This window comes from Bradyrhizobium sp. AZCC 1577 (assembly GCF_036924575.1).
Lineage (GTDB): Bacteria > Pseudomonadota > Alphaproteobacteria > Rhizobiales > Xanthobacteraceae > Bradyrhizobium.
This window is the reverse complement of sequence record NZ_JAZHRQ010000001.1, coordinates 1366940-1482282: the sequence shown is the minus strand read 5'-3', so window position 1 is coordinate 1482282 and position 115343 is coordinate 1366940. Positions and strand designations below refer to the sequence as shown.

109 protein-coding genes and 1 pseudogene (1 of these 110 cut by a window edge) are annotated in these 115343 nt (G+C 62.8%); 46 read left to right on the top strand and 64 right to left on the bottom strand.

Annotated elements, in window-relative coordinates:
* The 3 genes in view from V1278_RS06875 to V1278_RS06865 are tightly spaced (at most 27 nt apart) and all read right to left on the bottom strand, a layout consistent with a single transcriptional unit that may run on beyond the window.
* Positions 1-369: the 5' portion of an SDR family NAD(P)-dependent oxidoreductase gene (locus tag V1278_RS06875; protein ID WP_334380108.1), read on the bottom strand. Its footprint begins 366 nt before the window's first position; the window shows 369 of its 735 coding nt (coding positions 1-369); it begins with the start codon at positions 367-369; the stop codon falls past the left edge of the window.
* Positions 370-396: 27 nt separating this feature from the next.
* Positions 397-612 (bottom strand): GNAT family N-acetyltransferase, encoded by a 216-nt coding sequence (locus tag V1278_RS06870; RefSeq protein WP_334380107.1) that lies wholly within the window; start codon positions 610-612, stop codon positions 397-399.
* A gap of 15 nt (positions 613-627) precedes the next feature.
* Positions 628-909 (bottom strand): hypothetical protein, encoded by a 282-nt coding sequence (locus V1278_RS06865; protein WP_334380106.1) that lies wholly within the window; start codon positions 907-909, stop codon positions 628-630.
* Positions 910-1005: 96 nt separating this feature from the next.
* Here V1278_RS06865 and V1278_RS06860 point away from each other — a divergent pair, with 96 nt between their 5' ends.
* Together V1278_RS06860 and V1278_RS06855 are read left to right on the top strand one after the other, a co-directional pair.
* Positions 1006-1785 carry an SDR family NAD(P)-dependent oxidoreductase gene (locus V1278_RS06860; protein WP_334365153.1) on the top strand — a complete coding sequence of 260 codons (780 nt, stop codon included), beginning with the start codon at positions 1006-1008 and terminating at the stop codon, positions 1783-1785.
* A 100-nt stretch (positions 1786-1885) separates the two neighbouring features.
* Entirely contained in the window at positions 1886-2773 is an 888-nt protein-coding gene (locus tag V1278_RS06855; RefSeq protein WP_334365154.1) for a TauD/TfdA dioxygenase family protein, read from the top strand.
* Between the two features lie 138 nt (positions 2774-2911).
* On the opposite strand, the gene V1278_RS06850 is transcribed toward V1278_RS06855, so the two are convergent.
* Positions 2912-3562 carry a YqgE/AlgH family protein gene (locus V1278_RS06850; RefSeq protein ID WP_334380105.1) on the bottom strand — a complete coding sequence of 217 codons (651 nt, stop codon included), beginning with the start codon at positions 3560-3562 and terminating at the stop codon, positions 2912-2914.
* Positions 3563-3699: 137 nt separating this feature from the next.
* Between V1278_RS06850 and V1278_RS06845 the strand changes: the two genes are divergently transcribed.
* Entirely contained in the window at positions 3700-4533 is an 834-nt protein-coding gene (locus V1278_RS06845; RefSeq protein ID WP_334380104.1) for a protein-disulfide reductase DsbD domain-containing protein, read from the top strand.
* A gap of 133 nt (positions 4534-4666) precedes the next feature.
* On the opposite strand, the gene V1278_RS06840 is transcribed toward V1278_RS06845, so the two are convergent.
* Both V1278_RS06840 and V1278_RS06835 read right to left on the bottom strand, forming a co-directional pair.
* Positions 4667-4939: a hypothetical protein gene (locus V1278_RS06840; protein ID WP_334380103.1), complete on the bottom strand. Its 273-nt coding sequence runs from the start codon at positions 4937-4939 to the stop codon at positions 4667-4669.
* A 93-nt stretch (positions 4940-5032) separates the two neighbouring features.
* Positions 5033-5185 carry a hypothetical protein gene (locus V1278_RS06835; protein WP_334380102.1) on the bottom strand — a complete coding sequence of 51 codons (153 nt, stop codon included), beginning with the start codon at positions 5183-5185 and terminating at the stop codon, positions 5033-5035.
* Between the two features lie 256 nt (positions 5186-5441).
* Here V1278_RS06835 and V1278_RS06830 point away from each other — a divergent pair, with 256 nt between their 5' ends.
* The 3 genes from V1278_RS06830 (at position 5442) to V1278_RS06820 (ending at position 8173) form a co-directional block, all read left to right on the top strand.
* Entirely contained in the window at positions 5442-6800 is a 1359-nt protein-coding gene (locus V1278_RS06830; RefSeq protein ID WP_334380101.1) for an oligosaccharide flippase family protein, read from the top strand.
* A 54-nt stretch (positions 6801-6854) separates the two neighbouring features.
* Positions 6855-7130, top strand: coding sequence for a type II toxin-antitoxin system RelE/ParE family toxin (locus V1278_RS06825; RefSeq protein ID WP_334380100.1), 276 nt, complete (start codon positions 6855-6857; stop codon positions 7128-7130).
* Between the two features lie 215 nt (positions 7131-7345).
* Positions 7346-8173 (top strand): sulfite exporter TauE/SafE family protein, encoded by an 828-nt coding sequence (locus V1278_RS06820; RefSeq protein ID WP_334380099.1) that lies wholly within the window; start codon positions 7346-7348, stop codon positions 8171-8173.
* A 137-nt stretch (positions 8174-8310) separates the two neighbouring features.
* Here the strand turns inward: V1278_RS06820 and V1278_RS06815 are convergent, their stop codons facing one another.
* The 12 genes from V1278_RS06815 to cysG form a co-directional block, all read right to left on the bottom strand.
* On the bottom strand, positions 8311-9099 hold the full coding sequence (locus tag V1278_RS06815) for a 3-hydroxybutyrate dehydrogenase (RefSeq protein ID WP_028349284.1): 789 nt from the start codon (positions 9097-9099) through the stop codon (positions 8311-8313).
* A gap of 5 nt (positions 9100-9104) precedes the next feature.
* On the bottom strand, positions 9105-10280 hold the full coding sequence (locus tag V1278_RS06810; protein WP_334380098.1) for a patatin-like phospholipase family protein: 1176 nt from the start codon (positions 10278-10280) through the stop codon (positions 9105-9107).
* 137 nt (positions 10281-10417) lie between these two features.
* Positions 10418-10915 (bottom strand): CAP domain-containing protein, encoded by a 498-nt coding sequence (locus V1278_RS06805; RefSeq protein WP_334380097.1) that lies wholly within the window; start codon positions 10913-10915, stop codon positions 10418-10420.
* Between the two features lie 92 nt (positions 10916-11007).
* Positions 11008-12057 (bottom strand): sulfate/molybdate ABC transporter ATP-binding protein, encoded by a 1050-nt coding sequence (locus V1278_RS06800; protein WP_213248446.1) that lies wholly within the window; start codon positions 12055-12057, stop codon positions 11008-11010.
* Positions 12047-13024: a sulfate ABC transporter permease subunit CysW gene (cysW, locus tag V1278_RS06795; RefSeq protein WP_334380096.1), complete on the bottom strand. Its 978-nt coding sequence runs from the start codon at positions 13022-13024 to the stop codon at positions 12047-12049. The genes V1278_RS06800 and cysW overlap by 11 nt, the downstream gene beginning before the upstream one ends.
* Positions 13025-13034: 10 nt before the next feature.
* Entirely contained in the window at positions 13035-13841 is an 807-nt protein-coding gene (gene cysT / locus V1278_RS06790) for a sulfate ABC transporter permease subunit CysT (RefSeq protein WP_334369038.1), read from the bottom strand.
* Between the two features lie 69 nt (positions 13842-13910).
* Positions 13911-14900: a sulfate ABC transporter substrate-binding protein gene (locus tag V1278_RS06785; protein ID WP_334380095.1), complete on the bottom strand. Its 990-nt coding sequence runs from the start codon at positions 14898-14900 to the stop codon at positions 13911-13913.
* 137 nt (positions 14901-15037) lie between these two features.
* A complete protein-coding gene (locus tag V1278_RS06780) occupies positions 15038-15760 on the bottom strand; it encodes a phosphoadenylyl-sulfate reductase (RefSeq protein WP_442893781.1) in 723 nt (240 codons plus the stop codon).
* Positions 15761-15765: 5 nt separating this feature from the next.
* Positions 15766-16281, bottom strand: coding sequence for a DUF934 domain-containing protein (locus V1278_RS06775; RefSeq protein WP_334365167.1), 516 nt, complete (start codon positions 16279-16281; stop codon positions 15766-15768).
* Positions 16268-17923: a nitrite/sulfite reductase gene (locus V1278_RS06770; protein WP_057841029.1), complete on the bottom strand. Its 1656-nt coding sequence runs from the start codon at positions 17921-17923 to the stop codon at positions 16268-16270. The genes V1278_RS06775 and V1278_RS06770 overlap by 14 nt, the downstream gene beginning before the upstream one ends.
* Before the next feature lie 13 nt (positions 17924-17936).
* Entirely contained in the window at positions 17937-18248 is a 312-nt protein-coding gene (locus tag V1278_RS06765; protein WP_065747452.1) for a DUF2849 domain-containing protein, read from the bottom strand.
* Entirely contained in the window at positions 18245-19681 is a 1437-nt protein-coding gene (gene cysG / locus V1278_RS06760; RefSeq protein WP_334380094.1) for a siroheme synthase CysG, read from the bottom strand. The genes V1278_RS06765 and cysG overlap by 4 nt, the downstream gene beginning before the upstream one ends.
* Before the next feature lie 253 nt (positions 19682-19934).
* Between cysG and cysD the strand changes: the two genes are divergently transcribed.
* The 4 genes from cysD (at position 19935) to V1278_RS06740 (ending at position 25330) form a co-directional block, all read left to right on the top strand.
* Entirely contained in the window at positions 19935-20729 is a 795-nt protein-coding gene (gene cysD, locus V1278_RS06755; RefSeq protein ID WP_028349295.1) for a sulfate adenylyltransferase subunit CysD, read from the top strand.
* A gap of 24 nt (positions 20730-20753) precedes the next feature.
* Entirely contained in the window at positions 20754-22670 is a 1917-nt protein-coding gene (gene cysC, locus V1278_RS06750; protein ID WP_334380093.1) for an adenylyl-sulfate kinase, read from the top strand.
* Between the two features lie 201 nt (positions 22671-22871).
* Positions 22872-25034 (top strand): malate synthase G, encoded by a 2163-nt coding sequence (locus tag V1278_RS06745; RefSeq protein ID WP_334380092.1) that lies wholly within the window; start codon positions 22872-22874, stop codon positions 25032-25034.
* A gap of 95 nt (positions 25035-25129) precedes the next feature.
* Complete coding sequence (locus tag V1278_RS06740; RefSeq protein ID WP_028349298.1) at positions 25130-25330, top strand: CsbD family protein; 201 nt, start codon at positions 25130-25132, stop codon at positions 25328-25330.
* Positions 25331-25381: 51 nt separating this feature from the next.
* On the opposite strand, the gene V1278_RS06735 is transcribed toward V1278_RS06740, so the two are convergent.
* Entirely contained in the window at positions 25382-25534 is a 153-nt protein-coding gene (locus V1278_RS06735) for a Thivi_2564 family membrane protein (RefSeq protein ID WP_156908724.1), read from the bottom strand.
* A 208-nt stretch (positions 25535-25742) separates the two neighbouring features.
* Between V1278_RS06735 and V1278_RS06730 the strand changes: the two genes are divergently transcribed.
* Positions 25743-27836, top strand: coding sequence for a methyl-accepting chemotaxis protein (locus V1278_RS06730; protein WP_334380091.1), 2094 nt, complete (start codon positions 25743-25745; stop codon positions 27834-27836).
* A gap of 46 nt (positions 27837-27882) precedes the next feature.
* Here the strand turns inward: V1278_RS06730 and V1278_RS06725 are convergent.
* Positions 27883-28542, bottom strand: a pseudogene (locus V1278_RS06725) (DUF2865 domain-containing protein).
* Between the two features lie 4 nt (positions 28543-28546).
* Positions 28547-29317 (bottom strand): L,D-transpeptidase, encoded by a 771-nt coding sequence (locus V1278_RS06720; protein WP_334380090.1) that lies wholly within the window; start codon positions 29315-29317, stop codon positions 28547-28549.
* A gap of 296 nt (positions 29318-29613) precedes the next feature.
* On the opposite strand from V1278_RS06720, the gene V1278_RS06715 reads away from it, so the two are divergent.
* The 3 genes from V1278_RS06715 (at position 29614) to V1278_RS06705 (ending at position 31725) form a co-directional block, all read left to right on the top strand.
* Positions 29614-30717 carry an AI-2E family transporter gene (locus V1278_RS06715; protein ID WP_334384118.1) on the top strand — a complete coding sequence of 368 codons (1104 nt, stop codon included), beginning with the start codon at positions 29614-29616 and terminating at the stop codon, positions 30715-30717.
* A 66-nt stretch (positions 30718-30783) separates the two neighbouring features.
* The gene (locus V1278_RS06710; protein WP_334365176.1) at positions 30784-31143 is read left to right on the top strand and encodes a DUF883 family protein; all 360 of its coding nucleotides are present in this window, start codon (positions 30784-30786) and stop codon (positions 31141-31143) included.
* Between the two features lie 132 nt (positions 31144-31275).
* Entirely contained in the window at positions 31276-31725 is a 450-nt protein-coding gene (locus V1278_RS06705; RefSeq protein WP_334380089.1) for a hypothetical protein, read from the top strand.
* 263 nt (positions 31726-31988) lie between these two features.
* Here V1278_RS06705 and V1278_RS06700 read toward each other — a convergent pair whose 3' ends face one another.
* The 5 genes from V1278_RS06700 to V1278_RS06680 all read right to left on the bottom strand — a co-directional run bounded on the left by V1278_RS06700 (position 31989) and on the right by V1278_RS06680 (position 37203).
* Positions 31989-32405 carry a hypothetical protein gene (locus V1278_RS06700; RefSeq protein ID WP_334365178.1) on the bottom strand — a complete coding sequence of 139 codons (417 nt, stop codon included), beginning with the start codon at positions 32403-32405 and terminating at the stop codon, positions 31989-31991.
* A gap of 229 nt (positions 32406-32634) precedes the next feature.
* On the bottom strand, positions 32635-33909 hold the full coding sequence (locus V1278_RS06695) for an MFS transporter (protein WP_334365179.1): 1275 nt from the start codon (positions 33907-33909) through the stop codon (positions 32635-32637).
* Between the two features lie 449 nt (positions 33910-34358).
* Positions 34359-34970, bottom strand: coding sequence for a LabA-like NYN domain-containing protein (locus tag V1278_RS06690; RefSeq protein ID WP_334365180.1), 612 nt, complete (start codon positions 34968-34970; stop codon positions 34359-34361).
* A 295-nt stretch (positions 34971-35265) separates the two neighbouring features.
* Positions 35266-36264, bottom strand: a complete 999-nt coding sequence (locus tag V1278_RS06685) for a DUF808 domain-containing protein (RefSeq protein WP_334380088.1) — start codon at positions 36262-36264, stop codon at positions 35266-35268.
* Between the two features lie 132 nt (positions 36265-36396).
* Positions 36397-37203, bottom strand: coding sequence for a response regulator (locus V1278_RS06680; protein ID WP_334365182.1), 807 nt, complete (start codon positions 37201-37203; stop codon positions 36397-36399).
* A 312-nt stretch (positions 37204-37515) separates the two neighbouring features.
* Here V1278_RS06680 and V1278_RS06675 point away from each other — a divergent pair, with 312 nt between their 5' ends.
* Both V1278_RS06675 and V1278_RS06670 read left to right on the top strand, forming a co-directional pair.
* Positions 37516-37707: a NepR family anti-sigma factor gene (locus V1278_RS06675; RefSeq protein WP_028349309.1), complete on the top strand. Its 192-nt coding sequence runs from the start codon at positions 37516-37518 to the stop codon at positions 37705-37707.
* Positions 37707-38255, top strand: coding sequence for a sigma-70 family RNA polymerase sigma factor (locus V1278_RS06670; RefSeq protein ID WP_028349310.1), 549 nt, complete (start codon positions 37707-37709; stop codon positions 38253-38255). Before V1278_RS06675 ends, V1278_RS06670 begins: the two co-directional genes overlap by 1 nt.
* Before the next feature lie 134 nt (positions 38256-38389).
* Here V1278_RS06670 and V1278_RS06665 read toward each other — a convergent pair whose 3' ends face one another.
* The 15 genes from V1278_RS06665 to urtA all read right to left on the bottom strand — a co-directional run bounded on the left by V1278_RS06665 (position 38390) and on the right by urtA (position 53004).
* Positions 38390-40048: a CHASE domain-containing protein gene (locus V1278_RS06665; RefSeq protein WP_334365183.1), complete on the bottom strand. Its 1659-nt coding sequence runs from the start codon at positions 40046-40048 to the stop codon at positions 38390-38392.
* A 355-nt stretch (positions 40049-40403) separates the two neighbouring features.
* Complete coding sequence (gene ureG / locus V1278_RS06660; RefSeq protein ID WP_334365184.1) at positions 40404-41036, bottom strand: urease accessory protein UreG; 633 nt, start codon at positions 41034-41036, stop codon at positions 40404-40406.
* A 166-nt stretch (positions 41037-41202) separates the two neighbouring features.
* On the bottom strand, positions 41203-41940 hold the full coding sequence (locus V1278_RS06655; RefSeq protein ID WP_334369042.1) for an urease accessory protein UreF: 738 nt from the start codon (positions 41938-41940) through the stop codon (positions 41203-41205).
* Entirely contained in the window at positions 41921-42475 is a 555-nt protein-coding gene (gene ureE, locus V1278_RS06650) for an urease accessory protein UreE (protein WP_334365185.1), read from the bottom strand. The genes V1278_RS06655 and ureE overlap by 20 nt, the downstream gene beginning before the upstream one ends.
* Before the next feature lie 51 nt (positions 42476-42526).
* Positions 42527-42826 (bottom strand): putative quinol monooxygenase, encoded by a 300-nt coding sequence (locus V1278_RS06645; protein WP_028349315.1) that lies wholly within the window; start codon positions 42824-42826, stop codon positions 42527-42529.
* 46 nt (positions 42827-42872) lie between these two features.
* Positions 42873-44588 carry an urease subunit alpha gene (ureC, locus tag V1278_RS06640; protein WP_334365186.1) on the bottom strand — a complete coding sequence of 572 codons (1716 nt, stop codon included), beginning with the start codon at positions 44586-44588 and terminating at the stop codon, positions 42873-42875.
* 149 nt (positions 44589-44737) lie between these two features.
* Positions 44738-45193, bottom strand: a complete 456-nt coding sequence (locus V1278_RS06635; RefSeq protein ID WP_334380087.1) for an endonuclease domain-containing protein — start codon at positions 45191-45193, stop codon at positions 44738-44740.
* A 378-nt stretch (positions 45194-45571) separates the two neighbouring features.
* Positions 45572-45877 carry an urease subunit beta gene (locus tag V1278_RS06630; protein WP_334380086.1) on the bottom strand — a complete coding sequence of 102 codons (306 nt, stop codon included), beginning with the start codon at positions 45875-45877 and terminating at the stop codon, positions 45572-45574.
* A gap of 9 nt (positions 45878-45886) precedes the next feature.
* A complete protein-coding gene (locus V1278_RS06625) occupies positions 45887-46189 on the bottom strand; it encodes an urease subunit gamma (protein WP_028349318.1) in 303 nt (100 codons plus the stop codon).
* 40 nt (positions 46190-46229) lie between these two features.
* Positions 46230-47066, bottom strand: coding sequence for an urease accessory protein UreD (locus V1278_RS06620; protein ID WP_334380085.1), 837 nt, complete (start codon positions 47064-47066; stop codon positions 46230-46232).
* A gap of 36 nt (positions 47067-47102) precedes the next feature.
* Positions 47103-47798 (bottom strand): urea ABC transporter ATP-binding subunit UrtE, encoded by a 696-nt coding sequence (gene urtE, locus V1278_RS06615; protein WP_334365189.1) that lies wholly within the window; start codon positions 47796-47798, stop codon positions 47103-47105.
* Positions 47799-47958: 160 nt separating this feature from the next.
* Entirely contained in the window at positions 47959-48720 is a 762-nt protein-coding gene (urtD, locus tag V1278_RS06610) for an urea ABC transporter ATP-binding protein UrtD (protein WP_334365190.1), read from the bottom strand.
* Between the two features lie 4 nt (positions 48721-48724).
* A complete protein-coding gene (gene urtC, locus V1278_RS06605) occupies positions 48725-49891 on the bottom strand; it encodes an urea ABC transporter permease subunit UrtC (RefSeq protein ID WP_334365191.1) in 1167 nt (388 codons plus the stop codon).
* A complete protein-coding gene (gene urtB / locus V1278_RS06600; RefSeq protein WP_442893680.1) occupies positions 49888-51558 on the bottom strand; it encodes an urea ABC transporter permease subunit UrtB in 1671 nt (556 codons plus the stop codon). Before urtB ends, urtC begins: the two co-directional genes overlap by 4 nt.
* Before the next feature lie 129 nt (positions 51559-51687).
* Positions 51688-53004 carry an urea ABC transporter substrate-binding protein gene (urtA, locus tag V1278_RS06595; protein ID WP_334380083.1) on the bottom strand — a complete coding sequence of 439 codons (1317 nt, stop codon included), beginning with the start codon at positions 53002-53004 and terminating at the stop codon, positions 51688-51690.
* Positions 53005-53547: 543 nt separating this feature from the next.
* Here urtA and V1278_RS06590 point away from each other — a divergent pair.
* From V1278_RS06590 to V1278_RS06580, 3 genes are all read left to right on the top strand, one after another.
* Positions 53548-54990, top strand: coding sequence for a DEAD/DEAH box helicase (locus tag V1278_RS06590; protein WP_334380082.1), 1443 nt, complete (start codon positions 53548-53550; stop codon positions 54988-54990).
* Between the two features lie 23 nt (positions 54991-55013).
* Complete coding sequence (gene infA, locus V1278_RS06585; protein WP_334365196.1) at positions 55014-55301, top strand: translation initiation factor IF-1; 288 nt, start codon at positions 55014-55016, stop codon at positions 55299-55301.
* A 269-nt stretch (positions 55302-55570) separates the two neighbouring features.
* Positions 55571-55783, top strand: coding sequence for a cold-shock protein (locus V1278_RS06580; RefSeq protein WP_002714433.1), 213 nt, complete (start codon positions 55571-55573; stop codon positions 55781-55783).
* Between the two features lie 128 nt (positions 55784-55911).
* Here the strand turns inward: V1278_RS06580 and V1278_RS06575 are convergent, their stop codons facing one another.
* The 6 genes from V1278_RS06575 to V1278_RS06550 all read right to left on the bottom strand — a co-directional run bounded on the left by V1278_RS06575 (position 55912) and on the right by V1278_RS06550 (position 60309).
* The gene (locus V1278_RS06575) at positions 55912-56274 is read right to left on the bottom strand and encodes a hypothetical protein (RefSeq protein ID WP_334384335.1); all 363 of its coding nucleotides are present in this window, start codon (positions 56272-56274) and stop codon (positions 55912-55914) included.
* A gap of 230 nt (positions 56275-56504) precedes the next feature.
* A complete protein-coding gene (locus V1278_RS06570) occupies positions 56505-57044 on the bottom strand; it encodes a TadE/TadG family type IV pilus assembly protein (RefSeq protein ID WP_334365198.1) in 540 nt (179 codons plus the stop codon).
* 196 nt (positions 57045-57240) lie between these two features.
* Positions 57241-57744, bottom strand: coding sequence for a pilus assembly protein N-terminal domain-containing protein (locus tag V1278_RS06565; protein ID WP_334365201.1), 504 nt, complete (start codon positions 57742-57744; stop codon positions 57241-57243).
* 136 nt (positions 57745-57880) lie between these two features.
* A complete protein-coding gene (locus V1278_RS06560; RefSeq protein ID WP_334365202.1) occupies positions 57881-58711 on the bottom strand; it encodes a sterol desaturase family protein in 831 nt (276 codons plus the stop codon).
* A 147-nt stretch (positions 58712-58858) separates the two neighbouring features.
* Positions 58859-59659 carry a hypothetical protein gene (locus V1278_RS06555; RefSeq protein WP_334380081.1) on the bottom strand — a complete coding sequence of 267 codons (801 nt, stop codon included), beginning with the start codon at positions 59657-59659 and terminating at the stop codon, positions 58859-58861.
* A 107-nt stretch (positions 59660-59766) separates the two neighbouring features.
* The gene (locus tag V1278_RS06550; protein ID WP_334380080.1) at positions 59767-60309 is read right to left on the bottom strand and encodes a hypothetical protein; all 543 of its coding nucleotides are present in this window, start codon (positions 60307-60309) and stop codon (positions 59767-59769) included.
* A 383-nt stretch (positions 60310-60692) separates the two neighbouring features.
* Here V1278_RS06550 and V1278_RS06545 point away from each other — a divergent pair, with 383 nt between their 5' ends.
* The 10 genes from V1278_RS06545 to V1278_RS06500 all read left to right on the top strand — a co-directional run bounded on the left by V1278_RS06545 (position 60693) and on the right by V1278_RS06500 (position 70758).
* Positions 60693-60863: a Flp family type IVb pilin gene (locus V1278_RS06545; protein WP_334380079.1), complete on the top strand. Its 171-nt coding sequence runs from the start codon at positions 60693-60695 to the stop codon at positions 60861-60863.
* Between the two features lie 310 nt (positions 60864-61173).
* Positions 61174-61698, top strand: coding sequence for an A24 family peptidase (locus V1278_RS06540; RefSeq protein WP_334380078.1), 525 nt, complete (start codon positions 61174-61176; stop codon positions 61696-61698).
* A gap of 126 nt (positions 61699-61824) precedes the next feature.
* Positions 61825-62616: a Flp pilus assembly protein CpaB gene (cpaB, locus tag V1278_RS06535; RefSeq protein WP_334365206.1), complete on the top strand. Its 792-nt coding sequence runs from the start codon at positions 61825-61827 to the stop codon at positions 62614-62616.
* Between the two features lie 17 nt (positions 62617-62633).
* Positions 62634-64097: a type II and III secretion system protein family protein gene (locus V1278_RS06530; protein WP_334369043.1), complete on the top strand. Its 1464-nt coding sequence runs from the start codon at positions 62634-62636 to the stop codon at positions 64095-64097.
* 9 nt (positions 64098-64106) lie between these two features.
* On the top strand, positions 64107-64859 hold the full coding sequence (locus tag V1278_RS06525) for a CpaD family pilus assembly protein (protein WP_334365207.1): 753 nt from the start codon (positions 64107-64109) through the stop codon (positions 64857-64859).
* A complete protein-coding gene (locus V1278_RS06520) occupies positions 64856-66127 on the top strand; it encodes an AAA family ATPase (RefSeq protein ID WP_334365208.1) in 1272 nt (423 codons plus the stop codon). Before V1278_RS06525 ends, V1278_RS06520 begins: the two co-directional genes overlap by 4 nt.
* Positions 66128-66149: 22 nt before the next feature.
* On the top strand, positions 66150-67616 hold the full coding sequence (locus tag V1278_RS06515; protein ID WP_334365209.1) for a CpaF family protein: 1467 nt from the start codon (positions 66150-66152) through the stop codon (positions 67614-67616).
* Between the two features lie 7 nt (positions 67617-67623).
* Positions 67624-68601, top strand: coding sequence for a type II secretion system F family protein (locus V1278_RS06510; protein ID WP_334365210.1), 978 nt, complete (start codon positions 67624-67626; stop codon positions 68599-68601).
* A gap of 10 nt (positions 68602-68611) precedes the next feature.
* On the top strand, positions 68612-69586 hold the full coding sequence (locus V1278_RS06505) for a type II secretion system F family protein (RefSeq protein WP_334365211.1): 975 nt from the start codon (positions 68612-68614) through the stop codon (positions 69584-69586).
* 452 nt (positions 69587-70038) lie between these two features.
* A complete protein-coding gene (locus V1278_RS06500) occupies positions 70039-70758 on the top strand; it encodes a hypothetical protein (RefSeq protein WP_334380077.1) in 720 nt (239 codons plus the stop codon).
* Positions 70759-70799: 41 nt separating this feature from the next.
* On the opposite strand, the gene V1278_RS06495 is transcribed toward V1278_RS06500, so the two are convergent.
* On the bottom strand, positions 70800-71636 hold the full coding sequence (locus V1278_RS06495; protein WP_334365214.1) for a tetratricopeptide repeat protein: 837 nt from the start codon (positions 71634-71636) through the stop codon (positions 70800-70802).
* A gap of 129 nt (positions 71637-71765) precedes the next feature.
* Here V1278_RS06495 and V1278_RS06490 point away from each other — a divergent pair, with 129 nt between their 5' ends.
* Positions 71766-73148, top strand: a complete 1383-nt coding sequence (locus tag V1278_RS06490; protein ID WP_334380076.1) for a leucyl aminopeptidase family protein — start codon at positions 71766-71768, stop codon at positions 73146-73148.
* Positions 73141-73983 (top strand): C40 family peptidase, encoded by an 843-nt coding sequence (locus V1278_RS06485; RefSeq protein ID WP_334380075.1) that lies wholly within the window; start codon positions 73141-73143, stop codon positions 73981-73983. Before V1278_RS06490 ends, V1278_RS06485 begins: the two co-directional genes overlap by 8 nt.
* A 31-nt stretch (positions 73984-74014) precedes the next feature.
* Here the strand turns inward: V1278_RS06485 and V1278_RS06480 are convergent, their stop codons facing one another.
* From V1278_RS06480 to V1278_RS06455, 6 genes are all read right to left on the bottom strand, one after another.
* Positions 74015-75640, bottom strand: coding sequence for an ABC transporter ATP-binding protein (locus tag V1278_RS06480; protein ID WP_334369044.1), 1626 nt, complete (start codon positions 75638-75640; stop codon positions 74015-74017).
* A 6-nt stretch (positions 75641-75646) separates the two neighbouring features.
* Positions 75647-76825: an ABC transporter permease gene (locus V1278_RS06475; RefSeq protein WP_334380074.1), complete on the bottom strand. Its 1179-nt coding sequence runs from the start codon at positions 76823-76825 to the stop codon at positions 75647-75649.
* Entirely contained in the window at positions 76825-77937 is a 1113-nt protein-coding gene (locus V1278_RS06470) for a microcin C ABC transporter permease YejB (RefSeq protein ID WP_334380073.1), read from the bottom strand. The genes V1278_RS06475 and V1278_RS06470 overlap by 1 nt, the downstream gene beginning before the upstream one ends.
* Positions 77937-79820: an extracellular solute-binding protein gene (locus tag V1278_RS06465; protein ID WP_334380072.1), complete on the bottom strand. Its 1884-nt coding sequence runs from the start codon at positions 79818-79820 to the stop codon at positions 77937-77939. The genes V1278_RS06470 and V1278_RS06465 overlap by 1 nt, the downstream gene beginning before the upstream one ends.
* A 14-nt stretch (positions 79821-79834) precedes the next feature.
* Positions 79835-81730 (bottom strand): extracellular solute-binding protein, encoded by a 1896-nt coding sequence (locus V1278_RS06460; protein ID WP_334380071.1) that lies wholly within the window; start codon positions 81728-81730, stop codon positions 79835-79837.
* A gap of 282 nt (positions 81731-82012) precedes the next feature.
* Positions 82013-82561, bottom strand: a complete 549-nt coding sequence (locus tag V1278_RS06455; RefSeq protein ID WP_334380070.1) for a c-type cytochrome — start codon at positions 82559-82561, stop codon at positions 82013-82015.
* Between the two features lie 201 nt (positions 82562-82762).
* Between V1278_RS06455 and V1278_RS06450 the strand changes: the two genes are divergently transcribed.
* Together V1278_RS06450 and V1278_RS06445 are read left to right on the top strand one after the other, a co-directional pair.
* A complete protein-coding gene (locus V1278_RS06450; protein ID WP_334380069.1) occupies positions 82763-83509 on the top strand; it encodes a 3-deoxy-manno-octulosonate cytidylyltransferase in 747 nt (248 codons plus the stop codon).
* 119 nt (positions 83510-83628) lie between these two features.
* Positions 83629-84489: a prephenate dehydratase gene (locus V1278_RS06445; RefSeq protein WP_334365225.1), complete on the top strand. Its 861-nt coding sequence runs from the start codon at positions 83629-83631 to the stop codon at positions 84487-84489.
* Between the two features lie 705 nt (positions 84490-85194).
* Here the strand turns inward: V1278_RS06445 and V1278_RS06435 are convergent.
* Positions 85195-86214 (bottom strand): LLM class flavin-dependent oxidoreductase, encoded by a 1020-nt coding sequence (locus V1278_RS06435; protein WP_334380067.1) that lies wholly within the window; start codon positions 86212-86214, stop codon positions 85195-85197.
* Positions 86215-86594: 380 nt separating this feature from the next.
* Between V1278_RS06435 and metF the strand changes: the two genes are divergently transcribed.
* From metF to maiA, 3 genes are all read left to right on the top strand, one after another.
* Positions 86595-87509, top strand: coding sequence for a methylenetetrahydrofolate reductase [NAD(P)H] (gene metF, locus V1278_RS06430; RefSeq protein ID WP_334365227.1), 915 nt, complete (start codon positions 86595-86597; stop codon positions 87507-87509).
* Between the two features lie 4 nt (positions 87510-87513).
* On the top strand, positions 87514-91374 hold the full coding sequence (gene metH, locus V1278_RS06425; RefSeq protein WP_334384116.1) for a methionine synthase: 3861 nt from the start codon (positions 87514-87516) through the stop codon (positions 91372-91374).
* 159 nt (positions 91375-91533) lie between these two features.
* On the top strand, positions 91534-92196 hold the full coding sequence (gene maiA / locus V1278_RS06420; protein WP_334380066.1) for a maleylacetoacetate isomerase: 663 nt from the start codon (positions 91534-91536) through the stop codon (positions 92194-92196).
* A gap of 136 nt (positions 92197-92332) precedes the next feature.
* On the opposite strand, the gene V1278_RS06415 is transcribed toward maiA, so the two are convergent.
* Positions 92333-92965, bottom strand: coding sequence for a glutathione S-transferase family protein (locus tag V1278_RS06415; RefSeq protein WP_334380065.1), 633 nt, complete (start codon positions 92963-92965; stop codon positions 92333-92335).
* Positions 92966-93076: 111 nt separating this feature from the next.
* Here V1278_RS06415 and V1278_RS06410 point away from each other — a divergent pair, with 111 nt between their 5' ends.
* Positions 93077-93496, top strand: a complete 420-nt coding sequence (locus V1278_RS06410) for a DUF6636 domain-containing protein (RefSeq protein WP_334380064.1) — start codon at positions 93077-93079, stop codon at positions 93494-93496.
* A 155-nt stretch (positions 93497-93651) separates the two neighbouring features.
* Here the strand turns inward: V1278_RS06410 and V1278_RS06405 are convergent, their stop codons facing one another.
* The 7 genes from V1278_RS06405 to V1278_RS06375 all read right to left on the bottom strand — a co-directional run bounded on the left by V1278_RS06405 (position 93652) and on the right by V1278_RS06375 (position 103590).
* Positions 93652-94245 carry a GNAT family N-acetyltransferase gene (locus V1278_RS06405; protein WP_334380063.1) on the bottom strand — a complete coding sequence of 198 codons (594 nt, stop codon included), beginning with the start codon at positions 94243-94245 and terminating at the stop codon, positions 93652-93654.
* Positions 94246-94251: 6 nt separating this feature from the next.
* Positions 94252-95754, bottom strand: coding sequence for a glycerol kinase GlpK (gene glpK, locus V1278_RS06400; protein WP_334380062.1), 1503 nt, complete (start codon positions 95752-95754; stop codon positions 94252-94254).
* Between the two features lie 200 nt (positions 95755-95954).
* Positions 95955-96728: an SDR family NAD(P)-dependent oxidoreductase gene (locus V1278_RS06395; protein WP_334380061.1), complete on the bottom strand. Its 774-nt coding sequence runs from the start codon at positions 96726-96728 to the stop codon at positions 95955-95957.
* 179 nt (positions 96729-96907) lie between these two features.
* The gene (gene pimD, locus V1278_RS06390) at positions 96908-98047 is read right to left on the bottom strand and encodes a pimeloyl-CoA dehydrogenase small subunit (RefSeq protein ID WP_334380060.1); all 1140 of its coding nucleotides are present in this window, start codon (positions 98045-98047) and stop codon (positions 96908-96910) included.
* A gap of 186 nt (positions 98048-98233) precedes the next feature.
* A complete protein-coding gene (gene pimC / locus V1278_RS06385; RefSeq protein WP_334380059.1) occupies positions 98234-99424 on the bottom strand; it encodes a pimeloyl-CoA dehydrogenase large subunit in 1191 nt (396 codons plus the stop codon).
* Between the two features lie 179 nt (positions 99425-99603).
* Positions 99604-101295 (bottom strand): dicarboxylate--CoA ligase PimA, encoded by a 1692-nt coding sequence (gene pimA, locus V1278_RS06380; RefSeq protein ID WP_334380058.1) that lies wholly within the window; start codon positions 101293-101295, stop codon positions 99604-99606.
* A 198-nt stretch (positions 101296-101493) separates the two neighbouring features.
* Positions 101494-103590: a 3-hydroxyacyl-CoA dehydrogenase NAD-binding domain-containing protein gene (locus V1278_RS06375; protein ID WP_334380057.1), complete on the bottom strand. Its 2097-nt coding sequence runs from the start codon at positions 103588-103590 to the stop codon at positions 101494-101496.
* A gap of 167 nt (positions 103591-103757) precedes the next feature.
* Here V1278_RS06375 and V1278_RS06370 point away from each other — a divergent pair, with 167 nt between their 5' ends.
* From V1278_RS06370 to V1278_RS06330, 9 genes are all read left to right on the top strand, one after another.
* Entirely contained in the window at positions 103758-104621 is an 864-nt protein-coding gene (locus V1278_RS06370) for an IclR family transcriptional regulator (RefSeq protein WP_057841096.1), read from the top strand.
* A 69-nt stretch (positions 104622-104690) separates the two neighbouring features.
* Positions 104691-105488, top strand: a complete 798-nt coding sequence (locus V1278_RS06365; protein WP_334380056.1) for an ABC transporter ATP-binding protein — start codon at positions 104691-104693, stop codon at positions 105486-105488.
* Positions 105485-106198 carry an ABC transporter ATP-binding protein gene (locus tag V1278_RS06360; protein WP_334365240.1) on the top strand — a complete coding sequence of 238 codons (714 nt, stop codon included), beginning with the start codon at positions 105485-105487 and terminating at the stop codon, positions 106196-106198. The genes V1278_RS06365 and V1278_RS06360 overlap by 4 nt, the downstream gene beginning before the upstream one ends.
* Positions 106199-106209: 11 nt before the next feature.
* Positions 106210-107088, top strand: a complete 879-nt coding sequence (locus tag V1278_RS06355) for a branched-chain amino acid ABC transporter permease (RefSeq protein WP_334365242.1) — start codon at positions 106210-106212, stop codon at positions 107086-107088.
* Between the two features lie 2 nt (positions 107089-107090).
* The gene (locus V1278_RS06350) at positions 107091-108104 is read left to right on the top strand and encodes a branched-chain amino acid ABC transporter permease (protein WP_334365243.1); all 1014 of its coding nucleotides are present in this window, start codon (positions 107091-107093) and stop codon (positions 108102-108104) included.
* 236 nt (positions 108105-108340) lie between these two features.
* Entirely contained in the window at positions 108341-109570 is a 1230-nt protein-coding gene (locus V1278_RS06345; RefSeq protein ID WP_334380055.1) for an ABC transporter substrate-binding protein, read from the top strand.
* Between the two features lie 161 nt (positions 109571-109731).
* On the top strand, positions 109732-110958 hold the full coding sequence (locus V1278_RS06340; protein WP_334365245.1) for an ABC transporter substrate-binding protein: 1227 nt from the start codon (positions 109732-109734) through the stop codon (positions 110956-110958).
* Positions 110959-111082: 124 nt separating this feature from the next.
* The gene (locus V1278_RS06335) at positions 111083-112372 is read left to right on the top strand and encodes a glycerate kinase type-2 family protein (RefSeq protein WP_334380054.1); all 1290 of its coding nucleotides are present in this window, start codon (positions 111083-111085) and stop codon (positions 112370-112372) included.
* A 177-nt stretch (positions 112373-112549) separates the two neighbouring features.
* A complete protein-coding gene (locus V1278_RS06330; protein ID WP_334380053.1) occupies positions 112550-114697 on the top strand; it encodes an EAL domain-containing protein in 2148 nt (715 codons plus the stop codon).
* A 61-nt stretch (positions 114698-114758) separates the two neighbouring features.
* Here the strand turns inward: V1278_RS06330 and V1278_RS06325 are convergent, their stop codons facing one another.
* Positions 114759-115277: a MarR family winged helix-turn-helix transcriptional regulator gene (locus V1278_RS06325; protein ID WP_334365247.1), complete on the bottom strand. Its 519-nt coding sequence runs from the start codon at positions 115275-115277 to the stop codon at positions 114759-114761.
* Between the last annotated feature and the right edge of the window lie 66 nt (positions 115278-115343).

Below are 115343 nucleotides of genomic sequence, written 5' to 3'. Positions count from 1 at the left end.
TGCATGGAATCTTGTCGCACAGGCCATCAGGCTCATCAGGTTGACTTCAACCACCTTGCGAAAGCCATCCATCTCGAATTCGCCGCGGCGGTAGATCACCGCGCCCTGCGCCAGCACCAGCACGTCCAGTTTCGTGAAGGATGGCTGGAAGGATTCAATGGCCTGCGCGTTGCTGACGTCGAGCTGAAAATACTCCAGCCCGTCAAGATGCGAGCCTTCGCCGGGCGAATAGTCGGCGGCGCTTTCGCGGGTACCGCAAACGGCGACACGCGCGCCCTTGGCACTAAACGCCTGCGCGATGCCATTGCCGATCCCGCTGGAGCCGCCGACCACCAGCACCTGCCTGCCGCTGAAATCCAGTTCGCTCATCCCTGCGATCCTCCCTTGTGTTCTAGTTCAACCTTCGTCGAGGAATTTGACCATCAGGACCTGGTCGTAATATCGCCCGTCATACTTGAGGCCCCTCTTTTCATAGCCGTATTCGACGAAACCCGCGGCGCTGTAAAGGCGGCGCGCGCCTTCATTCTCACTCGCCACAGTCAGTTGAACCATCTCCACGCGTCCGCGTGCATGGTCGAGTACCGCCGCAACGAGCTTCTTGCCGAGCCCCAAGTTTCTTGCAGTGTCTCAAACATACATGCCCCAGAGGGTCGCCCGATGCGCTTGCTTCGTACCTTCCTGCGCAGCATAGGCCGCGACGCCTCCGAGCGTCTCCTCAATGAAAGCGCCGAAGATGGCGGTACGGCCAAGGACGGCTTCGAACCACGACAGCGGTAACGCGCTTTCCTTCTCAAACGTGCTGCCGAAGGCTTCCGGATTTCGCTGCAGGCCTTCCAGCCGGATATCCCTGAATAGCGCAGCGTCCGAAGGCTCCAGGCGGCGGATCTGCAGGCCGCGAATATTCGTCACGTTTGCACCTCGCTCGCCTCGTTTGACCTGTCTGCGGATCGGTGCCAGCCTTGTCAATCCTGCAACGCGCACCTCGCATCTTTGTCCGGATCCGCCATGTCAGATTTCAAGGAGCTCAGTCGTTCGGTCAAAGGTTTGACCGTTCTCGTCACCGGTGCTGCCAGCGGCATGGGCCGCGCGACCGCGCTCGTGTTCGCGGCCGAGGGCGCCAACGTCGCGGTTACCGATTTAAACGCCGAGCTTACCCAGGTGGTTGCCAGCGAAATCGCAGCAAATGGCGGCGCGGCGAAAGCGTGGACGCTCGACGTCGCGAAGCCCGACGACATCATCAAGGTGGTCAATGAGGTTGCCGCACATTTCGGTGGACTCGACATCGTCATCAACAATGCCGGCATCTCCGTGCACGTGGCGATCGACGAGGAAGGTTATGAAGCAGCCTGGGACAAGGCGCTGGCCGTGATGCTGAGCGCGCATCCACGTATCATCCGCGCCGCGTTGCCGCATTTGCGCCGATCGAACTGCCCGCGGATCGTCAATATCGCCTCCACCGAGGCGCTCGGCGCGACCGCGCTACACAGCCCCTACTCGGCAGCGAAAGCCGGCGTCACCGGCTTGACGCGCTCGCTCGCCGTCGAGCTCGGCCGCGAAGGCATCACCGTGAACTGCATCTGCCCGGGCCCGATCCGCACCGCGATCACCGAGCGGATTTCCGAAGAGCACAAGACGATCTATGCCAAGCGCCGCACCGCACTCGGCCGCTACGGCGAGCCGGAGGAAGTGGCGCACATGACGCTGAGCCTCTGCCTGCCGGCGGCTTCGTTCCTGACCGGCGCGGTGATCCCGGTCGATGGTGGCTTGATGGCGCGGAATGCGTAGCGGGCATGCGTCCGCGGCGTTGACTTGGACATTTCGGCGAGTAATTTTTCTTACAAACAGAGCGGGCAAAACCGCCCGCCGCGCTTTCGGGAGAGACGCCATGGTGATCGCAATCCGGCAATTGCATCCGCATTTTGTCGGCGAAGTATCCGGGCTTGATCTGCGACAACCCCTGACGCCGCAGGAAGCAGCCGACGTCGAAGCCGGCATGGACAAGTACGCCGTGCTGCTGTTCCGCAACCAGGACATCACGGACGAACAGCAACTCGCATTTGCGCTGAATTTCGGCAAGCGCGAAGACGCTCGCGGCGGCAATATCGTCAAGCCTCAGGATTCGCGCCTCTCGACCGGCCTCAACGACGTCTCCAATCTCGGCAAGGACGGCAAGCCGTTGCCGCGCGACAGCCGCGCGCATCTGTTCAACCTCGGCAATTGCCTGTGGCATTCCGACAGCTCGTTTCGTCCGATCCCGGCGAAGTTCTCGCTCTTGTCGGCGCGGGTGGTGAATCCGAAGGGCGGCAACACCGAATTCGCCGACATGCGCGCGGCCTATGACGCGCTCGACGACGACACCAAGGCCGGGATCGAGGACCTGATCTGCGAACATTCGCTGATGTATTCGCGCGGCTCGCTCGGCTTCCTGGATTATACCGACGAAGAAAAAGAGATGTTCAAGCCGGTGCTGCAGCGGTTGGTGCGGACGCATCCGGTGCATCGTCGCAAATCGCTGTATCTGTCATCGCACGCGGGCGCGATTCTGGGCATGAGCATGCCCGAGGCGCGGTTATTGCTGCGCGACCTGACCGAGCACGCCACGCAGAAGGAATTCGTCTACGTCCACAAATGGACCGTGCATGACCTCGTGATGTGGGACAACCGCCAGACCATGCACCGGGTGCGGCGCTACGATCAGTCGCAGCCCCGCGACATGCGCCGCGCCACGGTTGCCGGTACCGAGCCGACGGTGACGCAGCAGGCCGCGGAGTAAGTAGCCACAAAAATCGGTGTCGTCCCTGCGAACGCAGGGACCCATAATCACCGGCTTCGGTTGTTTTGAACGGCAACTGCCCCATCGGCTCACGGATGGGCCGCGGCGTATGGGTCCCTGCGTTCGCAGGTACGACAACTAAGCGTGCCCGGCCTCGTTCGACAGCATGCCGGGGTCGATGCCGATCTTGCGCAACGCGCGTAGATATTTGTCGTCGACGTCGTCGCCGAAGATCAGATCCGGGTCGGCGTCGCAATGCAGCCAGCCATTGTGCTGGATCTCGTCCTCGAGCTGCCCGGGCGCCCAGCCGGCGTAGCCGAGCGCCAGGATCGCGTGCTTCGGCCCGGTGCCCTTGGCGATCGCCTTGAGGATGTCCACCGTCGCGGTCAGGCAGATGCCTTCGTCGATGTTCAGCGTCGCGTCCTTGATGAAGAAATCGCTCGAATGCAGGACAAAACCGCGGCCGGTATCGACCGGACCGCCCTTCAGCACCTGCATGGTCTCGGCGTTTTCCGGCAGTGTGATCTGGTCGGCCTTCTCGATGATATCGAGCTGCACCAGCAGCCCTGGAAAATCGATGCTGCCGGCCGGACGGTTGACGATGATGCCCATCGCCCCTTCCGACGAGTGCGCGCACATGTAGATGACGGAGCGCTCGAAACGCGGATCGCCCATGACCGGCATGGCGATCAGCAGCCGGCCGTCCAGATAGCCCTCGCCGGACGAATTATCGCCAAAGCCAGCGGTTTTGCGGCGGACAGGCTTCGATGTCTTGCCTTCAGGGCTCATCCGCAAAGGCCTTTCTCTTGCAGGTTCATATCCTGATATCGGGTGCGGTTTCTGTCAATCAAGCTTCCGGCATCATTCGGCTGCCGATCACACGCAATTCAATGGTTTGCCTCGAAACTTGCCTGTAAAGACGTGCCATGAGCGTACTAGTTCCCCTGCGCGCCGCACTCGGCGTCGCCGCCTTGAGTGTCGCGTGTGCGGCGTCGGAGGTTCGCGCCCAGGATGCCTCGCCGTGGCAACACGACGCCCATTCCGCGGTGCGGTTGCTGGCGGGATCACGCAGCGGCGCGGTGTTGCTCGGCGGCGTAGCCATCCAGTTGCAGCCGGGATGGAAGACCTATTGGCGGACGCCCGGGGATTCCGGCGTGCCACCCCGCTTCGACTTCTCCAAATCCGACAATGTCGAAGCTGTGACGGTGCTGTGGCCGGCACCGATGAAATTCGACGACGGCGCAGGCGGCACTGCGCTGGGATACAAGCAACAGGTCGTGCTGCCGTTGCGGATCGTCGCCAAGAATGCCGACAAGCCGGTGACGCTGCGCACCCACATCAGCTACGCGGTTTGCGAAAAGCTCTGCATTCCCGTCGAAGCCCATGCCGAACTCGCTTTTGCCAGCGTGGCAAGCACCGAGGACGGCACCCTGTCCGATGCGCTCAATGCGGTGCCAAAGCCGGCCAATGTCGGGGACCCCAATCCGCTGACCATCCGCGACGTCAAGCGCGAGGGAAAGAACGTGCTGGTCGACGTGACCGCGCCCGAGGCCAAGGAGGTCAACCTGTTCGCCGAGGGGCCGACGCCCGACTGGGCGTTGCCGGTTCCCAAGCTCGTGGAGCAAGGACCGCCCGGCGTCAAACGCTTTGCCTTCGAACTCGACGGCCTTCCGCCCGGCGCCAGTCCGGAAGGCGCCGCACTCAAACTAACGCTGGTCGGCGGTGACCGGGCCTACGAGTTCAACGTCAGTTTGAATTGACGCGTCCTGGCTTCCTCCGGGCGTACGCAGTCGCGCGACGATGCCGCGACGTGGTTTCCTGCCAGTGCAGCGACGCTTTCCAGTCCGAGGAGAGCCGGCGCTTGGCGGCTCTCCTCTTCAGCAACGTGTTCTCCTAGCTCTTCTGGCCGCTCATTTGCTGAGCGCGCATATAGCTCTTGCAAGCGCTACGCATGTCGCCCTTTGACATGGCGGCATTCGCCGCACCCATCTCTTTCATCATCGCAAATTTGCCGGGGCTATCAGGCATAGCGTTACTGGACGCGACGAGCTTGGCCATGTTTTCGCTTGTGCAACCCGTCTTCTGGGCAGCAGCCTTCTGGGCAGAAGCCGGGCTGACAGCCAGCGCGGTGATGATCGTTACAGCGGTGACAAGCAGTAGTTTCATATTTTTCCTCCCCGGCCGCACCATGCGACCGAAGCTCAAAATCAAAAAAAGCCGGAAAAGTTCCGCCAACCCCCGGGGCCAACCAGCATGAAGCTACGAAACCGGGGATACCTGCACGGCTGGCGGGGGCCTGTGGGTCGGTATGGGATCGGGCGCGTTGATGACGTAGAGCGCGCCGGCCACCAGCATGATGGCAGCGATCACCAATCCCAACATGGCCAAGACCAGATCGTTCGGGTCATCCATCTCGCGGCCCGGACATGCGGGCGTTCGGGTGCGATGGCAGCCATCGCCTTTGGCTATCCGCGCGAGCGCCTGTAATGAATAACGGCGGGCGATGGCTCCGCGGCTTCAAACGACGGCTCAGCTGTTTTGTTCCTGACTTCGTCGTTTCGCAGCTTCAGGCGGCAGCACACCCAACCGAATCTTAACGAATGGTTGATACATCCGATCGTCGCCGCCGCCTCGCGGCACGTTTCGGGGATGTACTGTTGTGGCCGTAATGGATTCGCAATCCGCAACCGCTCCGCCTAGTGGCGTGATCGCGCGCCTGCGCGCGCTGCTTGGCGGCTCCAGTGAAGCCTCCGTTACAAGGCGGCTGGCCGGCACGATCTTCGTGATCCGCGTCTTCAGCGCAGCGCTTGCCTATTTCTCGCAGATCCTGCTGGCGCGCTGGATGGGTGGCTCGGACTACGGCGTCTACGTCTATGTCTGGACCTGGGTGCTGCTGCTCGGCAGCATGATGGATTTCGGCATCTCGGCATCCGCGCAGAAGCTCATTCCGGAATATCGTACACGCGGCGAACATGCGCTGCTGCGCGGCTTTCTCTCCGGCAGCCGATGGATGACGTTCGCAGTCTCCTCCATCGTCTCGCTGCTGCTGGCGGGCGCGGTGAAGGGATTGTCGCCGTGGATCGACGGCAACGCGATCGTTCCCCTCTACATCGGTTGCCTGACACTGCCGGCATTCGTCGTCGCCAACACCCAGGACGGTATCGCCCGCTCGCACGACTGGATGCGGCTTGGCCTGGTGCCGCAGTTCATCGCGCGCCAGTCGCTGATCATTGGCCTGACCGCCGGCGCCTTCGTGCTCGGCTTCAATCTTGGCGCCACCGCCGCGATGTGGGCCAGCGCCGCGGCGGTATGGATCGCGATGATCGGCCAGATGATCGTGCTCAACCGCAAGCTCGGCGGCCACATCGAACCCGGCCCCCGGGCCTACGACTTCCGCGGCTGGCTCGCGGTCTCGCTACCGATCCTGATGGTGGAGAGCTTTTATCTGCTGTTGTCATACACCGACGTACTGGTGCTACAGCAATTCCGCCCCTCGGAAGAGGTCGGCATTTATTTTGCCGTGATGAAGACGCTGGCGCTGGTCTCCTTCATTCACTACGCGATGGGGGCTTCGACTGCGCATCGCTTTGCCGAGTATCACGCGCAGGGCGACAAGCCGCGGCTGTCGGCCTATGTGGCGCATGCGATCCAGTGGACGTTCTGGCCGTCGCTCGGCGCGACCATTCTGCTGCTGGCGCTGGGCAAGCCGCTATTGTGGCTGTTCGGACCGCAGTTCGTCGTCGGCTATGACATCATGTACATTGCAGCGATTGGCCTTGTGGTGCGTTCCGCCATCGGCCCGGTCGAGCGGCTCCTGAATATGCTCGGCCATCAGCACATCTGCGCGCTGGCCTATGCACTCGCCTTTGTCATGAACGCTGTGCTGTGCGTCGTCCTGGTGCCCCACTTCGGCGGCCATGGCGCGGCAGCGGCGACCTCGATCTCGCTGACGTTCGAGACGGCGCTGCTGTTCTGGATCGTGCGCCGGCGGCTCGGACTACACGTGCTGGCGTTCGGGAAGCGCTGATCCTGGAGGCCACTGGAGCGGTTGGAAGACGGCCTTTGCAAAATTTCGCAAAGCATGAAGCTCGTCTATTCAAGACGAGCGCTCGCTGATCTCGATGGAATTTCGGCCTATTACGCGGCCAACGCAGGCTCCGCGATAGCTGATTCCGTCGGACGACGGCTGAAAGATGTCATCGACCGCATTTGCCGCGCCCCTGATTCTGCTCCGAGAGTCTCGCAGAGATCTCCGTGTCGTAACCGTCCTGCGTTATCCGTTCCGGATTTTCTATCGTGCGCGCAAGGACCCGATCGATATCCTGCACATCCGACATACGTCGCGACGGCCCGTTAACGAGGTTGACCAGTAGGGCACCGCCAGGCGGCCGACAGCATCGGCGAGGCAGGACACCGGTTTCGCTCTGCACCGCCAAATTGGGGAAAATAACCACCGGATTCCGATGTGCGCATGAAATATTCTTATTTCACCCGATGCGCCGCCATCGATAGGACGTTTATCCCCTGCGTTGATATATACTCGCACATGCCAAATGGAACTTGCACCCGGAAATGATTGATCCACTTTATGTTGCGTCGGGGTTCGGCGTCGGCCTGCTGGTCGGAATGACCGGTGTCGGCGGCGGCTCGCTGATGACGCCGTTGCTGATTCTGCTATTCGGCATCCACCCGTCGACCGCTGTCGGCACCGACCTTCTATATGCCGCGGCCACCAAAACGGGCGGCAGCCTGGTGCATGGCTTTGCACGCAGTATCCACTGGCCGGCAGTGATGCGCCTTGCCAGCGGCAGCATCCCGGCAAGCGTCGTTACCTTGCTCGTGCTGTGGCAACTCGAGCTCAAGGGGGAGGCCGCGCGCAGCCTGGTCAATCTGGTGCTGTGCTTCGCGCTCCTCCTCACGGCGACATCGTTGATCTTCCGCAGGGCGATCATGGATCACTATCGCCGCCGCATGGAAGGGTTCGATGCCGCGGCGACCGGCCGCGCCACCGTGATGGTCGGCGTGGCGCTTGGTGTGCTGGTCTCGATTTCATCCGTAGGTGCCGGCGCAGTCGGCGTCACCGCGCTCTTGCTGCTCTATCCGCGCCTGCCGATGGCGAGCATTGTCGGCTCCGACATCGCGCATGCGGTGCCGCTGACATTGGTAGCCGGCATCGGACACTGGGCGCTGGGTTCGGTCGATTGGGCGCTGATGAGTGTGCTGTTGATCGGATCGCTGCCCGGCATCGTGATCGGCAGCTACTGCGCGGTTCGCGTGCCGGAGACGGTGCTCAGGGTGGTGCTGGCCTCAGTCCTGATTCTGGTGGCCAGCAAGCTCGGCTTCAACGAGCTGCATTTTTCACAGAGCATCGCAGCCGTGACCGGGAGCGTCGCCCATTAGCGCGTTTTCCAGCGAAGTGTACACCGGTTCGCGTCAAGAAAACGCGTCAAAACAAAAACCCAGAGCCGGTTCTGATTGAATCAGAACCGGCTCTGGGCGCGCTTCCCGGGCCGTTCGAAATTCCTCGTTCGCAATTGCTATGCAGCGGTCCATCCGCCGTCGATCGACAGATTGGCGCCGGTGATCTGGGCGGCATCGTCGCTGCACAGGAATAGCGCCAGTGCGGCGACCTGTTCGGAGGTCACGAACTCCTTGGTCGGCTGCGCCTCCAGCAACACGTCGTTGATGACCTGCTCCTTGGTCAGGTTGCGCGCTTTCATGGTGTCGGGAATCTGCTTCTCCACCAGTGGCGTCCAGACGTAACCGGGGCTGATGCAGTTGCAGGTGATCTTGAACGTCGCAAGCTCCAGCGCCACCGTCTTGGTGAGGCCGGCAATGCCGTGCTTGGCCGAAACGTAGGCCGCCTTGAACGGCGACGCCACCAGCGAATGCGCGGAAGCCGTGTTGATGATACGGCCCCAGCCGCGCTTCTTCATGCCGGGGACTGCGGCACGGATGCCATAGAACGCCGACGACAGGTTGATGGCGATAATGGCTTCCCACTTCTCGGGCGGAAACTCCTCGATCGGCGACACGAACTGGATGCCGGCATTGTTGACGAGGATATCGACCGAACCAAACGTCTTCTCGCCAAGCGCGACCATTTCGGCAATCTCGGCGGGCTTGGTCATGTCGGCGGGCGAGTGCACGGCGCGGACCTTGAAGTCGGTCTCGATGCCGGAACGCTCGCGCTCGATATCGGCCGGCACGCCCATGCCGTTGAGGACGACATTGGCGCCGGCGGCGGCAAAAGCGCGCGCGTAAGCCAATCCGATGCCGCTTGTCGAGCCGGTCACGACAGCGGTCTTGCCTTTTAACGTACCCATTCCATTCACTCCTGCTTGCCTGCGGCGGTCTTCGAAACATCCCCCGTCATATCGTAGGCCATCATGGTCTGGCCGGATTGCGGACGCTCCAACACATCCTTGTGACGCATCGACAGATGAACGTCGCGGACGCCTGCGTTCCAGTGTTCGACCATGGCGACATGCGAAAAGTCGTAATCCTTGGATGACGTTTCGTAGTTCTTGCTCTTGTAAATCAGATGCACGACGGTGACGGTGTTTTCCTTGGCCGCGTTGCAGAGAACTGCCACCGACGGATCGTTCTTGAGATCATCGGGCAGCTTTTCGAGCAGCTCGCGCAGCGCCTTCCGCGCGTTGTGCACCTGCTTGTTCTTGTCGGTAGCCATCCGGGTGCGGCTGGAATAGCGGATGTCCTTTTCCCGCTCCGCGGCCTCCAGCAGCGACGTCGGCAATTCGCCGCGCGCGCTGAACAAATCGACCTGAAAGATCAGGAGATCGCGATTGGTCTCCTCGCCCAGCACGTAATCAAGCGGCGTGTTGGAGGCGATGCCGCCGTCCCAGTAGTGCTCGCCTTCGATCTCGATGGAAGGAAAGCCGGGCGGCAGCGCGCCGGAGGCCATGATGTGCTCCGGGCCGATCTTCTTGCCGCGCTTCCTGAAATCGAAATTGTCGAAATATTTCAGGTTGCCCGAGGTTACCCCGACCGCACCGACGCTGAGCCGCGTCTTCAGATCGTTGATGCGGTCGAAGTCGACCAGCCGCTCCAGCGTTTTCTTCAGCGGCGCAGTGTCATAATAGCTTTGCGATTGCCGGCTGCCCGGCGGCCACAAAGGGGCAGGCGGAATGCGCGGCGTGAAGAAGCCCGGTACGCCGAAGGTCGCAATCAGCGCGGCGCTGGTTTCGTTGAACAGCGAGCGCGCGCGGTCACCTGATGCGACAGGCTTCCATGGCACCGGAGATGACACCAGCTCCCAAAATTCTTTCAGCCGATCGACGCGTTTTTCGCCTTCGTTGCCGGCAATGATCGCGGCATTGACGGAACCGATCGAAATGCCCGCGATCCATTCAGGTTCAAACCCCGAGCGACACAGCGCCTGAAAGGCACCTGCCTGATAGGAGCCGAGCGCGCCGCCGCCTTGCAGGACCAACACACGCTGCGCTTTGGCGGGCGTGGTTGCCGGCGCAGTATCGGAATAATCCATCGTGACCGTCGGCTAGTGGACAATGACCGGGGCACCGTGGCGGCAGTTCGCGACGGCGTCAATCAGGCAAGATCGAAGCCGGGATCACGCCGAGTTTATCGTCTTGTGAGACGTCGAAGCCCGAATCCGGCGTTGCCTCAGGTTGATGCAAGGATCAGCGTCCAGAACACTTTGTATTTGGTATTTGGAGAGTAAACTGCCGCGATGCCCAATTTTGTGACACCGTTCTTGAGCATATTGGCCTTGTGCGGCGGCGAGTCGCGCCAGCCGGAAAAGGCTTCCGCCATCGTGTGATAGCCGGCCGAGATATTCTCGACGGCAAGCTTCGCCGGATAGCCTGAGGCCCCCAGCCGCCTCTCCAGCGGGCCCTTCACATTGTGGTCCATCTTGTTGCGGGCCGCCATCGCCTGGGACTGCTGCTCCGCCAGCTTGATCAGATCGGGATCGACCACGACGGCGCCGAGGCCGTTGTTCTGGCGATATTGCGAGATCAGGATCGCTGCCGCCACAGGGTCGAGCGTGGCGCCGGGTTGGGCCATGTCGAGATACATGGCCGGTTGTTCCGGAATTTTGACGTCTGCCGAGCACCCGGCAAGCAGCAATAGGCCGATAATGGCGGTGGTCGCCCGTTTCACTGAAAGAATCCCCCGAAGAAGCCCCTAAGCCTGGACGGACGCTTGTTGCATACCAACCGTGGCTGAATGGTGAACGGGCCGTCGTTTCGACGTCATTCCTGCGCGGCAAAGATCCGGTAGCGGCGGGGTTGCAGGCTGATGATTTCGCCGGCCTGGAGTTCCCGGTCCCGGGGGGCGTCGATCTCGATCACGGTCTTGCCCTCCCCGCCCGTCAAGGCGATTTCCGCCCGCTGGATCGGGCCGAACGAGCGGACATGGCGCACCGCGCCCTCCAGCGAGCCGGTTCCGGCGGGCCCGATCTGCATGTCGTGGCGACGGACGAACAGCTTTGAGGCGCCGGAGGCTGCACCATCGGCGGCGATATTAAGCGGCCGGCCGCCGAGCCGCACCGAGCCGCCTGAGACCTCGACCGGCAGCACGATGGATTCGCCGATGAAGCCGTGGACAAAGGCGGTCGCCGGATTGTCATAGACATCGCCGGGCGTGCCGATCTGCTCGATGCGCCCCTTGTCCATCACCACCACGCGGTTGGCGACTTCCAGCGCCTCTTCCTGGTCGTGGGTGACGAAGATCGAGGTGACATGGATTTCGGAATGCAACGAACGCAGCCATTGCCGCAGCTCTTTGCGCACCTTGGCATCGAGCGCGCCGAAGGGCTCGTCGAGCAGGAGAATGCGCGGCTCGATCGCAAGCGCGCGGGCGAGCGCAATGCGCTGCCGCTGGCCGCCCGACAACTGGCTGGGATAGCGGTTTGCCAGCCAGTCGAGTTGCACCAGGTCGAGCAATTCCTTGACGCGGGCACGGATCGTGGCCTCGTCCTTGCGGACGGCGCGCGGCTGCACGCGCAGGCCAAAGGCGACGTTCTCGAACACCGTCATGTGGCGGAACAGCGCGTAGTGCTGGAACACGAAGCCGACGTGGCGCTCGCTGGCGCCGTGTCCCAGCGCATCCTCGCCATCGATCCGTACCTCGCCTGCATCGGGCCAGTCGAGGCCTGCGATAATCCGCAGCAGCGTGGTCTTGCCCGAACCGGATGGCCCAAGCAGCGCCAGCAATTCGCCCTTGCCGACTTTCAAATCGACATTGTCGAGGGCTGCGAACGCGCCGAATTTCTTGACGATGTTTTTGACTTCAATGGTCACTTGGATTGTCCCTTGGAATCTGTCCTTCGTCGTCCAGACGCTGCTCGAGAACGGTCTTCACGACCAGCGTGATCAGGGCCAGCATCGCCAGGAGCGAGGCAATCGCAAACGAGGCTACGAATTGATATTCATTATAAAGGATCTCGACCAGTAGCGGCATGGTGTTGGTCTCGCCGCGGATATGGCCCGACACCACCGACACCGCGCCGAACTCGCCCATGGCGCGCGCATTGCACAGCAGTACGCCATACAACAGGCCCCATTTGATATTGGGCAGAGTGACGCGGAAGAAGGTCTGCAGGCCTGACGCTCCCAGCGAGATCGCAGCTTCCTCCTCCTGCGTGCCCTGCTCCTGCATCAGCGGGATCAGCGAGCGGGCCACAAACGGAAACGTCACGAAGATGGTCGCGAGCGCAATGCCGGGCACAGCGAACAGAATATGGACGTTGTGGGCCTGCAGCCAGGTGCCCCAATAGCCCTGCGCGCCGAACAGCAGCACGAAGACGAGGCCCGAAATGACCGGACTGACCGAGAACGGCAGGTCGATCAGCGTGACCAGGAAGGTCTTGCCGGGGAAATCGAACTTTGCGATCGCCCAGGCCGCGATCACCCCGAACAGCAGATTGAGACCGACCGAAATCGCCGCCACCAGCAGGGTCAGCCGGATTGCCGACAGCGCCTCCGGCTCGGCCAGCGCGGCGAAATAGGCACCGAAGCCTTTCGACAAGGCCGATGCGAAAACCACAACCAGCGGCAGCACGACAAAGATGGTGAGGAAGCTGACGGCAAGCGCGATGATGACGAAGCGGACCGGCCCCGGCTCTGTCCGAAAATCATTGGGTGAAGCAATCGCCCGCGGACGCTCGCGCGCTTCGCGGCGCGACAGCGAGGAAATGGCCGCGCCCGCCGTTGACGCGTAGGCCTTTAGCGGCGCCTCCGGAGTCACAAAGCTCGTTTGCGTCGACATCGATCGGCCCTCAATGCGCGGGAATGCGGATTTGCGCCCAGCGTTGCAGGCGATTGACGGCAAAGATGATCACGAACGAAGCCAGCAGCATGACGACGGCAATCGCCGTCGCATCGGCGTAGCGAAATTCGGATAACCGGATCACGATCAGCAGTGGCGCGATCTCCGATACATTGGGCAGATTGCCGGCGATGAAGATCACCGACCCGTATTCGCCGACCGCGCGCGCGAATGCCAGCGCAAAGCCGGTCAGCAGCGCCGGAATCAGGCTCGGCAAAATCACCCGGAACACGGTGTGCCAGCGGTTGGCGCCGAGGCTTGCGGCCGCTTCCTCGATTTCCGGATCGAGATCGATCAGGACGGGCTGAACCGTCCGCACCACGAAGGGGATGCCGATAAAGACCATCGCGATAAAGATCCCGATCGGCGTGAACGCCACCTTGATGCCGAGTTCAGCCAGCGGCGCGCCGAGCCATCCCTTCTGTGCGAACAATTGCGTCAGCGCCACACCCGCAACCGCGGTCGGCAGCGCAAAGGGAATATCGACGATAGCATCGAAAATTCGCCGGCCCGGAAAGCGGTAGCGCACCAGCGCCCACACGATGATGGTGCCCATCACCAGGTTGACGCAGGCTGCGGCAAAGGAGAGACCGAACGAAATCTTCAGCGCATTCAGCGTGCGGCGACTGGTGAGAATTTCCCAGAACTGCGCCGGCGAAAGCTCGAGCGTCTTGAGGAACAGGCCGGCGAGGGGAATGAGGATGATAACGGAGAGCCACGTCAGCGTCAGGCCCATGGTGAGACCAAACCCTGGCAGGCTGCTTTGCCGCGCGACCGCTGTGCTCACAAATCCCCCTGCTTCCGCTACGGCCGCCCGTTGGCCAGATCAGTTCTTGTAAATCTGGTCGAAAATGCCGCCTTCGCCGAAGTGATCTTTCTGCGCCTTGGTCCAACCACCAAAAACTTCGTCGATCGTAAAAAGTTCGACCTTGGCGAAGGATTTTTCATGCTCCTTCGCAATTTCCGCATCGCGCGGACGATAGGAATTGCGCGCGGCGATTTCCTGGCCTTCCTTGGTATACCAATACTTCAGGTAGGCTTCGGCGACGGCTCGCGTGCCTTTTTTATCGGCAACCCTGTCGACGACCGAGACCGGAGGCTCAGCGAGAATCGACAACGGCGGCGCGACGATCTCGAATTTGCCCTTGCCGAATTCGCGCTGCGCCAGGAATGCCTCGTTCTCCCATGCCAGCAACACGTCGCCGACGTCGCGCTCGACGAAAGTTACGGTCGAGCCGCGGGCGCCGGTATCGAGCACCGGCACGTTCTTGAAGAGATCGGCGACGAACTTCTTCGCCTTGTCGGCGGAACCGAATTTCTTTTCGGCAAAGCCCCATGCCGCCAGGTAATTCCATCGCGCGCCACCCGAAGTCTTCGGGTTCGGCGTAATCACCTGCACGCCGGGCTTGATCAGATCGTCCCAATCCTTGATCGCTTTTGGGTTACCCTTGCGCACCAGGAATACGATCGTCGAAGTATACGGCGATGCATTGAGCGACAGGCGCTTCTGCCAATCCGGCGCCACCAGCCCCTTCGCAGCGATGGCGTCGATGTCATAGGCCAGCGCCAGCGTGACGACATCGGCCTGCAGCCCGTCGATTACCGCGCGCGCCTGCGAGCCTGAGCCGCCATGCGACTGCTTGATCTCGACGCTCTTGCCGTTCTCTTTTTGATAGGCCGCCGCGAACGCCTTGTTGAAATCGGCGTACAGCTCGCGCGTCGGATCGTAGGACACGTTGAGCAAGGTGTAGTCGGCAGCAAAGGCCGAACTCGCCCAGAGCAATCCGGCAACAAGCGGCAGAATGCGACGGATCATCGTTGATCTCCATTCGGCTTGACGAAGCATATCATCAACCACGAACGCATAAGTCGCGACGAAAGGCCGCTTAGTCAATGAAAACGCATTTCAATGTTTGCGGCTCCGCAGCTTCCTTGTCCTATGAAGTCCGGACTCTAGGAAGTTTTGGTCGTATGGATGCCGCATTCCGTCTTGGGCCTGCCGCGCCAGCGGCCAGCGCGGGCGTCCTCGTCCGGCGCCGTCCGGCTCGAACACGGCATGCACCCGACCGACAGGTAGCCAGAGGCGACCAGCGGATGCGGCGGCAATTTGGCGAGCTTGTAGATCGCCTCAATCTCTTCGCGCGACACGTTGGCAAACGGATTGAATTTCAGCTTATCGCCGTCGTCCTCGACAACGGGAATCTCAGCGCGCGCGCCGCCCTGAAAACGCTTGCGTCCGTTGATCCAGGCCGAGAACGGTTTGAGCGCCCGCGTCAGCGGCTCTACTTTACGGATACGGCAGCAGGCGTCGGGGTCGGAAAACCACAATTCACGATCGGGATCCTGGCGTGAGACCGCTTCTGCCAGCGGCTTGATCGAGCGGACGTCGCGGAGACCAAGCGCAGCAATCAGCGTATCGCGATAGGCGAGCGTCTCCTCGAACAGCCAACCTGTATCGAGGAAGATCACGGGAATCGCGGGATCGACGTCCGCCATCACCTTTAGCAGCGCCGCCGATTCCGTACCGAACGACGACACCAGCGCAAGCTGAGCGCGGCCGATGGTCTTCAGCGCGGTTTCAATGACATGCGCCGGCGAAGCGTCGCGCAAGGTATGGTCGAGCGTCTGCGCCGAATGAAGGATCGCTGGACCCGCAGCGACCACCTGCTGTGAAATCGTGCTCACTGGCCGGCACTCTCCGAATGACGCAACTGCATCCGCCGATTGAGCGCCGTGACGCGGCCATCGCCGGTCGGCTGGTAGAACACCGAATAGCGCTTCACGGTCTCGGCGAAGGCATCGGCGTCGGCATCCTTCTTCACCTCGAACGCGTCGAAGCCGGCACGCGACATGAACACGAACTGGTCGCGCAGCACCTGGCCGGTGGCGCGCAGCTCGCCGTCATAGCCATGCCGCTCGCGCAACAGGCGCGCCTGGCTGTAGGCACGGCCGTCGCGGAAGGTCGGGAATACCAGCGCGACGGCGGCCAAGCGATCGAGATGGGGCACGAGGTCGTCGACGGCACGGCTGTTCGGCCAGATCACGCCGGTTTTGCCGGCGCGCTTGAGAATGGCTTCCGGATCTTCGAGGAACCGCGCCGACGAAATGAGCACCGCTCCGTCGCCCGGCAATTCGGCGCCATCGGCAACATGGACGAACAGGTCGGTGGTGATTCTTCCGTTCTTAACGAGTGGCATAGACCCGCTCCTTGAATGGCTCGACGCCCAGACGCTTGACCGTATCGACGAACAGTTCTTCGGGACGGTCGCGGAGCGCGAGATAGGCTTCGACAATGTCTTCGATCACGTCGGCAACTTCCGCATAAGGGACAGCCGGGCCGATCAGCGCGCCCATCTGCGCGTTCTCGTCGGCGCGACCGCCGATCGTGATCTGGTAAAACTCCTCGCCGTTCTTCTCGACGCCGAGGATGCCGATGTGGCCGACGTGGTGATGGCCGCACGCGTTGATGCAGCCGGAGATGTTGATGTGCAGCCGGCCGATCATGTCGGCGGTGTCGTGGTTGGCAAAACGCCGGGTCAATTCCTGTGCGATCGGAATCGAGCGCGCGTTGGCGAGCGAGCAGTAGTCGAGCCCTGGGCAGGCGATGATATCGGTGACCAGATTGACGTTCGGCGTGGCGAGCCCGAGACGGTCGAGCGCCTTCCACAATTGCGGCAGGTCGCGCTTGGCAACATGCGGCAACGCCAGGTTCTGCTCGTGGCCGACGCGGATTTCGCCGAAGGAGTATTTGTCGGCGAGATCGGCGATCGCGTCCATCTGGTCGGCGGTGGCATCGCCGGGCGGGCCGCCCACCGGCTTCAGCGACAGCGTCACGATCGAGTAACCCTGCACCTTGTGCGGGGCCACCGAGTTCTTGCGCCAGCGCTCGAACAGCGGATCATGCGCGGCCTGCTTCAGCTCGTCCGGCATGTGCGGAAGCTTCTCGTAAGCCGGATAGGAGAAGCGCGAACGCACCTCCTCGATGACGGAATGGTCGAGGGTCAGGGCGCCGTGGCCCATCTGCCTCCATTCCTCGTCGACCTCACGTGCGAACTTCTCGATGCCGAGCTCATGCACCAGGATCTTGATGCGCGCCTTGTAGATGTTGTCGCGGCGGCCGTACTGGTTGTAGACGCGCAGGATCGCCTCGACATAGCTGAGAATGTCGCGGCCGGCTACGAACGGCTTGATGGTCTTGGCGATGAACGGCGTGCGGCCGAGGCCGCCGCCGACCAGCACCTCGAAGCCGGTCTCGCCGTCGGCGTTCTTGTGCAGGCGCAAGCCGATGTCATGGATCTTGATCGCGGCACGGTCGTGCTCGGATGCGGTGATCGCAATCTTGAACTTGCGCGGCAGGAACGAGAATTCCGGATGCAGCGTGGTGTGCTGACGCAGGATCTCCGACCAGATGCGGGGATCCTCGACCTCGCCGGGCGCGACGCCCGCCCATTGGTCCGAGGTGACGTTGCGCATGTTATTGCCCGAGGTCTGCATCGCGTGGATACCGACCTCGGCAAGCTCGGCCAGCGCATCGGGCAACTCGGCAAGCTTGATCCAGTTGAACTGGATGTTCTGCCGCGTGGTGAAATGGCCGTAACCGCGGTCGTATCGGCGGGCAATATGGGCGAGCCGGCGCAACTGCTTCGACGACAACGTGCCATAGGGGATCGCGACGCGGAACATGTAGGCGTGCAATTGCAGGTACACGCCGTTCTGCAGCCGCAGCATCTTGAATTCGTCCTCGGTGAGTTCGCCCGAGAGGCGGCGCTTCACCTGATCGCGGAATTCCGAAACACGCTCGTTGATAAGCGTGCGGTCGAGTTCGTCATATGCATACATGATGGATCAGCCTTTAGGCCGGAAGAAGGTCGATGGTGAGACCCTTCGACCGGATGTGTTCGCGGAGATTGCCGGGCTTGACCACCCCGCCCTTGAGCTCGACCGGCGCGATATAGGCACCGACTGCGCCGACGTCATCGGCAGCGCTTTCGGCGAGCAACGCACGCGCATCATCCGAAGTGCTCACGATCGCAGCGTCGGACAGAGCGGTCGACCACCCCTGTTGTGCGGTCCGGTAGACCACGGCGCCATCCCAGGTACGGTTGGCGGTCACCACCGACGGCCCGGTGATTCTGATTTTCTTTTGTTCGAGCGGAGAGGTCATTCGGCAGCATCCAATAGTTTTGAGATGACTTGATTGAGGTTGGACTGGCGCCACGGCGCGGAATGCGCGACGACGTCGCCGATGATGAGGACGGCGGGGCCGCCATCGATTTTTTCGACCAGCGCGGGAAGGTTTTCGAGCGTCCCGACCACGGCCTGCGCATCCGGCCGCGTCACCCGTGCGAACACGCCGACGGGCGTTTGCGGCAACCGGCCGGCAGCCAACAGGCCCGCGCGGACCGCCGGCGCGGCGGTCATGCCCATATAGACCACGATGGTCATCTTCTTGTCTGTCAGCACCGACCAGTCGACGTTCTCGGCATCCTTTGCCTTGTGCGCGGTCAGGAAAGTGATGCGCAGCGCTTCATGCCGATAGGTCAGCGGCGCCTCGAACTGCGCGGCAGCGCCGAGGCCCGCGGTAATGCCTGGCACCACCGAAAAGGCGACGCCTGCGGCGCGCAGCACTTCGATTTCCTCGCCGCCGCGGCCGAAGATGAAGGGATCGCCGCCCTTCAGCCGCACCGCGCGCTGTCCAGCCTTGGCAGCCTCGATCAGCAGTTTGTTGATCGCATCCTGGCCGATGCCCGGCTTGCCAACGCGGCGGCCAACGGGAATGCGCGAGGCGTCGCGCCGCACGCGATCGAGAATTTCCGACGACACCAGCTCGTCGTAGAAAACCACGTCGGCATCCTGCAGTGCACGCAGCGCCTTGATGGTCAGCAGATCCGGATCGCCCGGCCCCGCGCCGACCAGCGTCACCCTGCCCTCGGCCTTGCCGTCCTTGCTCGCGCCAGCGAAGACGGAGGGATCGGCGATTTCATTCAGCGCGGCTTCCGCCTCGGCCCTGCGCCCGGCCAGAACCAGCGCACCGATCGGACCGTCGATCACGCGCTCCCAGAAGCGGCGGCGCAGCGCAAATTCGGGAATGCGCGCATGCATCGATTTACGAAAGCTGCCGATGAGGGCGGCGAGATCGCCGATGCGCGCCGGCAGCACCGCTTCGATGCGCTCGCGCACGCGACGGGCAACCACCGGCGACGCGCCGCCGGTGCCGACGGCGACGACGACGTCGCCGCGATCGACGATCGCGGGAAAGATGAAAGTGGAATGAGCGAGATCGTCCATCACGTTGACGGGCAGACCGACCGCCTTCGCGCGCACTGACATCGCAACGCCGATATCACCAGCACCGGCGCAGAGCACTGCGATGACGCCTGAGAGATCGGCCGTGAGCGGATCGCCGGCTGTGCGTTCGATCCGTGCGGCAGCGGCCGCATCGAGTCCCGAAACGTCATGGCTGCCGTCGGTCGCATACCAGCGAATGTTTGCACCGGCCGATGCCAAGAGGCGCAGCTTCGCGCGCACGAGTTCGCCGGCTCCAACGAGCAGCACCACGCCGCTTTGCAGATCGAGAAACACGGGCAGAAATCGCATGCGAAACTCGCTTCCCCCACTTCGGGGTTGACTGGAATTATTTTCTATATATGTGTCGTTCAGCGCCCGCAAAGAGAAAATTTTTTCTTCTCTGTTGCATCGCGACTATAGAATTTTCGCCCACCAAGGCCAAGGCCCAGAGATGCATCTTCTCAACTCCGACTCCGCCAATGACCGGTTGCGTGGCGCCGACCGCAAAAGCGGCGCCACCGTCGAACAAATTTTCACCGATCGACGACTGCCGCCGCCCTCGATGGATCATCTCGACGAGCTCGAGGCACAGAGCATCTACATTCTGCGCGAGGCGTTCGCGCGGTTGAAAAAACTCGCGCTGCTGTGGTCGCTCGGGAAAGATTCCAACGTGATGATCTGGCTGGCGCGCAAGGCGTTCTTCGGCCGCGTGCCGTTTCCGGCGCTTCACGTCGATACCGGCAAGAAATTTGCCGAGATGTACGCCTTCCGCGATCGCTTCGGAAAAGAGTGGGACCTCGATCTGAAGGTCGAACCCTGCCCGTCGATCGATGCCGTCGATCCAACGCTGCCGCCGGCCGCACGTTCGGCTGCCCGCAAGACCGAAGGCCTGAAGTGGGCACTGACCAAATATGGTTTCGACGGATTGATTGCCGGCATCCGCCGCGATGAGGAGGCCACGCGCGCCAAGGAGCGCGTGTTCTCGCCGCGCGGACTCGAAGGCGGCTGGGACGTGCGCGACCAGCCCCCGGAGTTCTGGGACCAGTTCAACGCATCAGTGCCGCAAGGCGCACATTTACGCGTCCATCCGATCCTGCATTGGACCGAGGCCGACATCTGGGCCTACACCAAGCGCGAAAACATTCCGATCATTCCGCTCTATCTCTCGAAGGACGGCAAGCGCTATCGCTCGCTGGGCGATCAGGACATCACCAATCCGGTAGCGTCGACCGCCTCCAGCATCGACGAGATCCTCGCCGAGCTCGACGGCACCAAGGTGCCGGAGCGCGCCGGCCGCGCGCTGGATCATGAAACCGAAGATGCTTTCGAGCGGCTGCGTGTCGCCGGCTATCTCTAACGGACATTTGCTGTGAGCGTTGCAATGAACATGATCCTGCCTGCCAGCGTTTCGGCAACACCGAACGGCACCACCCGCCCGCAAGTCCGCATCGTCATCGTCGGTCACGTCGATCACGGCAAATCCACGCTGGTCGGCCGCCTGCTGCACGAAACCGGCAGCTTGCCCGAAGGCAAGCTGGAGATGCTGAAAGCGGTCAGCGCACGACGCGGCATGCCGTTCGAATGGTCGTTCCTGCTCGATGCGCTGCAGACCGAGCGCGACCAGGGCATCACCATCGACACCACGCAAATCCGCTTCCGCACCCGCTCGCGCGACGTCGTACTGATCGACGCGCCCGGCCATGCCGAATTCCTGCGCAACATGATCACCGGCGCCTCGCAGGCCGACGGTGCGGTGCTGATCATCGACGCGCTGGAAGGCGTCCGCGACCAGACCCGGCGGCACGGCTATCTGCTGCATCTGTTGGGCATCAAGCAGGTCGCGATCGTCGTCAACAAGATGGACCGCGTCGATTTCAGCGCTGATCGCTTCAAGGAGATCAGCGACGAAATTTCGACGCATCTCATCGGCCTTGGCGTGACGCCCTCGGCTGTGATTCCGATATCCGCACGCGACGGCGACGGCGTTGCGGAGCAGACACCACGGATCGGCTGGTACCAGGGACCAACCGTCGTCGAAGCGCTTGACGCGCTCGAGCCGGCGCGGCCGCTGGAGCAACTGGCGCTGCGGCTGCCGGTGCAGGCGATCTACAAGTTCGACGACCGCCGCATTGTTGCGGGCCGCATCGAGTCCGGACATCTGAGTGCCGGCGATGAAATCGTCATCATGCCCGCCGGCAAGATCGCGAAGATCAAGACGGTGGAGAGCTGGCCGGTGACGCCGCTGAAGGGCAGTCATGGCGCCGGTCGTTCGGTCGGCATCACGCTCGACCGCGAATTGTTCGTCGAGCGCGGCGATGTCATCGCCCGTGCGGGAGCTACCCCGCGCGACACGCGGCGGATTCGCGCGCGCATTTTCTGGCTGCACGACAAGCCGCTGTCGAAGGGCGACCAGATCCTGATCCGCCTCGGCACGCGGGAAACCCGCGCCAGCGTGGTAGCGATCGAGAAGGCAGTCGATCCCGGTGAACTCTCCAACGAGGAGACCACGGCGATCGCGCGCAATCATGTCGGCGAAATCGACATCTCGCTGGCGCAGCCGATCGCGGCCGATCCCTATCAGGAAAATTCGCGCACCGGTCGGCTGGTAATCGAAGTCAATGGCCGCATCGCCGGCGGCGGCCTCGTGCTGTCGGTCGACGCCGGACAGCGCGCCGTTCCGATCGACATCGTGCCGGTGGAATCCGCATTGCGCCCCGAAGAGCGCTCAGCGCGCTACCGCCACAACGGCGCGGTGATTTGGCTGACCGGCTTGCCGGGTTCGGGCAAATCGACGCTGGCGCGCGCACTCGAGCGACGGCTGTTTTCGCGCGGCGGCTCGCCCATCCTGCTCGATGGCGACACGCTGCGCGCCGGCCTCAACGGCGATCTCGGCTTCTCGGCGCAGGACCGCACCGAGAACATCCGCCGGCTGGCGGAAGTTGCGACCCATCTGGCGCGCAACGGGCACATTGCCGTCGTCGCGGCGGTCTCGCCGTCGGCGGACGATCGCGCAGCCGCGCGCCGCATCGCCGACGCTTCGTTCCGCGAGATCTACGTCGCGACGCCTGCCGAAATCTGCGAGAGCCGCGACCCCAAGGGCCACTACGCCAAGGCGCGCGCCGGCACGCTGCAGGCGTTCACCGGGATCGGCAACGACTACCAGCCGCCGGCCCAGGCGGAGCTGCGCATCGACACCTCTGCGCGCTCAGTTTCGGACGCAACCGACGAGATCGAGCGAATGCTGGCGGAGACCGGCATTCTGTTCGACGAGTTGGTGGATCTGGCGGCGAACATCTAAAAGCGTTTTCGAGCGAAGTGGACACCGGTTCGCGTGAAGAAAACGCGTCCAAATAAGGCCTTCCACTTCTTTTTGGGGCCTTCTCATCGACCCGGCTTTAGGGCTAAAAGGGCGGCCAATGCCGCCCCTTTGGCGCGTTTTTTTGCTGTTTTCATCTGAAAAACCAGCATCTGAACGCCAGTTTACCTGAGAAAGCCCGTCATGAATCGTGTCGATGCCCACGGATTGAAGATCGCCCCTGTCCTGTTCGACTTCATCGCCAAGGAGGCGACCCCCAAGACCGGAATTTCGCCCGATGCATTCTGGGCCGGCGTCGCCGCCATCGTCAAAAAGCTCGGGCCGAAAAATCGCGAGCTGCTCGCCCTCCGCGACGCGCTGCAGGTCAAGATCGACGGCTGGCATCGCGCCAACAAGGGCAAGGCGTTCGACATGAACGCCTATACGGCGTTCCTGAAGGAGATCGGTTATCTCCTGCCCGAGCCGGCTACGCAGAAGGTCGAGACATCAGATGTCGACGAGGAGATCGGCAAGATTTGCGGACCGCAGCTCGTCGTTCCCCTGACCAATGCCCGCTACGCGCTGAACGCCGCGAACGCGCGCTGGGGCTCGCTGTACGACGCCTTCTACGGCACCGACGCGATTCCGCATGATCCGAGCGAGAGCGGCAAGGGCTACAACAAGGCGCGCGGCGACAAGGTGATCGCCAAGGCCAAGGCGTTCCTCGATTCCGCAGTGCCGCTCGCGACCGGCAGCCACACCGATGTGACGTCGTACAGCGTGATCGCCGGCCAGCTTGCGGTGAAACTGAAGAGCGGCAATGCCACCGCGCTAAAATCTGCTTCGCAGTTCGCCGGCTACCAGGGCGACGCCGCTCAGCCTTCGGCGGTCCTGCTCGTCAACAACGGCATGCATGTCGAAGTCAAGATCGACCGCAATCATGCGATCGGCAAGGACGATCCGGCCGGTGTCGCCGACATGATTCTGGAATCGGCGGTTTCCACCATTCTCGACATGGAAGACTCGGTTGCCGCGGTCGACGCCGAAGACAAGGTGCTGGTCTATCGCAACACGCTCGGCCTGATGAACGGCACCCTTTCGGCCGATTTCGAGAAGGGCGGCAAGACGGTTCAACGATCTCTCAACCCTGACCGCGTCTACAAGACGCCCGACGGCAAGGAGCTGACGCTGCACGGACGCAGCCTGCTGCTGATGCGCAATGTCGGCCATCACATGTTCACCGACGCCGTGCTCGATGAAAAGGGCGAGGAGATTCCGGAAGGGCTGCTCGATGCTGCGGTGGCCGGTCTGCTCGCGATCCACGATCTCAAGGGCAATTCGAAGGTCAGGAATAGCCGCACCGGCTCGGTCTATATCGTCAAGCCGAAGATGCACGGCCCCGATGAAGTCGCGCTGACCTGTGAATTGTTCGGCGAGGTGGAAAAGCTGCTCGGACTGCCCGAGAACACCATGAAGGTCGGCATCATGGACGAGGAGCGCCGCACCACGGTGAACCTGAAGGCCTGCATCCAGAACGCGTCGAAGCGCATCTGCTTCATCAACACCGGCTTCCTCGACCGCACCGGCGACGAGATTCACACCTCGATGGAAGCGGGTCCGATGATCCGCAAGAACGACATGAAGGCGCAGCCCTGGATCAAGGCCTATGAGGACTGGAACGTCGACATGGGCCTGATCGACGGCCTGCCCGGCCATGCCCAGATCGGCAAGGGCATGTGGGCGGCACCCGACAAGATGGCCGACATGCTCAGCCAGAAGCTCGGCCATCCACAGGCCGGTGCGACCACGGCATGGGTACCCTCGCCGACGGCGGCCACGCTGCACGCGCTGCATTATCACCAGGTCAACGTGATCGCGCGACAGGAAGAGCTCGCCAAGGGCGGCCAGCGCGCAAAACTCTCCGACATCCTCACCATTCCGGTTTCGCAGTCGAACTGGGCGCCCGATGACGTGAAGCAGGAGATCGACAACAACTGTCAGGGCATCCTCGGCTATGTCGTGCGCTGGATCGACCAGGGCGTCGGCTGCTCCAAGGTGCCCGACATCCATGACGTCGGGCTGATGGAAGACCGCGCGACGCTACGGATTTCCAGCCAGCATCTGGCGAACTGGCTGGCGCATGGCGTCGTCAGCAAGGATCAGGTGATGGAATCGCTGAAGCGCATGGCCGTCGTGGTCGACAAGCAGAATGCAGGCGACCCGCTCTACAAGCCGATGGCGCCTTCGTTCGACGGCGTTGCCTTCCAGGCCGCCTGCGATCTCGTCTTCAAGGGCCGCGAGCAGCCGAACGGCTACACCGAATACATCCTCACCGCGCGCCGCCGCGAGGCAAAGGCGGCAGGCTGATCCCGCCGCGACACGTCACGATGCCGCATTGGTTCTGGCGGAACGCCTGAGCTTTTTGTCCGTTGATCGCCATACCAACAGAGGAGGAGATGGCGATGGATTGGAACAGGGTTGAAGGCAACTGGAAACAGTTCAAGGGCTCCGCCAAGGAGAAGTGGGGCAAGCTTACCGATGACGATCTGAACGTCATCGAGGGCCGCCGCGAACAACTCGAAGGCAAGCTGCAGCAGCGCTACGGCTTCGCCAAGGACCAGATCCGCAAGGACGTGGACGACTGGTTCCGGACGCTGAAGTAGGCCCTCGCTTTGCGAACACCAAAAGCCCCGCATCCGTCGGGGCTTTTCGTTTTAGACCGAGATGTATCTCAACAGGGAGATCACGCCGAGAATGATCACCACGACGCGGGCGATCTGCTTGGCGCGGCCGTCGATCGGCAGGAGGTTGATGAGATAGAGGACGAGGATAACGACCAGGAACGTGATGAGTATACTGACAAGCATGCGAAGCCCCCTTCGGCGTTGGCCGGAAAATGCGCTGGTAGCGTTTTGTTAACGTGAACAAGCGCCCCGGGTTCCGCGCGACGGAACCGACCCCCGCTTGGAAAAATCGCAGCCATTTCAATGAATCCTCGTAGTACTACGCGGCTCTCACTCGATAAGTCTTTACCGTTTGCCCCCCAAATGGCCCACGACGCCTCGGGGGAGCATCATGTTGAACCGTCTGACCGTATCCGCGCTGCTGAAAACCGTCATCCTCGTCACCTCATTCTGCGTGGTGGTCGGATTTTCGCTCAACGCCTGGGACTCCTGGGGCCGCTTGCAGGCGGCGAGCCGCATTGCGGTCATCGCCGACGCCTCCGCAAACATGTTCAAGGCGATGCATAATCTGCGCACCGATCGCTCCACGACCAACCGGCTCTTGAATTCCGATGCGCCGATGGATGCCGATATCGAGAAGTATCTGCGCAAAATCCGCGACACCGAAATGCCGGCGATGGGCAATGCGCTCGGCCTGCTCGGCAGCATCGAATTCGCGCAGAAGCAGACGCTGGTGCCCGAGTTCGATCGCCTGCTCAAGGCGATGACCTCGCTGCAGAAGGAGTTCTGGGAAGCCATGGGCAAGCCGAAGGCCTCGCGCCGCCCGACGCTCGCCAAGGAATACTTTGATAGTGCAAGCGCGATGCTGGAAACGCTCGACAAGCTGTCCGGCTCGGTTGCCGCCGCCATCAATCACCAGGACGCGACGATCGACCAGTTGCTGGCGATCAAGCAGATCGCCTGGCTGTTGCGCAACACCGCCGGCGAAGCGTCGCTGATCGTCTCGACCGGGCTCAGCACCGGGAAGGTCTCGCCCGAGGGGAGGCTCGCCTACACGAAATATACTGGCGGCATCGACGCCGCCTGGAGCGCGCTGGAATTGACCGCAGCGGGGATGCAGTTGCCTCCAGCGATCTCGAGCGCCATGGCCGCAACCAAAACCGCCTATTTCGAGCCGCAATATCTTGCTCTGCGCGACCGGCTGCTGACGCAGGTTGCGGCCGGCGAAAAGTCGGAACTGACCGCCAACCAGTGGACCCCGGTCACGGTCGGGCGTCTCGCTGCCGCCGTCACCGTGGCCGAGGCCGCACTTGACGCCGCCAAGGATCACGCCGCGCACCTGCGCTCCACCGCCCAGCGCTCGCTGACGATGCAGCTCGCATTGCTGACCGGCGCGCTGGCGCTGGCGTTCGGTGCCATGGCAATCGTTACCCGCCGCGTCATCAAGCCGCTGCACGCCATGCGCGACGCCATGCTGAAGGTCGCAGCCGGTGACCTCCAGGTCGATACCGGCTACGCCGCGCGCCACGACGAAATCGGTGCGCTGGTCGGCGCGCTGGAGACGTTCAAGCAGCAGGCCGCCGACAAGGCGCGGATCGAGGCGCAGGAGCGCGAGCGCAACGCCGGCGCGATGGCGCGGCAGCAGGCGATCGAGAGCTATGTCGGCGAGTTCGAGGGCATGGTGCGCGAGACCCTCACCCAGCTCGGCGATGCTTCCGGCCAGATGCGGACCACCTCGACTGGCCTCTCGACGATTTCGCGCCAGACCAACGAGCGCGTCCAGGTCGCCGAGAAGGCCTCCGGCGACGCCTCGATGAGCGTCGAGACGGTCGCTGCGGCTTCCGAAGAGCTCAGTGCCTCGATCAACGACATCAGCCAGCAGGCGGCGCATGCCGCCAGCATCGCCAGCCGCGCCGTTGGCCAGGCGCGCAATACCGACGGCACCGTTCAGGGGCTGGCGCAATCGGCAGGGCGGATCGGCGAAGTCGTCGGCCTGATCAATACCATCGCCGCGCAGACCAACCTCTTGGCACTCAACGCCACCATCGAGGCCGCGCGCGCCGGCGAGGCCGGCCGCGGCTTTGCGGTGGTCGCCTCCGAGGTCAAGTCGCTGGCGAGCCAGACCGCGAAGGCGACCGAGGAGATTTCCGAACAGATCTCGGACATCCAGCGGGTGGCAGGCGAAGCCATCGACGCCATCAAGGGCATCGGCAGCATCATCGGCGAGGTCAACGAGGTCGCGACCGCGATTGCCGCCGCCGTGCAGCAACAGGGTGCCGCGACGCAGGAGATCACCCGCAGCACCCAGTTTGCCGCGCAGGGCACCAAGAACGTGTCCGACAACATCACCGGCGTGAAGGCCGATGCCGACGCGGCAGCGGCCGCCGCCGAGGACGTCAAGCAGGCTTCCCAGACGCTGGAGACGCAGAGCCAGCAACTCGGCAATCAGGTCACCGCGTTCCTCGGCAAGATCCGCGCGGCGTAATTCACCTATACTCGTCAAGCCCGGCCATGACGGCCGGCAATCATTCTCAATCCCGCGCCACCACGGGCACGCGCCCATACTTGGCGCGGACCTTGCCGGAGGCGGGTGAGAAGTTCAGCTCAGTGCCGCGCCTGTCGCCGCTGCGGCCCGCGACCAGGAGTCCGTTCTCGCCGGCGACGATGTCGCCCTTGCGCAGCGTCGTGTCGTCCTCGATCTTGACCTGCGCCAGCCCGACCTGGTCCTTGCCATTGCAGGTGCAGCCGCTGACGAGTTCGTTGCGATAGCGGAACGCGTTCGGCAATTCCGAATAGGCCTTTCCGCTCTCGGCGGCCGCATCGTCGATGCTGCTGCCGTAGAATACCTTGGTCTCGCTCGCCGGGCATAGCTTGTTGCAGGAGGTCCCTCGGCTTGCGTTGTCGGACGCTGTGAGTGGGAAGTAGCGCCCGTCGCAGGTCCGCACGCAATAGGCCTAGCCGCCGCCGTGACGGATGCGCCCCTCGCCGCGCGGCGCATACACCTGGCCGTCGTCATTGGGAAACGGCATCTGGATAGTGGGCTGATGGCGCGGGCGGGCGAATCCGCCGAATAGTTGCGAGAAGAAGTCCTGCGCCTGGGCGGCAGGCGCCAGCGCCGACGCGCACGCCAGCGCGGCTGCTCCCCATACCGCCCATTTTCCCGATCGCATCAGCGCTCTCCTCTCACGCATCACTTCAGTTCAGGTCCGGCGGCGTCAGGTTCATCGCCTGGCGGCCCGACGGCGCGATTGCGACGGGGCGCGGATGCGCGGCGGCCGGACGAGCCGTGATGCCGGTCCTGGAATCCCCGCCGCGCGCCATGACCGGGGCGTTCTTCGGCAGCACCACGACCCTGGTGCCGACATCGACACGATTGAACAGGTCGATGACGTCCTCATTGAGCAGGCGGATGCAGCCGGACGAGACGAATTTCCCGATCGTCGAGGGATCGTTGGTGCCGTGAATGCGGTACTGGCTAGTGCCGAGATACATCGCCCGCGCGCCGAGCGGATTGCCGGGACCGCCGGCCATGAAGCGCGGCAGATAGGGCTGGCGCGCGATCATCTGGGCCGGCGGATGCCAGTCCGGCCATTCCGCCTTGCGGCTGATGGTCTGCACTCCGGCCCAGGTAAAGCCTTCGCGGCCGACGCCGACGCCATACCTGACGGCGCGGCCCTGGCCGAGCACGTAATAGAGCGTGGTGTTGCCGGTATCGATGACGATGGTGCCCGGCGCCTCCGTCGTACCGAAGGGGACGACGGTCCGCCGAAGCCGTTCGGGCGTCGCGCCCTCGTCGGACGCAATCACTTCATCGGCGGGATAGCCATTCGGCTGGGTGGACGCGTAGCCGAGCGTTTGCGCGTTCGCAGCGCTCGAGAGTGCCGACGGCGTCAGCAAGACGGCGGCGACGAGGACAAATGCGCTCGCCACGCGCGACGAAGGCCGGCGATCGGAGGACTGTGTCATGGGACCTGCCCCGTGGGATGTGTGCATCATTGGATGCTCTGCACCAACAAACGCGGCCACAAGCCGGCGGTTCCGAACCGCCGATGTCGCGTCGCATCACGTCAAGTGCGACACCGCTCACGCCTGCGCGATTGGAACTCGCACCTTGGCGTCACGTTATGATCGCAGTCCGGTTTGCGACGTCGCTTTTGCCGTGTCACCGCCGCTTCGGGCGAGGGAAAACCATTGTGAGCGTCATTCCCACCAGGCCTTCGCCCACCAAGCCTTCGTCCGCCAAATCCCCGCAGGCAAAGCCGTTGCCCGGTGAACGCCAGCCTCCCCACGAGCAGGAAGGTACGCCGGTCCCCGAGAGCAAGCTCGATTTGGCGCCGTTCATCCGTCGCACGGAAGTAGTTGCGATCTGCCTCGTGGGCCTTCTGACCATCTGCATCATCACCGGCCTCTATCTTGCCAAGGCGTTCTTTCTGCCGATCACGTTGGCTTTCATCGTCGGCACCATGCTGTCGCCGGCCGCCAGCTTCCTGGAACGCTACCGCATTCCGCGCGCGGTCGCCGCGGTGCTGATCGTGGCGGCCGCCAGCGCCGCGACCGCTTTCATGGTCGGCCTGATCGCCTCGCCCGCGATCGAATGGAGCGGCAAGCTCCCGGAGTTGGGAGCGCTTTTGAAGGACAAGCTGCACGTGTTCGACCGGCCGCTCGCGCAGTGGCAGGAGCTGCAGAGCATGCTCGGCGGGCCCGATACGCTGACGACATTGTATCTGCCCAAGGTCGACTGGGTGCAGCCGACACTGGAATTCCTGTCGCCGACCTTTGCCGAATTCCTGCTGTTCATCGCAACGCTGATCCTGTTCATCGCGAGCTGGCGGGACCTGCGCCGGGCCCTGATCCTGAATTTCGGCGAGCGGACGTGGCGGCTGCGGGCGCTGCGGATCCTCAACGAGATCGAGGAGCATCTCGGCAACTATCTGTTGGTGGTGACCACGATCAATGCCGGCGTCGGCATCGCCACCGGGCTGATCTGCGCGGTCACGGGCATGCCCAACCCGGCCAGTCTCGGCGCACTGGCGGCGATCCTGAATTTCATTCCGATCATCGGCCCGGTGGCGATGTTTGCCGTGCTGGTCGTGGTCGGCCTTGTCGCATTCCCGACCATCGGCGCCGGGCTGCTGGCGCCGGCCATGTTTGCCGTGATGACTTTCCTGGAAGGCCATTTCCTGACACCGACGATCGTCGGCCGCCGGCTGGCGCTGAATGCGCTTGCAGTATTCCTGGCGGTGGCGTTCTGGACCTGGCTGTGGGGCCCGATGGGCGCGTTCCTGTCGTCGCCGCTTCTGATCGTCGCGCTGATCGTGAAGGAGCACTTGATGCCGCCGGCTTCGCCGCAACTGCCGGAGGACTAGGGCGAGGAACTTCCCATTCGGCGGAGCGTTTGTTCCGCGAATGAACTCAGTACCCGGGAGCTTTCGATGTCTGACGCCGCAATGAAGAATCTGACGGACAAAGCGACCTACGAGCGCTTGCAGAAAGACGTGACCGCTGTGAAAAACGATATCGCAGCCCTGACCGAGCAGATCACCGACGCGCTGAGCAGTTTTGCCGGCACCGCCGGCAAGCAGGCGCGGCATGGCTACAGGCAGGCGCGCGCCAATGCAGAACAGGTGGTCGATGACGTGTCGGAGCGCGGCAGCGCGATGATGGACGCAGCCCAGGACGCCGCCTCTTCGATCGAGGAGACGCTGGAAGACGCCATCACGCAGCGTCCGCTGGCAACCGTCGCCGTGGCGCTGGGGATCGGCTTTCTGATCGGTGTGGCGTGGCGTAGGTAGGTTTGGCGACGGATCGCGTGCGCTGGGCAGCCATGCCTCGCATCGCCTCTTGGATTCCCGTGGCGACGGAGCGCTGCGGCGTGTTTCGTTGACGCGATTTTCAGATCGAGGCTTTCAGATCGAGGCTTGGCCATGTTTCAGCGACTGATCGACGATTTCAAGGAATCGACCGGCACCGCGTTACGGCTGACTTCGCTGGCGGCAGCGGCGGGGATGGCATTGCTGGTCACGGCTGCTTTTCTGTGCGCGGCGGCCTTCGTGTTCGTGCTGGAGCGGTACGGTCCCGTGCAGGCTTGCCTCACTGGTGCCGCCATCTTCTTCATGGTCGCGCTCATCGCGGCCGGCTGGTACATGGTGCGCAAGAAGCAGATCGAGGCGCGCGCCAAACAGGCGGCGAAGGCGAAATCCACCGCGCAGGCCGTGCTGTCCGATCCGGTGCTGGTCGCGACCGGCATCCAGGTGATCCGCGCCATCGGCGTCAGAAAGCTGATTCCGATTCTCGCAATCGGCGGACTGGCGCTGGGATTTCTTGCGAGCCGCGCCAACGCCAGCAGCGGCGAGAGCGAAGCGCCGGCGGAGTAGGCGAGCTCCATTCACTCGTCGTCAATCCACCCGTCGTCCCTGCGAACGCAGGGACCCATAACCACGGTCGCCAATTATCGAAGGAAAGTCGTCGCCCATCGCAGCAAGACAACATCCGCCGCGGCATATGGGTCCCTGCGCCGAGTGCGCGATTGCGCACCGAGGCAGGGACGACGCGCATCAGAGAAGTGCGATCGCCGATAGATGATGGGCACGGCGCTATCGCGCCCACCCTACAGATCTTGCTTGGCGGATACGATACCTCAGGTCACGCAGCGGCCGGGCTGAAGCAGTTTTGCGACTTCGGTCAACACGCTGACCGGCGGTTCGCAGGCGATCGTGGTCTGGGATTTGCCGGGCTTGTTGTCTGGCTTGGCCGGTGGCGCCGGGCGGTTCCGCGCCTCCTCTTGCACCACGGGAACACGTACCACCACGGATGTGTCCTCGAGGCCGACGGTCCGGATCGTAATCGTCTCGGTCTGACCCGCCGCGGCTTTGACCGCCGCGCGGTCGGCCTTGGCGGCACGGTTGATGTCTGCTCCGCGGTTGATGTCTGTTCCGGGTGAGGTCGCGGCGAGTTTCAGCCGGCTGGCGAGGTCGTGACCGGAAGCAAACTGAACGGCGCCAAACGTGGCGAAGACGGCAAGAAGGGCAAAAATTGCTTTGAAAATCTGTGACATGGCTCTGTGTCCCTCGCCCCATGGCGATCACGGACACAACCCGAACCGAGTAACCATAGGTCCGGCGCTTATCGATCACTTAACCGTGTATGAAAAATATTTGCGGCACCATGGAACGACTCCGGGGGGCTTGGAGTCATCTCGGCAGCCGGTTATTCCCCCTGCCCCATTGACCGGCGACGTAGGGTGCGACCGTGGTGATGCCGGTCGCACCCTGCTTTTTTTGTAACTACCGCCCAGCCGCCTTCATCTCCTCGCTCGGCTTCACATCCTGCGAGCGACTGTAGATCGCAACCGCGACGATCAGCACCAGCGTCAGCGTGCCGAACAGTGCGCGATAGGCCTCCTCCGTGCGCGCGCCGTTCGCCAGCGGCTCGAACGCGCCGATGATGATGCCGGAGAGCGTCTGGATGCAAGCGACGCCGAGCATCACTGAGGTGTTCATGGTCGAGATACCGCGGCCGATCAGGCGGTCGGGGAAGATGCCGCGGCCGTGGGTCATCACCATGGTGCTGGAGGCGGAGAAGAAGCCCATGGCGACGATGACGCCGACCGGTAGCCAGGCGGGCGGGTGGGAGAACAGCGCCAGAATCGCGAGCAGCAGAATGATCGCCGAGGTGCCGCCAATCGCGATCCATTTGCGGGTGTCGAGCCGGCGGTCGAGCGGGCCGAAGGCGAGCATGCCGGCCTGGTAGGCGATCACGGCGCAGAGCAGGACATTACCGGCCGCGATCGGGCTCAAGCCATGCACCTCGCGCAGGAACGCGCCGCCCCACAGGCCCTGCACGGTGAAGGTGCAGGCATAGTTGCAGAAGTTCAGCGCCAGGATCGGCTTCAGGTGCGGATTGCGCAGCACCTCGATCAGCCCGTTGAGCATCTCGCCGGGCGGCTCCGCCTTTCGGCTCAGGAAGGGATGGCCGGGCGGCGCGTCGCGCACCACCAGAAAGATCGCGACCGTAGCGAACGCGGTGAACACGACGACGGCGCCGAATACCGGACGCCAGCCGACCGCCTGCGATGCCCAGGCGAGCGGCGTGGTGGCGGCGAGGTTGCCGAGCAGGCCGATCGACAGCACGAGCGCGGTCAGCGTGGAGAAACGATCCGGCGGAAACCAGCGCGAGATCACCACCATGCTGCCGATCAGCATCACGCCGCAGCCGGCCCCCATCAGCGCGCGGCCGGTGAGTAGCACCGGCCAGCTCGGCGCCAGCGTGAACATCGCGCCGCCGATGCAGGCCACGATCAGCATGCCGACCACGGTATAGCGCGGCCCGAAACGGTCGAAGAAGAAGCCGCACGGGATCTGCATCGCGGCGAAGCCGAAGAAGAACGCGCCGGTCAGCGCCCCCAGCGCTTCCGGTCCGATCGAGAGATCGCGCATCAAATCGAGGCCGATGGTGACGTTGGAGGCGCGGAAAAAATGGCTGGCGACATAGGCGGTCGCCAATGTCGCAACGATGATGAGGCCCCGGCGGTGGGGGAAAGGCCGCTCGGCGGACTGCATCGGTGAAGGGACGTTTCCGTTTGTTTTCTCGTTGCAACGAGCCTATGCGGGCGCGGCGCGCAGTTCAACCAGCAATCGATCCGATTGCTAGCCTCTATGTCAGTGCGCGCATGGCCCCTTGCCCGAGAAAAAATCCGGCGCGCTGGTGGCGCGCCGGATAGTCCGACCAGCTTTCACATCGAAGCTGGTGGCCCTAGCCAGGGGGAGGTGCCTGGCCGAGAACACGGTAAACGCCAGCGATCGCCGATCCCGCGTGTGGAATTCCGGGATCGGCGGCGTGTCAGGAGAAGCAATCATACCGCCGGCCTCGCAAGCCGGAGGTGAACTGCTTCACAGACCGCGTGCACAAAAAGACAGGCCGTGCAGCGGGAACGCCGAATCCATTTCAACTCTACGCAACAACAACTCGGATCAGTCCGCAGCCCGCGGTCCAACGGACCAATCAGAAATCATCCCGCAATGCCACCGCCATTGATCGCTCCGCGCGTCGCGAACGGCGGCACTTGCTGGCGGATGTCGCGTGCCGGCGGCCGCTCGGACGGATCGCGCCCGATCGTTGCCCTCAATTCCGCAAGGTCGAGAAAAGCGTCGGCCTGACGCCGCAGTTCGTCAGCCACCATCGGAGGCTGGCTGGTCAGGGTCGAGACGACGGTAACGTGCACGCCGCGGCGCTGCACCGCCTCCAGCAGCGGGCGAAAATCCCCATCGCCGGAGAACAGAAACATCCTGTCGATACGCTCGGCGAGTTCCATCGCATTGACGGCAAGCTCGATATGCATGCTGCCCTTCACCTTGCGGCGGCCGCTGGCGTCAGTAAATTCCTTGGTGAGCTTGGTGACGACGGTGTAGCCGTTATAATCGAGCCAATCGATGAGGGGACGGATCGATGTATATTCCTGATCCTCGATAACGGTCGTGTAGTAGAACGCGCGCAATAACGCGCCACGGCCCTGGAACTCCTTAAGCAGACGCCGGTAGTCGATATCGAATCCGAGTGTCCTGGCGGTCGCGTATAGATTGGCGCCATCGATAAAGAGCGCAATTCTGTCGGACGGCATCATCAGACACGGGCCTCTCATTTAGGGGACGCCGATCGAGCGAGCATTCGCTAAAGGCTTGCCCGCACGCTCTAGGTACCGAAGCTGACCGAGGTGACGAGGCAGGTGGCGCCGACGACCGGGAGGAACAATCGCGCGCTGCGCCAGTAGTTTAGTCGATATGCATCCTGCCTCGACACGCCAACGTTAAGGTGCATGCGCGCCGAGCTCAATTGTACCGAGGTAAGCCGCCGGTATCGAAACGGATGGACCGGCTATACGAAGGTTTAATGTCTCCTGCCCGCAAACCGGCGGCTCTTCACTGAGCCGCCCCATTCTGACGGCGTTGCAGAAGATGCTTCAGCCATTTCCACGCCGGCGCGACGACAAATCCGACGACCGGAATCGATGCAGCGCCGATCAGCAATCCGATGACACCGGAGATGGCGGCCTCAACCACCCACTCGAGAATCGCGGCGACGGGCGGCACCGCGTGCGCCGCGGCCTCCGCCGCCGCCTTGACGGCGTGTTCGATCGCGGGCGGGCCGTAGACCTCGAGGCCATGCAGGATGATGCCGCCGCCCACCCAGATCATGGCGGCGGTGCCGATCACGCTGAGGAGTTTCAGCAGCACGGGCATGCTGCGAACGATGCCGCGTCCGAGCGCGCGGCCAACAGCCGAGGCGCGGTCGCTCCGCGCCAGACCCACGCCGACATCGTCGGCCTTCACGATCAGCGCGACCACGCCATACACGGCGACGGTGATTCCGATCGCCACGACCGCCAACACGAGCGCCTGCTTCCAAATGCTCCCCGCTGGGAGCGCCGCCAGGGTGATCGCCATGATCTCGGCCGAGAGGATGAAGTCGGTCTTGATCGCGCTTGCGACCTTCTCGTCTTCCACCGACTGCGCGTTCAAGGCAACCGTGCCGAGCTGGGCCTCATGCTGATGCGCGCTGTGCGGCATGACAGCCTCTAGCACTTTCTCCACCCCTTCGTAGCAGAGATAGGCTCCGCCCAGCATGAGGAGCGGCGTAATCGTCCAGGGAACGAAGTAGCTCAGGAGCAAAGCCGCTGGCAGCAGCACCAACAGTTTGTTGCGAAGCGATCCCGCCGCGATCTTGCCAACCATCGGCAGTTCGCGCTTCGGCTCGAACCCGATCACGTAACCGGGCGTGACCGCGGTATCGTCGATCACGACGCCTGCGGCCTTTGCGCCCGCCCTCGCGGCCTGGCTGGCGACGTCATCGAGGGAGGCTGCAGCTACCTTCGCGATACCAGCGACATCGTCGAGAAGGCCGATCAGCCCGATACTCATCGATTTCCAACCCGCACCATTTGATTCGCCGCCCCAAGCCTTGGTCCCAAGCCTTGCGGTTTATGACCGCAAAAAATCCGGCGCGCTAGTTGAGCGCGCCGGATCATTACTACACTCGCTACAAGGCTCCCGTCAGCCGGTGGCTGCGCGCGGGGCGCGATTGCGCGAGTTGCGCTGGAAGAACAGCGCCTGGCTCGCGACCGCCGAAACCATTGCGGGCTGGAACGGTTTTGAGATCAGGAACGCGGGCTCGGGGCGTTCGCCGGTCAGGAAGCGCTCGGGGTAAGCGGTGATGAACACCACCGGCACCTCGAACGCGCGCAGCAATTCGTTGACCGCGTCCAGGCCCGACGAGCCGTCGGCGAGCTGGATGTCGGCGAGGATCAGGCCGGGCTTTTTGTTCTTGGCCAGCGCGACCGCGTCGGCATGGGTGCGGGCGACGCCGATGACGTTGTGACCGAGGTTCTTCACCAGGCTCTCGAGATCCATCGCGATGAAGGTCTCGTCCTCGATGATCAGGACGTCGGTGGCGATTTCCGCCGCCATCTCGCGGCCGGCAGTATCCGTCAACTGCCGGGTCTCGGCGATGTCGGTATTGAGAATGAACGCCACCTCTTCCTCGGAGAAGCCCTCGAGCGACAGCAAGAGGAACGCCTGCCGCGGCAGCGGCGTGATGTTCGACAGCCGCCGCTCCGGCGGCAGCGCCAACGTCGCGACATCCGGATTGTCGTTGAGCGAGACCGAATTCCAGATCTGGGTGAACAGCTTGAACAGCCCGGCGCGCGGGCCGTACCGTTCATCCAGCAGCGAGGCATCCTGCAGCAGGGCCTCCAGCATGGCGCCCACATAAGCATCGCCCGAGGCCTGGTTTCCGGTGAGCGCACGGGCATAGCGCCGCAATAGCGGCAGATGTTCAGCAACGAGCTGTGATCGGGACATCCCCATTCATCCTTGTCTTGGGCCGTATCCTTGGCCGTTACTTAGGGTCGCATCTGGGCGGACGTAACCTCAAGCGCCGCGTCCGGCGCCATTTAAGACTTTTTAAACCATTTGAGTCGGGGGGACCCGGTTCCCCTGTCATCCCGATTACTCGCGGAAGGCAAAAAAGTTCCAGAAAAAGTTCCCAGATTTCGGAACCTTCCGCAGATATTCGCATTAGCCTCGATCTATAACGCGGCGGCCTAGGCCCAATTTCGAGGTAACCTCTTGAAACCACAGAGAATTAACTCTCGGGGAAGCGTGGATCAGACCATGAAGGAAGCAAAAAAGCAGGGCGGGCTCAATGCCGAGATTCAATCGAGGATCGGCCACCAGCTCCGTGCCATGTACGACGATGTGGTCCGACAGGGCGTGCCGGACCGCTTTGCGGAGCTGATCCGGAAGCTCGATGGGCCGGAGGCGGCGGCGGCCCAAATCGACAAACAAGAAGACGGGAGGGACTAATGCCTCTCACAGACTCTCTTCGCGACGACATTTTGGCGTCGGTACCAAGCCTGCGCGCGTTTGCGATCTCACTCTCGGGTAATGGTGATCGTGCGGACGACCTGGTGCAGGAGACGTTGCTGCGCGCCATTGCCAACATTGACTCGTTCCAGCCCGGCTCGAACCTGCCGGCCTGGTTGTTCACCATCCTGCGCAACCTGTTTCGCTCGGACTATCGCAAGCGGAGGCGCGAGGTGGAGGACGCCGAGGGCAATTACGCGAAAACTTTGAAGACCCAGCCTTCGCAAAATGCGCATCTGGAGTTTGAGGAGTTTCGCACAGCACTCGACAAGCTGCCGCAGGACCAGCGCGAAGCGTTGATCCTGGTCGGCGCCTCCGGCTTCTCCTACGAGGACGCCGCCGCCATCTGCGGCTGCGCGGTCGGCACCATCAAGAGCCGCGTCAACCGCGCGCGCTCGAAACTCTCCGCGTTGCTCTATGTCGAGGGCGCCGAGGATTTCGGACCTGACGAGACCGTGCGCGCCGTGATCGGCGGCAATGGCGGCTGATGACGCGATCGAGACGACACGGAAGAGGCGGCCCGAGCGGGCCGCCCTTTTTTGTCGCTATCGTAACCTGGACGTGATGCCTTCAACGTTGTCGTCCCTGCGTGCGCAGGGACGACGGGCGGATGGGACGAGTCCTACCGCGCGGGCCGTACCGGCGCGGAAATCTCGCCCGTGCGGTCGCGCTCGGTCATGTCGACCACCGTGGCCATCGGCGCGATGAGTTCGTAGACATAGCTGACATCGGTGAAGTAGCGCTTTGCGGTGCCGCCGAGCGCTTCGGGGGCGACGCGGTCGAGCAGGATGAGGCCGAAATCCGAGTCTTCGCGCCGTGTCGCCGCGCTGGTGTTGAACTCTTCCCAGCGGAAATGAAAAATCGTGTCGGGCTCCTCGCCGGTCACTTCCCAGTTCGCGACGATATGCGGATGCTTGCCGACCAGCGACAGGCCCTCGTCGGAGTGCGAGGCCAGCTCGAAGAACAACAGCGAGAGCGACTGCGCGGCGCGCGCGCTGACGGCGATATCTGGGCCGTTGACGACGATGCGGTCGGCATGCGGGATCGCGCGCGACTCGAACAGGCCCTTGAGCTTGACGCCCTGCCACTGGCTTTCGCTGAGCAGCGTCACCACGTTCGACATCGCGTGAATGCGGCCGATCAACAGCTCGCGTGCCACATCCATGTCGGAGCCGTGACGCAGCGTGCGCGTCACGATCGACTGGATCACGGCCAGGATGTTCTTGACCCGGTGGTTGAGCTCGTCGATGACGGCGGTCAAGCGCCGCTCGAAGCCGATCCGCACCTGGATCTCGCGGCTGAGCCGCAGATTGTTGTAGGCGACGTAGCCGAACAGGCCGCAGACGATTCCGGTGAGCGCCAGCCCAATGGCCGCGACGACGATCGCGGTCTGCTGCGCACGCTGCGCGGCGTTGTTCTTGGCGTAATAGCCGAGCGACCAGTCGCGGCCGCCGAACGTTACCGTCCGCACCACCGACGGCAGCGGATCGCCCTGCCTCACCGCCCGCAGCGTGACGACGCCCTGGTCGTTGGCGACATATTCGTCGTTGGCGTCATCAGGGTCCTTCAACACCACCGAGAACAACGAGCGGTCGTCATCGGTCAGCATCAGCGGCGCCAGCTCGTAGGAAAAGGTGACGAAGCCGGCCGGCTCCGAACTGCCCTCCAGCAGAATCGGAGACGCCAGCACGAGACCGATCGGCCCGTTCTGGCGCAACAGCGGGATCGGGTCCGACGCCAGCGGCTTGCCGGTTGCCGCCGCCTGCGCCAGCATCGGCCCGATCACCGAGTGCCGGTCGTAGGCGCGGCCGGGAAAACCGAGCGTGTCCGGACTGCGCGGCTCGAGATCCATCAGCACGTCGATCGGCTTGTTGATGGTCCGGAGATCCAGCGGCTTGTCGTCGAAATCCCTGATCGTCGGATTGGTGAAGCCGGCCCCCTTCAGCTCCGCCTGCGCCGCCGCCAGATCGCCCGGCTTGAGCCGCGCGATCCAGAACGCGCTCACGAAATCGGTCTTGAAGGCATAGATCGCTGAGCGCAGCGGCTGCAGCATGTTGGCCTTCACTACCGAAGGTGAACGAAACAAACCAGATGCAACGCGTGCGAGCAATTCGCGCTCGGTCAGCCGGTCCTGCGCCAGGCTGGCATGAACGTCGATGGCGCGCGACAGCGCGATGCCGTCGATCGCCAGTTCCTGCTCGTGGACGCGATAGGCTGCGAGACCGGAGAGCAAAACTCCGATCAGGGCAATAAAGCCGATAATGAAGCCCAGCCGAACCACTCGCTTACTCAGGAATGACGTGTTGGCGAAGACGTATTGGAAGCATTTCGGGGTCTGCCGGGGCAGAGACACGTGGCAAAAGCGCGAAGGCCAAGCGCGGCAAATATGGCGGAGCGATCATCAGCACGCAACTGACAGCTTGGCAGCGGGCAAACAACACGGCAGCCGTTAACGCTGATTTGGCGGCGCCAGAAGTTGATAATCTGACAGCGTCGATTTGGTTCCGGCGCGGACGGACAAATCCGCGGGCTGCGGCGGCGGACCGGATATTAATCTTAATACGGGACTCACCGGGCCGCTGGGCCTGCCCCTTATCCGCCCCGCCCGGCTGGACCGTTCATCTAGCTTACATGACCTACCTGGCCTTTGCGGCCGGGCGCAGGCCGCCCTTGGTCTCGATGAAGCCGATGATGCGATCGAGCCCCTCGCTCTTCTTCAAATTGGTCATCACGAACGGCCGCTCGCCGCGCATCCGCTTGGCGTCCACCTCCATCTTCTCCAGCGACGCGCCGACATAAGGCGCCAGGTCGATCTTGTTGATGACGAGCAGGTCCGATCGGGTGATGCCGGGACCGCCCTTGGAGGGAATCTTGTCGCCGGCGGCAACGTCGATCACGTAGATCGTGAGATCGGCGAGTTCGGGAGAAAACGTCGCGGCAAGATTGTCGCCACCGGATTCGATCAGCACCAGATCGAGATCGGGAAATTTCGCGCGCATGTCGGCGACCGCCGCGAGATTCATCGAGGCGTCCTCGCGGATCGCGGTGTGCGGGCAGCCGCCGGTCTCGACGCCGGCGATGCGGTCCGGTGTCAGCGAGCCCGAGCGCACCAGGAATTCGGCGTCCCATTTGGTGTAGATGTCGTTGGTGATGGCGGCGATGTCGTAGTGCTCGCGCATCGACTTGCAGAGCAGGTCCATCAGCGCGGTCTTGCCGGAGCCGACAGGACCGCCGACGCCGATCCGAAGCGGGCCGTGAGAGGTTGCCATGTTATGCACTCTTTCGGTTTCGTCGTCCCTGCGAACGCAGGGACCCATAGCCACTGAATTTGATTGTTGTAGCAGACTGGAGCTCCAACCCGGCATAGCCACGAACATTTGTGGTTGTGGGTCCCCCGCGTTCGCGGGGACGACGGGTGGAGAGCGGGGCGCGCAGTCACGACCGGAACAGCCGCGTATACTGCGCCTCGTGGCGGAGGCTGGCGAGATCGGCGCGGAAGGTGGCGCTGCCGAGATCGTCGAGCGAGCCGGCGAGCGCGCGCTTCGCCGTTGCCGCGACCTCAGTCTCCAGGCTCGCGAGAATGCGCTGGCTGTCGGTTTGCCCGAGCGGCACGAGGCGCGCGCCTGCGGAAATCCAGTTCGACACCACGGCATGCAGGAAGGCATGCATTGCCGGCGGAAGCGGAACGGCATGGGTGGCGCTGACGACGCCAACCGCGACGGGATAAACGATCGCGCTGCCGCTCGCAGCAACCATGCTGTCGAGCCCGTCGCGGGTCCAGGCGGCGCGCGCGATATCGATGAAGGCGCGGCCCTGCGTCGTCGTCTCGAGCTGACGCTCGCGCGAGGGCACGAAGGCAGCCGCGAGTTCGGCAACCTCGCGCAACGCCGTGGCGTCCCGCACGGACGCGGCGCGATACGCCTGCGCCAGAAACACGGCGTCGCAGAAGCCAGAACCGTCAACCAGCATCGCGGCCAGCCAGTCGCGCAGCGATGCGGCGTCGGTGATATCGCCCGCCTCCACCGCCCATTCGATGCCGCTGGAATAGGAGAATGCACCGACCGGGAAGGACGGCGACAGCCAGGTCATCAGCCGGTACAGCGCCGCTGACTCCTCCGCATTCATTCCGCTGCTCGCGTCGGCTGGCGCAGGCTCACTTGTGGTCATGAGCATGGGAATGATCGTGGTCGCAATGTTCGTCGTGATGGTGATGGTGCGCATGATCATCATGATGGTGATGATCATGGCCGTGGTGGTGCGCGGCATGATCATGCGAAGCCTGAGCATAGGCGCCGCCCTCGGGATCGAACGGCGCCTCGATCTCGATGATGCGCGCACCCAGCCCCTTCACCATCGCCTCGATGACGTGATCGCGGCGGATGCGCAAGCCCTTCGGCATGATCTGCGTCGGCAGGTGGCGGTTGCCGAGATGCCAGGCGATGCGGACCAGATGCAAGGGATCGACACCCCGGATCTCGATCAGGGGCTCGGCGGCCGCGACCACCTCGATCAGCCTGCCGTCCTCCAGCACCAGCGCGTCACCGCCGCGCAGCGCCACCGCACTCTCCAGGTCGAGCAGGAATTCGAGCCCGCGCGTTCCCGTCATCGCCATCCGCCGCCGGTGCCGGTCGTCGAAATCGAGCACGACGGTATCGGCGGCTGCTTGTGTCCAGCGATGCTGGCCCAGGACTTTGGTCGCGCGGATCATGACGTGGGCCTCAAAGCTTCTCCACAATTTGTCTCCCGTTGGCTTTTCTTGCTAGCGGGTCTCGACCTTTTCGGGCGTGATCACTTCGATCTTCGGCGGAGCCGACATGCATTTCACGGCCACGCGACCGAAGGTCTTCATGTGTTCGGCGCCACGATGCGGCACCAGCGCCTCGGCATTCTCCCACTGCTCGACGAACACCATTTTCGAGGGATCGGTGACGCTCTCATGCAGGTCGTAGGCGATATTGCCCGGCTCTTTTCGGGTTTCCTTGATGCAGGCGGTGGCGGCGGCGATGAAATCGGCGCGCGTTTCGGGCTTGATGGTCAGCGTGGCAACGACGTAGATCACTAGATCCTCCCGGACTTTTGTTCAGACTAACGTTTCGGGCCAGACCTTAGAACATGAAATACCTCTGCGCCATGGGCAGGACCTCGGCGGGCGCGCATGTCAGAAGCTCGCCGTCTGCGCGCACCTCATAGGTCTCGGCATCGACCTCGATCTTGGGCGTCGCGCCGTTGTGGATCATGCTCTTCTTGGAAATGCCGCCGCGGGTGTTTTTCACCGGGTAGAGCGTCTTGGCAATGCCGAGCTTGCGCGCCAGCCCGCCGGTAATGGCGGCCTTCGAGGTGAACACCACTGAAGATGCGGTCAGCGACTTGCCGAAGGCGGCGAACATCGGCTGGTAATGCACCGGCTGCGGCGTCGGGATCGAGGCGTTCGGATCGCCCATCGGCGCCGCCACGATCGACCCGCCCTTGATGATGCAATCCGGCTTGACGCCAAAGAAGGCCGGCTGCCACAGCACGAGGTCGGCCAGCTTGCCCTTCTCCACCGAGCCGATCAGTTTCGAGACGCCATGCGCGATCGCGGGGTTGATGGTGTATTTGGCGATGTAGCGCTTGACGCGGAAATTGTCGTTGTCGTTGCCCTTGTCCTCGGCCAGCGCGCCGCGCTGCTTCTTCATCTTGTCGGCGGTCTGCCAGGTGCGGATGATGACTTCGCCGAGCCGACCCATCGCCTGCGAATCCGACGACATCATCGAGAGCGCGCCGAGATCGTGCAGGATATCTTCCGCCGCAATGGTTTCCTTCCGGATGCGGCTCTCGGCGAAGGCCAGGTCTTCGGCGATCGAAGGATCGAGATGGTGGCACACCATCAGCATGTCCAAATGCTCGTCGATCGTGTTGCGCGTAAAAGGGCGCGTCGGGTTGGTCGAGGACGGCAGCACGTTCTTCAAGCCGGCAATCTTGATGATGTCAGGCGCATGACCGCCGCCGGCGCCTTCGGTGTGGAAGGCATGGATCGTGCGGCCCTTGAAGGCTTTCATCGTGTCCTCAACGAAGCCGGATTCGTTCAGCGTGTCCGAATGCAGCATCACCTGGACGTCGTAATCGTCGGCGACGGCGAGACAATTGTCGATCGCCGCCGGCGTGGTACCCCAATCCTCGTGCAGCTTCAGCGCGCAGGCGCCGGCCCTGATCATCTCGACCAGCGCAGCGGGACGCGCGGCATTGCCCTTGCCTGATATGCCGAGATTGACCGGGAAGGCGTCGAACGACTGGATCATCCGCGCCATGTGCCAGGGGCCGGGCGTGCAGGTGGTCGCAAAGGTGCCGTGCGAGGGCCCGGTGCCGCCGCCGAGCATCGAGGTGACGCCACTCATCAACGCATGCTCGATCTGCTGCGGGCAGATGAAATGGATGTGGCTGTCGAAGCCGCCCGCGGTGAGAATTTTCCCTTCGCCGGCGATGACGTCGGTGCCGGGACCGATGATGATGGTGACGCCGGGCTGGATATCGGGATTGCCGGCCTTGCCGATCGCCGCGATCATGCCCTCCTTGATCGCGACGTCGGCTTTCACGATACCCCAGTGGTCGACGATCAGCGCATTGGTGATGACGGTATCGGCCGCACCCTGCCGGTTGGTGACTTGCGATTGTCCCATGCCGTCGCGGATCACCTTGCCGCCGCCGAACTTCACCTCCTCGCCATAAGTGGTGAAGTCTTTTTCAACCTCGATGATGAGATCGGTATCGGCCAGCCGCACTCTGTCGCCGGTGGTCGGCCCGAACATGTCGGCATAGACGCTACGTTTGATTTTCACGGACATGACGGACTCCAGGCTCTAGATCTGAATTGGTGCCAATTGCAGGCATGGCGACTCGGGGCCACCCCTCTCCCCAACCCTCTCCCGCAAGGGGAGAGGGAGCCTGAAGAGTGTGCTCACCTCACTTCGAGTCGAAGGTCCCACACAGTGCATCACTCCTCCTCCCGGAAATCAGGAGCACGAGTGAGGGACCCATCGGCGGAAGGGTTCCCTCTCCCCTTGCGGGAGAGGGTTAGGGAGCGGGGTGCCGCTTGCTCCGCTGCCTCCGCGATCGTGAGAACCACGCCCTCAAGATTTTTCATCACGTCGTCGTTCGTGAAACGCAGCACACGATAGCCGCGCGACTCAAACCCTCGATCGCGTGCGGCATCGTGTCGAATGCGCTCCTCAAAATCGTGGCTCTCGCCATCGACCTCAATGACGAGCTTGCAAGAGTGAGCAGCGAAATCCGCGATGTAATTGCCCATCGGGACTTGGCGGCGAAATCCTAGCCCTGCGAGCCGTTTCGCTTTTAGATGGCGCCATAGCAACGTCTCCGCACGAGTCATCTCGCGCCTTAAACGCTTGGCGCGATCGCGCTGAACCTTGCTTACCTCGTCGTGTGGCATACCCCTCTCCCCAGCCTCGAGAGCGAGCTTCGCTCGCCTCGGACCCCGCAAGGGGGGAGGGAGCCCGGTTAGCGTGCTCTCCTCACGTCGCATCATGGCTATCCCCGATGTGATTGGCACGAGTCAGGGAGGCACCGGCGGATGGGTTCCCTCTCCCCTTGCGGGAGAGGGTTAGGGAGAGGGGTGCCGCTTGCTCCGCTGCCTGCCGAATCGCGGCAGCGAGGCTGTCGACCGCGTTTCGAGTTTGGTTCGCACCGCGACGACTCTCTCCGGTCCGAGCCCGCGGCATACCCCCTCTCCCCAACCCTCCCCCGCAAGGGGGGAGGGAGCCCTACCCACGTGCTCACCTCACGAGCGATCACAGCGTGTCCCTGCAAATCACAGCTTCCCCATCACCTCACCGCGGAAGCCGTAGATGGTGCGTTTGCCGGCAAGCGCCACGAGTTGCACATCACGCGTTTGCCCCGGCTCGAAGCGCACCGCGGTGCCGGCGGCGATGTCGAGGCGCATGCCGCGGGATTTCTTGCGGTCGAATTTCAGTGCGGGGTTGGTTTCGAAGAAGTGATAGTGCGAGCCGACCTGGATCGGGCGGTCGCCGGTATTGGCGACGGTGAGCGTCACCGTCTTGCGGCCGGCGTTGAGTTCGATCTCGCCGTCCTTGATGAAGCGTTCGCCGGGGATCATGCGGTGCTCCTATCTGATCGGTTCATGCACGGTGACGAGCTTGGTACCATCCGGAAATGTCGCTTCGACCTGGATGTCGTGGATCATTTCGGGAATGCCATCCATCACCTGCGCGCGGGTCAGGACCTGGGCGCCGGCCTGCATCAGTTCGGCGACAGTGCGGCCGTCGCGGGCGCCTTCGACGATGAAGTCGGAGATGATGGCCACCGCCTCGGGGTGGTTGAGCTTGACGCCGCGCTCGAGCCTGCGGCGCGCCACCATGGCCGCCATCGAGATCAAGAGCTTGTCCTTTTCGCGGGGGGAGAGATTCATGCGGGCACTCTGGTGATTGTCTCTAATTGAGCCACAGCGGTTAATTAAGCCAAAGTCTTGGTAGCGCTGCGGCGCTGGCGCGGCCGAGCACCGTCATCATGTCGGCGCGGAGCCGGGCGGCATCTTGGGCACAGAAGCGCGCCATTGCAAATCCATTCCAGCAGGAGATGCCGACCTCGCCGACGAACGTTTCCGAGGCTTCGCGGATGCGCTCCACGACTGCCTCATCGCCGGGCACGATCAGCGCGGTGCCGATGGCAACGCCGCCATTGGCCACGGCCGGCCGCGCCAGCTTTGCGCCGATGTCGCCGTCCAGCCGGATGGTCTCCGCGAACACCAGCTTGCCGCCGCGGCGCAGGCGCCAGCGGTCGACGAACTCGCCGTGCCGCATCGTTTCACCCATCGCGGCGCGGCCGAACACGACGATTTCGCAGAGCAGAAGCGAGGCGTCTTCGGCCAGGTCGATGTCGATGCGGCGGATAATCCGAGCACGGTCAAACAGGATGGTCTCCTGCGGCAGCCAGGCGAGCTGCGCGCCCGCTTCCGCCTTCAGGGCGATGCCGAGCTGCGCGGCGGGACCGGGGGCGCGATAGACCTTTTCAGCCGCCGCCGTCGTCAGCGTCAGCCGGGCGCCCTCGCCTGCCCCGATGTCGATGTCGAAACGGTCGCCGCCGGCAATACCGCCGGCGGTGTTGACGAACACGCCCGACAGGCCCTCTGTTTCAGGTGAAGGAAAGCGCACGCGCAGCGAGCCGGATTCATGCAAGTCGCCGCGGCGGGTGACGCCATCCTGCAGATGCACGCCGAACCGCACCGCGCCCTGGGCCCGGTTGGCAGCGAACGTTGCTGAAGCCGCGCGCGTGATATCGGTCCGCATCCGTCCCCCAAACGGTGTATGCCGCGCTCGAAAACGTTACAGCGCCATCTGGCGACTGATCTCCGCGGGATCGAGATTGGCGCGGTCGCAGGCATATTTCACGGCGCCGCGGTCCATGACCGCGAAATTGTCGCCGAGCTCGCAGGCAAAGTCGAGATATTGTTCGACCAGCACGATCGCGATGTTGCCGAGGCTGCGCAGGTAAGAGATCGCGCGGCCGATGTCCTTGATGATCGAGGGCTGAATGCCTTCGGTCGGCTCGTCCAATAGCAACAGTCTCGGCCGCATCACCAGCGCACGGCCGATCGCGAGCTGCTGCTGTTGGCCGCCGGAGAGATCGCCGCCGCGCCGCCCCAGCATCGTATTCAGCACCGGAAACAGTGAAAACACGTCGTCGGGGATATGGCGATCCTCGCGCTTGAGCGGCCCGAAACCGGTCTTGAGATTTTCCTCAACCGTGAGCAGCGGAAAAATTTCGCGGCCCTGCGGCACGAAGCCGATGCCGCGCCGGGCGCGTTCATAAGGTTTCAGACCGGTGATATCGTGACCATCAAGCGCGATCGAGCCACTGGCGATCGGATACTGGCCGACCATCGCGCGCAGCAGCGAGGTCTTGCCGACGCCGTTGCGGCCCAGCACGCACGTCACCTTGCCGGGCTCGGCGGACAGCGAGACGCCGCGCAGGGCTTGCGCCGCGCCGTAGTAGAGATTGATGTTGTCGACCTTCAGCATGCCCTCGGCCTTCCCATCCCGTGTCCCGCGCGCGGTGCAGCACGCAGTGATGCACCGCAGATGCGGGACCCAGAGTGGGTCCCGGGTCTACAGCGCACCATTTCGCTGCGCTCATGCTGCGCTGTGCCCGGGACACGAAACTGAGTATTTGCTTCCACGCCTATCTTCCCAGATACACTTCGATCACGCGCTCATTCGACGAAACCTGATCGATGCTCCCCTCCGCCAGCACCGTGCCTTCGTGCAGGCAGGTGACCTTGACGCCGAGTTCGCGCACAAAGGTCATGTCGTGCTCGACGACCATAACGGTCTTTTCCTTGTTGATTTCCTTCAGAAGCTCGGCGGTCTGATGCGTCTCGACGTCGGTCATGCCCGCGACCGGCTCGTCGACCAGCAGCAGTTTTGGGTCCTGTGCCAGCAGCATGCCGATCTCCAGCCACTGCTTCTGGCCATGTGACAGGCTGCCCGCAAGACGGTTGCGCGCATCGGTCAGGCGGATGGTCTCGAGCACGCGGTCGATCCGCTCGGATTCATCCCTGCTGCCGCGCCAGAACAGCGTGCCCCTGACGCTGTGATCGACATTGAGCGCCAGCAACAGATTGTCCTCGATGGTCTGGCTCTCGAACACCGTCGGCTTCTGGAATTTGCGGCCAATGCCGAGTTCGGCGATATGGGTCTCGTCCAGCCGCGTCAGGTCGGTCATGCCATCGAACAGCACTGTTCCTTCGTCCGGCTTGGTCTTGCCGGTGATGATGTCCATCATCGTGGTCTTGCCGGCGCCGTTCGGGCCGATGATGGCGCGCATCTCGCCTGGCTCCAGGGTGAGCGACAGATTGTTGATGGCGTGAAAGCCGTCGAACGAGACATGCACGCCGTCGAGGTAGAGCAGCGCCGAAGTGGTCCTTCCCTCCATGACACTCATGCGCTCACTCCGCCGGCTTCGGTTCGCCGACGCCGTCTTCGAGCGCAGCGCTTTCGGCATTGGCTTTCTCGGCTGCCTTCCGGGACTCCCGCCAGGCGTTGAAGGTGCCGACGATCCCCTTTGGCAGCAGCAGCGTCACCAGGATGAACAGCGCGCCCAGCATGAACAGCCAGTACGGCGCCAGCGGGCCTGAGGTGAAGTAGGTTTTTGCGTAGTTGACGACGACAGCGCCAAGCGCGGCGCCCACCAGCGTGCCGCGGCCGCCGACGGCGACCCAGATCACCGCTTCGATGGAGTTGCCCGGTGCAAATTCGCTCGGATTGATGATGCCGACCTGCGGCACGTAGAGCGCGCCGGCAACGCCGGCCATGCAGGCCGACAGCGTGAACACGAACAGCTTGTAGGACTCGACGCGGTAGCCGAGGAAACGGGTGCGGGACTCGGCGTCGCGGATTGCAATCAAGACCTTGCCGAGCTTCGACGTCACGACCGCCCGGCAGATCAGGAAGGCCACGATCAGCGCCAGGCAGCTCAGCGCGAACAGAGCGGCGCGGGTGCCGTCGGCCTGCACGTTGAAGCCGAGGATGTCCTTGAAGTCGGTCAGGCCGTTATTGCCGCCAAAGCCGAAATCGTTGCGGAAGAACGCCAGCAGCAGCGCATAGGTCATGGCCTGGGTGATGATCGAGAGATAGACGCCGGTGACGCGGGAGCGGAACGCCAGCCAGCCGAAGCAGAACGCGAGCAGGCCGGGAACAAGAACGACCATCAGCGCCGCAAACCAGAACATATCAAAGCCGTGCCAGTACCAGGGCAGCGCCGGATAGTTCAGAAACACCATGAAGTCGGGCAGGATCGGATTGCCGTAGACGCCGCGGCTGCCGATCTGGCGCATCAGGTACATGCCCATGGCGTAGCCGCCGAGCGCGAAGAACGCGCCGTGGCCGAGCGAGAGAATGCCGCAATAGCCCCAGATCAGGTCGATTGAGAGCGCCAAAATGGCGTAGCAGGCGTATTTGCCGAACAGCGCGACCAGATAGGTCGGCACTTGCAGCGCCGAGCCTGCAGGCAGCAGGAGATTGGAGAGCGGGATCAGCACGCCGAGGCCGGCGACCACCACCAGGAAGACGGTGGCGCTGCGATCGAGCGAGCGCGTGAGGATATGCGGCGTCATGCTTCCACCGCCCGGCCCTTCAGCGCGAACAGGCCGCGCGGACGCTTCTGGATGAACAGGATAATCAGCACCAGGATGGCGATCTTGCCGAGCACGGCGCCGGCCACCGGCTCCAGGAACTTGTTGGCGATGCCGAGCGTGAAGGCGCCGACCAGCGTGCCCCAGAGATTGCCGACGCCGCCGAACACGACGACCATGAAGCTGTCGATGATGTAGCTCTGGCCGAGATTGGGGCTGACATTGTCGATCTGCGACAGCGCCACGCCGGCAATCCCGGCGATCCCCGAGCCGAGGCCGAAGGTCAGCGCATCGACGCGCGAGGTGGCGATGCCCATCGAAGCCGCCATGCGCCGGTTCTGCGTCACCGCGCGCATCTCGAGCCCGAGCGCGGTGTAACGCAGCATCGCGAGCAGGATGACGAACACCGCGAGCGTGAAGCAGAGGATCCAGAGCCGGTTATAGGTGATGGTGATCTGCCCGAGCTCGAACGCGCCGCTCATCCAGGAGGGATTGCCGACCTCGCGGTTGGTGGGGCCGAACGCGGTGCGCACGGCCTGCTGCAATACCAGCGACAGACCCCAGGTCGCGAGCAGCGTTTCCAGCGGACGGCCATAGAGGAAGCGGATGATGCCGCGCTCGATCGCTACGCCGACGGCGCCCGCGACGAGGAACGCCAGCGGCACCGCGATCAAGAGCGAATAATCGAACAGGCCGGGATAATTGCTGCGAATGACTTCCTGCACCACGAAGGTGGTGTAGGCGCCCAGCATCACCATCTCGCCATGGGCCATGTTGATGACGCCCATGACGCCGAAGGTAATGGCGAGGCCGATCGCGGCCAGCAACAGCACCGAGCCCAGCGACAGGCCGTACCAGGCGTTCTGCACCATCGACCACATCGCAAGATTGCTCTGGATCGAGGCGATCGCGCTGGCTGCGGCGCGCGCGACATTGGGCGGCAGGTCGTTGCCCAAGCCCGTCAGCAGCGCCATCGCCTCCTGATCGCCGCGCGCCTTGACGACGGCAACCGCCTCGAGCTTCTCGACCTCGGTCGCGTCAGACTTGTAAAGCAGGATGGCGGCGCGGGCTTCCGCGAAGGCGGCCTTGACGGACTTGTTGGTCTCTTTCGCCAGGGCGCCGTCGATTACGGGCAGCGCGCTCTCCTCATGGCTCTTGAACACCGATTGCGCCGCCGCAATCCGCTTGGCCGGATCGGGTGACAGCAGCGTTAGCCCACCGAGCGCGGCCTCGACGGCGCGGCGCAAGCGGTTGTTGAGGCGCACGGCAGCCGCATTGTCCGGCAGCTTGTCTACGGCAGCGCCGGTCGCGGCATCGATGACCTTGCCGTCGGTCTGCGTGATGAAAACCTTCTTGGTATCCGGATCGGCGGACAGCCTTCCGTCCTGCAGCGCACTGATGATTGGGAAAGCCAGCGCATTGCCCGAGGTCGCGACCGCTCCGATCGCCTCATCGGTATCGGAAAAATCGTCGTTGGCGAACTTGGCGACCGCGTCATCGAACGGGCCCGCCAGCGCCGGCGCCGCAAAGGCTGCAGCCAAAAGGATCGCGAGCAAAAGCGCGCGAAGGCGATCAAGGAACTTGGCAGACACAATACGACCCCGGCAGGAGTATGGGGAGAAGGCGGCGGCAGCGCCGCCTTCTCCCATCGTTCTCTTCGAAGAACTCTTGGAAGTTCTTTATTGCAACTCAGGCGATCCTGATTCTGTCGGATCAGATCGGGGTCATGATCCTGTCGGATCAGACCGGGATCATGATCCAATCGGATCAGATCGGGATCAGGAGCCCTGACCGCCGCACTTGTTGGTCTTGGTGTTGTAGTTGCCGCACTTCTTGCCAACCCAGTCGCCGATCAGGTCCTTGGAGCCCTCGAGCTCCTTCGACCAGGCGTCGCCAGCGACAAGGCCCGGGGTCTTCCACACCACGTCGAACTGGCCGTTGGCTTTGATTTCGCCGATGAACACCGGCTTGGTGATGTGATGGTTAGGCAGCATCTTGGAGGTGCCGCCGGTCAGGTTCTTGGCTTCGATGCCGGGCAGCGCGTCGATCACCTTATCCGGATCGGTCGACTTCACCTTCTCGACCGCCTTGACCCACATGTCGAAGCCGATGACGTGCGCTTCCATCGGATCGTTGGTCACGCGCTTCGGATTCTTGGTGTAGGCCTGCCAGGCCTTGATGAACTTCTCGTTCTCGGGCGACTTGATCGACTGGAAGTAGTTCCAGGCGGCGAGATGGCCGAGCAGCGGCTTGGTGTCGATGCCGGCGAGTTCTTCTTCACCGACCGAGAACGCGACCACCGGAATGTCGGTCGCTTTGATGCCCTGGTTGCCGAGCTCCTTGTAGAAGGGAACGTTGGCGTCGCCGTTGATGGTGGAGACCACGGCGGTCTTCTTGCCGGCGGAGCCGAACTTCTTGATGTCGGCCACGATGGTCTGCCAGTCACTATGACCAAACGGCGTGTAGTTGATCATGATGTCTTCCTGCTTGACGCCCTTCGACTTCAAGTAGGCTTCGAGGATCTTGTTGGTGGTGCGCGGATAGACGTAGTCGGTGCCGGCCAGCACCCAGCGCTTCACCTTCTCGTCCTTCATCAAATAGTCGACGGCGGGAATCGCCTGCTGGTTCGGCGCAGCACCGGTGTAGAACACGTTGCGCTCGCTCTCCTCGCCCTCGTATTGCACGGGGTAGAACAGGATCGAGTTCAGTTCCTTGAATACCGGGAGCACGGACTTGCGCGACACCGAGGTCCAGCAGCCGAACACGACCGAAACCTTGTCCTTGGTGATCAGCTCGCGCGCCTTTTCGGCAAACAGCGGCCAGTTCGAGGCGGGGTCGACGACGACAGGCTCAAGCTTTTTGCCGAGCACGCCGCCCTTCTTGTTCTGCTCCTCGATCAGGAAGAGAATGGTGTCCTTCAGCGTGGTTTCGCTGATGGCCATGGTGCCGGAAAGAGAATGCAGGACGCCGATCTTGATGGTCTCCTGCGCCTTGGCGTTCGAGAACGCAGCCAGACCCAAAACCAGGCCGGCAGTGGCCGCTAGCCAGCGGCGGCGGCTCAGCGTCGCTATATCGTGAGTCAATTTTGTAAGCATGAAATGTCATCTCCCTGACGCAGGCGTTGAACGCTGCGAACGGCCCCACGGCCGCCTGCGTTTAAGGGAATCGCAAGAACCATGCCATCGCTCGATGGCCGGATAAACTCCTATAATCGCTTGGAAATTCCGGCTATGCGAAAACCGCCGGCGAGAAATCTGCCTACTTATTAGACAGCGCAAATGTATGCTTTGGCGGCAAACCATCTACTTTTTGTGCAAATGCCGCAATTTGGCTAAATTTCTTGCATGAATTTTGATCGTTTGGGCTGGCCGCGCGGCACGGCGCGATCTGGCCGATCGGTTTCTTTTAACCGAGCTGGCGAGGCGCGCCGAATTTACCTTGAAAGCGGCGCACAGGTGCTCCATATGACTGTCGTGACCTAGAGAATCATCAGGTCCCTGCGAGCCGCGTGTTCTGATCCCGTTTTGCGGTTTCTGGCTTGCCCCCTTCAGCTAGCAAAACCGACGCCCCAAACACGCGGGTGTCTCTGACACACTCGCGCGCTCCTGGCTGACATCGCCGGGCGCCTGCCTTTTTTAATGGAAAGAACCACCCTTTTGACCTCCTTTCAGGATTTCGGCCTTGCCGATCCCATCTCGCGTGCGCTCAAGGAAGAAAATTACCACACGCCCACGCCCATCCAGGCCCAGACCATTCCCATCGCATTGACCGGCCGTGACGTCGTCGGCATCGCTCAGACCGGCACCGGCAAGACCGCGGCGTTTGCGCTGCCGATCCTGCACCGGATCCTGGAGAACCGCATCCGGCCACAGCCGAAGAGCTGCCGCGTGCTGGTGCTTTCGCCGACCCGCGAGCTGTCAGGCCAGATCCTCGACAGCTTCAACGCCTATGGCCGCCACATCCGCCTGACCTCGGCGCTGGCGATCGGCGGCGTGCCGATGGGCCGCCAGGTCCGCTCGGTCATGCAGGGTGTCGAAGTAATGGTGGCGACCCCCGGCCGTCTGCTCGATCTCGTCCAGAGCAACGGGCTGAAGCTGAACCAGGTCGAGTTCCTGGTGCTCGACGAAGCCGACCGTATGCTCGACATGGGCTTCATCAACGACATCCGCAAAGTCGTCGCGAAACTCCCGATCAAGCGGCAAACGCTGTTCTTCTCGGCCACCATGCCGAAGGATATCGCGGAACTCGCCGAATCCATGCTGCGCGACCCCGCGCGGGTGGCGGTGACGCCGGTGGCCTCGACGGCCGAGCGGATCACCCAGCGCATCATCCAGGTCGATTTCGCGGCCAAGCCGGCGGTGCTGGCGCAGCTTTTGAAGCAGGAACCGGTCGACCGCGCGCTGGTCTTCACCCGCACCAAGCACGGCGCCGACAAGGTGGTGAAGGTGCTGGCCAAGGCCGGTATCGAAGCCAATGCCATTCACGGCAACAAGTCGCAGAACCACCGGGAACGCGTGCTGGCGGCGTTCCGCTCCGGCGAGATCCGCACGTTGGTCGCCACCGACATTGCCGCCCGCGGCATCGATGTCGACGGCATCAGCCATGTCGTGAATTTCGACCTGCCCAATGTTCCCGAAACCTACGTCCACCGCATCGGCCGCACCGCGCGCGCCGGCGCCGAGGGCGTGGCGATCTCGCTGATCGCGGGCGCCGAGGAAATGGGCTATCTGCGCGACATCGAGCGGCTGATTCGCATCGCGCTGCCGCGGGAAGACCGCAGGACGCCGGGCCACCGTGATGCGGCGCCGGCCCCCGCCCAGCACCGGGGCGGACGGCCTGGAACACGCGTCCATGCTAGCCGTTCCCATGAACCGGCCCCAAGCGCAAAAGGCCCTCGCCGACGCCGCCGCGGTGGTGGTAATAATGCGCAGCAGCCGAACAGGCATGAAGCGCCGCGTCCGGCCCAGCAGGCCGGCAAGAGTCAGGCCGGCCAAAGCGAAGGCATTCAAGGCGTCGCCTTCTTGCATCGCGAGAGCCGTCCGAATAATCAACCGAACCGTAACCACCGACCGCAGCGCTAGCCTCGATCGACCTGGAGACCACCATGGCTAAAGAAGAGCTGATCCAGTTCGAAGGACTGGTGACCGAAATTCTCCCCGACGCGCGCTATCGCGTGCAGCTCGATGCCGGACACGAGATTGTTGCCTATACCGCAGGCAAGATGAAGAAGAACCGGATCAAGACGCTGGCAGGCGATCGCGTGACGATCGAGATGTCGCCGTATGATCTGGAGAAGGGTCGCCTGATCTTCCGACACAAGGACGAGCGTCCGTCGACATCGGGCGCCCCGCGTGGTGCGCCGCCGCGCGGCGGCCAGTTCCGCCGCCGGTAAACAGATCGTAAACGCCCTCGAAATCGCGCCCGACGCGACTGCGTCGCGCGCGAGCGAGGGCGGCTGGCCGCCCCGAATCAAAAAATCGCACGTCAGGATTGTTTTGAACCCTACTATCGAATAATATTAGGTATCGATTTTCGGCCGGACGACATTAGCTATCCACCGGTACAGCCGGTTTAGACGCTGACGACCCTTCCAAAAATTCGATCTCACCAGCCCATCGAAAGGTGGGCTACGACTTGTCTATCTGAGAAGGGACTACCCCCGTGAGCATGGGAACCGTGAAGTGGTTTAACGCTACCAAGGGCTATGGCTTCATCCAGCCGGATGACGGCGGCAATGACGTGTTCGTGCACATCAGCGCTGTCGAGCGTGCCGGCCTCGGAACGTTGCGTGAAGGCCAGAAGATCTCCTACGAAATCGTGGCAGATCGCCGCTCTGGCAAATCTTCGGCCGACAATCTGCGCGCCGCCGGATAAGCGATTTTCGGGCGCACGCGACAGCGTCCCGAAGACCGCTCCTGAATAAATCAAAAGGCCGCGCCAATGGCGCGGCCTTTTTCTTTGCGATCCTTTTCGATGCAGCCATCCGATCGGGCGCAGCCGCCTCACGTCTTGGTGCAGTCCGAGGTCTTGTACATCACGCAAAGTCCCTGGCGCGGACGGGTGAGGCTGTAGTCTTTCAGCTCCATGCCGTCCTGCTTATTGATGAACCAGGCGACGCTCGGGATGTAGTTATAGCTGACCTCGCTTAGGATCAGGTAGGTGCCGGGGATCCGGAGCGCCTCCGGGATGTCGATGATGTCTCCTGCCTTATGCGGTTCGATACCCTCGCTCCACTGCACCCGCGCCTTCTTGGTATCGGGATCGAAGTACAGCTCCGTGATCTTCCCCTTCACCTCCGCCGACGAATAGGGAGTCATGATCGCCTTGCTGGCTTTGAAGAAGTTGGTCAATTGCGTATCGCTCACCGTGGTGTTTCTGGGACGTCAGGTCCGATAGCGTGCGCGCCATCAGCGTCACCTTGCGTTTGATGGCGAAGCCGGCCGAGAACTCGTAGGTACCAATGAACAGCGCTGCCATGAGCGGGATGATCATCGCGAACTCGACGGCTGCAAGACCGCTGTTGTCGCCAAGCAGTTCGAACGCCCGGCGGCGCATGCGAAGCCAGATTGTGCTCATCGGTTCATCGCCTTTGGTCCTAGTAAGGTTCGTTCTGGAATGCGGCGGTCGCCGTCAACAGCCGCTTGCTACCGTCGATATTCGAGATATCGAAGCCGAGGCTGGTGACGAACAGCGGCCATTTGTAGAACAGCCGCACCATGACGATGTCGCCGGGGCCGCCGGGGAGATAATTGTTCGGAGGAACGAATTTTTTCTTCCCGTCTTTCGGGTCGGTGACGATCGGGGCGGAGACGTCGACGATGTCAAACGCGGGGTAATTTTGCACGTCGATCGAGATTCCGTTCTCGCAATCGAACATCACGACGAGCTTGGCGCAAACGGCGTCCTTGAACTGGCTCTGGGTGAATTTCGCATTTTGTGCCTGGCCGGTCATGATCAGACGCGCCGAGTCCTGCGTCACGGTCTCGAGAATCTGGCTGGCAAAGAATACCAGCGCCAGCTCGATGATCGCGAACAGAACGGCAAAGAATATCGGTCCAACCAGCGCAAACTCGACGGCGGCCGAGCCCCTTCGGTTGTGACGAAACCGGCGCAGGATATTTTTCTTGGGAACCATGGAAGGCGGCATCGAAGAGACCTCAGAGCGCGAGGGAATTGCCGCAAAAACCTATCCGAAACTGATTGTTGAATTGTTTCGGCCGTTCCGGACAGAACGACCCGCGCCATTAACCGAATCTTGACCGTGCCGGGAGACCGGCGCCGAGAGCCCGGTTCTGATTCAATCAGAACCGGTAGGCTCTAGCGCAAACGGCTCAGTCCGCCTTGCCGCCGGCCGCCGCGCCAGCGGCCTGGCTGGAGAGCGAGCCGGCCTGATCGATGGCGGTCTTGAAGTAGCCGACGCCGTCGCCAAGGGTGATGCGGCGCTGGCAGACCGGCATGCAGCTATAGGATTCCCGTTCGACGCCGCGGTAGACGGTGACGAGCTGATCGGTCGGGCCTTCGACCTGGATCTGGCGGTCCACCAGTACTTCGCCATTGCGGTCCATTGCGATGAAATTGGTCGCGCCGTAGCCCTTGCCTGTAACGACCACGATGCCGCCGCTCTGCAGCGTAACGTCCGCAATCAGCGGGTTTCCGACCACGATGGTGGAGACCTTGGCAGGAAGCTTCACGAGCTTTGCCTGGTCGACATAAACGGCGATTCGGTCTGGATCGGGCGAGGCCAGACCGACGGCCGGCCACAGCAGGATTCCTGCAGCGAGGGAACGCAATCCAAAACGCGCGCGTGCGCGAATACGCGGAAACTTGAACGACATACTTTACCCCGGGGCATCAACAAGCCGGCGATGGGCCATACCCAGCGGAACCGGCGCCCGACAAGGTGAATCTGACGACAATTCATGAACAAACGGCAAATAGGCCCCGCCATGCGGCAAGAAATCCGACGCCGGCCTATTTGCGGAATGGATAAGCCAGTTGCCCAATGATTTCACGCGGGAACGAGGACTGATCGTCCACGCCGTACTGCTCCGGCAGGCGATCCGATGGCATTCGGAAGGTCCCAAACAGCAGGTCCCAGAGTGGAAAGGTGCCGGCAAAATTGGTGTCCCCGCCCTCCTCGCGGGAGGTGTGGTGCCAGCGGTGAAACACCGGCGTCGCCACGACATATTTGAACGGGCCGAGCGTCCAGTTGAGGTTGGCGTGGACGAACGCCGAGTGGAAGATGTTGAACGGGCCGAGCCACAGCATCACGCCCGGCGAAATGCCGGCCATCAGCAACACGACGTCGACCCCGATGGTACCCAACAGCAGGTTGATGGGGTGAAAGCGCGCCGCCGAGATCCAGTCCACATCTTCCGACGAATGGTGGATGGCGTGGTATTTCCAGAACCCGCCGCCGTGAAACATGCGGTGCAGCCAGTACATCATGAAATCGGCTGCGACCAGGAACAGGATCGTCTGCAGCCACAATGGCAGCCTCGACAACGGACCGTGGCCGTTGTCGTAGAAGGCGATCAGTTCGTCGGCGTCGTGAATTCCAACCAGCAAAGCAGCGCCGAGCACCAATAGTCCGATGCGGAATACCCGCGCAAACAGCGGCACCAGGAACCAGTAGCAGATGTCGGTCACGAGTTCGCGCTTGCGCCACCAGGGCCTGCCGGGATTGCAGGCCCAGAAATGCGCCAGCAGCGAGAACACCAACGCCAGCGCGACCGTGACCGGCACCACCTTGGCCATGGTCTGGCCCAGCATCTCCAGGACTTCGATCGGCAGGTTGGACATGTCGGCTGCTTGCGGTCTGATCGGCGACCGTCAACCGCCGCTCGGGTGCATTCAACTGGTTCCCCGTAGCAGAATCCCCGGCCGCCCGCCAGTTCACGTGCCCCTCAAAGCATCCAGGCGGACGTCGCGACAGCCATCGGGCAGCGCTCAATTGGCGGTACGAACGTGCAGCACGGCGTTCTCGTCGGAATACACGCGCTTCCAGCCACTGACTTGATCGAGCAGCCCAACGGCCGGCGTCGACGGCTTCAACAGCACGGCATCGATTTCCCAGGTCTTTAGAATATCGAGGAAGTGGTTGGCGTCCTTGAGCGTCAGCGCGCGGTAATAGGCCATTTCGAAGGCTTCGCCGTAGAGTTCGGCGCGCCCGTCGATGAACACGGGAATCTGGCGCCAGATCAGGTATCCGCCGAACGGAAGGTCGTTGAGAACCCGCTTGGGATTATGCGCCTGCAAGGCATCGACGGCCGCGGCGGGCGATTGCCCTTCGGGTGGCGCAATCCTCGCATTGGCCGCAAACACCCATGTCAAGCCGCCGAGCAAGACGGCCAGCATCGCCACGGAGGGCGCACTTGTCCGGACGAGCCGGGCCGGCTGCAGCGCGAATTGCGACGCCACCGGCGCGAGCAACACGATCGGCAGCAGCAGCGCAAAGATCTCGAGGTTCCTGATATGCGACAGCGCCATGTGCAGGAGGCCCAGCGCCAGCGCGATCCGCGGCGGCGACAGCTTTACGCCGCTGTAAAGTCCGCCCCCGATCAGGGCAAGCATCGACAACTCGAACGGACCGAGACTGCTGAAGTCCGCCGGCCTCCATTCATTGATGAGATGCAGCAACTCCCCCAAATCGAGAATCTTGAATGAAGCGAGGATCGAACCCCATCCGTACGGCGTAACGCAGCATGCGGCCACGGCTCCCACCCCGAACGCGATCCAGCGCACAGTCAATGGCTCTCGTTGCGAAGGCTTCGCGTTCCATACGGCATCAAACGCGAATGCTCCGATCAAGACGAGGCCAAAGATGAATCCGCCGTGCAGGTTCGCCCAAAGCAAAATCAGCGGCAGCAACCAAACCAAAATGACGGCGGCTCCCGGCGCTCGCTTGCCGACATCAGGCCGTACGACCACGCAACCATGACCGGCAGCGCGAGTACGTGAGGGCGCGCAAAAAAATGTGGCCATGAAAGCACCATTGCCGCCAGCGCGATCAGGATCGCGTAGGTCGACGGAATGCGGCAACCCAGGACATAGGTGAGAAGCGCAAACGTTGCGGCGATCGAAATTGCCGCAAGTACGACTGGTCCGCTCCAGCCGGCCAGATGATAGCTCGCAGCGTACAGAACCTGCGCGAACCAGGACGATGACGTCCATGGCTCGCCAATTCGCGTGAAGGAATACAGGTCGACGCGCGGCAACGCGGCATGCTCGAGGATCGATCGACCCACGACGATTTGCCAATAGGTGTCTGAGTCGCGCAGCAGCGTGCTTCCGACGATCAGGAGAAGCGCATACACGCCGGCGCCAAGCCAGAGCCAGGCGGGGATCCTGCCAAGGCTCGAGGCTTTCTCCTGGGAGATCATTCCGACGTTTGCGGTCATGTCGTCACGCTCGTGCCCGGACGCTATTTTTCGTCATCGTTCGGCCGGTGAGTTTCGATGACTTTCGGAGGCCGGCTGGACATGGCGCCTCTGATCGGAGAACTCGTGTGTAACCCCTCGCGCTTAAAGAGCCGTGAATTCGGGCGCCCCGCTCCGGCAGGCGGAGACCATAGACCGCATGCGCGGCAATCTCGAATCTTACGCAACTGCTTAGTGCCAAATTTACTCTGCTTCGGAACCGTCCGGTTCCTCGGGCTTTTCGGCAATCGAATTAACCGCCTCGCAATTCTCGGGGCCCTAGGGTCATGCCATGGTCGCGGTGCTGAGAACGCCGGTGAGACCAACGTTAGTTTGACCAGCCACGTGTACATGGAGCTTATCTGATGAAGAATCTCGTTTCGCGTTTCTTGAAGGACGAATCCGGCGCGACCGCTATCGAATACGGCCTGATTGCGGCGGGTATTGCTATCGCGATCATCACCGCCGTTAACGGCGTCGGCAGCGGTCTGAACACCAAGTTCCAAGCGGTATCCACCGAGCTTGCCAAGCCGTAAGCGTCACCGCCGAAGCACAGCAAAGGCCTCGGGTATTCCGGGGCCTTTGTAGTTTTCGCCTGAGATAAGTTTCGTAAGACAGTGCGCAAATCCGCTTTCACATTCGTGGCCGCAAGAACGCGCTTCGCCGGTGACGGGGACGACGCGTCCGTGAGAGCGGTCTGTCTTGCACTGACGCTGGCGCTTCTTACGCTTTCGTGTCGAATTGCAAGCGTCTGGTGATGAGCGAAGCCGTTTTCTGCTTGTTCATCTCTCGTGTGTAGTCTCGACGCTTCGACGTCGCGATTAGCAGCACGGGCTTCGTAAATCCATGATCCTCGACATAGCACGACTCCTGCTCTTTCCCGCACTGATGGCGTTCGCAGCCGCGAGCGACCTCTTCACCATGACGATTTCGAACCGATTGTCGCTGGCGCTTATCGCGGGCTTCCTGGCTCTTGCATTGCTGGGCGGCATGGCCCTGCATGACATGTTCATGCACATCGGCGCCGGCGCAGCCGTCCTGGCGGTGGCCTTTGCCTGCTTCGCGATGGGCTGGGTTGGCGGCGGCGACGCCAAGGTCGCAGCCAGCGTGGCGCTCTGGTTCGGCTTCGAGCACCTCCTCAACTACCTGGTCTACGCCTCACTGTTCGGCGGGGCTCTGACGTTGTTGCTGCTCCAGTTCCGGCGGTGGCCGCTGCCTTATCCGCTTGCGGCGCAAGCCTGGCTGAACCGGCTGCACGACAAGCAGAGCGGAATCCCCTACGGCATCGCGCTCGCGCTTGGCGCGCTGATGGTCTATCCGGAGACCGAATGGATCAAGGCGATCGACCTGACCCACCTCGCCATGCGTTGATCCAGCACCGCTAACTTTCCGTTAAGGCAATTTACACACGCCTCATTAACCATGCTTTGACGAATAGCTGGTCAACTCCCATCACGGCGGCGGAAGCGTCGCGGCGTAATGTGGAAAGTGAAGCGTATGAATAAGCCACGCATTGTGGTCTTGACCATCGCCATCGGCGCTGGCGGCGTTGCCGCATATCTCGCCAGCGGGTCCGGCGACAGGCCTGCCCCGGCCCAGCCGGTCGCGCAGCTTCAGACCGTCGATATTCTCGTCGCGAAATCGGATATCGGCCTCGGCAAGTCGGTCAAGCCCGACGATCTGCAATGGCAGACCTGGCCGGCCACGTCGGCCAGCAGTAACTTCATCAGCCGCGCCAGCAAGGCCGACGCCGTCAAGGAGATCACCGGCTCGATCGCGCGCGCGCCGTTCATCGCGGGCGAGCCGATTCGCGAGCAGAAGCTGGTGAAAGCCGACGGCTCCGGCTTCATGGCGGCGATCCTGCCCGCGGGCTACCGGGCCATTTCCACCGAGATTTCGCCGGAAACCGGCGCCGGCGGCTTCATCCTGCCGAACGACCGCGTCGACGTAATTCTTACCAAGCGCGACAAGAACCCGGACAGCAAGGGCCCGGATATCTCCAGCTCGGAGATCATCCTGACCAACGTTCGCGTTCTCGCGATCGACCAGGCGCCGAAGGAGAAAGAAGGCGCCAGCTCGCTGGTCGGCAGGACGGTCACCCTCGAACTGAAGCCCGAGCAGGCCGAGACGCTGGCGCGATCGCGCCAGAGCGGCACGCTGACGCTGGCGCTGCGCAGCATTGCCGACGTCAACGCAGTCGAGAAGCCGGACGAACAATTCAACAAGCGTGGCGAAAGCCTCAACGTCATTCGTTATGGCGTTGCCAGCCAGCAGACGATGCAGAAGTGACCGAAAGGACGCACGATATGAAGTGCAGGGAAATTCAGCCGATGATGCGAACGTTCATCGTCCGCGCCCTGTCGTTTTCGGCCGTGACTGCTCTCACGCTCAATCCGGCGCTGACGCCGGTGATGGCGAGCGACTATCGCGTCGCGCCGGTGGCCGCCGACGGGCAGATGAACGCCCGCTTCGTTTCGCTCGGGATCGGCAAGTCTTTCGTGATCGACCTGCCGCGCGAGATCAAGGACGTGCTGGTTGCGGATCCGAAGGTCGCCAACGCCGTGGTGCGTTCGACCCAGCGCGCCTATATCATCGGCGCCGCGGTCGGCCAGACCAATATCGTTTTTTTCGATTCCACCGGTGCGCAGATCGCGGCCTATGACATCGCGGTCAAGCGCGACCTCAACGGCGTGCGCGCGGCGCTGAAGCAGTCGCTGCCGAATTCGGACATCCTGATCGAAGGCGTCGGTGACGGCGTGGTGCTGAGCGGCACCGCGGCAACCCCGATCGAGGCGCAGCAGGCCGCCGAAATCGCCGCCCGCCTGGTGGGCGGCACTGAAAAGGTCGTCAATTCGATCGCAGTTCGCGGCCGTGACCAGGTGATGTTGAAGGTCACGCTCGCTGAAGTCCAGCGCTCGGTCATCAAGCAGCTCGGCATTGATCTCAGCGCCAGCATGTCCTACGGCACATCCGTTGTTAGGTTCACCAACAACAACCCGTTCACCGCAAACAGTGCGCCGCTCGTCGCCAACAACGCCCTTACCGGGAGTTTCGGCTCGACGCCATCCGTGCAGGCGACGCTGCGCGCGATGGAAAGCGCCGGTGTCGTGCGAACCATTGCCGAACCTAACCTCACGGCCATTTCCGGCGAGTCCGCAACCTTTATCTCCGGCGGCGAATTTCCAATTCCGACCGGCGTGACCTGCCAAACCACAGTGGGTGGTGCCGTCGGACAATGCGTCCAGACAGTCAGCTTCAAGAAATTCGGCATCTCTCTCAACTTTACGCCGGTCGTGCTGACCGAGGGACGGATCAGCCTTCGGGTGATGACCGAGGTGTCGGAAGTCTCGACCGAAAACGCTCTGACCGGCGGTGCCGGTGGAACGACCATTCCCTCGATCAAGACCCGCCGCGCCGAGACGACACTGGAAATTCCGTCCGGCGGCGCGATGGCGATGGCCGGCCTGATCCAGGAACAGACCAAGCAGGCGATCAACGGTCTGCCGGGGCTGGCGCAACTGCCGGTTCTCGGCACGCTGTTCCGCAGCCGCGACTTCGTCAACAACCAGAGCGAACTGATGGTTCTGGTCACGCCTTATGTGGTGCGCGCGGTGGCACAGAAGGATCTGTCGCGCCCCGACGACGGCTTTGCCAGCGCGTCGGATCCGCAGGCCGACCTCCTCGGCAGCATCAATCGCATCTACGGCGTTCCGGGCCGCGTCGAAAAGGCACGGAATTATCGCGGCACCTACGGCTTTATTACGGACTGAGGCGGGACGATGACACCGAAGACGAAATCCACGAAGCCCGCCGATCCAAAGCGCACGCTTGGCCTGGCAGGAGCGCTGATCGGACTTTCCGTGGCGCTCAGCGCCTGCAAGCACACCACCGATGTCGTGACGACGGCGGCCGTGCCTGACGACTATCGCCAGCGCCATCCGATCGCGGTCCAGGAAGCCGACCGCTCGATCGTCGTTTTCGTCGGCCGCGGACGCGGCGGCCTTTCCGCCTCGCAGCGCGCCGACGTCATGGACCTGGCCCAAACCTGGCTTCGCGAAGGTACCGGCGCTATCAGCGTCGACGTGCCCGTCAATACCCCGAACGCACGGGCGGCCGAGGATTCATTGCGCGAGATCCAGGCAACCTTCGCCGCCGCCGGCGTGCCGCCGCGCGCGATCAATGTCCGCCAGTATCGCCCCGAAGACCCCAGGCACATGGCCGCGATCCGCCTCAACTATCCAAAGATTTCGGCGGTGGCCGGCCCATGCGGGCTGTGGCCGGAGGATCTCGGACCGTCGATCCACAACAAGGGCTATTTCGACAACAAGCAGTATTACAATTTCGGCTGCTCCAATCAGCGCAATCTGGCGGCGATGGTCGACAACCCGTCCGACCTCGTGCAGCCGCGTCCCGAAACCCCAGCCTATACGCCGCGCCGTGGCATGGCCCTCGAGAAATATCGCAAGGGCACTTCCACCGCGACAACCTATCCCGAGAGCGACAAGGCCAAACTCAGCGATACCGGCAAATGATCAGTTACGCGCGCCAGAGTACAGAACCGCAGCCTGACGGCACCGCGCCGTCAACGGACGATCATATCGCGCCAGCGCCGCGGGTGTCGGTGCAGGCTTTCTGCGAGACGCTGGAAACCGCGGCTGCCGTGCAGTCGGCGGGCGAAGACCGCCGCCTCGGCAAGGCTCATCTCAAGATCCAGATGGGCGGCATGGCCGCTGCCATCGAGGCCTACCGCTCGGCGCCGACGCCGAACGTGATCATCCTGGAGACCGAAGGCCGCAACGATATCCTTGTCGGCCTCGACCAGCTCGCCACCGTGTGCGACGCCGGAACACGCGTGATTGTGATCGGGCGCATCAACGACGTCATGCTCTATCGCGAACTGGTCCGCCGTGGCGTCAGCGACTACGTCATCGCGCCGGTCAGCGCCATCGACGTCGTGCGCTCGGTCTGCAACCTGTTCTCCTCGCCGGAAGCCAAGGCCGTCGGCCGCATCATCGCCGTCGTCGGCGCCAAGGGCGGCGTCGGTGCGTCGACCGTCGCCCACAACGTCGCCTGGGCGATCGCGCGCGACCTGTCGCTGGATTCCGTGGTCGCCGATCTCGACCTCGCTTTCGGCACCGCAGGCCTCGACTACAACCAGGACCCGCCGCAGGGTATCGCGGATGCGGTGTTCTCGCCTGACCGGGTCGATACCGCGTTCCTCGATCGCCTGCTGTCGAAATGCACCGACCATCTCAGCCTGCTGGCGGCGCCGGCCACGCTGGACCGGGTCTACGATTTCGGCGCGGAAGCCTTCGATTCGATCTTCGATACGCTTCGTACCACGATGCCCTGCATCGTGCTCGACGTTCCCCATCAATGGTCGGGATGGACCAAGCGCGCTTTGATCGCGGCCGACGACATCCTGATCGTCGCCGCGCCCGATCTCGCCAACCTGCGCAACACCAAGAATATCTTCGACCTTCTCAAGGCATCGCGGCCGAACGATCGTGCGCCGCTCTACTGCCTCAATCAGGTCGGTATCCCGAAGCGGCCGGAGATCCCCGCCGCCGAGTTCGCCAAGGCGATCGAAAACCACCCGATCGCCACGATCCCGTTCGAGCCACAAATCTTCGGCTCGGCCGCCAACAACGGCCAGATGATTGCGGAAATATCCGCAACGCATCGCACCACCGAGATGTTCCTGCAGATTGCGCAACGGCTCACCGGCCGCGGCGAGACCAAGAAGCCGAAGAGTTCGTTGCTGTCGCCTTTGATCGAAAAGTTACGGGCCAAGAAGTAGACAGCCCGCGTGGAGTGCCATCGTGTTCGGTAAGCGTAGCGGAAATGATAGTGATACGCGGGTACTCAAGCCCGCCATTCAGGCGCCTGAGCCGGCTTCTGCGCCGGCCGTTTCGCGCGAGATGGCCGCGCCGGCCGTCGCTTCGCCTCCAATAGCGCCCATGAAGGCGCCACCGCCCGCCCCCACCATGGAGGCGCGGCGGTCGGACAACTACTACCAAGTCAAGGCGACCATCTTCGGCGCGCTGATCGAGGCGATCGACCTTGCCCAGCTCGCCAAACTCGACGGCGAGTCCGCGCGCGAGGAAATCCGCGACATCGTCAACGAGATCATCGCGATCAAGAACATCGTGATGTCGATCGCCGAGCAGGAAGAGCTGCTCGACGACATCTGCAACGACGTGCTCGGATACGGCCCGCTCGAGCCGCTGCTGTCGCGCGACGACATCGCCGACATCATGGTCAACGGCGCCGGCACGGTGTTCATCGAAGTTGCCGGCAAGATCCAGAAGACCGGCATCCGCTTCCGCGACAACCAGCAGCTTCTCAACATCTGCCAGCGCATCGTCAGCCAGGTCGGCCGCCGCGTCGACGAATCCTCGCCGATCTGCGACGCCCGCCTCGCCGACGGCTCACGCGTCAACGCCATCGTTCCGCCGCTGGCGATCGACGGGCCTGCCCTCACCATTCGTAAGTTCAAGAAGGACAAGCTGACGCTCGACCAGCTGGTCAAGTTCGGCGCGATCTCGCCGGAAGGCGCGGAAATCCTGCAGATCATCGGCCGGGTCCGCTGCAACGTGCTGATTTCCGGCGGCACCGGCTCCGGCAAGACCACGCTGTTGAACTGCCTGACCCAGTTCATCGAGCATGACGAGCGCGTCATCACGTGCGAGGACGCCGCCGAACTTCAACTGCAGCAGCCTCACGTGGTGCGGCTTGAAACCCGCCCGCCGAATATCGAGGGCGAAGGCCAGGTCACCATGCGCGAGCTGGTCCGCAACTGCCTGCGTATGCGCCCCGAACGCATCATCGTCGGCGAAGTCCGCGGACCCGAGGCGTTCGACCTCCTGCAGGCCATGAATACCGGCCACGACGGCTCGATGGGAACGTTGCACGCCAACAACCCGCGCGAAGCCATGTCGCGCTGCGAATCCATGATCACGATGGGCGGCTTCTCGCTGCCCTCGCGCACTATTCGCGAGATGATCTGCGCCTCGATCGACGTCATCGTGCAGGCCGCGCGCCTGCGCGACGGTTCACGCCGCATTACCCACATCACCGAGGTGATGGGCATGGAAGGCGATACCATCATTACCCAGGACCTGTTCGTCTACGAATTGCTCGGCGAGGACGCCAACGGCAAGATCATCGGGCGGCACCGCTCGACCGGCATCGGTCGCCCGAAGTTCTGGGAACGCGCGCGATATTACAACGAAGAAAAGCGGCTCGCGGCAGCGCTCGATGCCGCCGAAGTCGTCGACAAGACGTGAGGAGGCGATGAGCATGCAAGCGCTCGCACTGGCGTTTCTCGCCGCCACCGCCATCGGCGGCCTGGCATGGGTATTCATCTATCCGGCCCTGTCGGGCGAGAAGAAAGCCGAGTCCCGGCGCGCCTCGATCGCACGCACCGACGTTCCGGCGCGCCAGGCCGAGAAGAGCCAGCGCTCGCGCCGCGAGCAGGTCGAGGGCTCGCTGAAGGAACTCGAGGCCCGCCGCAAGAAGGAAAAGTCCGTCTCGCTCAGCATCCGCCTGGTTCAGGCCGGCTTGACGGCCTGGACGCCTCAGAAATTCTGGATCGTTTCCGCCGTTCTCGCGGCGGTGGGTTTCGGTGTCGCATTCATCGTCGGCGGCTCGCTATTGGGCGCTGCCGTGATGGCGTTCGCCACCGGCCTCGGCCTGCCACGCTGGCTGCTCAGCTATCTCAAAAAGCGCCGCGAGAAGGCGTTTCTGAAAGCGCTGCCTGACGCCGTCGACGTCATCGTGCGCGGCATCAAGGCCGGCCTGCCGCTGTTCGAATCGATCAAGGTGGTCGCCGCCGACGCGCCGGAACCACTCAAGGGCGAGTTCATGGCTATCATCGAGACCCAGACGATCGGCATGCCGCTGGGTGAGGCCTGCGCAAGGCTGTATGAGCGGATGCCGCTGCCGGAAGCCAACTTCTTCGGCATCGTGATCGCGATTCAGCAAAAATCGGGCGGCAACCTGTCGGAAGCGCTCGGCAATCTCTCCAAGGTGCTGCGCGACCGCAAGAAGATGGCGGAGAAGATTCAGGCGATGTCGATGGAAGCCAAGGCTTCCGCAGGCATCATCGGCTCGTTGCCGCCGGTCGTGATGCTGCTGGTCTGGATTACGACCCCCGACTACATCGCGCTGCTTTGGACCCATCATATCGGCCAGTTCATGCTGGTCGCTTGCGTTACCTGGATGACGATCGGCGTCCTGGTGATGAAGAAAATGATCAACTTCGACTTCTGACGGTGCGCCTATGATTGAGTTTCTGATCGCCAAGATGCACGACGCGCGGTTCATGACCATGCTGCTTGCCGCCATCGCGGCGAGTGCGACGGCCTATACGCTGATCATGCCGCTGTTTGCCGGCGAAGGCCTTGCCAAGCGCATGAAGGCGGTCGCCAACGAGCGCGAACGGCTCCGCCAGCGCGAGCGCGACCGCCTCAACAAATCGGAGAAGGTGTCGCTGCGCCAGACTCCGAAGCAGCTCGTTTCCAAGGTTGTGGAAGACCTGAACCTGACCAAATGGCTGGCACAGGAAGCCGCGCGCGACAAGCTGATCATGGCCGGCTACCGCGGCCACGCGCCCTACGTCACGTTCCTGTTTGCCCGTGCGGTGACGCCGGTCGTGCTGTTTCTCGGGGCGGCCCTCTACGTGTTCGTGATCACCAACATGGACAAGTCGTTGACGGTCAAGCTCGGCATCTGCATCGGCGCCGCCTATCTCGGGCTGCAGGCGCCGATGCTGTTCCTGAAGAACGCCATCAGCAAGCGCCAGCTCTCCATCAGGCGCGCCTTTCCCGACGCGCTCGACCTGCTCTTGATCTGCATCGAGTCCGGCATGTCGGTCGAAGTCGCCTTCCGCAAGGTCTCCACCGAGATCGTGTCGCAATCAGTGGCGCTGTCGGAGGAATTCGCGCTGACCACGGCGGAATTGTCCTATCTGCAGGACCGCAAAATGGCCTACGAGAACCTCGCCAAGCGCACCGGGCTGGAGGGCGTAAAATCGGTCTGTCTGGCGCTGATGCAGTCGGAACGCTACGGCACCCCGCTCGGCCAGAGCCTGCGCGTGATGGCGCAGGAAAACCGCGACATGCGGATGAACGAGGCCGAGAAGAAGGCGGCGGCGCTGCCGCCGAAACTGACCGTGCCGATGATCCTGTTCTTCCTGCCATGCCTATTCATCGTCATTCTCGGACCGACCTACATCAAGATCCAGGCGTTGCACTGAGGCGAGCGGCCTAGCGGGCCGGCGCCATTTGGACCTTCCTCGCGCGGGCTCCCTCGAAGCTTCGACAAGCCGGCACGGGAACAGCGCATTTGCTAGTCTCCTTTGGCGTTCGTAAGCGGGCTTATCGGCTGACCCGCCGCGGATTTCCGCTTGCTGCGGGCGTTGAGCCGTCGTCGCTCTATCTTCGTCTTTTGCCGAATTGGCTACGGCTCGCACAAAAGGGACTGCCATGGGCTTGTATGTCGCGGTTCTCTACACTGGCCTTGCAGCCAACCCCGCGTTCTTTGGACGAATTATCGGAGCCAAGGGCTTTGGCAGCGGGTTCCTTTGCTGTGCCGCAACCGCTGCTAGCCTCGCGATCGTTGCGCTAGCTCTTTGGCGTTACGAAGCTCAGGGGGCAAATCAAGGAGTCAAATCAAGGTGAAGGATTCGATTAAAGCAATGGGCGTTCCTTGAGCGCGGACATCCCATCGCTCGCAATGTTGCGGTTCTGGGGTCTGCGGACCGTCGCGACGGCTTCGTTGCGGCTTTCCGGGAGACGAGGACAAATCCACGCACTGCCGCCGATGGGATCTGCGGCGGCGCATTTCACGCTGATTGCGCGCATGCCGGCCGTCGCCGATACGCAGGTCGGTCAGATCTTGGCCGAGCTTCAACGTGTTTCTCCGAGCCACCACTACTATCCGGCAGATACCGTCCACGTGACGATCAGGAACCTCGACGAAGCGGCACGGGAGGAATGCGATCGACCATCACTTTTCAGGAGGATACGGGGCCTTGTTGCGGATAGCGGATCATTTGCTTTGAAAGGAAAGGGCCTCGGTGTTTCACCGAACTCGGTCTTTCTCCAACTGTATCCGGAAGATCAAGGTTTGGCGGATCTTCGGCGCAAGCTTTCGATAGCAACCAGCGATGGCGATCATCGCCGCCGTGAAGGCTTAGGCATATTGGACGACTTGGCGCGTCGCTATCTATTCGACAAAATGGCGTTTGCGACCCTCATCCGATTTTCAGGTCCGGTCACGCCGGCGTTCCTCGCTGAGATCGCCCGTCATCGCGAAACAGATTTCGGCACCTTCCCGATCGACGCATTTGAAATCGTCAGAACCGATAAGTTCCTGTCGAGCACTGGAACCGAAATAATTGCTCGCATAGTTGTTGGGCCCGACTAATGGACTCATTGACCCGCAGTCGCGCGTGACCGCTGTGATGCTCAGTCCGGCCGGTTGAGGGCGGCGACCGGGACGGTCGCCTTGTTGCCGGGGGGACGCGAATGGTCCTTGTCCTTGCGGCTCAGCATTTCCCGCAGGTAAGCCACGTTGGCAGCCGCCTCGTCGGCCGGCAGATCGCCCTTGGCGATGGTCTCGGCTTCCGCGAAGCGGCCCTGCAGGCCGACGACGAGAGCGAGATTCTGCCGCACCCTTGCGTCGGCACGCGGATTGGAATAGGCGCGCCGCAGCGTTTCCTCGGCTTGCGGCAGCTCCCGCGTCAGCATGTAGGAGAGACCGAGATTGGACAGCACCGACGGCTCTTCCGGCGTGATCTTCAGCGCGCTCGCGTAATAGCGGCGGGCCTCTTCGTGCTTGCCCATCTTGTCGAGCGTGGTGCCCTGCACCGAAAGAATGCGCCAGTCGGGATTGGCGGGCGTATGGGCGCGGCTGAGCACGTCGAAGGCAGCCTGCGAACTGCCGTTGTCGGCGAGCGCGCGGCCGTAAGCAGCGAGCAGCGTCTTGTTGCCGGGATGAGCGATGGTGGCCTGTTCGAGCACGGCAGCGGCCTGTGCCCGCTGGCCGGTAGCGCGGAGCGCCTGGCCATACCCCAGCGCCGCCTCGGCATCCTTGGGATTGGCCCGATAGCGTTCGCCATATATCTCGGCCGCGCGGCGCGGATCGTCGGGAACGCTCTGTGCCTTGGGTGACGATGAGCTCAGCGATCCCGTTATGTCGGACATGGTCTGGCAGCCGCCAAGGCCCGCGGCCAAAACCGCGGTTACCGCGGCTGAGGTCAGGAACCGGGCAAGGGACCCGGCGTAGCTGGACGATCGACGCATGGTACTTCAACTCACGGGAATGGCGGACAAATAGAGCCGTATGAGAAAGCAATAGACTGTTAACCCTAACGGCCGGTTAATTGGCCGTGCTATGCCAGCCAGACACGCCCCGATCCCCGCGAGACATGCATGCAATCGCCGTTCGAGACCGCGCCCATCGCCCCCGCCATTCCGATTACGTTCGCCACCAAAACGACCTGGAGCGCGATCGCCAAAGACCTTCCCGAACCGGCCCGGCAGTTTGCGCTCGCCAATGATTTTACCGCCAAGCCCGGCAAGTGCCTGACGCTGCCCGCCCCCGACGGGAAGATTGCGCAGGTCGTGTTCGGGCTTGATGAAGAGACCGCCAAGTCGCACGACCTGTTCCGGCCCGGCGCGCTGCCCGGGGTGCTGCCGCCGGGCGTCTATCGCTTCGCCAACGTGCCGCACGACCCGCGCCTGGCGACGCTCGCCTTTGCGCTGGGGAGCTACCGCTTCGGCCGCTACCGCAAAGCCGAAAAGCCCGAGGTCCGGCTGGTGCCGCCCGATGGCGTCGATATCGCTGACATCGCGCGGATGGCGGAAGCGGCGGCGCTGGCGCGCGACCTGATCAATACGCCGTCGAACGACATGGGGCCGGAGCAACTGGCGGACGCCGCACAAGCGCTCGCGGCGCGTTTCGGCGCCAGCTTCGACTGCATCGTCGGCGACGAACTCGTGAAGCAGAACTTTCCGCTGATCCACGCGGTTGGCATGGCCTCGGCGCGTGCCCCGCGCCTGATCGACCTGAGCTGGGGCGATCCCGCCCACCCCAAAGTGACGCTGGTCGGCAAGGGCGTCTGCTTCGACACCGGCGGGCTCGACCTAAAGCCGTCCAGCGGCATGCTGATCATGAAAAAGGACATGGGCGGCGCCGCCAACGTGCTGGCGCTGGCGCAGATGGTGATGGACGCGAAGCTGAAGGTCCGCCTGCGCGTCCTGCTCCCCGCGGTCGAGAACGCGGTCGCCGGCAACGCCTTCCGTCCGCTCGACATCTTCAAGTCGCGCAAGGGACTTAACGTGGAGATCGGCAACACCGATGCCGAGGGACGGCTGGTCCTGGCGGATGCGCTCGCCTTGGCGGACGAAGACAAACCGGATCTGTTGATTGACTTGGGCACACTGACCGGCGCGGCGCGGGTGGCGCTGGGGCCGGATTTACCGCCCTTTTACACCCATGATGAGACGCTGGCCGAAAGCGTCGCAGAACATGCAAAGCGGGAGAACGATCCGTTGTGGCGAATGCCGCTGTGGCCACCCTATGATTCGTGGCTGGATTCGAAGGTCGCCGACATCAACAACGCGCCGTCGGGCGGCTTTGCCGGCTCGATCACCTGCGCGCTGTTCCTGCACCGCTTCGTCACCGATGCCAAGAGCTGGCTGCATGTCGATATCTACGGCTGGACGCCTTCCGCAAAACCTGCGCGTCCCGAAGGCGGCGAATGCCAGGCCGCACGCGCGATCTATAAACTGTTGAGCGAACGCTATGCATGATCCGCGCCTGACGCCGGCACGGCCCGAAATCGCCGCGAAATATCTCGAAGGCAAGGTGAAGGCCGCGCGCTATGTGTCCGGCGAGGAATTTTGCGTGTGTGAGGCGATCGCGCCGCTGTGGGAGCGACCTGCCGCGGGCGCCATGATGCTGACGCAGGCGCTGAAGGGCGAACGCGTCACGATCTACGACCGCAATGACGAAGGGTTTGCGTGGGGCCAACTCGCGAGCGACGGCTATGTCGGCTGGATTCCGGACGCCGCGCTGGCAAAGCCTGCGGCCGCACCGACGCACAAGGTCACGGCGCTGCGGACCTTCGCGTTTCCGGGCCCCTCGATCAAGCTGCCGCCGGTCGGGACGCTGACGACGGGAGCAAGGGCGACGGTCATCCGCGAAGACAGCGCGTTCGCCATTACAAGCGACGGCTGGTATCTGCCGCGCCATCATCTTGGCAGCCTCGACGCGGTGGAAAAGGATTTCGTCGCGGTTGCCGAGCGCTTTATCGGCACGCCCTATCTCTGGGGCGGCAAGAGCTCGCTCGGTATCGATTGTTCCGGCCTCATCCAGGTATCGCTGGCCGCCGCCGGCACCGGCTGCCCGCGCGACAGCGACATGCAAGAGGGAGGCCTCGGCCGGGCATTGAGTCCCGCCGAGATGACGAAGCTCCAGCGCGGCGATCTGATCTTCTGGAAGGGCCACGTCGCGATCGTGCGGGACGCCGACAGCATCGTACACGCCAACGCGCACCACATGGCGACGGTGGTGGAGAACACACATGACGCGATTGCGCGGATCAAGGCCGTCGGCAGCGAGGTGACGGCGATCAAGCGGCTGTAGCCACAAACTTCATCGTCATCACCAGCGCAAGCTATAGGTCCGGAACCGCCTCGATCCGGAACGCGGCAGCGAACAGGGCGCGGGTGTAGTCGCTCTTCGGGTTCTTGAAGAGCTCCGCGGCCGGGCCCTCCTCCACCACCTTGCCGTGACGCATCACGATCAGATGGCTGGCCAGCGAGGCCACGACGCGCAAATCGTGCGAGATGAACATGTAGGTCAGATCGCGCTTGCGCTGCAGCTCGCGCAGCAGGTCGACCATCTGCGCCTGGAACAGCATGTCGAGCGCGCTGGTCGGCTCGTCCAGCACGACGAAATTCGGCTCCAGCACCACCGCGCGCGCAATCGAGATACGCTGGCGCTGGCCGCCGGAAAATTCATGCGGATAGCGGAAGCGCGTCGCCGGATCGAGACCGACGTCTGTGAGCGCCTTGACGACGCGCGCCTCGCGCTCTTGATGCGACAGCGACTTCTGATGCACGCTCAGGCCTTCGGCAACGATATCGCCGACCGACATTCGCGGGCTGAGCGCGCCGAACGGATCCTGAAACACGATCTGCATGTCGCGACGGTGCGGCAGCATGGCCTTGAAGCGCAGGCCCTGGATGTTGTTGCCGAGGAACACGATTGGGCCGTCGGAGGAAATCAGCCGGAGCAGTGCGAGACCCAGCGTGGTCTTGCCGGAGCCGGATTCGCCGACGACGCCGAGCGTCTCGCCCTTGCGCACCGCGACGCTGACGCCATCCACCGCCTTGATGTGGCCGACGGTCGAGCGCAACAACCCGCGCTTGATCGGAAACCAGACCTTGAGATTGTCGGCCGACATCACCACCGGCTCGTTGGGCCGCGGCGGCGCCGGGTCGGGCTTGGGCTCGGCCGCGAGCAGCGCGCGGGTATAGGCATGTTTCGGCGCGGTGAAGACCTGTTCGACCGGGCCGTGCTCGACGATCTTGCCCGAGTTCATGACGCAGACCACGTCGGCGATGCGGCGGACGATGCCGAGGTCATGGGTGATGAACAGCATGCTCATGCCGAGCCGGGACCTGATCTCGGCAAGCAGCGCCAGGATCTGGGCCTGCACCGTGACGTCGAGCGCGGTGGTCGGCTCGTCCGCGATCAGAAGATCCGGCTCGTTGGCGAGCGCCATCGCGATCATGACACGCTGACGCTGGCCGCCGGATAGTTGGTGCGGATAGCTTTGTAGCCTCGTTTCCGGATCGGGAATGCCGACCTGCGTCAAGAGCTCGAGTGTGCGCGCCCGCGCCATCTGCCCGCCGATGCCGCTGTGCAGCGAAAGAATCTCGCCGATCTGCGCCTCGACCGTGTGCAGCGGATTGAGCGAGGTCATCGGCTCCTGGAAAATGATCGAGATGTCGTTGCCGCGGATCTCGCGCATCTCGCGTTCCGAGGCATTGAGCAGCTCTCGGCCCTTGAAATGGATGGTGCCGGAGGGATGCGACGCGGTCGGATAGGGCAGCAGTCTTAGCACCGACAGCGCGCTGACCGATTTGCCGGAACCGGACTCGCCGACCAGGGCCACGCACTCGCCGCGCTTGATGGAAAACGAGACGCGGTCGACCGCAATCGTGGCGCCGCTCGGCTGGTGAAACGCCACCGAGAGATCGCGCACATCGAGCAAGGGCTGGTTGACGGCGTCCATCATGCTCTACCGGAACGTTTTGCGCGGATCGAAGGCGTCGCGCACGCCCTCGCCGATGAAGATCAAAAGCGACAGCATGATCGCGACCGAGAAGAAGCCGGTAAAACCGAGCCAGGGCGCCTGCACGTTGGACTTGCCCTGCGACAGCAGCTCGCCGAGTGATGGCGAACCCGGCGGCAGGCCGAAGCCGAGGAAGTCGAGCGCGGTCAGCGTCATCACCGAGGACGACACGATGAATGGCAGAAAGGTCATGGTCGCCACCATCGCGTTCGGCAGCAGATGCCGGAACATGATCACGCCGTTGGAGACGCCGAGCGCGCGCGCCGCCTGAATGTATTCGAAATTGCGCCCGCGTAAGAACTCCGCGCGAACCAGGCCAACCAACGAGGTCCAGGAGAACAGCAGGAGAATGCCGAGCAGCACGAAGAAGCCGGGCACCAGCACCGATGACAGGATCAGCAGCAGATAGAGCGAGGGAATCGCGCTCCAGATTTCGATGATGCGCTGGAAGATCAGATCGGTCCAGCCGCCGAAATAGCCTTGCACGCCGCCGGCGATGACGCCGATGATCGAGGACAGGATGGTCAGCGTCAGTCCGAACAGCACCGAGATGCGAAAACCGTAGATCAGTCGCGCCACCACGTCGCGGCCCTGGTCGTCGGTACCGAGCCAGTTGTATTCGAGGTCGCTACAGCTCTTCAGGCCCTTCTTCTCCACCACGGGCTTGCACTGCTCTTCCGTCAGCATCCATGTCGGCTTCGACGGCGCCGGCGTCGGCAAATCGAGATTGTGGGTGGAGTAGGAATAGCGGATCAAGGGCCAGATGATGGTGCCGCCCTTTTCGGCGATCAGCTTTTGCAAATAGGGATCGCGGTAGTCGGCCGCGGTTTCGAAATCGCCGCCGAAAGTGGTCTCGGAATAGCTGACGAAAGCCGGCCAATACAGTTTTCCGTCATACTTGATAAGGAACGGCCGATCGTTGGCGATCAGTTCGGCAAACAGCGAGATCAGAAACAGAGCAAGGAATATCCAGAGCGACCAGTAGCCGCGGCGGTTCGCCTTGAAGTTCCGCCAGCGCCGGCGGTTCAGCGGCGATGGCGCGAACACGTGCTGCGTGGCCGGGACGACCTCGCCAAGCGGCGACCTCGCGGTGGTTTCGACCGGTTGTGGAGCGAGCAGCGCCATCAGACTTCCCTCGCCTCAAAATCGATCCGGGGATCGATCCACATGTAGGCGAGGTCGGAGATCAGACCCACCACAAGGCCCACGAGGGAGAAGATGAACAGCGTGCCGAACACGACCGGATAGTCGCGGTTCAGCACGCTTTCGAAGCCGAGCAGCCCGAGCCCGTCGAGCGAGAAGATGGTCTCGATCAGCAGTGAGCCGGAGAAGAATGCACCAATGAACGCACCGGGAAAGCCTGCGATTACGATCAGCATGGCGTTGCGGAAGATATGCCCGTAGAGCACCTGCCCCTCGCTGCAACCCTTTGCACGCGCGGTCATGACGTACTGCTTCCTGATCTCATCGAGAAACGAGTTCTTGGTCAGCAGCGTCATGGTGGCGAAGGCGCCGAGACCCATCGCGATCAAAGGCAGGGTGAGGTGCCAGAAGTAGTCGATGATCTTCCAGTACCAGGGGAATTGCGACCAGCCGTCCGAGGTCAATCCGCGCAGCGGGAACCAGTTGAAGAACGAGCCGCCGGCAAACAGGATGATCAGCAGGATCGCGAACAGAAAACCGGGGATCGCAAAGCCGACGATGATAGCGGCGGAAGTCCAGGTATCGAATCGCGTTCCGTCCGCCACCGCCTTGCGGATGCCGAGCGGGATCGAGATCAAATAGGTCAGCAGCGTCAACCAGAGGCCGAGCGATATCGAGACCGGCAGCTTCTCCTTGATCAGCTGCAACACGGTGGTGTCGCGAAAGTAGCTCTTGCCGAAATCGAAGCGAGCGAAATTCCATACCATCAGAGCAAAGCGCTCATGCGCCGGCTTGTCGAAGCCGAACTGCTTTTCCAGGTTCTTGATGAACTCCGGATCGAGCCCCTGCGCGCCGCGGTATTTCGAATTGACAGCATCGGCGGAGGCGCCCGCCTGGGGCGTACTGCCGGCAAAGTCACCGGTGGAAGAGCCAGAGATGCGCGAGGAGCCGCCGGTATCGGCGCCGGAAAGCTGTGCGATCACACGTTCGACCGGGCCGCCCGGCGCGAACTGCACGACCACGAAGGAAATGAAGAGGATGCCGAGCAAGGTCGGAAACATCAAAAGGATGCGGCGGGCGATATAGGCGGTCATTATTGCTTCGCCTGCTCAAGTTTGCCGGCCTTGGCAGCGTCATACCACCAGATAACTCGCTCGCCGGAGCCCGATGCGTCGATCTGATAACGCGGCAGGTTCTTCGGGCGGTCGAAGATGTCCCAATAGGCCAGCCGATGCGTCTTGTTGTACCACTGCGGCACCCAGTAGCGGCCGGCGCGGAAAACGCGGTCGAAGGCATGACAGGCAACCGTCAGCTCGGCGCGGGTATCCGCCGCAATGATCTTTTCGATCAGCGCGTCGATGGCGGGATTCTCTATACCGGCCAGGTTGTAGGAGCCCTTGGTTTTGGCAGCGTGCGAGGAGAAGAAGGCACGCATTGCGTCGCCCGGCGTCGTCGACATCGAGAAGCGCGTGATAGTCATGTCGAAATCGAAATCTTCCACCCTCGCGCGGTACTGCACGGCATCGACCATACGCGGACTCGCCTCGATGCCGAGCGTTCCCAGATTCTTGATATAGGGCGCGTGATGCGGATTCAGCGAAGGCTCATCGTACAGGAATTCGATGCGAAACACTTCGCCGCTCGGCGTCATCCGCTTGCCGTCCTTGATGACGAAGCCGGCTTCGTTGAGCAATTGCTGCGCCTTGCGCAGCATGGTGCGATCCTGCCCCGAGCCATCCGAAACCGGGGGCACGTAGGGCTGGGCGAACACTTCGTCGGGCACTTGGCCGCGGAATGGCTCGAGCAGCTTCAGCTCCTCCGGTGAGGGCGGCCCCTTCGCCATCATGTCTGAATTCTGGAACGGCGAATGCGTACGCGCATAGGCGTCGTACATAATGGTCTTGTTGGTCCACTCGAAATCGAAGGCGTTGATCAGCGCCTCGCGCACGCGGGGGTCCTTGAACTTGTCGCGGCGGGTATTGATGAACCAGCCCTGCGCGCCGGACGGCCTTTCGTCCGGTACCTGCTCGCGCTTGACGCGGCCGTCCTTGATGGCGGGGAAGTCGTAGCGCGTCGCCCAGATGCGCGCGGTGAACTCTTCGCGGAACAGATAGTTCTTGCCGGTAAAGCCTTCGAAGGCGACGTCGCGGTCGCGATAGAATTCGTAGCGGACCACATCGTAATTGTAATAACCGCGGCAGACCGGGAGGTTCGCCCCCCACCAGTCCTTGACGCGTTCGTACTCGATGAAACGGTTGACCTCGAACTTGCCGACCTTATAGGGCCCCGAGCCCAGCGGCGTGTCCAGCGTTGATTCATCGAAGGGCCGCGTCTCATAATATCTCTTCGAGAAGATCGGCAGGCCCGCGACGAAGAGCGGCACATCGCGCGCGCGCTTCTCGGCGAAGGTGACGATCACGGTCGCATCGTCGAGCGCCTCGGCCCCCTTGACGTCACGCATCTGCACCTGGATCAGCGGATGGCCCTTGGCCTTCAGCGTGTTGATGGACCAGGCGACGTCATGCGCCGTGATCCTCGAGCCGTCGTGAAACTTGGCCTCGGGGCGCAGCGTAAAGCGGTAGATCAGCTTGTCCGGCGAGATTCGCACCGACTTTGCGACGAGCCCGTACATCGCATCCGGCTCGTCGCCGGCCCGCACCATCAGCGCTGAGAAGGTCAGGTCCATGCCCTGCGCGCCCTCGCCCTTGAGGATGTAGGCGTTGAGCGAATTGAAGGTGTGGTAGGACTGATTGTAGGAGCGCGTCGAGGGGATGGTCGAGAACACGCCGCCCTTGGGGGCAGAGACGTTCACATAGTCGAAATTCTTGAAGTCGGCCGGATACTTCAGATCGCCGAACCCCGAGATGCCGTGCATCTCAGCGCCGTTTTCCTCTGTGGCGCGAACGGGGCCAAGCCGCAGAACGCTCAGCGCGCCGACACCGAGACCGAGTACATGCCGGCGAGAGAATTGCGCCATGCGCAGGATATCCTTCAAGACCGTCTTCCGATCTTTGCCGCCTTGTCGGCATCATACCACCAGATCGCGGGGAAGCCGGACAGGCCGTATTTGGGCAGTTCGGTCGGACGGCCGAAACGGTCCCAACGCGCCGTCCGGACCTTGGGATAATTCCACTGCGGCACGACATAGTGATTCCACAGCAGCACGCGGTCCAGCGCCTTGGTCGCTGCAACAAGGTCTTCCCGGCCCTTCGCATAGATCACCCGCTCGATCAATTTGTCGATCGCGGGATTCTTGATGCCGATGATATTGCGCGAACCCGCCATGTCCGCCGCCTGCGAACCCCAATATTCGCGCTGCTCGTTTCCGGGCGACAACGATTCCGCCCACGACGAGACGACGACATCGAAATCCCAGCTACGAAGGCGGTTTTCATACTGTGTCGGATCGATCGTGCGCACGCTGACCGCGATACCTAGCCGCTCCAGAGAAGGTTTGAAAAACAGCATGACCCGTTCGAAGGTCGGCTCTGCACCAAGCAATTCGAGCGCAAATGGCGCTCCCGTCTTACTATCGACCAGCTTGCGCTCGCGCACCTCATAGCCGGCTTCCTTCAGTAGACGCAGCCCCTCACGAAGATTTTCGCGAACCGCTTCGGGACTGCCGCCGACCGGATTGGTATAGGGCTTGGTGAATACCTCGGGTGGCACTTCCGCGCGGACGGCCTCGAGTATTTCCAACTCTTTGCCTTGCGGCAGGCCGCTTGAAGCCAGTTCTGTGCCGTCGAAATAGCTGCTGATGCGCTTGTACTGACCGAAGAATATCTGCTTGTTCATTTCCTCGAAGTCGAACGCATAATTCAGTGCGCGACGCACCCGCGGATCCTTGAACTGGTCACGCCGGATATTCAGCGCGAACGCCTGCATGATTCCGGAACTGCGGTTCGGAAACTCCTCGAGCAGCACGCGCTTGTCATTGACGGCCGGAAAGTCATAGGCCGTTGCCCAGTTCTTGGCGCTGTTTTCGGTACGCCAATCAACCTGGTCGCCCTTGAACGCCTCGAGCGCGACCGTCGAGTCCCGGAAATATTCCAGGCGCAGCTCATCGAAATTGTTGCGGCCGACATACGTGCTGTGATCGCGTCCCCAATGGTCCTTCACCCGCTCCAGCGTCAGCGTCCTTCCCGGGACAAACTCCTTGATGCGGTAGGGGCCCGAGCCTAGCGGCTTCTCCAGCGTTGTCGCGGAGACGTCGCGCTTGCGGCCTTCGCTGTCGGTGCCCTCCCACCAATGCTTCGGCAAGATCGTGAGTTGTCCGACGATCAGCGGGAGTTCGCGATTGCCGGGCGCGTCGAAGCTGAATTTTATGTCGCGATCACCGACCTTTTCAGCTTTCACCACATGGCGATAGTAGGCCGAGTACTGCGGATGATGTTGCTTGAACGAATCGAGGGAGAAGATCACGTCGTCAGGCGTGACGGGATTTCCATCATGCCATTTGGCCTCTCGCCGGAGGCGATAGGTCACCCAGGAGAAATCCTCGGGGTGGCTTACGGCTTCGGCCAATTCGCCGTACTCGGTCGAGACCTCGTCCAGCGACTGCGTCATGAGAGATTCGTAGATCAACTGAACGCCGGCTGCCAGCGAGCCTTTGACGCCGGCAACCACAAGGTTGAAGTTGTCAAACGTACCGATCTGGATCTGGCGTACGGTGCCTCCCTTCGGAGCCTCCGGATTGACATAGTCAAAGCGCTTGAAGTCGGCCGGGTATTTGATCTCGCCGAACAGCGACAGCGCGTGCCGAAAGACCAGTTCGCCCGCGTCCGATTGCGCGTGAGCCGGCGAAATTTCGGGGATGCCTAGCCCCAATGCGGGTGCCATGGCGGCAACTGCGCTGCCCTGGAGAAGATGTCGTCGGGTAATGGCCAAATGCAGAATTCCTGTTGCTGACGCCAGTATCCGTTGTTTCGAAGTTCGCCGCCCCTGCCACGAACCACGCAAACAACAAGGCCGAGCTAGTGAGGACCTAATATAAGGCAAGGGTTCGACGAATTACGTTGCTTTTTCCTCATGATAGCAGCTTGGGAACACCGCCGCTGCGGCGAAAAGTCCCGGTAACAACTCCGATAGCAACAATGCGATCCCTCATATGCAAACGGCCAGGCAATGCCTGGCCGTCATGTCGTGGCGAAGTCCCGGACTGACGAAATATTACTTCGCCGCCGTCGGAAGCGGAGCCGGGTTTTCCGAGAGGCTGCGCAGATAGGCGATCACGTCGGCGCGCTCGCTGTCCTTCGGGATACCGGCAAAGCCCATCGCCGTGCCCGGAACGAAGGCCTTGGGATTGGCGAGGAACTTGTTGAGGTCCTCATAGGTCCAGGTGCCGCCCTTGCCCTTCAAGGCGGCCGAGAAGTTGAACCCGCCGCGACCCTGACCCTTCGGCTCGTTCAAGACGCCGTACAAATTGGGCCCGACGCGGTTGGGGCCGCCCTTTTCGAACGTATGGCAGGCGGCGCATTTCTTGGCCGCGGCCGTGCCCTTCTCGACGGACGCGGTCTGCAAAAGCTTCTCGATCGGCTCGGAGGGAGCTGCCGCTTCCTTGGCTGCGTGAGAGGTGTCTTCCTTCACGGCGATCTCGAAGCCCGGCTTTTCCGGCTTCGCGGGCGCAAAAATCGCCTGGGCGGCAAAGCTCGTCACCAGAAGAAGAATGCAGGTGCCAAGAACGGCACCAAGAATCTTGTTGAGTTCGAAGGAGTCCATAACGGGATCAGGCTCCAGGCCGGAAAGGTCGACTGAAGGCCGGCAAAACGGCCGCGGGTGGGCGTGAGGAATCAGCCTTTCGCGCCGCACCCTCAGCAGGGGTTGAGATATCGGTTTGCCCGGGCTCTGGCAACCCGTATAAACGCGCCGAATTTCGTCCCATCCGCATCAAAACCAGCTATCCCGCCGGGCCTTCAGACGATGACCGATTCCCGTATTTTGGTGCTGATTCCCGCCCGGATGGCGGCGACCCGGCTACCGGGCAAGCCGCTGCTGGATATCGCCGGCCTGCCGATGATCGTGCACGTGCTGCGGCGGGCGGAAGAAGCCAAGATCGGCCGGGTCGCGGTTGCGACCGACACGCCGGAGATCGCCGACGCGGTGCGGGCTGCCGGCGGCGAGGCGGTGATGACCCGTGCCTTCCACGCTTCCGGCTCCGACCGCATCCACGAGGCCATGCTGGCGCTCGACCCGGCCGGCAAGGCGGAGATCGTGGTCAATTTGCAGGGCGATTTCCCGACGATCATGCCGGACACCATCCGCGCCGCGCTGCCGCCGCTCGACGACCCCGCGGTCGACATCGCGACGCTAGCCTCGCAGATCCACACCGAGGAGGAGGACCGGGCGCCGAGCGTGGTGAAGGCGATCGGCTCGCCGATCGGTCCAAACCGGCTGCGCGCGCTGTATTTCACCCGCGCCACCGCGCCTCACGGTGACGGACCGCGCTACCACCATATCGGCCTCTATGCTTACCGCCGCGCCGCACTGCAGCGGTTCGTGACCTTGGCTCCCTCCCCGCTGGAGCAGCAGGAAAAGCTCGAACAGCTCCGCGCGCTGGAAGCCGGGATGCGGATCGACATCACCATCGTCGATAGCGTGCCGCGCGGCGTCGATACCCCGGCCGACCTCGAAACCGCCCGTAAGATACTAAAGCCTCATTCTGATTGAACGAGGCTTTATCCTTTTGTTTTGACGCGTTTTCTTCACGCGAACCGGTATCCACTTCGCTTGAAAACGCTATAGCCAAGGCCTGATCGGCTGCTAAAAGGCCCGCCAGGAAAGACAACATGACCAAAAAGCTCAAAATCGCATTCCAGGGCGAGCCTGGCGCCAATTCCCATATCGCCATCGTCGAGGCCTATCCCGACGCCGAGCCGATGCCGTGTGCGACCTTCGAGGACGCGCTGTCGGCGATCGCTTCGGGCGAGGCCGATCTCGGCATGATCCCGATCGAGAATTCGGTGGCGGGGCGCGTCGCCGACATCCATCATTTGCTGCCGGCGTCCGGTCTGTTCATCGTCGGAGAATGGTTTTTGCCGATCCGCCATCAATTGATGGCGCCGAAGGGGACAAAGCTCGCCGACATCAAGACGGTGGAGAGCCACGTCCATGCGCTCGGCCAATGCCGCCGCATCATCCGCAAGCTCGGCATCAAGCCGATCGTCGCCGCCGACACCGCCGGCAGCGCGCGCGACGTTTCCGAACGCAACGACAGAAGCGTGGCCGCAATCGCCTCCCGGCTGGCGGCGCAAATCTACGGCCTCGATATCCTGGCCGAGGACGTCGAGGACGAGGCGCACAACACCACGCGCTTCGTGGTGCTGGCGCGCGAGGCCGACTGGGCGAAACAAGGCTCGGGCCCGCTGGTCACCACTTTTGTTTTCCGGGTGCGCAACCTGCCCGCTGCGCTCTACAAGGCGCTCGGCGGCTTTGCCACCAACGGCGTCAACATGACCAAGCTGGAAAGCTACATGGTCGACGGCAATTTCTTTGCGACGCAGTTCTATGCCGACGTCGACGGCCATCCCGAGGACAAGGGCCTCGCCTTCGCGCTGGAAGAACTAAAGTTCTTCTCGCGCGAATTCCGCATCGTCGGCGTCTATCCCGGCCACCCGTTCCGCGCGACCTTTAGCGAGAAGCAGGATTAAGGGACGCACAGGCATCTGTTCGCGTCTCCCGGCGCGACTGCTGCCGTGGGCGCGGAGAGCGCAGATTCGTGACGTGCAGCGGCCAGACGCTTACCAGCGAGCGGCGAGTTGCGCGGCATTAGCGGTGCAGCGGATACGGATATATTATGAAAGCGGTACTCGCGGCGTTATCAGCCGGCGTACGCCCCCTCTCCGATCACCACCGGCCGTTCCAGCCCCACCCTGAACGCGGCCCCCATCCTGGACGCGGACCCCACACCGGCCGCGGGCGCCAAACTGGCCCGCCCCAAGCATAGGCGCCGCGCCATCCCGGGCGCCACACGGGGCGCGGGCCCCAAGCGCCATAGGCGCCATACCATCTCGGTCCCGGACGCCACCAGCAGCGACCCCAGGCATTGCAGACCCAGCGGACCTGCTCAACATCAGCGGTCTGGCGTGAGATCTGGTCGGCATGCGGAAGCCCGTTCGGCATCGCGGCGGAAGCTGAGCCGGCGGCGAGCATAACGCCGCCGAGGGCGGCCAACCCAACAACTGCAGATTTCAGTTCCATGGTTTGTCTCCTTGGCTGGAGACTTCAACAACTTCCTTGACAACGCTTGGTTGCTTTTGAGGCTCGAACAAGCGCAGGCATGCAGATCAGGAATGCTGAAAAAGCAGGAATGCTCAAGAGAATGAGATACAGATTCGCAGAAAAGTCATCACGATCTAGGCGGCGGCTTTCTTGCTCGGCCCGAACGCTTCCGCTAGCAGGCTGTATGACTTCTTCCGCGCGTCGTGGTCGTACACCGCCGTGATGATCATCAGTTCATCCGGCTGGCTGGCGGTAATCATCGGCTGCAGCTTCGCCATGATGGTTGCGGGGCTGCCGACAAACAGGCGCGAACGGTTGCGCATCACCGAGGCGCGCTCGGCGTCGGTGTAATCATAGGCCAGCGCTTCCTCGACGCTCGGCAATGGCAGGTATTGCCCGCGATCGCGGCGCAGGCGGTTGAGGTCCATCGAGGAGGCGAGTTTCTCAGCCTCCGCATCGGTCTCGGCGGCGACCGCCGCAACGGCGAGAATGCCGTGTGGGGTTTCCCGCCAGCCGGACGACTTGAAGTGGCTGCGGTAGTTCGTCATCGCCGCAATCGCGTCGTAGGAAGCAAAATGATGTGCGAACGCGAAGCCCATGCCGACTTGCGCCGCCAATTCCGAACTGTAGTCGGAGGAGCCGAGCAGCCAGATCGGCGGCAGCGGCGTGTCGTCCGGCATCGCCACCACATTGTTGTAGGGATGGCCGGCCGGGAAACCGCGGGTCTCCCACAACACCAGTTCGCTCAGCCGTTCAAGAAAATCGTCGCCCTCGCGGCGGTCGAGCCGGCTGCGCAGCGCATGGGCGGTCGCGCCATCGGTGCCGGGCGCACGGCCGAGCCCGAGATCGATGCGGCCGGGAAACAGCGCCTCCAACATCTTGAAGCGCTCGGCCACCACCAGCGGCGCATGGTTGGGCAGCATCACGCCGCCGGAGCCGACGCGGATGTTTTTGGTCACCGCGGCGATCTGCCCGATCATCAAATCAGGCGCGGGACTCGCCACCGACGCCAGATTGTGATGCTCGGCGAGCCAGTAGCGGACATAGCCGAGCCCATCGACATGGCGCGCGAGATCAACGCTGTTCTGCAGCGCGGCGGCGGGTTTTGTGCCTGTGGTGACGACGGAGAGGTCGAGGACGGAAAGCGGAATCATGGCGCTAAGCTAATGCGGCAAGCGAAGCCGACAAAGGCCTGGCCGGCGCAGATCAGGCCCGCGCTTGTGGGGAGAGGAGCGCCACATCGCAACACTGGAGTGGGATGAAATGTGACAAACTCGACAACTACGCCATTGCCCACCGCCAAATACACCTCCTCCACGACCAACCTTTTTCTTACTAATTGTTTTTGCTATGTAATTTGCTATAACATAGCCCACTTGCCCCTTCTAACAAGACAAAAATTTCGTGTATTTTGCACATATTGGGCTACTTCCCATCTCCAATGGGCTGTTTGGCCCGCCTTGTTTCGCTTATTTTAGCCCATCGTCGCTACGGCTGACGTCCGGCCCATTGTTTCGGAGCTTTGTGAAGTGCCATGACCGAGGTTACGCCCCCCGCTTTCGACGGCCATCGCGCGCTGCATTCGCCAAAGATCTCCTTTGAGTTCTTTCCGCCCAAGACCGAAGAGATGGAGCGGAGCCTGTGGGAGACCATCAACCGGCTGGCGCCGCTCGCCCCCAATTTCGTCTCGGTGACCTATGGCGCCGGAGGATCGACCCGCGAGCGGACCCATTCGACCATTGCCCGCATCCTGAAAGAGACGCGGCTAACGCCTGCCGCGCACCTGACCTGCGTCGGCGCGCCCAAGGGCGAGATCGACGACGTGGTAGCGCGCTATCACGAGATCGGCGTCCGCCATATCGTAGCGCTGCGCGGCGATCCCACCACCGGCATCGGCACCGACTATCGTGCACATCCGGACGGCTACCAGAGTTCGCCTGATCTCATCACAGGCATCAAGAAGCGTTATCCAGATATCGAAATCTCGGTGTCGGCCTATCCGGAAAAACATCCGGAGAGCCCGACCATCGACGCCGATATCGATACGCTCAAAGCCAAGGTCGACGCCGGCGCGGCGCGAGCCATTACGCAAGTATTCTTCGATAACGATCTCTACTTCCGCTACCTCGATCGCGTCCGCGCCCGCGGCATCGATATTCCGATCGTCCCCGGCATCATGCCGATGCACAATTTCAAGCAGGCGCGGAGTTTTGTGACCCGCGCCGGCACCACGGTGCCGGCCTGGCTGGCGGACAAATTCGAAGGCCTGGATGACGACGCCGAGACCCGCAAGCTCGTTGCCGCCACCGTGGCCGCCGGCCAGGTGCAAAAGCTCGCCAAGCACGGCGTCGACACCTTTCACTTCTACACCATGAACCGCGCGGACCTCGTGTTCGCGATCAGCCATTTGCTGGGCATACGCCCCAATGGCGCACAGAAAGCCGCCTGATCCGATGAGTGTTTCGATTCCGAAGGTTTCGCCGAAGCGAACTGCCCTGCTCGCTGCCGCCCGCGAACGCATCCTGGTGCTCGACGGCGCCATGGGCACCATGATCCAGGGCCTGCAGTTCGACGAAACAGTGTTTCGCGGCGAGCGTTTCAAGGACTTCCATCGCGACGTCAGAGGCAACAACGACTTGCTGATTCTGACGCAGCCGGAGGCGATCGAGGACATCCACGCCGCCTATCTGCGCGCCGGTGCCGACATCGTCGCGACCAACACGTTTTCGTCCACCTCGATCGCGCAGGCCGACTACGACATGTCGGACCTCGCCTATGAGCTGAACCGTGACGGCGCAAAACTCGCCCGCGCCGCAGCGATGCGCGTCTCGGCCGAGGACGGCAAGCCGCGCTTCGTTGCCGGCGCGCTCGGCCCGACCAACCGCACCGCCTCGATCTCGCCCGACGTTTCCAACCCCGGCTATCGCGCCGTCACCTTCGACGATCTGCGCAAGGCTTATGGCGAACAGGTCAACGGCCTGCTCGACGGTGGCGCCGACCTGCTGCTGGTCGAAACCATTTTCGATACGCTGAACGCCAAGGCGGCGCTTTACGCGATTTCGGAAATCACGGAGGAACGCGGCATCGACGTGCCCGTGATGATCTCCGGCACCATCACCGACAAATCCGGCCGCCTGCTCTCCGGCCAATTGCCGGAAGCATTCTGGAATTCGATCCGCCACGCCAAGCCGATTACCGTCGGCTTCAACTGCGCGCTCGGCGCGGAAGACCTTCGCGCCCATATCGTCGATATCGGCCGCGTGGCCGACACGCTTATCTGCGCCTATCCGAATGCCGGCCTGCCCAACGAATTCGGCCAGTACGACGAGACGCCGGAATACATGGCGCGGCTGATCGGCGAGTTCGCCGAAGCCGGCCTCGTCAACATCGTCGGCGGCTGCTGCGGCACCACGCCCGATCATATCGCCGCGATTGCGGCGGCGGTCGCCCCGCACAAGCCGCGTATCGTGCCCGTGATCGAGCCGCGGCTGCGGCTGTCAGGGCTGGAGCCGTTCGAACTGACGCCGGCGATTCCGTTCGTGAACGTCGGCGAGCGCACCAATGTCACGGGCTCAGCGAGATTCCGCAAGCTGATCACCGCGGGCGATTACGCCGCGGCACTTCAGGTGGCGCGCGACCAGGTCGAGAACGGCGCGCAGATCATCGACGTCAACATGGACGAGGGATTGCTGGATTCGGAAGCCGCGATGGTGACGTTCCTCAACCTCGTCGCCGCCGAGCCGGATATCGCGCGCGTCCCTGTGATGGTCGATTCCTCGAAATTCCATGTGATCGAGGCCGGCCTGAAATGCGTTCAGGGCAAGCCGGTGGTGAACTCGATATCGATGAAGGAAGGCGTGGAGAAGTTCATCCACGAGGCCCGCATCGCGCGCCGCCATGGCGCGGCCGTTGTGGTGATGGCGTTCGACGAGATCGGCCAGGCCGACACGTTCGCGCGCAAGACCGAAATCTGCAAGCGCGCCTATGACATCCTGGTCAACGAGGTCGGCTTTGCGGCCGAGGACATCATCTTCGACCCCAATATCTTTGCGATCGCGACGGGCCTCGACGAGCATAACAATTACGGCGTCGACTTCATCGAGGCAACGCGCTGGATCCGGACGAACCTGCCGGGAGCGCATGTCTCCGGCGGCGTCTCGAACCTGTCGTTCTCGTTCCGGGGCAACGAGCCGGTGCGCGAAGCGATGCACTCGGTATTTCTGTATCACGCCATCCACGCCGGCATGGACATGGGCATCGTCAATGCCGGGCAGATGATCGTTTATGACGATATCGATCCCGAGCTGCGCCAGGTGTGCGAGGACGTGATCCTCAACCGCGACCCCGGCGCGTCCGAGCGCTTGCTGGCGCTGGCGGAAAAGTTCCGCGGCAAGGAGAAGCAGACAAAAGAGCAGGACCTCGCCTGGCGCGAATGGCCGGTCGAAAAGCGGCTGAGCCACGCGCTGGTGCATGGCATCACCGAATTCATCGAGGAAGACACCGAGGCCGCGCGGCTGACGGTCGAACGCCCGCTGAACGTCATCGAGGGCCCACTGATGGCGGGCATGAACATCGTCGGCGACCTCTTCGGCGACGGCAAAATGTTCCTGCCGCAGGTGGTGAAGTCGGCGCGCGTGATGAAGCAGGCGGTCGCCTATCTGATGCCGTTCATGGAAGAAGAGAAGGCGCGCAACCTCGCCAATGGCGTGACCGGCGACGGCCGCAATGCCGCCGGCAAGATCGTGCTCGCTACCGTGAAGGGCGACGTCCACGACATCGGCAAGAACATCGTCGGCATCGTGCTGCAATGTAACAATTTCGAGGTGATCGACCTCGGCGTCATGGTGCCGGCGACCAAGATCATCGAGACGGCGAAAGCCGAAGGCGCCGACATCATCGGGCTATCGGGCCTGATCACGCCTTCGCTCGACGAAATGAGCTTTCTGGCCGGCGAGATGGAACGGCAGGGCATGAAGATGCCGCTGCTGATCGGCGGCGCGACGACGAGCCGCATCCATACCGCGGTCAAGATCGACCCGAACTATCCGGGCGGACCGGTGGTGCATGTCAATGACGCCAGCCGCGCCGTCGGCGTGGCGTCGTCGCTGCTCTCGCCGGACAGGCGCGAGGCCTATGCCGCCGACATCCGCGCCGAATACGCCAAGATTTCGGCCGCGCATCTGCGCGCGCAGGCCGACAAGAAGCGGCTTAAGCTGGCGGATGCCCGCGCCAATGCGGTCAAGGCGGACTTTGTTAAAACGCCACCGAACAAGCCATCGTTCCTGGGGTTCAAGACTTTTGACGCCTATGATCTGGCCGAGCTTGCCGAATACATCGACTGGACGCCGTTCTTCCAGACCTGGGAATTGACCGGGCGCTTCCCGGCCATTCTCGACGATCCCAAGATCGGCGAGGTCGCGCGCTCGCTCTATGACGACGCACGCAAGATGCTCGACCGCATCATCAAGGAGAGATGGTTCACCGCGCGCGCAACGATCGGCTTCTGGCCGGCCAATGCGGAAGGAGACGATATCGCGGTTTATGCCGACGACAACCGCAAGCAGAAGATCGCGACGTTCCATACGCTGCGCCAGCAGTTGGAGAAGCGCGAGGGCCGCTTCAACGCCGCATTGTCGGATTTCATCGCGCCTGCGTCGTCGGGCGTATCAGACTATATCGGCGGCTTTGTCGTCACGGCAGGAATCGGCGAGGACGCGGTCGCCGACCGCTTCAAGAACGCCAATGACGACTACTCCTCGATCCTGTGCAAGGCACTGGCCGATCGCCTCGCGGAAGCCTTTGCCGAACGGATGCATCAGCGCGTCCGCAAGGAATTCTGGGGTTATGCGCCGGACGAGGCGCTGAGCTCCGACCAGTTGATCCTGGAGCAATATGCCGGCATTCGTCCGGCGCCCGGCTATCCCGCGCAGCCCGACCACACCGAGAAGGCGACGCTGTTCCGCCTGCTCGATGCGGAAAAGACTTCTGGCGTGAAGCTGACCGAGAGCTTTGCGATGTGGCCGGGCTCGTCGGTATCAGGGCTTTACTTCTCCCATCCCGAAAGCTTCTATTTCGGCGTCGGCAAGATCGAGCGCGACCAGGTCGAGGACTATGCCGCACGCAAAGGCATGAGCGTCGCCGAGACCGAGCGCTGGCTGGCCCCGGTGCTGAACTACATCCCTTCGCAGCAGCAGACGGCGACGAAGGCACCGGTGGCGGAGATCGTCCCCGCCAACGACGTCGCCTCGCATCCCCCCGGCTGCACCTGCGCCGTGCACCTCGCCTGGCGGAAGAAGGCCGTGGGAGCTGGATAACTCGCTTTCTTCCCTTCTCCCCTTGTGGGAGAAGGTGGCGCGAAGCGCCGGATGAGGGGTTCTATCCGCGGAGAGAACCCCTCACCCGTCTCAATCGTGCTTCGCACGATTGATCCACCCTCTCCCACAAGCGGAGAGGGGAAGAGAGACGGAGGCCCCATGAAATTCTTCTCCTTCTGGCGATCGCTGGCGAGCTTTCGCGTTCGCATCGCGCTCAATCTGAAAAACGTTCCGGTCGAAGTGATCTTCGTCGACCTCGACGCCAACGCACATCGCGATCCCGAGTATCGCCGGATCAACCCGCAGATGGCGTTGCCGGCGCTGGTGGAAGATGACGGCACCACGCTGTTCCAGTCGCTCGCCATCCTCGAATATCTCGACGAGAAATATCCCTCCCTGCCGCTATTGCCCTCCGACCTCGCCGGCCGCGCCCGCGTCCGCGCGCTGGCGCTGATGGTGGCGTGCGAGGGCCACCCGCTGCTGACGCCGCGGGTGCGGCGCTACCTCGACCACGAGCTGAATCTGCGCGACACGCAGCAGGCGGCGTGGCGGCGGCACTGGATCGCCGAGACGCTGGCAGCGCTGGAGGGACATCTTGCCGACCACAAGGGCACCGGCAAATTCTGCCATGGCGATGCGCCGACCATCGCCGACATCTGCATGGTCGGCCATGTCACCGCTGCGCTGAATCAGCAGGTCAATCTGGCGACCTATCCGACCGTGAAGCGCATTTTCGAGACGGCGATGGCGCTGCCGGAATTTGAAAAAGCCCATCCGCTGGCGCAGCCGGATACGCCGGAGGCGATGCGGCCTAAGGTGTGAAAGCGAGGCTGGCCGCCCGGCGGTGCGATTCCCCGGACGCGCCGCACCCCGGCCTGAAAAAATCGCGAAAACGACCCCATGCAAAGTAGGATTAGGCGCCGCTCCGCGGCCGTGGCCGGGCGCGGCCCCGTCCAGCTCAATCGCCGCTCGGCGGCGCCAGCGGCTGCACGATTTCCTGGAACGACGGCAGCGCCTCGCACCGCTCGGAATGCGCCTTCAGCGCCGGATAGCGGGCATCGAACAGCGCGGGATGCGCCTCGCCGGTGAAGCGCAGCACGCAGGCGACCGCGATATCGGCATGGCCGATCTTCTCGCCGAACCAATACGGCGTCTTGACCGCCGCGCGCTCCTTTTCCAGCACGTCGAGCACGCCGGATATCTGCGACTTGCAGCGCTCGACCCAGAGATCGAGCTGCTTCTCCTTTCGCAGCACGCGTTCGTACAGCAGGCTGACGCCCTTGTCGCCGAGTCCCATCGCCAGCGCCGCGATCCGCAAATGCCGCCGCCGCGTCTCGCCGCGCGAGGCGATCATTGCTTTCTCGGGGCCGACGCGATCGTCGAGATGATCCAGGATCATCGCGCTTTCGATCAGCGCCTCGCCATCGTCAAGCACCAGCGTCGGCACCCGCCGCAGCGGATTATAGGGCGCGATCTTGTCGGCGTCGCCGAAGGTCGACCACGGCTTGTGTTCGAAAGAGATGTCATACAGCCGCATGGCGATGGCGACGCGGCGGACGAAGGGGGAGTCGTATTGGCCGATCAGGATCATGGTTGTTGTGCTCTCCGCTCGTCATGGCCGGGCTTGACGAGGTTGCTTTGGGTTGCGCTGCACGTCATCCTAAGTACGTTTAAGCCTATTGCAACCCACGAGTCACACATCATGCTTCGCTTGCGGCCGATCTTTCCCGCGCTCTCGCTATTGGTTCTCGCCGCACCAGCGCACGCCCAATCCGCCGTCACCGGCTTCCAGTCGCCATCCAAAAACATCGCCTGCCAGTATTTCGACTACGACAAGCAGAACGTGCTCCGCTGCGACCTCAGCGTCATGGAAACCAAGCCGCGGAGGCCTACCGATTGCGACCTCGATTACGGCCAAGCCTTCGAGATGAACGCCAAAGGCCCCGCCGCCCGCATCTGCCATGGTGACACCGTGATGGACAAATCACTGCCGGTGCTGGCCTACGGCGAGGTCTGGCAGCGCGGGGGATTTACGTGCACGTCGGAGCAGGCCGGCGTGACCTGCTTCAACACCGACCGGCGCGGGTTCTCACTGGCGCGGGTCAAGCAGGAGATGTTTTGAGAGTGTTCTGACGACGCCCCCACACACGTCGTCATACTCCGCGAAGGCCGAATATCCAGTACGCCGCGGCGGCTCGGTTCTGCCGAAACGTCTCTGGAATACTGGATGCCCGCCTCCGCGGGGATGACGACCGAGGATGAGGATGCGCGACAGATTCACTCGATTACAGGCACATGCTTCGCCACATCGCGCGGTGCGGTGCCGTCGAGCCGCGGATCGTCGACGACCTCGATCTGCCGTCGGAAGGCGCGAAAGCCCGAGCGCTGGTAGAAGGCGAGCGCGGCGGGGTGATCGAAGGTGCAGGTGTGCAGCCAAACGCGGTTAATCGGCCGCGACCATGCGAGCTCCAGCGCGCGGTTCATCAGCCAGCGGCCGGCGCCGGTGCCGACCAGTTTTGCGGTGACACCGAACATGCCGATCTCGCATTGGCCAGGCTCGCGAAGATTCAACTCCAACAGACCCTCGTCACGGCCCTCATCGACCAGCGCGTAGACTTCGAGCTGCGGAGAATGAAGCCGTGCCGCGAGCTCGGCGTCCGGCATCTGCGTTCGCGAGAACCACAGCCATTCCTCGCCGACGCGACGATAGAGATCGCGAAACCAATCGAGCGGCGGCATCTCCACCCGACGCAGCGACCAGGCTCGGGGCGGAGCGGAACGCAGCGCGGGCCGTTCAGTCATCTCCAGATGCGTGACAACGGCCGCAATCTTGCCGGCGGGAACGTCCGAATAGCCATCGGGCACGATCAACTGACGTCACTCCCCTTCATCGCTTGCCAGCACGCCTTTCACCGCCCTCGCCCAACCCGCCAGTTTCCGCTCGCGCGTCGCCTTGCTCATCGCCGGCTTGAAGCGGTGCTCCAGCCGCCAGTTGTCGGCGAATTTTGCGGGCTCGGGGTAGACGCCGGCGTTCAACCCGGCGAGATAGGCGGCGCCTAACGCTGTGGTCTCCTGGATCTTCGGCCGGTCGACCGGTGCATCCAGCAAGTCGGCGAGGCGCTGCATGGTCCAGTCGGAAGCGGTCATGCCGCCGTCGACCCGGAGCACGATGTTGGCAGCGGCGGCGTCCGGCCAGTCGGCGCGCATCGCGGCCCAGAGGTCGAAGGTCTGGTAGCAGACGCTTTCGAGGGCGGCATGGGCGAGTTCGGCCGGGCCGGTGTTGCGGGTCAGGCCGAACAGCGCGCCGCGGACGCGCGGATTCCAGTACGGCGCGCCGAGGCCGACGAAGGCCGGCACCAGATAGACGCTTTGCATGGAATCGGACTTGTCGGCGAGTGGGCCGGTTTCGGACGCCTGCTTGATGATGCCGAGGCCGTCGCGCAGCCATTGCACCGCCGAGCCCGCGACGAAGATCGAGCCTTCGAGCGCATAGGTGCGTTTGCCGTTCAATTGATAGGCGATGGTGGTGAGCAGCTTGTTCTTCGAGGCGACCGGCGTGGTGCCGGTGTTGAGCAGGGCAAAGCAGCCGGTGCCGTAGGTCGACTTGATCATGCCGGGCGTGAAGCAGGCTTGGCCGATGGTTGCGGCCTGCTGGTCGCCGGCGATGCCGGAGATGGCGATCGCGCCGCCGAACAGGTCGGGTACGGTTTCGCCGAACTTGGCGGAGGAATCCTTGACCTCGGGCAGCATCGAGCGCGGCACGCGCAGGATTTTCAAGAGCTCGTCGTCCCAGTCGCCGGTGTGGATGTTGAACAGCAGCGTGCGCGAGGCGTTGGTGGCGTCGGTGACGTGCACCTTGCCGCCGGTCAGTCGCCATAGCAGATAGCAATCGACGGTGCCGAACATCAGTTCGCCGCGCCCGGCGCGTTCGCGCGCGCCCGGGACGTGATCGAGCATCCATGCGACTTTGGTGCCGGAGAAATAGGGATCGATGATCAGGCCGGTCTTGGCCGAGATCGCGGGCTCGTGGCCTTCGCTCTTCAACCTGGCGCAGATATCCGCAGTGCGGCGGTCCTGCCAGACGATGGCGCGGTGTACCGCCTGCCCCGTGGCGCGATCCCACACCACCGTGGTCTCGCGTTGGTTGGTGATGCCGATCGCGGCGATGTCCTGCGCTTTAAGGCCAGCCTTTTCCAGCGCCTCGCGGCAGACCTGTAACGTCGAGGTCCAGATGTCCTCCGGCTCGTGCTCGACCCAGCCCGACGCCGGAAAATGCTGCGGGAATTCCTGCTGCGCCGTGGCGGCGATGGAAATATCGCTGCGGAACACCATGGCGCGCGAGGACGTGGTGCCCTGATCGATGGCCAGCACAAAGGACATGACGCTGCTTCCCCGAAGGATTGTTGGTTGCGGAGAGGCAATCCGATTGGGAGGCGAAGGTCAATATCTCCGTCGTCGTCCCTGCGAAAGCAGGGACCCATAACCACCGGCTTTGGTTTGACGAAGAACGTCTGCCATCTCGTGCTAACCGAGGGCACAACGCGGTATGGGTCCCTGCGTTCGCAGGGCGACGGTGGAAACTACGTCGCCGCCGTGGTCACGCCGCCGTCCACCACGATGGTCTGGCCGGTCATGAAGGAGGATGCATCGGAGGCGAGGTACGCCACGGCGCCTGCGATTTCATCCGGCTCGCCGATCCGGCGCAGCGGCGTGGTGGCGGTGCGGCGTTTTAGGTTTTCGGCGTCTTCCCACAGCGCGCGGGCGAAATCGGTTTTAACGAGGCCCGGCGCGACGCAATTGACGCGGACGCCCTTTGGGCCCCATTCGCCGGCAAGGCTGCGGCAGAGCGCGAAATCCGCCGCTTTCGAAATGCCGTAGGCGCCGATCACAGTCGAGCCGCGCATGCCGCCGATGGACGAGATGATCACCACCGAGCCGTTGCCGCGCTCCGCCATCTGCGGGATCGCCAGCGCGCAGAGCCAGATGTTGCTCTTGACGTTACTGCCCATGATCTTGTCGAAGGCCTCGTCCTTGATATCGAGCAGCGGGCCGTAATAGGGGTTCACCGCGGCGTTGCAGACGAGGATATCGACCTTGCCGTAATGCTTTGTCGTGCCCGATATCAGCGCCTCGACCTCCTCGCGGCGCGAGATGTTGCAGGGGATGACATGGGCGTCGCCGCCGGCCTTTTTGATGCCTTCGGCCACTTCCTCGCAGGCATCCGCCTTGCGGCTGGAGATCACGACCTTGGCCCCGAGCTTTGCCAACAGTTCGGCGGAGGAACGGCCGATGCCACGGCTGGAGCCGGTGACGACGGCGACTTTTCCGGTGAGATCGAACGGGGTGCTTTTCATTGTTGTTTTCTCTCCCTAACTCTCTCCCCGTCATTGCCTGCGACAAACGCGAAGCGTTTGCGCAAGGGAGCGCAGCGACGAAGCAATCCATCTATCCCAGCGCGGCACTATGGATTGCTTCGCTTTCGCTCGCAATGACGGGGCAACATTCGTTGCCCCGCAATGACAGTGGCTGCGCCCTACACCAGCCCACCTTCCGCGACGCGGCGGAGGTGGTAGTCGGTGTCGCCAAACATATTCTCGATCATGGCCAGGCGCTTGAAGTAGTGGCCGATCTTGGCTTCCTGGGTCATGCCGATGCCGCCGTGGAGCTGGATCGACTGCTGGCCGATGAATTTTCCGGACTTCCCGATCTGCACCTTGGCAGCGGCAACTGCGGTCGCGCGCTCCTTGGCGTCTTCGAAATCGGCCGCCATGGTCGCGAACATCGACATGCTGCGGGCCTGTTCGAGGGCGACGAACATGTCGGCGGCGCGATGCTGCAGAGTCTGAAAGCTGCCGATCGGAACGCCGAACTGTTTTCGCGTCTTAAGATACTCGACGGTCGTCTTCAGCGATTCATCCATCGCACCGACGGCTTCCGCGCACATCGCGGTGCGGGCTTCATCGACCACGCGCTCGATCAGCGGCAAGCCGTTCTCGGGATCGCCGATCGCGGCGTCGCTACCAACCTCGACGCCGGTGAAGGTGATGTCGGCGGCATGCAGCCCGTCCTGGGTCGGATAGCCCTTGCGGGTGACACCCTTGGCGTTGGCTGGCACGAGGAACACACCGATGCCGGTCTTGTCGTGCCGGCTGCCCTTGGTACGCGCGGTCACGATCAGCGTGTCGGCATTCTCGCCGTTGAGCACGACGAATTTTTCACCGTCGATCACGTAAGCCCCGCCCTTCTGCTTGGCCGTGGTCGAGACGTCGGCGAGATCATAGCGCGAGTTCTTCTCGAGCTGCGCGAAGGCAAAGGTCTTGCTGCCGTCGATGATGCCGGGGATGTGTGCGGCCTTCTGCTCGGCCGAGCCGCCATGGCGCAGGAAGCCGCCGCCGATCACGACGGTGGCGAGATACGGCTCCAGCACCAGCGCCTTGCCGAGCGCTTCCATCACGATCATGGTCTCGACCGCGCCGGCGCCGAAGCCGCCGTCGGCTTCCGCGAACGGCAGGCCCAGCAGGCCCTGCTCGGCGAGCCTGCCCCAGACAGCCTTGCTCCAGCCGCCCTTCTCCTTCTGGTACTTCTTGCGCGCATCGAAATCGTAGGAATCGGTCAACAGACCGTCGATGCTTTCCTTGAGAAGCCGCTGCTCCTCGGACAAATCAAAATCCATGTTGTTTTCTTTCTCCGGCTAACCAAATTCGTCGTCATGCGCGGGCATCCGCGCCCCCCACAGTCGTCATCCCCGCGAATGCGGGGATCCAGTATTCACCGGCGTTCTTCGTAAATCACGACCGCCGCGGCGTACTGGGTCCCCGCTTTCGCGGGGACGACGTGCGTTGTTCTGGCGCTATCTTGCCTACAGTCCCAGCACCGCCTTGGTGATGATGTTGCGCTGGATCTCGTTGGAACCACCGTAGATCGAGACCTTGCGGTTGTTGAAGTAGCTTGGCGCGATCTGGGCGGTCCAATCCATGGTTTCGTTGGAGGCGTCGTCGCCATGCTCGTCGTAAGGCGCGGCGAACGGGCCGATCACTTCCATCAGAAGTTCGGTGGTGGTCTGTTGGATTTCCGAACCCTTGATCTTCAACACCGAAGACGCCGGGTTGGGCTTGCCCTTGCCGTGCTTGCCCTCGTCGGCGACGACGCGGAGCTGCGTCAGTTCGAGCGCCTTCAGCTCGATCTCGCAGGCCGCCAGCTTCTCGCGGAAACCCTGGTCCTCGATCACGGGCTTGCCGTTCTGTTCGACCTTGGAGGCGAGCTCCTTGATGCGGCGCAGCCGCTCCTTGGAGACACCGACGCGGGCGATGCCGGTGCGCTCGTTGCCGAGCAGGAATTTTGCGTAGTCCCAGCCCTTGTTTTCCTCGCCGATCAGGTTCTCGACCGGCACCTCGACGTCGTCGAAGAACACTTCATTGACCTCGTGGCCGCCGTCGATGGTCTCGATCGGCCGCACCGTGACGCCCTTCGACTTCATACTGAACACGATGAAGGAGATGCCCATCTGCTTCTTCGCTGACGTGTCGGTGCGGCACAGGCAGAAGATCATATCGGCGTGCTGGGCCAGCGTGGTCCAGGTCTTCTGGCCGTTGATGATGTACTTGTCGCCCTTGCGCTCGGCCTTGGTCTTGAGCGAGGCGAGGTCCGATCCCGAGCCGGGCTCCGAAAAGCCCTGGCACCACCAGTCGTCGACATTGGCGATGCGCGGCAGGTATTGCTGCTTCTGCTTCTCATTGCCGAAGGTGTAGATGACCGGGCCGACCATGCTGACGCCGAAGGCGAGCGGCGCCGGCGCCGGATGCATCTGCAGCTCTTCGTTGAAAATGTACTGCTGCACCGAGCTCCAGCCGGTGCCGCCATATTCCTTCGGCCAGTGCGAGACGCCCCAGCCCTTCTTGTTCAGGATGCGCCACCAGGCGACCATCTCATCCTTGGAGAGATGACGGCCCTCGACCATCTTGCGCCGCGTTTCCGGCGGTACGTTATCCCGGAAGAAGGCTCTCACTTCTTCACGAAACGCGATTTCTTCCTTGCTGAAAGCGAGATCCATCGGATCCTCCTGTGAGCGAATTAGATTCTTTGGTAACGTGAACTCTCTTTTCCGTCGTCCCTGCGAACGCAGGGACCCATAACCACCGGCTTCTGTGATTGGCAAAGCCGTCTCCCCATGTGCCCCAAGCAAGGCCGCGGCGTATGGGTCCCGGCTCGAGGCCGGGACGACGGCGGAGTTTAGGAACGACCTCCTGATGCGGCTTGTTGTTTCGATGGCGCAGCCTGCGACGGCTGCTGCTGCATGCGCAATTCATGGCGCGACAACTTTCCGACCGGCGTGCGCGGCAGTTCGCTGACGAACTCGACCGCGGCGGGCAGTTCGTGCTTGCCGAGCTTGCCGGTGAGGAAGGCGCGGAGTTCATCCAGCGTGAATGGCTTTGCGTCCCCGCGCAGCTTGATGAACGCCTTTGCGGCCTCGCCGCGGTAATCATCGGGAATGCCGATCACGATCACTTCCTGCACAGCAGGATGCGTATAGATCGCCTGCTCGATCATCTGCGGATAGACGTTGAAGCCGCCTGAGATGATCATGTCCTTCTTGCGGTCGACCAGATAGAAGTAGCCATCGGCGTCCATGTAGCCGATATCACCGGTAAGAAAACGGTCGCCGACAAAGGCTTCCGCGGTTTCCTTCGGCCGGTTCCAGTATCCCTTGAAGACGTTCGGGCCGCGGATGCGGATTTCGCCGGTTTCGCCCACCGGCATCAACTTGGTCGGATCCTCCAGCGACACCACGTCCATCTCGATGCCGGGCAGCATCAGGCCGATCGAGCCTGGCTTATCAGGCCCCTCCTTCGGGTGTGCGGTGCCGGGCGAGCAAGTCTCCGTCATGCCCCAACCGCTCTTCAGCTTCATGCCGGCCCTGTGCTCCAGGATCCGTGCGACCTCGACCGGCAGCGGTGCGCCGCCCGAACCAACGCTGACCAGCGAGGACAGATCGCGCTTGTCGAGGTCCGGCAGCGCTGCGATCGCGATCCACATGGTCGGCACGCCGGGGAAAAAGGTGGCGCGCTTGATCTCGATATCGCGCATCACGGCCTCGACGTCGAAACGCTGATGAAGCGAGATCAGATGACCGCGCCGGATCGACGACAGCAGCACCACCGTCAGCGCATAGATATGGAACAGCGGCAGCACGCAGATCACGCGCTCGATCGCATTGCGCTCGGCGCGCGACGGCCTGCCCCAGACGTCGTAGACCGACACCGCCGACGTCAGATTGCCGTGGCTGAGCATCGCGCCCTTCGGCAATCCGGTGGTGCCGCCGGTATATTGCAGCAACGCGACGTCGTCGGCCGAGATCGCGGGCCATTGCGCGGGTTTTGCTGCACCGTCACTGAATTTTTTGTGGGTGACGATCTTCGGATTATCGGGCAACGCCGTCTGCGGCGTCCCGACCTTGCCCCAATGATCGTCCTCGCAAACGATCAGGCGATCGAGCAGTCCGTGAGCGAGAAACTTCAGCGCAGTCGGCAACAGCGCCGACAGATTGCTGGTAACCAGTACCCGCGCGCCCGAGTCAGTAAGCTTGTGCGACAGCGCGATCTCGCCATCGAGCGGCGACAGATGCACGACGCGGGCACCAGCCTTCAGCGCACCGAAGAAATTGATCGGGTGATCGGGCGAATTGCCGAGGAACAGCGCGACCGAACTGTTCTTGCCGTAGCCCGCGCGAAGGAAGGCGCTGGCGGCGGTTTCCACCAACGCTTCGAGTTCGCCGTAGCTGATCGGCCGGTCGCGGAATTCGATGGCCGGCCGCGAAGCGAACTCGGCGGCGGCCGTCGACAATAGATCCGGCAGCGTACCGCGCGCGATCTGATCGTCCCAGCGGACGCCTTCCGGATAGAACTGCTCGCCGGGATGGGTCATCGGCGTTCGTGCAAACGAGGCGCGGCACCATTTCTCCGCACGTCGTCCCTGCGAACGCAGGGACCCATAACCCCCGACGTCGATCTTGAAGAAAGGTCTCTACCCGAGTGCCAAATCGCGGGTCCCCGGCGTATGGGTCCCTGCGTTCGCAGGGACGACGCGTTGAGGAGCGTGACGGACCACATGCGCTTCATCAACTCAAGCCGCTTTCGACTGCTGGGCCAGCGACGCAAACGTCTTGCCTTCCGCGGCAAGACGCTTGAGCAGCGGAGCCGGCTCGAGCGACGGATCGTTGGTCTCCTTGGCATAGTACGACAGCCGGTCGGCAATATGCTTCAGCCCGACCTGGTCGGCATAGAACATCGGGCCGCCGCGATAGATCGGCCAGCCATAGCCATAGAGCCAGATCACGTCGATGTCGCTCGGCCGCGCCGCGATGCCTTCCTCCAGAATGCGCGCACCCTCGTTGATCATCGGGTACATCATGCGCTCGAGGATCTCGTCATCGCTGACGACGCGCTTCTTGCGGCCGAGACGCTGCAGCGTCTCGTCGATCAGCTTCTCGACGTCCGTATCGGGCAGCGGCGCGCGCGAGCCGCCTTCATACTTGTAATAGCCCTTGCCGGTCTTCTGGCCGAAGCGGCCGGCCTCGCACAGCGCGTCGGCGATTTCCGACTTGATGCCGCGGTCTTTTCGCGAACGCCAGCCGATATCGAGGCCGGCGAGATCGCTCATCGCGAACGGGCCCATCGGCATGCCGAACTTCGTCACCACGGCATCGACCTGCTGCGGCAACGCGCCTTCGAACAACAGCTTCTCCGACTGCTTGCCGCGCTGGGCCAGCATGCGGTTACCGACAAAGCCGTCGCAGACGCCGACCACGGCCGGCACCTTTGCGATCTTGCGCGCAATCGACACTGCAGTCGTCAGCGCATCCGGCGCGGTCTTGTCGGCACGGACGATCTCGCACAGCTTCATCACGTTGGCCGGCGAGAAGAAATGCATGCCGAGCACGTCCTGCGGACGCTTCGTCACCTTCGCGATCTCGTCGATGTTGAGATAGGAGGTGTTGGAAGCGAGCACCGCGCCGGGCTTGGCGTATTTATCGAGCGCCTCGAACACCTCCTTCTTGACCGCCATGGTCTCGAACACCGCTTCGATCACAAGGTCAGCATCCTTGACGTGCTCGAGACCGACCTTGCCATCGATCAAGCCCATGCGCTTGGCCGGCGCATCCGCTGGGATGCCACCGCGCGCGGCGGTCGCCTCATAATTCTTCTGCATCACGCCCATGCCGCGCTTGAGCTGCTCTTCGCCGGTCTCGATCAGCGTCACCGGGATACCGGCATTGGCAAAGGACATCGCGATGCCGCCGCCCATGGTGCCGGCGCCGATGATGGCGACGCGTTCGACCGGGCGCGGCTTGGTGCCATCAGGCACGCCGGCGATCTTGGCGGCTTCGCGCTCGGCGAAGAAGGCGTAACGCTGGGCCTTGGACTGGTCGCTGGAGACCAGCTTGAGGAAACCTTCACGCTCCTTCTTCAATCCTTCATCGAACGGCAGCTCGATCGCGGCGCGCACCGCATCGGCCGCGGCGAACGGCGCTTCCAGCCCGCGTGCCTTCTTGGTCAATGCGGCGACTGCATTGGTAAAGATCGAGATGTCGGCCTTGGCGGCAGCGAGCTTTGAGTCATCGTCGCGCAGCTTGCGCAGCGGGCGCTTCTCCGCCAGCACCTTCAGCGCAAAGGATTCGCCACCTGACGCCGGCTCCTCGACGATCTCCTCGATCAGGCCGTTCTTGAGCGCCTCCGCCGCGCTGATCGGGTCCCCGCTGACGATCATCTTGACCGCCAGCTCGGGCCCGACCGCGCGCGGCAGGCGCTGGGTGCCGCCGGCGCCCGGCAACAGGCCGAGCTTCACCTCGGGCAGGCCGAGGCGAGCGTCCTTGGTGGCGACGCGATAGTGGCATGCCAGCGCGACTTCGAGACCGCCACCGAGCGCCGTGCCGTGAATGGCAGCAATGATCGGCTTCGGCGACTTCTCCATGAGATCAAGCACCTCGGCGAGGCCCGGCGACTTCGGCGGCTTGCCAAATTCGGTGATGTCGGCGCCGGCGATGAAGGTACGGCCGGCGCAGGTCAGCACGATCGCCTTCACTTCCGAATCCGCGATCGCGCTCTTCATGCATTCGAAGATGCCGCCGCGCACCGCGGCACTCAGCGCGTTGACGGGAGGACTGTTGACCGTGACGATGGCGATGACGTCATGACGCTCGAGTTTTACCACTTCGCTCACGGGACTCTCCCTGGATCGTTTGTTCTTGGATGCCGCCCAACTTGCGTTGAGTAGCTACGGCCATTTCACCAATTTCGCACTGCGAAATTTAATTCCACATCTTGACAGGGAGGGTTATTTTGAAGCACGTCCCTTGTCAACGAGCTCATCAGCAGCAGTAGCGGGTAATGAAACGTCCAGGGAAAAAAGCGGCGACCGATCGCAGCTTCGTCGTCGCACTCTCCCGCGGACTGGATGTGTTGCGCGCATTCCAACCCAATGACGGGCTTCTTGGCAATCAAGAACTCGCCGCCCGTACCAAATTGCCGAAGCCAACCATTTCCCGGCTGACCTACACCCTGACCAAACTCGGTTATCTTACACCCGTTCCGCGCTTCGAAAAGTATCAGCTCGCGCCATCAGCCATGGCGCTGGGGTATGCCGCCCTTGCCAATCTCGGCGTTCGGCATTTGTCCGAGCCTTATCGCGAAGCGCTGATGCGCGAGACCGGCGGTGCCGTAGCCGTCGGCGGACGCGACCGTCACAGCATGATCTATTTCGGCCAGAGCCGCACCGGGCTGCTCGGTGTGCAGCTTGACGTCGGCTCACGCGTTCCGATCGCGACCACCGCGATGGGACGGGCCTATCTCTGGGCCCTGCCCGATGACGAGCGTGCCTCCTTGTTGCGCGAACTGCGCGACCACTACGGCAATCGCTGGCCCAAAATGCGTGACGGCATCGAGCGCGCGGGCGAAATGCTCGCGCGTCACGGATTTACTATCTCTGCCGGCGAATGGCAGGACGATGTGCACGCCGTAGGTGTGCCGCTGAAGCTCAGTGACGGAACCGGACCGTATGCCTTCAATTGCGGCGCGCCTGCTTTCCGTTTCACGGAAGACCGTTTGATCAACGACATTGGACCTCGCCTTGTCACGATGGTAAGGAACATCGAAGCAGCGCTGGGCGGCGCAGCACCACAATCAAAAAAATCAGAGAACAAGAAGTTGAAAGCAGGAGGAAGAGTTGCACGTTTGGCCGAGGGGATCAGATAGCCTTCACCATGACCGGCAAAAACATTTGCGCGGTCATTCCCGCTCCATGATCAGGGCGGGCGGGACGCGATGACGCAGGCACAGCTCGCGCAGGGCAGTGCCCCCCTGCTCGCGGTCCGCGACGTCAGCGTCGTGTTCGGCGGCATCATCGCGCTCAACGGTGTGTCCTTTGACATGCACAAGGGAAACATCCTCGGGCTGATCGGGCCAAACGGCGCCGGCAAGACGACGCTGTTCAATTGCCTCTCAAGACTCTATCAGCCGTCTTCCGGCGACATCCTGATGGAAGGCGCGAGCATCCTGACGCGCCCGCCGCACCGGATCGCCGAGATCGGCATCGGGCGCACCTTCCAGAACGTCGCGCTGTTTCCCAATCTCTCGGTGCTCGACAACGTTCGCGTCGGCACCCACGCCCGCACCTCCAGCGACATCATCTCGGACTCGCTGAAGCTCGCCTGGGTTCGCCGCGGCGAGGCCGAGGTCAACAGGAAGGTTCACGAGATTCTGGACTACCTGGATCTCAATGACGTCGCCCATACCGTGGTCTCGGGCTTGCCGTTCGGCACGCAGAAGCGCGTCGAGCTGGCGCGCGCGCTGGCCGCCGATCCGAAGATCCTGCTGCTTGACGAACCCGCCGGCGGCCTCAACCACGAGGAAGTGTATGTGCTCGGCGATTTGATCCGTCGCATCCGCGACGAGCGCCACATGACCGTGCTGCTGGTCGAACACCACATGGGCCTGGTGATGTCGATCGCCGACCACGTCGTCGCACTCAACTTCGGCCGCAAGCTCGCCGAGGGAACGCCGGCCCAGGTCCAGGCCGACCCGGATGTCATCAAAGCCTATCTGGGGAGCAAGGACCAATGACCTCGATGCTCAACGTCAAGGACCTCCGCGCCTATTACGGCCAGGTCCAGGCACTTCACGGCCTCTCCTTCGCCCTCAACGAGGGCTCGCTGACTACCCTGCTAGGGGCCAACGGTGCCGGCAAGACCACCACCTTGCGCGCGATCTGCAACATGGTGCGCTCGACCGGAGCGATCGAGTTCGAGGGCAAGCCGCTCTCCGGCCAATCGACGGAAAACGTCGTTCGCCTCGGCATCGCCCATGTACCTCAGGGCCGCGGCACCTTCACCACCATGACGGTGGAGGAAAACCTGCAGCTTGGGGCCATCACCCGCAACGACAGGAAGAACATCGTCTCCGATATCGAGCGCATGTACGACCACTTCCCGGTGCTGAAGGAACGGCATACCCAGCAGGCCGGAACGCTATCCGGCGGCGAGCAGCAAATGCTCGCGGTCGCGCGCGCGCTGATGCTGCGTCCGCGGCTGATGCTGTTGGACGAGCCGTCGTTCGGTCTCGCCCCCTTGATCGTGCGCGACCTGTTCAAGATTCTCGGCAAGATCAACCGCGAGGACAAGGTCACGATCCTGGTGGTCGAGCAGAACGCGCAATTGGCGCTGGAACTCGCCGACCAGGCGTACGTGATCGAAACCGGACGGATTGTGATGTCGGGCAACGCCAAGGACATCGCGACCAACGAAGACGTCCGTAAATCCTATCTCGGCTACTGAGGAGCGCGGCCATGGAGCTATTTACCAACCAAGTCCTGGCCGGCATCGCCACGGGCGCGATCTATGCCTGTATGGCGCTCGCGGTCGTGATGATCTACCAGGCGATCGACCATCTGAATTTCGCTCAGGGCGAAATGGCGATGTTCTCGACGTTCATTTCCTGGCAACTCATGCAGTGGGGCATACCCTACTGGTGGGCGTTCCTGCTGACGCTGGTGATCTCCTTCGCCGGCGGCATCATCATCGAGCGGTTGCTGTTCAAGCCGCTCGCCAAGGCGCCGATCCTCACCAACGTCGCGGGCTTCATCGCGCTATATGGAATCATCAACTCGTTCGCCGGCCTGATCTGGGATTTTACCATCAAGCAATATCCGACGCCATTCGGATCATCACCATTCCTCGGCAGCCAGCTCATCTCGACCCACCAGGCCGGCATGATCGGGGTGACCGTTTTGTTGCTGATCGCCCTTTATCTCTTCTTCCAGTTCACGCGGATCGGGCTTGCGATGCGGGCGGCCGCCGCGCTGCCTGAATCGGCTCGCCTGGTCGGCATCAACACGTCCTGGATGATTGCGTTGGGCTGGGGCATGGCTTCCGCGATTGGAGCGATCGCCGGCATCCTGATCGCACCCGTCGTGTTCCTGGAGCCGAACATGATGTTAGGCGTGCTGCTCTATGGCTTCGCCGCGGCCGTGCTTGGCGGCTTGACCTCACCGCTCGGTGCTGTCGTCGGCGGGTTCCTGGTCGGCATCTTTGAAAATCTCGCCGGGACCTACATTCCCGGCGTCGGTAACGAGCTGAAACTGCCGATCGCGCTTGCGCTGATCATCACCGTATTGGTCTTCAAACCGGCTGGGCTGTTGGGCCGGCCCATCGTGAAGCGAGTTTGATCATGAGCGCTGCTGAAGAAGTCGTCGCAGAAGCCCCGGCCGTCGAGGCCGTTCCAAAGCGAGCCATGACGCTCGGCCTGGGGACCTCGCTCGTGGTACTCGCTGCGCTCGTGCTCGCGCCGCTGTTCGTCAAGAATTTCATCGTCTTTCAGTTGACCCAGTTGCTGTATTTAGGGCTCGCTGTGCTGGCGTTGAACATCCTGACCGGCGGAAGCGGCCAGTTCTCGCTCGGTCAAAGCGCGTTTTACGCCATCGGCGCCTACACCTCGGCGATCCTGATGGAATACGCCGGCATGAACTATGCGCTGACGCTGCCCATCGCGGCGCTGATATGCTTCGCCTTCGGCTTCCTGTTCGGGCAGCCGGCGCTGCGGCTTTCCGGCGTCTATCTCGCACTGGCGACGTTTGCGCTCGCCACCGCCATGCCGCAGTTGCTCAAGCTTGGATTTTTCGAGCATTGGACCGGTGGCGTGCAGGGACTGGTCGTGACCAAACCCGATGCGCCGTTCGGACTGCCGATAGGACAGGACAAGTGGCTATATTACTTCACGCTGGTGATCACGATCGGGATCTACGTCGCCTCGGTCAACCTGCTGCGGTCGCGCTCGGGTCGCGCCTTCATGGCGATCCGCGACAACGAGATCGCGGCTTCCGCCATGGGCATCAACGTCGCGCTGTATAAGACGCTGGCGTTCGGCGTCTCCGCCGCCATCACCGGCGTGGCCGGCGGCCTCGGGGCCATCGCCGTGCAGTTCGTGGCGCCGGATAGCTTCACCATCGTGCTCGCGATCCAGCTATTCCTCGGCATGGTCGTCGGCGGCGTCGGCTGGCTGCCGGGATCGATCGTCGGCTCCGCCTTTATCATCTTCGTGCCGAATATAGCGGAGAGCATCTCCAAGGGCCTCTCCGGCGCGGTGTTCGGCGTGCTCTTGTTTATTGTCATCTTCCTCGTGCCGCATGGCGCAAGGCAGGTCGCAATTGTCGCGCAGCAGATGCTCGGTAAATTGAAGAACTAACTTCACGCCACGGGATCTGTTCGGCGACATCATCAGCGGCGAACTCGGCCATTAACCAATATTCCGCCGGGCGGTAGTTTCCCGGAGCGTCCGACTAAATATCGCCCTCCGCGACGCCGTCGCGGGGGGCTTTTTGTTGCTGGACGCAGCCGAAAGGTATTCAATGAAGTCCAAGAGCCGCCAAGCGCTCCAATCAAAAACAATGACACAGTCACCGATCCCAGGGAGATCAAAAAATGTCCGCCATCAACTTGCGACTGGGAGCCTTTGCGGCCGCCCTCGCATTGCTTGCCGCGACCAGCAGCGGCGCATTTGCACAAAAGAAATACGACACCGGCGCCACCGACACCGAAATCAAAATCGGCAACATCATGCCCTACAGCGGACCAGCTTCCGCTTACGGCGTGATCGGAAAAACCGAAGAGGCCTATTTCAGGAAGATCAACGCCGAGGGCGGCATCAACGGCCGCAAGGTCAACTTCATCAGCTATGACGACGCCTACTCTCCGCCGAAGACGGTGGAGCAGGCGCGCAAGCTGGTCGAGAGCGACGAAGTGCTGCTCGTGTTCAATCCACTGGGCACGCCGCCGAACACGGCGATCCAGAAATACCTGAACACCAAGAAGGTACCGCAACTGTTCGTGGCCACCGGCGCCACCAAGTGGAATGATCCGAAGGAATTTCCGTGGACGATGGGCTGGCAGCCCAATTACCAGAGCGAGGGGCGCGTCTACGCGCAACACGTCCTCAAGGAGAAGCCGGACGGCAAGATCGCCGTTCTCTACCAGAACGACGACTACGGCAAAGACTACTTGAAAGGCTTCAAGGACGGCCTCGGCGCCAAGGCCACATCAATGATCATCATCGAGGAGAGCTACGAGGTAACGCAGCCGACCATCGACTCCAACATCGTCAAGCTGAAGTCGCTGAATGCCGACGTATTCTTCAACGTCACCACGCCGAAGTTCGCCGCCCAGGCGATCAAGAAGATGAACGAAATCGGCTGGAAGCCGCTGCACATCCTCAATAGCGTCTCCGCCTCGATCGGCAGCGTCATGAAGCCGGCCGGCTTTGAGAATTCGCAGGGCATCATCTCCTCGCAGTACCTCAAGGATCCGGCAGATGCGGAGTGGAAGAACGATGCGGGCATGAAGGCCTGGATTGAATTCCTGGACAAGTATTACCCTGAGGCTAATCGTGTGGACGCATTCGTGATGTATGGTTACACGGTGGCACAAACCCTGGAGCATGTGTTGAGGTCCAGCGGCGACAATCTCACACGCGAGAACGTCATGAAGCAGGCCGCGAGCATCAAGAACCTCGAGCTCGGAGGCCTGCTGCCGGGCATCAAGGTCAACACGTCGGCGACCGACTTTGCTCCAATCTCGCAAGTGCAACTGATAAGGTTCAAGGGCGACACTTGGGAACGCTTTGGCGAGATTCTCTCGGGCGACGTCGGCGGCTGAGCGCCGCTGCGAGCTCTGCTGACGATGCAGCCCCTGCGGCGTTTGCCGCAGGGGCTTTTTGTTTGTGAGGCTTCCGGCAAGATGCTAATCACGACGCTGTCAAAAGAGCCTCGTTAAGCGGCACGGCTGTTACATTAAGAAATGAAAAGGGAGAGACAGAAATGTCCACAATGAAAAAACTTGCGGTTGCTTCGACCGCGTTTGGATTGCTCGCTGCATCATCGAGCGGCGTTCTCGCGCAGAAGAAATATGATCCCGGCGCGAGCGACACCGAGATCAAGATCGGCAATATCATGCCCTACAGCGGACCGGCTTCCGCCTATGGCGTGATTGCCAAGACCGAGGAAGCCTATTTCAGGAAGATCAACGCGGAAGGCGGCATCAACGGGCGCAAGATCAACTTCATCAGTTATGACGACGCCTACTCTCCGCCGAAAACGGTGGAGCAGGCGCGCAAGCTGGTCGAAAGCGATGAAGTGCTGCTGGTCTTCAATCCGCTGGGCACCCCACCGAACACGGCGATCCAGAAGTACCTGAACAGCAAGAAGGTGCCGCAACTATTCGTCGCCACCGGGGCCACCAAATGGAACGATCCGAAGAGTTTCCCATGGACGATGGGCTGGCAGCCGAACTACCAGAGCGAAACGCAGATTTATGCCAAGTACATCCTGAAGAACAAGCCGGACGCCAAGATCGGGATTCTCTACCAAAACGACGATTACGGTAAGGACTATCTGAAGGGCTTCAAGGACGGGCTCGGCGCCAAGGGCGCATCGATGATCGTGCTGGAGGAAAGCTACGAAGTTTCCGCACCGACGATCGACTCCCACATCGTGAAGCTGAAGGCGAGTGGCGCCGACGTGTTCATCAACATCACCACGCCGAAATTCGCGGCGCAGGCGATCAAGAAGAATGCCGAGATCGGCTGGAAGCCGCTGCACTTTCTCAACAACGTCTCGGCCTCGATCGGCAGCGTGATGAAACCGGCCGGCTTCGAGAACGCGCAGGATATCATCTCGTCCAATTACCTTAAGGATACTTCCGATCCGGAGTGGAAGAACGACCCCGGCATGAAAGCTTTCGACGAATTTCTCGCCAAATACTACCCCGAGGCCAACAGGATCGATAGCTTTGTGATGTACGGCTACACGGTCGCGCAGGGCCTCGTACATGTGCTCAAAGCCAGCGGCGACAATCTCACCCGCGAGAACGTCATGAAGCAGGCAGCCAGCATCAAGAACCTCGAGATCGGCAGCTTGCTGCCGGGTATTCGGGTCAACACCAGCGCTACCGACTTTGCCCCCATTTCGGCGGTCCAGCTTCAGAAGTTCAAAGGTGAGACCTGGGAGCGCTTCGGCGAAGTGATTGATGCCGAGGTCGGCGGCTAATCGCAAAATGCTATCGACCGATTGTTAGCCAGCAACGCCCCCGCGGCCCGTCCGCGGGGGTTTTCTTTTGTAGCGATTGGAGGGATAACCAGACCTCCCGCCCCGTAACAGCCCCGTGCAGACCATGACCGACCGACGTTCCCTCTTGCGTGCGATCTTTGATGCGGCCGTTGCGGCCGCGCATCCCGACGTCGTGCTCTCGGCGCATCTGCGTCCCGCGCCCAAGGGCAAGGTGATCTGCCTCGCCGCAGGCAAGGGCGCTGCAGCGATGGCGGCCGCGGCCGAACGGCACTACCTCGATACGCTCGGCCTCGATCCGTCGCGGCTGACCGGCCTTGCCACCACGCGCCACGGCCACGGCGTGCCAACGCGGCGCATCAGGGTTGTCGAAGCCGGCCATCCGGTGCCCGACGAAGCCGGGCTGAAGGCCGCCGACGAGACGCTGCGTCTCGCCGCGGAGGCGACTGCGGACGACCTTTTGCTGGTGCTGTTGTCCGGTGGCGGCTCGGCAAACTGGATCGCACCCGCAGATGGCGTTTCGTTCGCACAGAAGCAGCAGGTAAACCGCGCGCTGCTGCGGTCGGGCGCTCCGATCGGCGAGATGAACGTCGTGCGCAAGCATCTGTCGCGGATCAAGGGCGGCCGGCTGGCCCGCGCCGGGCAGCGCGCCGCCGAGATCGTGACGCTTGCGATCTCCGACGTACCGCACGACGATCCGTCCGCGATTGCATCGGGACCGACGGTACCCGATTCTTCCACGCTGGCCGACGCCCGCGCCCTGGTCGCAAAGTATAATCTCACAGTCGACGATGCCGTCAGGCGCGCGCTCGACGATCCCAGGAACGAGAGCTGCAAGCCCGGCGATCCCGCCTTTGCCCGCGCGCAATTCGAGATGATCGCAAAACCGAAGGCTTCTCTCGACGCGGCGATCAAGGTCGCGAAGGACGCAGGGTATGAGGTTGTCGGCCTCGGCGCGGATCTCGAAGGCGAGGCGCGCGAGGTGGCAGCCGATCATGCGCGACTGGCGCTGAAAGCACAGAGCGAGGGCAAACGAACCGCGATCCTGTCGGGCGGCGAGCTCACGGTGACCGTGCGTGGCAATGGCCGCGGCGGTCCCAACCAGGAATATGCGCTGGCGCTGGCGGATCTTCTGAAGGATACGTCCGGCATTGTGGCACTGGCCGCAGACACCGACGGCGCCGACGGCGGCGCCGGTAGCGCGACCGACCCGGCCGGCGCCTTGATCGATCAGGCGACGTTCGCGAAGATGAAGTCGCTCGGCCTCGATCCTGCGGCCTATCTTGCCAACAATGATGCGACCGCGTTCTTTTCGGCCACCGACGATCTCCTGCTGATCGGCCCGACCCTCACCAACGTCAATGACGTCAGGGTGATCTTGGTGGACCCAGCGTAGATCTCCGGGCAGTCCCGGAACCTCGCACGTACCTTAGCGGCATTAACGCTTTGTTGAGCAGTTTGCGAAGAACCCGCGCGCGGTTTGCCTATCTCGAAGGTGCGATTCACCAGCCTGGCATCTAATGGCCGTTCTCCTGGAGGAGGAGAGCCGCCAGTGGCGGCTGGGGAACGCTCGATGACGGATCACATCCCGACAACCGCGCCGCGGTCAGCGCATTTGAGTGCGCGCCTCGAGGACGCGATCGACCATATGTCGCTCGGAATCGTCGTATTCGACGAGAAGCGCGAGGTCGTTTTCTGCAACCGCCGCTACAGGGAGATGTACGGGCTCTCGCCTGAACAGGTGAAGCCGGGAACACCGACCCAGGAACTGATCCGGCACCGGCTGAAACTCGGGCTGAAGGTGCAGGTCGCGGTCGATGATTATATCCGTGAGCGCGTCGGTCGCGACATCGCACTCGACACCACGGTGCAGGAGTTCACCGACGGCAGGATCGTCGCCTACACCGTCTACCCGATGCCGGACGGCGGCGGGATGGCGACCCACGAGGACATCACCGAGCGCGAAGCGCTCAATGCCCGGCTGAAGAAACAATACGAGCTCGGCAAGGAGCAGGAAGAAGCCCTGCGCGTCAGGAACTTCCAGTTCGACACCGCAATCAACAACATGTCGCAGGGGCTTTGCTTCTTCGATTCCGACCATCGCCTGATCGTCTGCAACGATCGCTTCGTGGAGATGTACGACATTGCGCCCGAGCGCGTCAGCCCCGGCATGTCGCTGGTCGAGATCGTCGACCTGCGCTTCGAAGCCGGCAGCTTCCCCGCCATGACGCGCGACGAATATCTGCAATGGCGCACCAACGTGGCTGTTTCCAATGAAGCGAAAGACAGCATCGTCGAACTGAAGAACGGGCGTACCTTCAAGATCCGCCACCGCCCGATGCCCGGCGGCGGCTGGGTCGCGACGCATGAGGACATCACCGAGCAGCGCCAGTCCGAGGTCAAGATCGAATACATGGCGCATCACGATGCGCTGACCGATCTTGCCAATCGGGTGTTGTTGAACGATCGGCTCGAACATGCGCTGGGCAGGGTTTCGGACGGGGAAATGGTGGCCGTCCATCACCTCGATCTCGATCAGTTCAAGGCCGTGAACGATACGTTCGGCCACCCCTGCGGCGACAAATTGCTCAGGAGCGTCGCCGAACGGTTGCGCCGGCTCGTTGGCGATTCCGACACGATCGCGCGGATGGGCGGCGATGAGTTCGTCATCGTGCAGGCCACGATCTCGGACCCCGCCGATGCCACTTCGCTGGCGCAGGGCGTCATCGATGCGTTGAGCGAGCCCTATGAAATCGACGGCCAGCAGGCCGTGATCGGCGTCAGCATCGGCATTTCGGTCGGTCCCGGCGACGGATCGAACCCCGACAAATTGCTGCGCAATGCCGATCTCGCACTCTACCGCGCCAAGAGCGACGGCCGCAGCACGTTCCGCTTCTTCGAGCCTGCGATGGACCTGCAGATGCAGACCCGCCGCATCCTGGAGCAGGATCTGCGCAAGGCGCTGCCGGCGGGCGAGTTCGAGTTGCATTACCAGCCGGTCGTCAACTTGGCGAGCAAGGAAATCAGCGGCTTCGAGGCGCTGATACGCTGGAATCATCCAACCAAGGGAATGATCTCGCCGGCGGCCTTCATCCCGCTGGCCGAAGAGATCGGCTTCATCGTGCCGATGGGCGAGTGGGTCATCAGGCAGGCTTGTGCCACCGCCGCGCTATGGCCCGACAACCTTCACGTCGCCGTCAATATTTCAGCGATCCAGTTTCGCAGTCCCGGCCTGATGCAGGTGATCGTCGGCGCGCTCGCCGCCTCCGGTCTCGCGCCGACGCGGCTGGAGATCGAAATCACCGAGAGCGTGTTGCTCCACAACAAGGAAGCGACGCTCGCGCTGCTGCATCAGTTGCGCGCGCTCGGAATCCGGATCGCCATGGACGATTTCGGCACCGGATATTCGTCGCTGACTTATTTGCAAAGCTTTCCGTTCGACAAGATCAAGATCGATCGCTCGTTCGTCAAGAACATCACCGAGAATTCGAGTTCGCTCAACATCGTGCGCGCGGTTGCCGCGCTCGCCAATGGAATGGGCATGACGGCGACCGCCGAGGGTGTCGAAACCGCGGAGCAACTCCACAGCATCGCATCCGAGGGATGCACGGAAATGCAAGGCTTCCTGTTCAGCAAGCCGCTTCCCGCCGCCGAGATCGAGCGGCAGTTTCTGTCGGGGCGGGGGCCGCGAGGGGCTCAAGGCCGCATCGTCGCGGCGTGATTGCACGGTTCGTCATTCCGGAGCGCGCGAAGCGCGAATCCGAAATGACGGTGTTAGTCCCTCAAAACTCCGCCGCGATCTTCGACAGCATTTCGAGCAGCGCGACGCGGTTGGCGGGACCCAGCAACTCGTTGAGACGCGCCTCGTGCTTGCTGGCAACGAGCTTTTTGGCGCGCGCCAGCACCGCCCTTCCCTTGTCCGTCAGAACCAGGATGTGCGAGCGACGGTCGTTGGTCGAGCGCATCCGGGCGCAGAGGCCGCGGCTCTCCAGCGCATCCAGCATCGAGACGAAATTCGGCCTGAGGATGCCGAGCGTGTTGGCGATTTCGGTCTGGTTGCGCCCGGGATTGCGATCGAGCAACAATAGCACCGAGAATTGCGCCGGCGTCAGTTGCAGCGGCGCGACGCAGCGCAGGAAATCCTCGAATACCTTGAGCTGCGCGCGCTTGAGCGAATAGCCGAGCAGGTCGGCCAGTTCGCCCAGTTGCAGCCCGGCATTCTCCGCGGCGCCATCGGCGATTTCCTTGCCGTTGCCGCGCGACGACTTGACGACATCGGTCGCTGCCTTGGAAACTGTCATGGCGTGAGGCTCGCCCCCGAAAAAGGCTCGGCCGGTGACCGGGCCTTGATGTTATATTTGATAATT

What these genes read in the sequence shown, in the direction of transcription:
- V1278_RS06860 (WP_334365153.1), top strand. Translation starts at nt 1,006, where the DNA reads ATGTCAGATTTCAAGGAGCTCAGTCGTTCGGTCAAAGGTTTGACCGTT.
- V1278_RS06855 (WP_334365154.1), top strand. Translation starts at nt 1,886, where the DNA reads ATGGTGATCGCAATCCGGCAATTGCATCCGCATTTTGTCGGCGAAGTA.
- V1278_RS06850 (WP_334380105.1), bottom strand. Translation starts at nt 3,562, where the DNA reads ATGAGCCCTGAAGGCAAGACATCGAAGCCTGTCCGCCGCAAAACCGCT.
- V1278_RS06845 (WP_334380104.1), top strand. Translation starts at nt 3,700, where the DNA reads ATGAGCGTACTAGTTCCCCTGCGCGCCGCACTCGGCGTCGCCGCCTTG.
- V1278_RS06840 (WP_334380103.1), bottom strand. Translation starts at nt 4,939, where the DNA reads ATGAAACTACTGCTTGTCACCGCTGTAACGATCATCACCGCGCTGGCT.
- V1278_RS06835 (WP_334380102.1), bottom strand. Translation starts at nt 5,185, where the DNA reads ATGGATGACCCGAACGATCTGGTCTTGGCCATGTTGGGATTGGTGATC.
- V1278_RS06830 (WP_334380101.1), top strand. Translation starts at nt 5,442, where the DNA reads ATGGATTCGCAATCCGCAACCGCTCCGCCTAGTGGCGTGATCGCGCGC.
- V1278_RS06825 (WP_334380100.1), top strand. Translation starts at nt 6,855, where the DNA reads ATGAAGCTCGTCTATTCAAGACGAGCGCTCGCTGATCTCGATGGAATT.
- V1278_RS06820 (WP_334380099.1), top strand. Translation starts at nt 7,346, where the DNA reads ATGATTGATCCACTTTATGTTGCGTCGGGGTTCGGCGTCGGCCTGCTG.
- V1278_RS06815 (WP_028349284.1), bottom strand. Translation starts at nt 9,099, where the DNA reads ATGGGTACGTTAAAAGGCAAGACCGCTGTCGTGACCGGCTCGACAAGC.
- V1278_RS06810 (WP_334380098.1), bottom strand. Translation starts at nt 10,280, where the DNA reads ATGGATTATTCCGATACTGCGCCGGCAACCACGCCCGCCAAAGCGCAG.
- cysW (WP_334380096.1), bottom strand. Translation starts at nt 13,024, where the DNA reads ATGTCGACGCAAACGAGCTTTGTGACTCCGGAGGCGCCGCTAAAGGCC.
- V1278_RS06785 (WP_334380095.1), bottom strand. Translation starts at nt 14,900, where the DNA reads ATGATCCGTCGCATTCTGCCGCTTGTTGCCGGATTGCTCTGGGCGAGT.
- V1278_RS06775 (WP_334365167.1), bottom strand. Translation starts at nt 16,281, where the DNA reads ATGCCACTCGTTAAGAACGGAAGAATCACCACCGACCTGTTCGTCCAT.
- V1278_RS06770 (WP_057841029.1), bottom strand. Translation starts at nt 17,923, where the DNA reads ATGTATGCATATGACGAACTCGACCGCACGCTTATCAACGAGCGTGTT.
- V1278_RS06765 (WP_065747452.1), bottom strand. Translation starts at nt 18,248, where the DNA reads ATGACCTCTCCGCTCGAACAAAAGAAAATCAGAATCACCGGGCCGTCG.
- cysG (WP_334380094.1), bottom strand. Translation starts at nt 19,681, where the DNA reads ATGCGATTTCTGCCCGTGTTTCTCGATCTGCAAAGCGGCGTGGTGCTG.
- cysD (WP_028349295.1), top strand. Translation starts at nt 19,935, where the DNA reads ATGGATCATCTCGACGAGCTCGAGGCACAGAGCATCTACATTCTGCGC.
- cysC (WP_334380093.1), top strand. Translation starts at nt 20,754, where the DNA reads ATGAACATGATCCTGCCTGCCAGCGTTTCGGCAACACCGAACGGCACC.
- V1278_RS06745 (WP_334380092.1), top strand. Translation starts at nt 22,872, where the DNA reads ATGAATCGTGTCGATGCCCACGGATTGAAGATCGCCCCTGTCCTGTTC.
- V1278_RS06740 (WP_028349298.1), top strand. Translation starts at nt 25,130, where the DNA reads ATGGATTGGAACAGGGTTGAAGGCAACTGGAAACAGTTCAAGGGCTCC.
- V1278_RS06735 (WP_156908724.1), bottom strand. Translation starts at nt 25,534, where the DNA reads ATGCTTGTCAGTATACTCATCACGTTCCTGGTCGTTATCCTCGTCCTC.
- V1278_RS06730 (WP_334380091.1), top strand. Translation starts at nt 25,743, where the DNA reads ATGTTGAACCGTCTGACCGTATCCGCGCTGCTGAAAACCGTCATCCTC.
- V1278_RS06720 (WP_334380090.1), bottom strand. Translation starts at nt 29,317, where the DNA reads ATGACACAGTCCTCCGATCGCCGGCCTTCGTCGCGCGTGGCGAGCGCA.
- V1278_RS06710 (WP_334365176.1), top strand. Translation starts at nt 30,784, where the DNA reads ATGTCTGACGCCGCAATGAAGAATCTGACGGACAAAGCGACCTACGAG.
- V1278_RS06705 (WP_334380089.1), top strand. Translation starts at nt 31,276, where the DNA reads ATGTTTCAGCGACTGATCGACGATTTCAAGGAATCGACCGGCACCGCG.
- V1278_RS06700 (WP_334365178.1), bottom strand. Translation starts at nt 32,405, where the DNA reads ATGTCACAGATTTTCAAAGCAATTTTTGCCCTTCTTGCCGTCTTCGCC.
- V1278_RS06695 (WP_334365179.1), bottom strand. Translation starts at nt 33,909, where the DNA reads ATGCAGTCCGCCGAGCGGCCTTTCCCCCACCGCCGGGGCCTCATCATC.
- V1278_RS06690 (WP_334365180.1), bottom strand. Translation starts at nt 34,970, where the DNA reads ATGATGCCGTCCGACAGAATTGCGCTCTTTATCGATGGCGCCAATCTA.
- V1278_RS06685 (WP_334380088.1), bottom strand. Translation starts at nt 36,264, where the DNA reads ATGAGTATCGGGCTGATCGGCCTTCTCGACGATGTCGCTGGTATCGCG.
- V1278_RS06680 (WP_334365182.1), bottom strand. Translation starts at nt 37,203, where the DNA reads ATGTCCCGATCACAGCTCGTTGCTGAACATCTGCCGCTATTGCGGCGC.
- V1278_RS06675 (WP_028349309.1), top strand. Translation starts at nt 37,516, where the DNA reads ATGAAGGAAGCAAAAAAGCAGGGCGGGCTCAATGCCGAGATTCAATCG.
- V1278_RS06670 (WP_028349310.1), top strand. Translation starts at nt 37,707, where the DNA reads ATGCCTCTCACAGACTCTCTTCGCGACGACATTTTGGCGTCGGTACCA.
- ureG (WP_334365184.1), bottom strand. Translation starts at nt 41,036, where the DNA reads ATGGCAACCTCTCACGGCCCGCTTCGGATCGGCGTCGGCGGTCCTGTC.
- V1278_RS06655 (WP_334369042.1), bottom strand. Translation starts at nt 41,940, where the DNA reads ATGCTCATGACCACAAGTGAGCCTGCGCCAGCCGACGCGAGCAGCGGA.
- ureE (WP_334365185.1), bottom strand. Translation starts at nt 42,475, where the DNA reads ATGATCCGCGCGACCAAAGTCCTGGGCCAGCATCGCTGGACACAAGCA.
- ureC (WP_334365186.1), bottom strand. Translation starts at nt 44,588, where the DNA reads ATGTCCGTGAAAATCAAACGTAGCGTCTATGCCGACATGTTCGGGCCG.
- V1278_RS06635 (WP_334380087.1), bottom strand. Translation starts at nt 45,193, where the DNA reads ATGCCACACGACGAGGTAAGCAAGGTTCAGCGCGATCGCGCCAAGCGT.
- V1278_RS06630 (WP_334380086.1), bottom strand. Translation starts at nt 45,877, where the DNA reads ATGATCCCCGGCGAACGCTTCATCAAGGACGGCGAGATCGAACTCAAC.
- V1278_RS06625 (WP_028349318.1), bottom strand. Translation starts at nt 46,189, where the DNA reads ATGAATCTCTCCCCCCGCGAAAAGGACAAGCTCTTGATCTCGATGGCG.
- V1278_RS06620 (WP_334380085.1), bottom strand. Translation starts at nt 47,066, where the DNA reads ATGCGGACCGATATCACGCGCGCGGCTTCAGCAACGTTCGCTGCCAAC.
- urtE (WP_334365189.1), bottom strand. Translation starts at nt 47,798, where the DNA reads ATGCTGAAGGTCGACAACATCAATCTCTACTACGGCGCGGCGCAAGCC.
- urtD (WP_334365190.1), bottom strand. Translation starts at nt 48,720, where the DNA reads ATGAGTGTCATGGAGGGAAGGACCACTTCGGCGCTGCTCTACCTCGAC.
- urtC (WP_334365191.1), bottom strand. Translation starts at nt 49,891, where the DNA reads ATGACGCCGCATATCCTCACGCGCTCGCTCGATCGCAGCGCCACCGTC.
- urtB (WP_442893680.1), bottom strand. Translation starts at nt 51,558, where the DNA reads ATGGGAGAAGGCGGCGCTGCCGCCGCCTTCTCCCCATACTCCTGCCGG.
- urtA (WP_334380083.1), bottom strand. Translation starts at nt 53,004, where the DNA reads ATGCTTACAAAATTGACTCACGATATAGCGACGCTGAGCCGCCGCCGC.
- V1278_RS06590 (WP_334380082.1), top strand. Translation starts at nt 53,548, where the DNA reads ATGGAAAGAACCACCCTTTTGACCTCCTTTCAGGATTTCGGCCTTGCC.
- infA (WP_334365196.1), top strand. Translation starts at nt 55,014, where the DNA reads ATGGCTAAAGAAGAGCTGATCCAGTTCGAAGGACTGGTGACCGAAATT.
- V1278_RS06570 (WP_334365198.1), bottom strand. Translation starts at nt 57,044, where the DNA reads ATGGTTCCCAAGAAAAATATCCTGCGCCGGTTTCGTCACAACCGAAGG.
- V1278_RS06565 (WP_334365201.1), bottom strand. Translation starts at nt 57,744, where the DNA reads ATGTCGTTCAAGTTTCCGCGTATTCGCGCACGCGCGCGTTTTGGATTG.
- V1278_RS06560 (WP_334365202.1), bottom strand. Translation starts at nt 58,711, where the DNA reads ATGTCCAACCTGCCGATCGAAGTCCTGGAGATGCTGGGCCAGACCATG.
- V1278_RS06550 (WP_334380080.1), bottom strand. Translation starts at nt 60,309, where the DNA reads ATGACCGCAAACGTCGGAATGATCTCCCAGGAGAAAGCCTCGAGCCTT.
- V1278_RS06545 (WP_334380079.1), top strand. Translation starts at nt 60,693, where the DNA reads ATGAAGAATCTCGTTTCGCGTTTCTTGAAGGACGAATCCGGCGCGACC.
- V1278_RS06540 (WP_334380078.1), top strand. Translation starts at nt 61,174, where the DNA reads ATGATCCTCGACATAGCACGACTCCTGCTCTTTCCCGCACTGATGGCG.
- cpaB (WP_334365206.1), top strand. Translation starts at nt 61,825, where the DNA reads ATGAATAAGCCACGCATTGTGGTCTTGACCATCGCCATCGGCGCTGGC.
- V1278_RS06530 (WP_334369043.1), top strand. Translation starts at nt 62,634, where the DNA reads ATGAAGTGCAGGGAAATTCAGCCGATGATGCGAACGTTCATCGTCCGC.
- V1278_RS06525 (WP_334365207.1), top strand. Translation starts at nt 64,107, where the DNA reads ATGACACCGAAGACGAAATCCACGAAGCCCGCCGATCCAAAGCGCACG.
- V1278_RS06520 (WP_334365208.1), top strand. Translation starts at nt 64,856, where the DNA reads ATGATCAGTTACGCGCGCCAGAGTACAGAACCGCAGCCTGACGGCACC.
- V1278_RS06510 (WP_334365210.1), top strand. Translation starts at nt 67,624, where the DNA reads ATGAGCATGCAAGCGCTCGCACTGGCGTTTCTCGCCGCCACCGCCATC.
- V1278_RS06505 (WP_334365211.1), top strand. Translation starts at nt 68,612, where the DNA reads ATGATTGAGTTTCTGATCGCCAAGATGCACGACGCGCGGTTCATGACC.
- V1278_RS06495 (WP_334365214.1), bottom strand. Translation starts at nt 71,636, where the DNA reads ATGCGTCGATCGTCCAGCTACGCCGGGTCCCTTGCCCGGTTCCTGACC.
- V1278_RS06490 (WP_334380076.1), top strand. Translation starts at nt 71,766, where the DNA reads ATGCAATCGCCGTTCGAGACCGCGCCCATCGCCCCCGCCATTCCGATT.
- V1278_RS06485 (WP_334380075.1), top strand. Translation starts at nt 73,141, where the DNA reads ATGCATGATCCGCGCCTGACGCCGGCACGGCCCGAAATCGCCGCGAAA.
- V1278_RS06480 (WP_334369044.1), bottom strand. Translation starts at nt 75,640, where the DNA reads ATGGACGCCGTCAACCAGCCCTTGCTCGATGTGCGCGATCTCTCGGTG.
- V1278_RS06475 (WP_334380074.1), bottom strand. Translation starts at nt 76,825, where the DNA reads ATGGCGCTGCTCGCTCCACAACCGGTCGAAACCACCGCGAGGTCGCCG.
- V1278_RS06470 (WP_334380073.1), bottom strand. Translation starts at nt 77,937, where the DNA reads ATGACCGCCTATATCGCCCGCCGCATCCTTTTGATGTTTCCGACCTTG.
- V1278_RS06465 (WP_334380072.1), bottom strand. Translation starts at nt 79,820, where the DNA reads ATGGCGCAATTCTCTCGCCGGCATGTACTCGGTCTCGGTGTCGGCGCG.
- V1278_RS06455 (WP_334380070.1), bottom strand. Translation starts at nt 82,561, where the DNA reads ATGGACTCCTTCGAACTCAACAAGATTCTTGGTGCCGTTCTTGGCACC.
- V1278_RS06450 (WP_334380069.1), top strand. Translation starts at nt 82,763, where the DNA reads ATGACCGATTCCCGTATTTTGGTGCTGATTCCCGCCCGGATGGCGGCG.
- V1278_RS06445 (WP_334365225.1), top strand. Translation starts at nt 83,629, where the DNA reads ATGACCAAAAAGCTCAAAATCGCATTCCAGGGCGAGCCTGGCGCCAAT.
- V1278_RS06435 (WP_334380067.1), bottom strand. Translation starts at nt 86,214, where the DNA reads ATGATTCCGCTTTCCGTCCTCGACCTCTCCGTCGTCACCACAGGCACA.
- metF (WP_334365227.1), top strand. Translation starts at nt 86,595, where the DNA reads ATGACCGAGGTTACGCCCCCCGCTTTCGACGGCCATCGCGCGCTGCAT.
- metH (WP_334384116.1), top strand. Translation starts at nt 87,514, where the DNA reads ATGAGTGTTTCGATTCCGAAGGTTTCGCCGAAGCGAACTGCCCTGCTC.
- maiA (WP_334380066.1), top strand. Translation starts at nt 91,534, where the DNA reads ATGAAATTCTTCTCCTTCTGGCGATCGCTGGCGAGCTTTCGCGTTCGC.
- V1278_RS06415 (WP_334380065.1), bottom strand. Translation starts at nt 92,965, where the DNA reads ATGATCCTGATCGGCCAATACGACTCCCCCTTCGTCCGCCGCGTCGCC.
- V1278_RS06410 (WP_334380064.1), top strand. Translation starts at nt 93,077, where the DNA reads ATGCTTCGCTTGCGGCCGATCTTTCCCGCGCTCTCGCTATTGGTTCTC.
- glpK (WP_334380062.1), bottom strand. Translation starts at nt 95,754, where the DNA reads ATGTCCTTTGTGCTGGCCATCGATCAGGGCACCACGTCCTCGCGCGCC.
- V1278_RS06395 (WP_334380061.1), bottom strand. Translation starts at nt 96,728, where the DNA reads ATGAAAAGCACCCCGTTCGATCTCACCGGAAAAGTCGCCGTCGTCACC.
- pimD (WP_334380060.1), bottom strand. Translation starts at nt 98,047, where the DNA reads ATGGATTTTGATTTGTCCGAGGAGCAGCGGCTTCTCAAGGAAAGCATC.
- pimC (WP_334380059.1), bottom strand. Translation starts at nt 99,424, where the DNA reads ATGGATCTCGCTTTCAGCAAGGAAGAAATCGCGTTTCGTGAAGAAGTG.
- pimA (WP_334380058.1), bottom strand. Translation starts at nt 101,295, where the DNA reads ATGACCCATCCCGGCGAGCAGTTCTATCCGGAAGGCGTCCGCTGGGAC.
- V1278_RS06370 (WP_057841096.1), top strand. Translation starts at nt 103,758, where the DNA reads ATGAAACGTCCAGGGAAAAAAGCGGCGACCGATCGCAGCTTCGTCGTC.
- V1278_RS06365 (WP_334380056.1), top strand. Translation starts at nt 104,691, where the DNA reads ATGACGCAGGCACAGCTCGCGCAGGGCAGTGCCCCCCTGCTCGCGGTC.
- V1278_RS06360 (WP_334365240.1), top strand. Translation starts at nt 105,485, where the DNA reads ATGACCTCGATGCTCAACGTCAAGGACCTCCGCGCCTATTACGGCCAG.
- V1278_RS06355 (WP_334365242.1), top strand. Translation starts at nt 106,210, where the DNA reads ATGGAGCTATTTACCAACCAAGTCCTGGCCGGCATCGCCACGGGCGCG.
- V1278_RS06350 (WP_334365243.1), top strand. Translation starts at nt 107,091, where the DNA reads ATGAGCGCTGCTGAAGAAGTCGTCGCAGAAGCCCCGGCCGTCGAGGCC.
- V1278_RS06345 (WP_334380055.1), top strand. Translation starts at nt 108,341, where the DNA reads ATGTCCGCCATCAACTTGCGACTGGGAGCCTTTGCGGCCGCCCTCGCA.
- V1278_RS06340 (WP_334365245.1), top strand. Translation starts at nt 109,732, where the DNA reads ATGTCCACAATGAAAAAACTTGCGGTTGCTTCGACCGCGTTTGGATTG.
- V1278_RS06335 (WP_334380054.1), top strand. Translation starts at nt 111,083, where the DNA reads ATGACCGACCGACGTTCCCTCTTGCGTGCGATCTTTGATGCGGCCGTT.
- V1278_RS06330 (WP_334380053.1), top strand. Translation starts at nt 112,550, where the DNA reads ATGACGGATCACATCCCGACAACCGCGCCGCGGTCAGCGCATTTGAGT.
- V1278_RS06325 (WP_334365247.1), bottom strand. Translation starts at nt 115,277, where the DNA reads ATGACAGTTTCCAAGGCAGCGACCGATGTCGTCAAGTCGTCGCGCGGC.